80 protein-coding genes, 5 tRNA genes, 4 rRNA genes, 16 pseudogenes and 1 riboswitch (2 of these 106 only partly in view) are annotated in these 115343 nt (G+C 54.0%); of the genes and pseudogenes, 75 read left to right on the top strand and 30 right to left on the bottom strand.

Annotated features, from left to right (window positions below; translation table 11 throughout):
• Positions 1-620 (bottom strand): annotated as a pseudogene (locus ACQ86O_RS03820) (zinc/cadmium/mercury/lead-transporting ATPase) (it extends 1701 nt beyond the left edge of the window).
• Between the two features lie 142 nt (positions 621-762).
• Positions 763-1388 (bottom strand): annotated as a pseudogene (locus ACQ86O_RS03815) (lysoplasmalogenase).
• Between the two features lie 161 nt (positions 1389-1549).
• Here ACQ86O_RS03815 and ACQ86O_RS03810 point away from each other — a divergent pair.
• The gene (locus ACQ86O_RS03810) at positions 1550-1909 is read left to right on the top strand and encodes a DUF2500 domain-containing protein (protein ID WP_431224192.1); all 360 of its coding nucleotides are present in this window, start codon (positions 1550-1552) and stop codon (positions 1907-1909) included.
• 5 nt (positions 1910-1914) lie between these two features.
• On the opposite strand, the gene ACQ86O_RS03805 is transcribed toward ACQ86O_RS03810, so the two are convergent.
• Together ACQ86O_RS03805 and rsmD are read right to left on the bottom strand one after the other, a co-directional pair.
• Entirely contained in the window at positions 1915-2187 is a 273-nt protein-coding gene (locus ACQ86O_RS03805) for a DUF1145 family protein (protein WP_431224191.1), read from the bottom strand.
• Entirely contained in the window at positions 2177-2800 is a 624-nt protein-coding gene (gene rsmD, locus ACQ86O_RS03800; RefSeq protein WP_431224190.1) for a 16S rRNA (guanine(966)-N(2))-methyltransferase, read from the bottom strand. Before rsmD ends, ACQ86O_RS03805 begins: the two co-directional genes overlap by 11 nt.
• Before the next feature lie 351 nt (positions 2801-3151).
• Here rsmD and ftsY point away from each other — a divergent pair, with 351 nt between their 5' ends.
• The 4 genes and pseudogenes from ftsY (at position 3152) to rpoH (ending at position 7341) form a co-directional block, all read left to right on the top strand.
• Positions 3152-4564 carry a signal recognition particle-docking protein FtsY gene (gene ftsY, locus ACQ86O_RS03795; protein WP_431224189.1) on the top strand — a complete coding sequence of 471 codons (1413 nt, stop codon included), beginning with the start codon at positions 3152-3154 and terminating at the stop codon, positions 4562-4564.
• A 5-nt stretch (positions 4565-4569) separates the two neighbouring features.
• Positions 4570-5241 (top strand): cell division ATP-binding protein FtsE, encoded by a 672-nt coding sequence (ftsE, locus tag ACQ86O_RS03790; RefSeq protein WP_431224188.1) that lies wholly within the window; start codon positions 4570-4572, stop codon positions 5239-5241.
• Positions 5231-6183: pseudogene (ftsX, locus tag ACQ86O_RS03785) on the top strand (permease-like cell division protein FtsX). Before ftsE ends, ftsX begins: the two are co-directional and overlap by 11 nt.
• A gap of 300 nt (positions 6184-6483) precedes the next feature.
• Positions 6484-7341: an RNA polymerase sigma factor RpoH gene (gene rpoH / locus ACQ86O_RS03780; RefSeq protein WP_431224187.1), complete on the top strand. Its 858-nt coding sequence runs from the start codon at positions 6484-6486 to the stop codon at positions 7339-7341.
• Between the two features lie 83 nt (positions 7342-7424).
• Here rpoH and ACQ86O_RS03775 read toward each other — a convergent pair whose 3' ends face one another.
• The 3 genes and pseudogenes from ACQ86O_RS03775 to panM form a co-directional block, all read right to left on the bottom strand.
• Positions 7425-9482 (bottom strand): hypothetical protein, encoded by a 2058-nt coding sequence (locus tag ACQ86O_RS03775; protein ID WP_431224186.1) that lies wholly within the window; start codon positions 9480-9482, stop codon positions 7425-7427.
• Positions 9469-10685: pseudogene (locus tag ACQ86O_RS03770) on the bottom strand (DUF3142 domain-containing protein). The gene ACQ86O_RS03775 and the pseudogene ACQ86O_RS03770 overlap by 14 nt, the downstream one beginning before the upstream one ends.
• On the bottom strand, positions 10682-11074 hold the full coding sequence (gene panM / locus ACQ86O_RS03765) for an aspartate 1-decarboxylase autocleavage activator PanM (protein ID WP_431224185.1): 393 nt from the start codon (positions 11072-11074) through the stop codon (positions 10682-10684). Before panM ends, ACQ86O_RS03770 begins: the two are co-directional and overlap by 4 nt.
• A 463-nt stretch (positions 11075-11537) precedes the next feature.
• Here panM and ACQ86O_RS03760 point away from each other — a divergent pair, with 463 nt between their 5' ends.
• The 12 genes and pseudogenes from ACQ86O_RS03760 (at position 11538) to ACQ86O_RS03705 (ending at position 24381) form a co-directional block, all read left to right on the top strand.
• Entirely contained in the window at positions 11538-12653 is a 1116-nt protein-coding gene (locus ACQ86O_RS03760; RefSeq protein ID WP_431224184.1) for a branched-chain amino acid ABC transporter substrate-binding protein, read from the top strand.
• 250 nt (positions 12654-12903) lie between these two features.
• Positions 12904-13830 carry a high-affinity branched-chain amino acid ABC transporter permease LivH gene (gene livH, locus ACQ86O_RS03755; RefSeq protein WP_431224183.1) on the top strand — a complete coding sequence of 309 codons (927 nt, stop codon included), beginning with the start codon at positions 12904-12906 and terminating at the stop codon, positions 13828-13830.
• Positions 13827-15110 carry a high-affinity branched-chain amino acid ABC transporter permease LivM gene (locus ACQ86O_RS03750; RefSeq protein WP_431224182.1) on the top strand — a complete coding sequence of 428 codons (1284 nt, stop codon included), beginning with the start codon at positions 13827-13829 and terminating at the stop codon, positions 15108-15110. Before livH ends, ACQ86O_RS03750 begins: the two co-directional genes overlap by 4 nt.
• The gene (livG, locus tag ACQ86O_RS03745; protein WP_431224181.1) at positions 15107-15874 is read left to right on the top strand and encodes a high-affinity branched-chain amino acid ABC transporter ATP-binding protein LivG; all 768 of its coding nucleotides are present in this window, start codon (positions 15107-15109) and stop codon (positions 15872-15874) included. Before ACQ86O_RS03750 ends, livG begins: the two co-directional genes overlap by 4 nt.
• Positions 15875-15878: 4 nt before the next feature.
• Positions 15879-16580, top strand: a complete 702-nt coding sequence (gene livF / locus ACQ86O_RS03740; protein WP_431224180.1) for a high-affinity branched-chain amino acid ABC transporter ATP-binding protein LivF — start codon at positions 15879-15881, stop codon at positions 16578-16580.
• 174 nt (positions 16581-16754) lie between these two features.
• A complete protein-coding gene (locus ACQ86O_RS03735) occupies positions 16755-17942 on the top strand; it encodes a PLP-dependent aminotransferase family protein (protein ID WP_431224179.1) in 1188 nt (395 codons plus the stop codon).
• Positions 17943-18251: 309 nt separating this feature from the next.
• On the top strand, positions 18252-19571 hold the full coding sequence (ugpB, locus tag ACQ86O_RS03730) for a sn-glycerol-3-phosphate ABC transporter substrate-binding protein UgpB (protein WP_431224178.1): 1320 nt from the start codon (positions 18252-18254) through the stop codon (positions 19569-19571).
• A gap of 113 nt (positions 19572-19684) precedes the next feature.
• Complete coding sequence (ugpA, locus tag ACQ86O_RS03725; protein ID WP_431224177.1) at positions 19685-20572, top strand: sn-glycerol-3-phosphate ABC transporter permease UgpA; 888 nt, start codon at positions 19685-19687, stop codon at positions 20570-20572.
• Positions 20569-21414, top strand: coding sequence for a sn-glycerol-3-phosphate ABC transporter permease UgpE (ugpE, locus tag ACQ86O_RS03720; RefSeq protein WP_431224176.1), 846 nt, complete (start codon positions 20569-20571; stop codon positions 21412-21414). Before ugpA ends, ugpE begins: the two co-directional genes overlap by 4 nt.
• A gap of 16 nt (positions 21415-21430) precedes the next feature.
• A pseudogene (locus tag ACQ86O_RS03715) lies at positions 21431-22501 on the top strand (sn-glycerol-3-phosphate import ATP-binding protein UgpC).
• The gene (gene ugpQ / locus ACQ86O_RS03710; protein WP_431225638.1) at positions 22501-23259 is read left to right on the top strand and encodes a glycerophosphodiester phosphodiesterase; all 759 of its coding nucleotides are present in this window, start codon (positions 22501-22503) and stop codon (positions 23257-23259) included. Before ACQ86O_RS03715 ends, ugpQ begins: the two are co-directional and overlap by 1 nt.
• Before the next feature lie 165 nt (positions 23260-23424).
• Positions 23425-24381, top strand: a complete 957-nt coding sequence (locus ACQ86O_RS03705) for an AEC family transporter (RefSeq protein ID WP_431224175.1) — start codon at positions 23425-23427, stop codon at positions 24379-24381.
• Here ACQ86O_RS03705 and ACQ86O_RS03700 read toward each other — a convergent pair.
• The gene (locus ACQ86O_RS03700; protein WP_431224174.1) at positions 24362-24721 is read right to left on the bottom strand and encodes a hypothetical protein; all 360 of its coding nucleotides are present in this window, start codon (positions 24719-24721) and stop codon (positions 24362-24364) included. The genes ACQ86O_RS03705 and ACQ86O_RS03700 overlap by 20 nt on opposite strands.
• Before the next feature lie 157 nt (positions 24722-24878).
• On the opposite strand from ACQ86O_RS03700, the gene ACQ86O_RS03695 reads away from it, so the two are divergent.
• Positions 24879-25742: a carboxylate/amino acid/amine transporter gene (locus tag ACQ86O_RS03695; protein ID WP_431224173.1), complete on the top strand. Its 864-nt coding sequence runs from the start codon at positions 24879-24881 to the stop codon at positions 25740-25742.
• 33 nt (positions 25743-25775) lie between these two features.
• On the opposite strand, the gene ACQ86O_RS03690 is transcribed toward ACQ86O_RS03695, so the two are convergent.
• Positions 25776-28364 (bottom strand): hypothetical protein, encoded by a 2589-nt coding sequence (locus tag ACQ86O_RS03690; protein WP_431224172.1) that lies wholly within the window; start codon positions 28362-28364, stop codon positions 25776-25778.
• 97 nt (positions 28365-28461) lie between these two features.
• On the bottom strand, positions 28462-29412 hold the full coding sequence (gene metR / locus ACQ86O_RS03685) for an HTH-type transcriptional regulator MetR (protein WP_431224171.1): 951 nt from the start codon (positions 29410-29412) through the stop codon (positions 28462-28464).
• A 105-nt stretch (positions 29413-29517) separates the two neighbouring features.
• Between metR and metE the strand changes: the two genes are divergently transcribed.
• Both metE and ACQ86O_RS03675 read left to right on the top strand, forming a co-directional pair.
• Positions 29518-31794: a 5-methyltetrahydropteroyltriglutamate--homocysteine S-methyltransferase gene (metE, locus tag ACQ86O_RS03680; RefSeq protein WP_431224170.1), complete on the top strand. Its 2277-nt coding sequence runs from the start codon at positions 29518-29520 to the stop codon at positions 31792-31794.
• 152 nt (positions 31795-31946) lie between these two features.
• Positions 31947-32810, top strand: a complete 864-nt coding sequence (locus ACQ86O_RS03675) for an AraC family transcriptional regulator (protein ID WP_431224169.1) — start codon at positions 31947-31949, stop codon at positions 32808-32810.
• Here ACQ86O_RS03675 and ACQ86O_RS03670 read toward each other — a convergent pair.
• The 5 genes and pseudogenes from ACQ86O_RS03670 to ACQ86O_RS03650 all read right to left on the bottom strand — a co-directional run bounded on the left by ACQ86O_RS03670 (position 32807) and on the right by ACQ86O_RS03650 (position 38047).
• Positions 32807-33151 carry a PTS fructose-like transporter subunit IIB gene (locus ACQ86O_RS03670; RefSeq protein WP_431224168.1) on the bottom strand — a complete coding sequence of 115 codons (345 nt, stop codon included), beginning with the start codon at positions 33149-33151 and terminating at the stop codon, positions 32807-32809. The two genes, ACQ86O_RS03675 and ACQ86O_RS03670, sit on opposite strands and share 4 nt — an antisense overlap.
• Before the next feature lie 19 nt (positions 33152-33170).
• Positions 33171-34067 (bottom strand): [formate-C-acetyltransferase]-activating enzyme, encoded by an 897-nt coding sequence (locus ACQ86O_RS03665; RefSeq protein ID WP_431224167.1) that lies wholly within the window; start codon positions 34065-34067, stop codon positions 33171-33173.
• Positions 34033-36329, bottom strand: a pseudogene (locus ACQ86O_RS03660) (formate C-acetyltransferase). The gene ACQ86O_RS03665 and the pseudogene ACQ86O_RS03660 overlap by 35 nt, the downstream one beginning before the upstream one ends.
• 63 nt (positions 36330-36392) lie before the next feature.
• The gene (locus tag ACQ86O_RS03655) at positions 36393-36713 is read right to left on the bottom strand and encodes a PTS fructose-like transporter subunit IIB (RefSeq protein WP_431224166.1); all 321 of its coding nucleotides are present in this window, start codon (positions 36711-36713) and stop codon (positions 36393-36395) included.
• Positions 36714-36967: 254 nt separating this feature from the next.
• Positions 36968-38047, bottom strand: a complete 1080-nt coding sequence (locus tag ACQ86O_RS03650; protein WP_431224165.1) for a PTS fructose transporter subunit EIIC — start codon at positions 38045-38047, stop codon at positions 36968-36970.
• A 361-nt stretch (positions 38048-38408) separates the two neighbouring features.
• On the opposite strand from ACQ86O_RS03650, the gene ptsP reads away from it, so the two are divergent.
• Both ptsP and fsa read left to right on the top strand, forming a co-directional pair.
• Entirely contained in the window at positions 38409-40910 is a 2502-nt protein-coding gene (gene ptsP / locus ACQ86O_RS03645; protein WP_431224164.1) for a phosphoenolpyruvate--protein phosphotransferase, read from the top strand.
• Between the two features lie 113 nt (positions 40911-41023).
• Entirely contained in the window at positions 41024-41689 is a 666-nt protein-coding gene (fsa, locus tag ACQ86O_RS03640; protein ID WP_431224163.1) for a fructose-6-phosphate aldolase, read from the top strand.
• A gap of 34 nt (positions 41690-41723) precedes the next feature.
• On the opposite strand, the gene ACQ86O_RS03635 is transcribed toward fsa, so the two are convergent.
• The gene (locus tag ACQ86O_RS03635; protein ID WP_431224162.1) at positions 41724-42560 is read right to left on the bottom strand and encodes a dienelactone hydrolase family protein; all 837 of its coding nucleotides are present in this window, start codon (positions 42558-42560) and stop codon (positions 41724-41726) included.
• A gap of 394 nt (positions 42561-42954) precedes the next feature.
• Between ACQ86O_RS03635 and udp the strand changes: the two genes are divergently transcribed.
• The 14 genes and pseudogenes from udp to hemB all read left to right on the top strand — a co-directional run bounded on the left by udp (position 42955) and on the right by hemB (position 56578).
• Positions 42955-43716 (top strand): uridine phosphorylase, encoded by a 762-nt coding sequence (gene udp, locus ACQ86O_RS03630; RefSeq protein ID WP_024531115.1) that lies wholly within the window; start codon positions 42955-42957, stop codon positions 43714-43716.
• A gap of 153 nt (positions 43717-43869) precedes the next feature.
• Positions 43870-44652 carry a tyrosine-protein phosphatase gene (locus tag ACQ86O_RS03625; protein ID WP_431224161.1) on the top strand — a complete coding sequence of 261 codons (783 nt, stop codon included), beginning with the start codon at positions 43870-43872 and terminating at the stop codon, positions 44650-44652.
• Between the two features lie 82 nt (positions 44653-44734).
• A pseudogene (locus tag ACQ86O_RS03620) lies at positions 44735-45263 on the top strand (DedA family protein).
• 298 nt (positions 45264-45561) lie between these two features.
• On the top strand, positions 45562-46350 hold the full coding sequence (locus ACQ86O_RS03615; RefSeq protein ID WP_431225637.1) for a histidine phosphatase family protein: 789 nt from the start codon (positions 45562-45564) through the stop codon (positions 46348-46350).
• 339 nt (positions 46351-46689) lie between these two features.
• Positions 46690-48003, top strand: a complete 1314-nt coding sequence (locus ACQ86O_RS03610; RefSeq protein WP_431224160.1) for an OprD family outer membrane porin — start codon at positions 46690-46692, stop codon at positions 48001-48003.
• Positions 48004-48145: 142 nt separating this feature from the next.
• Positions 48146-49693, top strand: coding sequence for a DNA recombination protein RmuC (gene rmuC, locus ACQ86O_RS03605; RefSeq protein WP_431224159.1), 1548 nt, complete (start codon positions 48146-48148; stop codon positions 49691-49693).
• Positions 49694-49771: 78 nt separating this feature from the next.
• Complete coding sequence (gene ubiE / locus ACQ86O_RS03600) at positions 49772-50527, top strand: bifunctional demethylmenaquinone methyltransferase/2-methoxy-6-polyprenyl-1,4-benzoquinol methylase UbiE (protein ID WP_431224158.1); 756 nt, start codon at positions 49772-49774, stop codon at positions 50525-50527.
• Between the two features lie 13 nt (positions 50528-50540).
• Positions 50541-51149 (top strand): ubiquinone biosynthesis protein UbiJ, encoded by a 609-nt coding sequence (gene ubiJ, locus ACQ86O_RS03595; RefSeq protein WP_431224157.1) that lies wholly within the window; start codon positions 50541-50543, stop codon positions 51147-51149.
• Positions 51146-52777 carry a ubiquinone biosynthesis regulatory protein kinase UbiB gene (gene ubiB / locus ACQ86O_RS03590; RefSeq protein WP_431224156.1) on the top strand — a complete coding sequence of 544 codons (1632 nt, stop codon included), beginning with the start codon at positions 51146-51148 and terminating at the stop codon, positions 52775-52777. The genes ubiJ and ubiB overlap by 4 nt, the downstream gene beginning before the upstream one ends.
• Positions 52778-52912: 135 nt before the next feature.
• The gene (gene tatA / locus ACQ86O_RS03585) at positions 52913-53176 is read left to right on the top strand and encodes a Sec-independent protein translocase subunit TatA (protein ID WP_431224155.1); all 264 of its coding nucleotides are present in this window, start codon (positions 52913-52915) and stop codon (positions 53174-53176) included.
• A gap of 3 nt (positions 53177-53179) precedes the next feature.
• On the top strand, positions 53180-53737 hold the full coding sequence (tatB, locus tag ACQ86O_RS03580; protein ID WP_431224154.1) for a Sec-independent protein translocase protein TatB: 558 nt from the start codon (positions 53180-53182) through the stop codon (positions 53735-53737).
• Between the two features lie 3 nt (positions 53738-53740).
• Positions 53741-54511 (top strand): Sec-independent protein translocase subunit TatC, encoded by a 771-nt coding sequence (tatC, locus tag ACQ86O_RS03575; RefSeq protein ID WP_431224153.1) that lies wholly within the window; start codon positions 53741-53743, stop codon positions 54509-54511.
• 247 nt (positions 54512-54758) lie between these two features.
• A complete protein-coding gene (tatD, locus tag ACQ86O_RS03570) occupies positions 54759-55541 on the top strand; it encodes a 3'-5' ssDNA/RNA exonuclease TatD (protein WP_431224152.1) in 783 nt (260 codons plus the stop codon).
• 14 nt (positions 55542-55555) lie between these two features.
• On the top strand, positions 55556-56578 hold the full coding sequence (hemB, locus tag ACQ86O_RS03565) for a porphobilinogen synthase (protein ID WP_431224151.1): 1023 nt from the start codon (positions 55556-55558) through the stop codon (positions 56576-56578).
• A 50-nt stretch (positions 56579-56628) separates the two neighbouring features.
• Here hemB and rfaH read toward each other — a convergent pair whose 3' ends face one another.
• On the bottom strand, positions 56629-57117 hold the full coding sequence (gene rfaH / locus ACQ86O_RS03560; protein ID WP_431224150.1) for a transcription/translation regulatory transformer protein RfaH: 489 nt from the start codon (positions 57115-57117) through the stop codon (positions 56629-56631).
• A gap of 229 nt (positions 57118-57346) precedes the next feature.
• On the opposite strand from rfaH, the gene pepE reads away from it, so the two are divergent.
• The 8 genes and pseudogenes from pepE to fre all read left to right on the top strand — a co-directional run bounded on the left by pepE (position 57347) and on the right by fre (position 66220).
• Positions 57347-58072 (top strand): dipeptidase PepE, encoded by a 726-nt coding sequence (gene pepE / locus ACQ86O_RS03555; RefSeq protein WP_431224149.1) that lies wholly within the window; start codon positions 57347-57349, stop codon positions 58070-58072.
• Between the two features lie 1073 nt (positions 58073-59145).
• Positions 59146-59892 (top strand): hypothetical protein, encoded by a 747-nt coding sequence (locus ACQ86O_RS03550; protein ID WP_431224148.1) that lies wholly within the window; start codon positions 59146-59148, stop codon positions 59890-59892.
• Positions 59889-60740, top strand: coding sequence for a hypothetical protein (locus ACQ86O_RS03545; protein WP_431224147.1), 852 nt, complete (start codon positions 59889-59891; stop codon positions 60738-60740). The genes ACQ86O_RS03550 and ACQ86O_RS03545 overlap by 4 nt, the downstream gene beginning before the upstream one ends.
• 50 nt (positions 60741-60790) lie before the next feature.
• A complete protein-coding gene (locus ACQ86O_RS03540) occupies positions 60791-60997 on the top strand; it encodes a hypothetical protein (protein ID WP_431224146.1) in 207 nt (68 codons plus the stop codon).
• A 55-nt stretch (positions 60998-61052) separates the two neighbouring features.
• Positions 61053-62108, top strand: a complete 1056-nt coding sequence (locus ACQ86O_RS03535) for a hypothetical protein (protein WP_431224145.1) — start codon at positions 61053-61055, stop codon at positions 62106-62108.
• Positions 62033-63487, top strand: a complete 1455-nt coding sequence (locus ACQ86O_RS03530; RefSeq protein ID WP_431224144.1) for an autotransporter outer membrane beta-barrel domain-containing protein — start codon at positions 62033-62035, stop codon at positions 63485-63487. Before ACQ86O_RS03535 ends, ACQ86O_RS03530 begins: the two co-directional genes overlap by 76 nt.
• A 482-nt stretch (positions 63488-63969) precedes the next feature.
• Complete coding sequence (gene ubiD, locus ACQ86O_RS03525) at positions 63970-65466, top strand: 4-hydroxy-3-polyprenylbenzoate decarboxylase (RefSeq protein ID WP_431224143.1); 1497 nt, start codon at positions 63970-63972, stop codon at positions 65464-65466.
• 54 nt (positions 65467-65520) lie between these two features.
• Positions 65521-66220 (top strand): annotated as a pseudogene (gene fre, locus ACQ86O_RS03520) (NAD(P)H-flavin reductase).
• 156 nt (positions 66221-66376) lie between these two features.
• Here fre and fadA read toward each other — a convergent pair.
• Together fadA and fadB are read right to left on the bottom strand one after the other, a co-directional pair.
• The gene (gene fadA / locus ACQ86O_RS03515) at positions 66377-67540 is read right to left on the bottom strand and encodes an acetyl-CoA C-acyltransferase FadA (protein ID WP_431224142.1); all 1164 of its coding nucleotides are present in this window, start codon (positions 67538-67540) and stop codon (positions 66377-66379) included.
• A 10-nt stretch (positions 67541-67550) separates the two neighbouring features.
• Positions 67551-69742, bottom strand: a pseudogene (gene fadB, locus ACQ86O_RS03510) (fatty acid oxidation complex subunit alpha FadB).
• A gap of 286 nt (positions 69743-70028) precedes the next feature.
• On the opposite strand from fadB, the gene pepQ reads away from it, so the two are divergent.
• The 10 genes and pseudogenes from pepQ to birA all read left to right on the top strand — a co-directional run bounded on the left by pepQ (position 70029) and on the right by birA (position 82136).
• Positions 70029-71360 (top strand): Xaa-Pro dipeptidase, encoded by a 1332-nt coding sequence (pepQ, locus tag ACQ86O_RS03505; RefSeq protein WP_431224141.1) that lies wholly within the window; start codon positions 70029-70031, stop codon positions 71358-71360.
• Positions 71360-71974: pseudogene (locus ACQ86O_RS03500) on the top strand (IMPACT family protein). Before pepQ ends, ACQ86O_RS03500 begins: the two are co-directional and overlap by 1 nt.
• 35 nt (positions 71975-72009) lie before the next feature.
• Positions 72010-73461 carry a Trk system potassium transporter TrkH gene (gene trkH, locus ACQ86O_RS03495; protein WP_431224140.1) on the top strand — a complete coding sequence of 484 codons (1452 nt, stop codon included), beginning with the start codon at positions 72010-72012 and terminating at the stop codon, positions 73459-73461.
• A gap of 21 nt (positions 73462-73482) precedes the next feature.
• Positions 73483-74015, top strand: a pseudogene (gene hemG, locus ACQ86O_RS03490) (menaquinone-dependent protoporphyrinogen IX dehydrogenase).
• Between the two features lie 444 nt (positions 74016-74459).
• A 16S ribosomal RNA gene (locus ACQ86O_RS03485) occupies positions 74460-76001 on the top strand.
• Positions 76002-76144: 143 nt separating this feature from the next.
• Positions 76145-76220: transfer RNA gene (locus ACQ86O_RS03480), tRNA-Glu, on the top strand.
• A gap of 373 nt (positions 76221-76593) precedes the next feature.
• A 23S ribosomal RNA gene (locus ACQ86O_RS03475) occupies positions 76594-79501 on the top strand.
• A 106-nt stretch (positions 79502-79607) separates the two neighbouring features.
• Positions 79608-79723: ribosomal RNA gene (rrf, locus tag ACQ86O_RS03470) — 5S ribosomal RNA — on the top strand.
• The 16S, 23S and 5S rRNA genes sit together here with 1 tRNA gene alongside, the layout of an rRNA operon.
• 416 nt (positions 79724-80139) lie before the next feature.
• Positions 80140-81177, top strand: coding sequence for a UDP-N-acetylmuramate dehydrogenase (gene murB / locus ACQ86O_RS03465; RefSeq protein ID WP_431224139.1), 1038 nt, complete (start codon positions 80140-80142; stop codon positions 81175-81177).
• Positions 81174-82136, top strand: coding sequence for a bifunctional biotin--[acetyl-CoA-carboxylase] ligase/biotin operon repressor BirA (birA, locus tag ACQ86O_RS03460; RefSeq protein WP_431224138.1), 963 nt, complete (start codon positions 81174-81176; stop codon positions 82134-82136). Before murB ends, birA begins: the two co-directional genes overlap by 4 nt.
• 44 nt (positions 82137-82180) lie before the next feature.
• Here birA and coaA read toward each other — a convergent pair.
• Together coaA and ACQ86O_RS03450 are read right to left on the bottom strand one after the other, a co-directional pair.
• Positions 82181-83130: pseudogene (gene coaA / locus ACQ86O_RS03455) on the bottom strand (type I pantothenate kinase).
• Between the two features lie 220 nt (positions 83131-83350).
• Complete coding sequence (locus ACQ86O_RS03450; RefSeq protein ID WP_431224137.1) at positions 83351-83899, bottom strand: GNAT family N-acetyltransferase; 549 nt, start codon at positions 83897-83899, stop codon at positions 83351-83353.
• 390 nt (positions 83900-84289) lie between these two features.
• Between ACQ86O_RS03450 and ACQ86O_RS03445 the strand changes: the two genes are divergently transcribed.
• The 14 genes and pseudogenes from ACQ86O_RS03445 (at position 84290) to shiA (ending at position 100037) form a co-directional block, all read left to right on the top strand.
• Positions 84290-84365 (top strand) — tRNA-Thr (locus ACQ86O_RS03445).
• Between the two features lie 37 nt (positions 84366-84402).
• Positions 84403-84487, top strand: a tRNA-Tyr gene (locus tag ACQ86O_RS03440).
• A gap of 196 nt (positions 84488-84683) precedes the next feature.
• Positions 84684-84758 (top strand) — tRNA-Gly (locus ACQ86O_RS03435).
• A gap of 6 nt (positions 84759-84764) precedes the next feature.
• Positions 84765-84840: transfer RNA gene (locus ACQ86O_RS03430), tRNA-Thr, on the top strand.
• A gap of 109 nt (positions 84841-84949) precedes the next feature.
• A complete protein-coding gene (gene tuf / locus ACQ86O_RS03425) occupies positions 84950-86134 on the top strand; it encodes an elongation factor Tu (protein ID WP_431224136.1) in 1185 nt (394 codons plus the stop codon).
• A gap of 256 nt (positions 86135-86390) precedes the next feature.
• Positions 86391-86774, top strand: coding sequence for a preprotein translocase subunit SecE (gene secE / locus ACQ86O_RS03420; protein ID WP_202673268.1), 384 nt, complete (start codon positions 86391-86393; stop codon positions 86772-86774).
• 1 nt (position 86775) lies between these two features.
• Positions 86776-87321: a transcription termination/antitermination protein NusG gene (nusG, locus tag ACQ86O_RS03415; protein WP_431224135.1), complete on the top strand. Its 546-nt coding sequence runs from the start codon at positions 86776-86778 to the stop codon at positions 87319-87321.
• A gap of 158 nt (positions 87322-87479) precedes the next feature.
• Entirely contained in the window at positions 87480-87908 is a 429-nt protein-coding gene (gene rplK, locus ACQ86O_RS03410) for a 50S ribosomal protein L11 (protein WP_431224134.1), read from the top strand.
• Positions 87909-87911: 3 nt separating this feature from the next.
• Positions 87912-88616 carry a 50S ribosomal protein L1 gene (gene rplA, locus ACQ86O_RS03405; RefSeq protein WP_431224133.1) on the top strand — a complete coding sequence of 235 codons (705 nt, stop codon included), beginning with the start codon at positions 87912-87914 and terminating at the stop codon, positions 88614-88616.
• 323 nt (positions 88617-88939) lie between these two features.
• Complete coding sequence (gene rplJ, locus ACQ86O_RS03400) at positions 88940-89437, top strand: 50S ribosomal protein L10 (RefSeq protein ID WP_317694221.1); 498 nt, start codon at positions 88940-88942, stop codon at positions 89435-89437.
• 62 nt (positions 89438-89499) lie between these two features.
• Positions 89500-89865 carry a 50S ribosomal protein L7/L12 gene (rplL, locus tag ACQ86O_RS03395; protein ID WP_431224132.1) on the top strand — a complete coding sequence of 122 codons (366 nt, stop codon included), beginning with the start codon at positions 89500-89502 and terminating at the stop codon, positions 89863-89865.
• A gap of 335 nt (positions 89866-90200) precedes the next feature.
• On the top strand, positions 90201-94229 hold the full coding sequence (rpoB, locus tag ACQ86O_RS03390; protein ID WP_431224131.1) for a DNA-directed RNA polymerase subunit beta: 4029 nt from the start codon (positions 90201-90203) through the stop codon (positions 94227-94229).
• 118 nt (positions 94230-94347) lie between these two features.
• Positions 94348-98571: a DNA-directed RNA polymerase subunit beta' gene (rpoC, locus tag ACQ86O_RS03385; protein ID WP_431224130.1), complete on the top strand. Its 4224-nt coding sequence runs from the start codon at positions 94348-94350 to the stop codon at positions 98569-98571.
• A 111-nt stretch (positions 98572-98682) separates the two neighbouring features.
• Positions 98683-100037, top strand: a pseudogene (gene shiA / locus ACQ86O_RS03380) (shikimate transporter).
• A 189-nt stretch (positions 100038-100226) separates the two neighbouring features.
• On the opposite strand, the gene thiH reads toward shiA, so the two are convergent.
• The 7 genes and pseudogenes from thiH to rsd form a co-directional block, all read right to left on the bottom strand.
• Positions 100227-101387, bottom strand: coding sequence for a 2-iminoacetate synthase ThiH (gene thiH, locus ACQ86O_RS03375; RefSeq protein ID WP_431224129.1), 1161 nt, complete (start codon positions 101385-101387; stop codon positions 100227-100229).
• On the bottom strand, positions 101387-102166 hold the full coding sequence (locus ACQ86O_RS03370; RefSeq protein WP_431224128.1) for a thiazole synthase: 780 nt from the start codon (positions 102164-102166) through the stop codon (positions 101387-101389). The genes thiH and ACQ86O_RS03370 overlap by 1 nt, the downstream gene beginning before the upstream one ends.
• Position 102167: 1 nt before the next feature.
• Positions 102168-102368: a sulfur carrier protein ThiS gene (thiS, locus tag ACQ86O_RS03365; RefSeq protein ID WP_431224127.1), complete on the bottom strand. Its 201-nt coding sequence runs from the start codon at positions 102366-102368 to the stop codon at positions 102168-102170.
• A pseudogene (locus ACQ86O_RS03360) lies at positions 102365-103112 on the bottom strand (HesA/MoeB/ThiF family protein). Before ACQ86O_RS03360 ends, thiS begins: the two are co-directional and overlap by 4 nt.
• The gene (thiE, locus tag ACQ86O_RS03355) at positions 103102-103755 is read right to left on the bottom strand and encodes a thiamine phosphate synthase (protein ID WP_431224126.1); all 654 of its coding nucleotides are present in this window, start codon (positions 103753-103755) and stop codon (positions 103102-103104) included. Before thiE ends, ACQ86O_RS03360 begins: the two are co-directional and overlap by 11 nt.
• Positions 103748-105691 (bottom strand): phosphomethylpyrimidine synthase ThiC, encoded by a 1944-nt coding sequence (gene thiC / locus ACQ86O_RS03350; RefSeq protein WP_431224125.1) that lies wholly within the window; start codon positions 105689-105691, stop codon positions 103748-103750. The genes thiE and thiC overlap by 8 nt, the downstream gene beginning before the upstream one ends.
• Positions 105692-105807: 116 nt before the next feature.
• A riboswitch (TPP riboswitch) is annotated at positions 105808-105930 on the bottom strand.
• A 131-nt stretch (positions 105931-106061) separates the two neighbouring features.
• The gene (rsd, locus tag ACQ86O_RS03345; RefSeq protein ID WP_431224124.1) at positions 106062-106577 is read right to left on the bottom strand and encodes a sigma D regulator; all 516 of its coding nucleotides are present in this window, start codon (positions 106575-106577) and stop codon (positions 106062-106064) included.
• 93 nt (positions 106578-106670) lie between these two features.
• On the opposite strand from rsd, the gene nudC reads away from it, so the two are divergent.
• The 6 genes and pseudogenes from nudC to ACQ86O_RS03315 all read left to right on the top strand — a co-directional run bounded on the left by nudC (position 106671) and on the right by ACQ86O_RS03315 (position 111045).
• Entirely contained in the window at positions 106671-107438 is a 768-nt protein-coding gene (nudC, locus tag ACQ86O_RS03340) for an NAD(+) diphosphatase (protein WP_431224123.1), read from the top strand.
• Between the two features lie 37 nt (positions 107439-107475).
• Positions 107476-108540, top strand: coding sequence for a uroporphyrinogen decarboxylase (gene hemE / locus ACQ86O_RS03335; protein WP_431224122.1), 1065 nt, complete (start codon positions 107476-107478; stop codon positions 108538-108540).
• A gap of 16 nt (positions 108541-108556) precedes the next feature.
• A pseudogene (gene nfi, locus ACQ86O_RS03330) lies at positions 108557-109242 on the top strand (deoxyribonuclease V).
• Positions 109243-109290: 48 nt separating this feature from the next.
• On the top strand, positions 109291-109881 hold the full coding sequence (locus tag ACQ86O_RS03325; protein ID WP_431224121.1) for a YjaG family protein: 591 nt from the start codon (positions 109291-109293) through the stop codon (positions 109879-109881).
• Positions 109882-110068: 187 nt separating this feature from the next.
• On the top strand, positions 110069-110344 hold the full coding sequence (hupA, locus tag ACQ86O_RS03320; protein ID WP_024914152.1) for a nucleoid-associated protein HU-alpha: 276 nt from the start codon (positions 110069-110071) through the stop codon (positions 110342-110344).
• A gap of 48 nt (positions 110345-110392) precedes the next feature.
• Positions 110393-111045, top strand: a pseudogene (locus ACQ86O_RS03315) (DUF1481 domain-containing protein).
• A gap of 59 nt (positions 111046-111104) precedes the next feature.
• Here ACQ86O_RS03315 and purD read toward each other — a convergent pair.
• Both purD and purH read right to left on the bottom strand, forming a co-directional pair.
• Positions 111105-112388 carry a phosphoribosylamine--glycine ligase gene (purD, locus tag ACQ86O_RS03310; RefSeq protein WP_431224120.1) on the bottom strand — a complete coding sequence of 428 codons (1284 nt, stop codon included), beginning with the start codon at positions 112386-112388 and terminating at the stop codon, positions 111105-111107.
• Between the two features lie 49 nt (positions 112389-112437).
• On the bottom strand, positions 112438-114027 hold the full coding sequence (gene purH / locus ACQ86O_RS03305; protein WP_431224119.1) for a bifunctional phosphoribosylaminoimidazolecarboxamide formyltransferase/IMP cyclohydrolase: 1590 nt from the start codon (positions 114025-114027) through the stop codon (positions 112438-112440).
• 646 nt (positions 114028-114673) lie between these two features.
• Between purH and ACQ86O_RS03300 the strand changes: the two genes are divergently transcribed.
• Positions 114674-115343 (top strand): 16S ribosomal RNA (locus tag ACQ86O_RS03300); it runs 872 nt beyond the window's last position.

The raw sequence follows: 115343 nt of genomic DNA, 5'->3' as shown, positions 1-115343 counted from the left end.
AGCTTTGCTGGCCACAGGTGCCAGGCCAACCAGCGTGGTGGCGATAAAGGCAATTTCACCAAGCCTTGGGTTGAAGGCATTCAGGATCCAACTGACCGCCATCAGCGCCGAGAGCAGCAACAGGGGGCCAAACTCACCCAGGCGGGAGGGTTGTGGTTCTTCGGCTTTTGCCGCGGGGGCGACTCCCAGCAGGGTAAAACCAGCCTGTCTTACCGCATTTTGCACTTGCAGGCTGATGTCGGATTGGGCATCCACCACCAGTTTCTCCGTGGCAAACAGCACACGGGCGCTGCTTACGCCAGGGAGCGAAGTCACGGCATTTTCAATTTTTTCGCACAACTCGGGCAATCCATGCCGGTCACTTTCCAACTGAATCGCTGGCTGCCGGAAGAGGGGGCGGCAGCTAGCCTGTCGCTTTCCTCATCGGGATCGTCATGGCCGTCGCCACTGCAACAGTGGGCTCCGTGCTCGTGGGCAGTTTGGTTGGAATGGGGTTGAGTGTCTGCTGTCGCGGTTTTTTCGCTGCAGCAGCCTTGTTGGGTTTTGGCATGCTCATGACCACAGCCGCAGCCGTGATCATGGTTATGGTCTTGATGATTATGCTCTTTATGAGTATGCATATGGCCCCCTTCAGGCAATTTGCGGTCTATTCACTGCCGACTTTACACCTTGGAGCCAACTCCAGAGTCAAGCGCGGTATGAGAATTATTGCTAATTGAAGGGGAATGCTACGGGTTCGGTTGCCGAACCCGTAGCCAGATATCACAGATACAGCGAACGAACGATCAGGAAATGCCCCGCGAAATAGCAGAAGGCGACGATGGCGTCTGCCGCACGGAAAGTGAAACGATAGCGGTTTAGCAGCCAGACAATATTGGCCAGCAGCAGCAGTGAAGTCCCCGCCAGCAGCGAGAAACTGAAGTCGGTGCTACGCAGGAAATAGTGTTCCCCTGCCAACCAGACCATCAGCAACGTCATGGCGACCAGCGTCGCTATCGGCCAGCGCATCTCCTCCAACCGGGTCCAGATGGTGGCCATCAGCAACGCGCCAATCACCAGCAAGGCCAACGGCAATGGCCAGAACAGGCTGAAGGTCATCTGGCTGGCAAGACTCAGGGTATAAAGCAGATGTGAGAGGAAAAACGCACCAATCGCGTACAGCACCCGCTCGCGTGGCAACAGCAGCAGAGCATCGCCAGCCAATGTGGCTAACAGGCCAAAAACTATCAGATAGCCAGCGGCGCCCAGAACCGGAGCCTGCCAGGCCAGTAATAACAACAGCAATAACGTGACCGGTTTGAAGACCCAGCGCTGCCAGCGAGGGCCGCGGTAGGAGGCATCGACGAACAACCAACCGGAAAAAATACGGCAAGGAACGGCCAACTCATATGTCTTCCTTATTTATTATGGGAACCGGGGTAACCGGCTCCAGGTTGTCACTTTCTCAGTGTAAGCAGCGCGCCTACGTTCGACAATGCTTTCTTCAGAATGCTATGTTTACGCGGTTTCAGATGCGGGGACTCCGCTATGCCGAGAGGAATGAGAGAATATGAGTAAACCCCCATTATTTTTCATCGCGGTGATCGCGCTGATTGCCGTACTGGCAACGCGCCAATACCTCAACAAGCGGCGTCAGGATGCAGAAAACGATCGTTCACCGGTGCGCACAATGCAGGTGCAGGTGAGTGCCAAGCGTGAATTCCCTGCGCCGAACCGCCGTTCACGGCAGCGGGAAAATATCGTGGCGGAAGATATGCGCTACGAAGTAGTTTTCCGCCCATTAACGGGCGGTAGCGAGATCAAAATGCCATTGCCACAACAACAATACAATCAGATAGATAAAGGCGCTCAAGGGACATTGAGCCTGCAGGGCACTCGTTTTATCTCTTTTATTGCGCATAGCCAGTAAGAGCGTTATTTTTTCTTGAGCGGCGGCTGCTTTTTCTGCCAGGCTAACATTTCAAAGACGCCAAAAATAAAGATTTTAGCCTCCTGCCAGCGGCTGATTGGCTGGTCTTTCGGTTGGGTCGATTTAAGTAAAACCAACTGCAACCCGTGCATCACCACCATAAAGAACAGCGCGACGTCGATAAAATACTTCAGCGGCTTGGGGAACGGATGGAACAGGTTGGTGAGCAGAAAGCCCCATACGCACAGCATCAGCAAGCGGCCCAGATTAATCAGCATGTTCGGTTTTCTCTTCAATAGAACGGGTGTAAAGGCGGTAGGCCACCTGACCGGCAACTTTTTCGCGGTGTAACGTCCAGCTTGCCGGGACATCAGCGGCGGCACTTTCGGCCTCCGCCTCCACGTAAATCCACGCTTCATCGGCTAACCAGCCTTGTTGCTCCAGCAGCGTCACGGTTTCGGCCAGTAACCCTTTGCGAAAAGGCGGATCGAGGAATACCACATCAAAGGGTTGCCCATTGCCCGCCAGCCAGGTCAGGGCATTGGTATTGATGACGCTGCCATTGCCCTGCAGCAACGCCAGATTCTTCCCCAATTGCTGTGCCACCGGGCGCTCATATTCCAGTAGCGTCACGCTTTCGGCGTAACGGGACAGCGCTTCTAATCCCAGAGCGCCACTGCCGGCAAAGCAATCCAGACAGCGGGCCCCACGGATCACCGGGGCCAGCCAGTTGAACAGCGTTTCACGCACGCGATCGGTGGTTGGCCGCAACCCTTCGCTATTGGGGACCGGCAGTTTGCGCCCACGCCACTGGCCGCCGATGATGCGGATCTGGCCTGCAGAAGCAGCCTGCGGTTTTTTGAGCGCGCCGCGCGGTGATATTTTTGCCATAAATAGTCTTAACAAGTTGCGAGGTTAACGAAAAGTTGCCGCTATTCTATACCCAAAGTAATTGGAGTTGCAGCTAGACGGCAACAGAGTTAATCCCCTGGCGTTTACTCAGGTCAGTGACAGGGGGTCGCTCTCGCCGCCAACGGCGCGGCAACTTCAAGTAAGAAGGGCATATCCCTAATCGCCTGCAAGATGCAGCTTGTGGGCTGGGGGATCGCGGGATGGCACGTTGTTGCTTGATAAGCAGGATGAAAGCACGCCCGATGCGTGTTGCTGCGCGAGGGAAAGTGATAGACTCGGCGGATTAATTCTTCGCATTTGCAAGCCATTGGTACGGAGTAAGGTCAGAACATGGCAAAAGATAAAAAACGTGGGTTTTTCTCCTGGCTGGGCCTCGGCCAGAAGGAAGAACAGCAGCAACCTGAGCCAGCCACCGAATCGGCGGAACATCAGGCCGCAGCAACACCCGCAGCCCCCAAACTGGACGATAAGCTCCCCGCCCAGGAATCTCAGCCTGCTGAAACCAAAGACACCCCCGGGGAGTGGGATGCCAGCCTGAGCGGTGAGCCGATTGCCGAAAATATCCCGGCGCTGGTTGAACATCATGCCCCGCAGGAGCCCGTTACCCAGTTGGAACCGGTGGTTGTCGAGGCGCAAGAACCTGAAATTTTGGTCGCTGAGCCCCCAGCCATTATCGAACCTGAGCCCGTTGCCGAAGAGCCAGCCGAGGTTGTTGAACCCGCCCAGATGGTGCCGGAAATCGTAGAGCCGCAGGTTGAAGAGGTACCGGAAGCCGCTGAGCTGCAGGCACCCGCCGTCACGCAAGAGCAGGAACGCCCGACTAAAGAAGGCTTCTTTGCCCGCCTTAAACGCAGCCTGGTAAAAACCAAACAAAACCTGGGTTCCGGGTTTATCGGCCTGTTCCGTGGCAAGAAGATCGACGACGATCTGTTCGAAGAGCTGGAAGAACAGTTGTTGATCGCCGACGTAGGGGTAGAAACCACCCGTAAAATCATTGAATCCCTGACCCTGCATGCCAGCCGCAAGCAGTTGAAAGACGCCGAAGCGCTGTATGGCAAGCTGAAAGAAGAGATGTCAGAGATTCTTGCCAAGGTCGATAAACCGCTGGATGTCAGCGATAAAAAACCTTTTGTGATCCTGATGATCGGCGTAAACGGCGTGGGTAAAACCACCACCATCGGTAAGCTGGCACGCCAGTTCCAGGCTGAGGGTAAATCGGTGATGCTGGCCGCAGGCGATACGTTCCGCGCTGCAGCAGTAGAGCAGTTGCAGGTGTGGGGTGAGCGTAACCGCATTCCTGTGGTGGCCCAGCATACCGGGGCCGATTCCGCTTCGGTAATTTTCGACGCCGTGCAGGCCGCCAAAGCCCGTAACATCGATGTGCTGATTGCCGATACCGCAGGTCGCTTGCAAAACAAGTCGCACCTGATGGAAGAACTGAAGAAGATCGTGCGTGTCATGAAAAAACTGGACGAGCATGCCCCCCATGAGGTTATGCTGACTCTGGATGCCAGCACCGGACAAAATGCGGTCAGTCAGGCGAAACTATTTCATGAAGCCGTGGGCCTGACCGGCATAACGCTGACTAAACTGGACGGTACCGCCAAAGGTGGCGTGATCTTCTCCATCGCCGATCAGTTTAATATCCCGATCCGTTATATCGGCGTTGGTGAAGGCATCGAAGATTTACGGCCATTTAAGGCTGATGATTTTATTGAGGCACTTTTTGCCCGAGAGGATTGATACGGATGATTCGCTTTGAACAGGTCAGTAAAGCTTATCTGGGCGGACGGCAAGCTCTGCAGGGAGTAGATTTTCATCTGCGTCCGGCGGAGATGGCGTTTCTGACCGGCCATTCCGGTGCGGGGAAAAGTACCCTGCTGAAACTGATTTGTGGTATCGAGCGGCCAAGCGCCGGCCATATCTGGTTTAGTGGGCATGACATCAGCCGGTTGAAGAACCGCGAAGTGCCTTTCCTGCGCCGCCAGATTGGCATGATTTTCCAGGATCACCACCTGTTGCTGGATCGCACGGTGTACGACAACGTAGCCATGCCACTGATCATTGCCGGGGCCAGTACCGAAGATATCCGCCGCCGCGTGTCGGCCGCGCTCGACAAGGTCGGGCTGCTGGATAAAGCGAGGAACTTCCCCATCCAGCTTTCCGGTGGTGAGCAGCAGCGTGTGGGTATTGCCCGTGCGGTGGTGAACAAACCGGCGGTACTGCTGGCGGATGAACCGACGGGTAACCTGGACGATGCTTTGTCAGAAGGCATACTGCGTCTGTTTGAAGAATTTAACCGCGTTGGGGTGACCGTGCTGATGGCAACCCACGACACCGGGCTTATCGCCCGCCGTAACTACCGCATCCTGACGCTGAGCCAGGGCCGCATGGCAGGGGGCTCACATCATGGCGAATGACGCAAAAACGGCCAAGAGCAAGGCACTGCGCGGTGGCTGGCGTGAACAGTGGCGCTATGCCTGGATGAACGCCATTGCCGATATGCTGCGCCAGCCGCTGGCAACGCTGCTGACCGTGATGGTGATTTCCATCTCCCTGACGCTACCCAGCGTGTGTTACATCGTGTGGAAGAACGTCAGTACGGCGGCTACGCAGTGGTATCCGACGCCGCAGTTGACGGTGTATCTGGATAAGTCGCTGGATGATGACGCCGCAGTGAAAGTGCTGGAGGTCATCAAGGCCGAAGCGGGCGTGGAAAAAGTGAATTACCTGTCGCGCGAAGAGGCCAGGGGGAATTCCGTAACTGGTCTGGTTTTGGTGGTGCGCTGGATATGCTGGAAGAGAACCCACTGCCAGCCGTGGCGATTATCACCCCGAAAATAAGCTTCCAGAGTGCCGAAACGCTCAACACGCTGCGCGATCGCGTGGCGGCGGTGCAGGGCGTGGATGAAGTGCGTATGGATGACAGCTGGTTTGCCCGCCTGGCGGCGCTGACCGGGCTGGTAGGCCAGGTGGCTTTGATCATCGGCGTGTTGATGATCGTGGCGGTATTCCTGGTGATCGGTAACAGCGTGCGTTTGAGCATCTTCAGCCGCCGCGATACCATCAACGTGATGAAGCTGATCGGTGCCACCGACGGGTTTATCCTGCGGCCATTCCTTAACGGCGGCGCGATGCTGGGGTTCTTTGGCGCGTTACTGTCGTTAATCCTGTCTGGCGCGATGGTGTGGCAGTTGGAATCGATGGTGACTCACGTGGCGCAAGTATTCGGTACCACCTTTATTCTACACGGGCTGGGTTGGGATGAAGCGCTGCTGTTACTGCTGATCTCTGCCATGATCGGCTGGATTGCCGCCTGGTTGGCCACGGTGCAACATTTACGCCGATTTACACCACAATAATGATTTTTTGATATACTCTTCTCCTGCCGTATAGTGCGTATTGCGGGAGAAGAGCCCTCAAATACCCGGCCTTTTCTGAAACGCACAAATTCCCTATAAAAGTGAACCCTCGTGGCGTATGTTCATGGGCGCTACAGGCGAAAAATGGTGAACTTTTAGGGTGGAACGCGGTCAAAAACTGCGGCAAAATGTTTAGGTGCCCGGCGTGCGGAACCGCTTTTGCAACAGCAACTGCTGTAATATCAACCACCCTCGCCGTGAATTCACCAGCATGACCTGTTTTATCAAGAGAGGCTTTGAATGACCAAAGAAATGCAAACTTTAGCCTTAGTCCCACAGGGCAGCTTGGAAGCCTACCTGCGGGCAGCCAACACCTATCCGATGCTGACGGCAGAGGAAGAGCGGGAGCTGGCTGAACGGCTGCATTATCAGGGCGATCTGGACGCAGCTAAACAGCTCATCCTGTCACACCTGCGCTTTGTCGCTCATATTGCCCGTAACTATTCAGGATACGGTCTGCCGGTGGCAGACCTGATCCAGGAAGGTAATATCGGCCTGATGAAAGCCGTGCGCCGTTTCAACCCAGAGGTTGGCGTGCGTCTGGTTTCCTTTGCCGTGCATTGGATCAAGGCAGAGATTCACGAATACGTGCTGCGCAACTGGCGCATCGTCAAAGTGGCCACCACCAAGGCACAGCGCAAGCTGTTCTTTAACCTGCGTAAAGCCAAGCAGCGTCTGGGCTGGTTCAATCAGGATGAAGTCGAATTGGTGGCACGCGAGCTGGGCGTTACCAGCAAAGACGTGCGTGAGATGGAATCGCGCATGGCGGCGCAGGACATGACCTTCGATCCAACGCCGGAAGATGACGCGCATGATGGCCATGCGATGGCCCCGGTGCTGTATCTGCAGGATAAAAGTTCCGACTTCGCTGAAGGGATTGAAGAAGATAACTGGGAAAGTAACGCCGCAGACAAACTGGCCTACGCGCTGGAAGGTCTGGACGAGCGTAGCCAGCATATCATCCGCGCCCGTTGGTTGGACGATGACAACAAATCCACGCTGCAGGAACTGGCCGATCAGTACGGCGTTTCCGCAGAGCGTGTGCGCCAGCTTGAAAAGAACGCCATGAAGAAATTGAAAATGGCGATCGAAGCGTAACGGCAACGTCCAGGATCTGCAGAAGCGGCACCCAAAGGGTGCCGTTTTTTTACATCAATCCGCCCATTTTTGCCTAATGGCGATTAAAACTCCGGTGCCGGGCAGTTGTAGCCAAACTTGGCTCCCCACTCATACTGTGTCGCGTTCTTGATGTAACGTTGATATAGCGCCCGGCCGGTCTTGGCGTCGCGTGCAATTACCCAACTTGCGGCATTACACAGCACGGCGGCATAGGCCTGGCTTTTCGGTGGCAATAAATCGGCTGCTTTTTGTGCCAGATCCACTGCCTGCCAGCGGTAGTGCAGGAAGCGGTTATCCGCTGCTGGCAACGATTTGGCTGCCCTTGCCGCTTCGGCCGCGCTGATCCAGCTTTTGTGCTTGAGATCGTGAGTATCGAAGGCATCCCCCAGATAGGAATACCCCGCGCCGTAAATGGCATAATCCGGCGTCATTTCGTAACCGGTGAACTCCAGCCCCTGTGAACGTAACAACACAGCGGCCTGATAATAGGCTTTGGCGCGAGCGGCCTTGTCTGCCGTTTTATCCTGTGCGATTTTCAGGGTATCGGCAAAGGCCTGCGCTGCCTGACGATAGTTCGGAATGGCGAAGTAATCCACCGCTTCCTGATAGCGCCCGGCACGCATCATCCGGCGCGCCAGAAGTTCACGCAACTGGACTGCCGCTGTGATCTGCTGGCCGTTGTATTCGTCCGGATTTACCGGTTTTAATGGCGTTGCTGGCGCAGGTGCATGCTTATCCACAAAGCCTTTCAGTTCATCAATGGTCAGTACTCGTTCGGCGATATCGGCTACGTCAGACCAGTAGTTTTCTTTGCCGCGATACATCAGATCCATCGCCTGCAGATAATCACCACGATTCAGCGCCAGAATGGCCTGTTCACCAGAAACCCGGCAATCCGGTATGATCGTTTCTGGCGTGAAATCGTCATTACGCTGTTCGCCCCAGCTTTCATCAGAGGGGAAGGCTGCCGCCGCTTTGGCATAGGCGGCGGTGGCAGTTTTGACATCGCCCTCCCGCAGAGCCATCTTGGCGCGCAGCCACCACGCCAGGCCACCCTCGCCCGCGTTTTTCAGCAGGCTGTCTGCCATGGCATATTGCCCAGAGCGGTAGGCCAGCGCCGCCAGCCGATCGCTGCCGGTAAAACCGCTTTTCACCGAGTCGTTAAGCAGCTTCAGGGTTTGCCCGATAATCTGTTTGGCACCCGCACCGTTGTTATCGGTTTCGGCCATTTGCAGGTTGCTGCTGCGGGCGAACAGTTCGACAGTGACCAACTGCTGTACCAACGGATCGTGAATCGCCTGTTTTAGCGCCTCCTGATGCTGCGGGTTGATCAGGTAGCTGGAAATATACTGCAGCGAAAGCCCACCATCGGCATCACCCTGAGCGGCTTGCTGAGCGTAGAGCTGCACCGCTGGGGCAATTTCACCTAGCCACAAATAAATACGCGCTTGCTGCCCCAGGCTGCTCAGCGCCAACTGATCGGGATCGGCCGTGCCGCCTTTGACTTTATCGATGACCAACTGGAAGGCAGCCAGGGCTTGATCCAACTGTGCTTTCTCCGGGTGTGCCACCGCTGGTGCGGCAGAGTCGGATTCATTCTCCGGTGTGCCATGATCGTTCATCAACAGGCGGCCCAGAGAGTATTGGGCCCGCAGCCCCCATTCGTCCTGCTCAGCGGCTGGCAACGCCAGCACCTGTTTGAAGTATTCCGACGCCCGAGGATCCTGCGCCGCAAAGGCCACCGCACCAAGAGTATAAAGGCGTGCTGCATCAGACAGCCCCTGTGCGTTCACCGCGTCGGCTTCTTCTACGGTTTTGGCCGCCCGCATCTGCGTAATGGCTTGTTGCTCCGGCGAAAGCGGCATCGGTTTTGGTGGTGTTGCCGGCTCCGGTGCCTTCCAAAGCGGTAATTGTTTATCCACTGGCACCAGGCGGCTCGATTCAAAGGCGAAGTTGCCTTCTGGCATCGACAGCAGGGTCCCGTTGCGGTCTACCAGCAAACGGTTGGGGAAGTCTGGCCCGCAGGCCTGGCTGCTGAGTGGGGCAGCCAAGGCTGCCGCGATCAGTGAAACCAGAGGAAGGCATCGGTTATGACCCCTGGTGTATTTATTGCGTGACATTTGTGCCTCCTGGCTCGATCTGTTGGCAGCGCAACCAGCCCAATGGGCGAGATTGCCCGGCTCGTAACTGCTCGCCGCGAATGAGGATAAATCGCAGTTGTTCTGGTGTGTTTTCCAATTGGTAGTTACCCACCGCATCAGCGGCCAGGCAACCCTCAGCCTTCACAAGAACCTCGCGGGGTAATGGGGCATCTACCGGCCCATTATTCTTGATAATTAAATCATAGAGCTCATTTTGTTGTGGCTGCGGCAAAAATTCCACATGCCAATGAGCACTCAATGATTGCTGGCCGATCACCGCCCTCAGCGTAGCCATTGACCAAGCCCGGCGATCGCCTGCCAAGGGCAGGCGAAACCAGATAATGCCGCGCAGATCCGCAGGGGAAAGATGAGCAAGCTGCTGTAGGAAATCGGCGACCTGCTGTGGTGCTACCGCAAGCTCCTGAAGACTGCCAGCCACGCGCAGGGAGGCTTCGCTCTCTACCTGTGCTCCCAGGGCATCAAACCCTACCAGCCCCATCCCGTAGGCGGGCAATGCCACGCGAAAAGGGTGGGGGCTGATGTTGGCATACTGGCGAACCCAACCGAGCGCCAGTGAGCCATCAAACAGGCCCTTTTCTGGCGATAATACCGCATGCAGTTGCAGCACAGAGCTGTCGACCTGTCGCAGAACGCCGGGCAGATCAGGGGAGGCGATCCAGGCAGGCAGGGCGGTAATGCCAAGTTTTAAGGAGGCGGGGAGTTGTTGGCGTAGTTGCCGCAGGAAATGCTGATACTCTGGCAGCCGCGCGGTGGCGGCGTCGTGGTCGATCTCTATGCCTGTCACCGGCAAGCCGGCAGCTTGCCAGCGACGTAATTGTTGCAACAGGCGCGCAGAGATGGCGGTTTGATCCAATTGCGCCAGTTGCCCATCCAGCCGAGCTACCAGCCATAAGGGGCGGCCATCCTGCTTGAGCAAGGCGGTGTTAACCGGGATCTCCCGATACCCTTCACGGGGATGCACCTGCAAGCCGAGTACGCGAAGGGTGGAAAACAGGTCGTGGCTTTCGGCCAGCGCAGCATCATGCTGTGGCGTCCAGACCCGCTGCCAGAGATAAACCTGCTGATCCCAGGGGGCTGCAGGTGCAATGCCTGTTGGCGGCCAGCAAACCAGGCTGCCAGCACGAGCAGCAACAAGGCTGCCAGGGTTGCCCAACGTTTCATTTTTGCCAGAGATCGCCCTGTGCCTGAAAGCCGCAGGCGCGCATAAAGTTTTCAACTTCGCCGCGTTCACGAGGAGCCAGCCCGGCGGTAGAAAGCTGCCATTGCAGAACCTGAGGAACCTGGCGCTGTGCATCCTGCAGCAGAAACAGCCCCACGCCACGGCGACGGGTCACTTCGCGCACCATCAGGTCATGCAACTGGGCGGTAGCACCCTGTAACTCAATCTTCACCGCGCCTAACAGCCGGTCGTTGAACCGCGCAGCGAACAGTGCTTTGCCATTCTCTAACCAGCCTTGCCAATGGCTTGGCTGCTGATGTGGCCAGATTTTGCCAAGGTCGATGAGGTCTTGCGGGGAAAAGCTGGTTAAGCGCTCAATGGTCAGTTTCATGCCGGATTTCCGCACAGATATTTGATGGCAACAGTGTAATGGATCTTACCCTAGAGCGTTGTGTAAGTTTTTCTATACGACTACTGCGCAAAATGTTTTTTGCAGCTGGCGTTTTCCGAGTAAAAAATTAGTTAATGGCATGTTAACCAGCATATCGCGCTGTTCCTGCCCGGAATATCGCCAAATTCATCCGGATTTTATCCTGTTTACACCGCTTGTTCCTGAATGCAGGAGTTGCTTTGCAGAATAAAATTCCTGTTTAATAACATGAAAAATAAAGTCTTATTAGAAAATATTGTCGCAAAAGTACCTAAATCATTATTACTTATAGATAAAAGCAATCTTCCGTCGTTTTTCAGGCTGCAGCGCACTCGCCGTAACTTGCAATTCGCCGGGCAGAAACAATGATTAGATGCGGCAAACACAACAGGCACGCTCACAACGACAGATGGGGATTATGCGGATGAAATTAACAATGGGTAAAGCGCTGTTGGCTGGCTGTATCGCAATGGCAATCGGCCATACTGCTATGGCAAAAGACATCAAAGTGGCAGTTGTGGGTGCGATGTCCGGCCCGGTGGCACAATATGGTGATATGGAGTTCATCGGCGCACGTCAGGCGATTGCCGATATCAACGCCAAAGGTGGCATCAAAGGCGACAAACTGGTTGCAGTGGAATATGACGATGCCTGTGACCCTAAACAGGCGGTAGCGGTAGCCAACAAGGTCATCAATGACGGGATCCGTTACGTGATTGGCCACCTGTGCTCCTCATCCACCCAGCCCGCTTCTGATATCTATGAAGACGAAGGCGTGATCATGATTACTCCGGCAGCTACCAACGCCGATCTGACCACCCGTGGTTACAAAATGATCATGCGCACCACTGGCCTGGACTCCGATCAGGGGCCAACGTCGGCCAAATTTATCCTTAATGAAGTCAAGCCCAAGCGCATTGCCGTGGTACATGACAAGCAGCAATATGGCGAAGGCCTGGCACGTTCGGTACGTGACAGCCTGAAAAAGCAGGGCACCGACGTGGTGATGTTTGAAGGTATCACCGCCGGGGACAAAGATTTCTCTACCCTGGTGGCGCGGCTGAAGAAAGAGAACGTCGATTTCGTCTACTTCGGTGGCTACTACCCAGAGATGGGGCAGATCCTGCGTCAGGCCAAGCAGGCCGGTTTGACCACCCGCTTTATGGGCCCGGAAGGCGTGGGTAACTCCTCACTGTCCAATATTGCTGGTGCCGCTTCCGAAGGTATGTTGGTCACCCTGCCGAAACGCTACGATCAGGTGCCTGCCAACCAACCGATTGTCGATGCCTTGAAGGCCAAGAAACTGGATCCAACCGGTCCGTTCGTCTGGACCACCTATGCCGCATTGCAATCGCTGGTAGCGGGCATAGAACGCAGCGGTAGCCAGGAACCGGCAGATATCATTAAAAACCTGAAAACCGGCCAGCCGGTTGAAACCGTAATGGGGCCGCTGAGCTGGGATGAAAAAGGCGATCTGAAAGGGTTTGAATTCGGGGTATTTGAATGGCATGCGGACGGTTCATCAACGCCGATTAAATAAGTCATAACTCTATCAGGTATTGCCAATGCTTAAGGCAATACCTCCTCTCCCGTTGGGCGAGGGCCGGGGTGAGGGGTGATATTCCCTTCGCCTTCCACCTTTCCCAAAAAGGGGAGGGACTGTAAGCCAATAAAGTTCGCCTGCGCATTGCAGGCAATATATACAAACCGGGTTTCCCCGGCGCCTGCAACGCCAGCAGGCCGTTGGGCTACCGTTTGGTGGCCGCGACAACACCTTAGAAGGTCAGAGTATGTCAGAGCAGTTTCTCTATTTTCTGCAGCAGATGTTCAACGGCGTCACGTTGGGCAGCACCTATGCATTGATTGCCATCGGTTACACCATGGTTTACGGCATTATCGGCATGATCAACTTCGCCCACGGCGAGGTGTATATGATCAGCAGCTATGTCTCATTTATCGTTATCGCCGCCCTGATGATGATGGGGATCGACGTCGGCTGGTTACTGATCGGCACGGCATTCCTGGTTTCTATCGTCATCGCCAGCACCTATGGCTGGAGCATTGAGCGCGTGGCTTATAAGCCGGTGCGTAATTCCAAGCGCCTGATTGCGCTGATTTCCGCCATCGGTATGTCGATATTCCTGCAAAACTACGTCAGCCTGACACAGGGTTCACGCGATGTGGCGCTACCCAGCCTGGTCACCGGCCAATGGGTGTTGGGTGAAAGTAACGGCTTCGCCGCGACCATCAGCACCATGCAGCTCATTATCTGGGTCGTTACCTTCCTGGCGATGCTGGCACTGACGATGTTTATCCGCTATTCGCGCATGGGCCGCGCCTGCCGTGCCTGTGCGGAAGACTTGAAGATGGCCAGCCTGCTGGGCATCAATACCGACCGGGTGATTTCGCTCACCTTCGTGATCGGTGCCGTGATGGCGGCGGTAGCCGGGGTACTGCTTGGTCAGTTCTACGGCGTAATCAACCCCTATATTGGCTTTATGGCCGGGATGAAAGCCTTCACCGCTGCGGTGCTTGGCGGGATCGGCAGTATTCCGGGGGCAATGATCGGCGGGCTGGTATTGGGTGTGGCGGAAGCGCTAACCTCGGCTTACCTGAGCACCGAATACAAAGACGCGGTGTCTTTCGCTCTGCTGATTGTGGTGCTGTTGGTGATGCCTACCGGCATCCTTGGGCGCCCGGAGGTTGAGAAAGTATGAAACTCGGTCTGCTTAACGCCTGTATCTCCACGGTTGTCTTGCTGGTGATGGCCTCGTTCCTGATGGGTATGCAACTGAGCCTGGATGGCACCAAACTGGTGGTTCACGGTGCCGCCGAAGTCCGCTGGGCGTGGATTGGTATCGGCTGTGTGGTAGTGTTTTTCTTCCAACTGTTGCGCCCACTGATGCAGCAAGGGCTGAAGAAAGTTTCCGGCCCGTCCTTCGTCTTGCCCAGCTTTGATGGCTCTACTGTGCGCCAAAAGTTGCTGGGGGCCGTTATCATTATTGCGGCCATTGCCTGGCCGTTTCTGGTTTCTCGCGGTGCGGTGGATATCGCCACCCTGACGCTGATCTACGTCATGCTTGGGCTTGGCCTCAACGTGGTGGTCGGGCTGTCCGGTTTGCTGGTACTGGGCTATGCCGGCTTTTACGCCGTCGGCGCTTACACCTATGCATTGCTGAACCACTATTACGGCCTGGGTTTCTGGGAAAGCCTGCCGTTGGCGGGGATTATCACTGCCATCTTCGGTTTCCTGCTCGGCTTCCCGGTTTTACGCCTGCGGGGTGACTACCTGGCGATTGTTACGCTCGGCTTCGGCGAAATCGTGCGTATCCTGCTGCTGAACAATACGGAGATCACCGGTGGTCCGAACGGCATCAGCCAGATCCCGAAACCGACCCTGTTTGGTCTGGAGTTCAGCCGCAGTGCCCGTGACGGCGGTTGGGATACCTTCCATAATTTCTTTGGCCTGCAATATGATCCCAGCGACCGCATTGTGTTCCTCTATCTGGTCGCGCTGTTGTTGGTAGTCGTCACGCTGTTTGTGATTAACCGTCTGTTGCGTATGCCATTGGGCCGAGCCTGGGAAGCACTGCGCGAAGATGAAATCGCCTGCCGTTCACTGGGCCTCAGCCCAACCAAGATCAAACTGACCGCTTTTACCATCAGTGCCGCTTTTGCCGGTTTCGCCGGTACGCTGTTTGCCGCACGTCAGGGCTTTGTCAGCCCGGAATCCTTCACCTTTGTAGAGTCGGCTTTTGTGCTGGCGATCGTGGTGCTGGGCGGTATGGGCTCGCAGTTTGCGGTGATCCTGGCGGCGATCCTGCTGGTGGTCTCCCGTGAGCTGATGCGTGATCTTAATGAATACAGCATGTTATTGCTGGGTGCGTTGATGGTGTTGATGATGATTTGGCGGCCACAGGGCCTGTTGCCGATGAAGCGCCTACAGCTGAAGCTGAAAGTGGCAGATATTAAGACGGTGAAGGGGGAGCAGGTATGAGTGCGCAACCTTTACTGGCGGTTGAAGGGCTTTCAATGCGCTTCGGCGGTTTGCTGGCGGTAAACAACGTCGAGCTGGAACTGCACGAAGGCGAGATAGTTTCGCTGATTGGCCCGAACGGTGCGGGTAAAACCACGGTGTTCAACTGCCTGACCGGTTTTTATCGCCCGACGAGTGGCACCATCAAGCTGCGTGAACGCCATCTGGAAGGGCTATCTGGCCAGGCTATCGCCCGCATGGGCGTGGTGCGTACTTTCCAGCACGTCCGGCTGTTCCGTGAAATGACGGTGATTGAAAACCTGCTGGTGGCACAGCACCAGCATCTGAAAAGCGGCCTGTTTGCCGGTTTGCTTAAAACCCCGGCGTTCCGCCGTGCAGAAGCGGACGCGCTGGAGCGTGCTGCGGTCTGGCTGGAACGCATCGGCTTGCTGGATCTGGCCAACCGCTCGGCTGGCAACCTGGCCTACGGGCAGCAGCGGCGGCTGGAAATCGCCCGTTGCATGGTGACGCGCCCGGAATTGTTGATGCTGGATGAACCGGCTGCAGGCCTGAACCCGAAAGAAACCGACGAGTTGGATCGCCTGATCATTGAATTGCGCGACCAGCATAAGGTTTCGGTGCTGCTGATCGAGCATGATATGAAGCTGGTGATGGGGATTTCCGATCGCATCTACGTGGTGAATCAGGGAACGCCGTTAGCGAAAGGCCTACCGGCAGAAATCCGCAATAACCCGGATGTGATCCGGGCCTATCTGGGCGAATAAGCATATGTTGTCATTTAATCAGGTTTCCGCCCATTACGGCAAAATTCAGGCGCTGCATCAGGTGAGCCTGAATATTCAACAGGGTGAGATAGTCACGCTGATCGGCGCTAACGGTGCCGGTAAAACCACCTTGCTCGGTACGTTATGCGGTGACCCACGGGCCACCGAAGGCACCATCACTTTGCAGGATCAGGACATCACCCACTGGCAGACCGCCAGGATCATGCGTGAAGCGGTAGCTATCGTCCCGGAAGGGCGGCGTGTGTTTTCGCGCATGACGGTGGAGGAGAATCTGGCGATGGGCGGCTTTTTTGCCGATCGTGACCAGTATCATCAACGCCTGGAGCGTGTTTTCACCCTGTTTCCACGCCTGCTGGAGCGCCGCAGCCAGCGTTCTGGCACGATGTCCGGTGGAGAGCAGCAAATGCTGGCGATAGGCCGTGCGTTGATGAGCCAGCCGAAGCTGTTGCTGCTCGACGAACCCTCTCTGGGGTTGGCACCGATCATCATCCAGCAGATTTTCGACATCATCCAGCAGCTGCGGGAAGAGGGGATGACCATCTTCCTGGTGGAGCAAAACGCCAATCAGGCATTAAAACTGGCGGATCGTGGTTATGTGCTGGAAAACGGCCGCGTGGTATTGGAAGATACGGGGGCCGCATTATTGGCGAACGAAGCGGTAAGGTCGGCGTATCTAGGCGGCTAAAAATACCCGTCGTCTTTCAAGCTACAGCGTTGTTACCTGCACTGTCTAACGGACTTCAGTAAGTTCCAGGGGATGAGAGAGCTGGGTGCCTGGCTGTAACTCGAAATCCCCAGGGTATCTGATGGCTACATATCAGGGTGTATCACCCGTATTTAACGATTACGAGAATAAGCAATGAAGACAGAAGGATTACTCGCGCAGCGCATTGTAAAAGTAAAAAGCTCGGCAATCCGTGAATTGCTCAAGCACAGTAAAATGGAGCATGTCATTTCGCTGGCGGGCGGCATTCCCTCTGATGCACTGTTTGACTTCGAAGGATTGAGCATTGCCACCCAGCAGGCGATCACTGAGCAGCCAAAAAGCGCTTTCCAGTATGGCCTGACCGAAGGCAGCCTCCTGCTGCGTGAACGTATCTGTGCCTTGTGCGCGGAACGCGGCGTCCATGCCCAGGCGGAAGACGTGCTGGTGACGGCCGGATCCCAGCAGGCGCTGGATCTGGTGATGCGCGCGCTGATTAATCCTGGTGATGTTTTTGTGGTTGAACGCCCGACCTACCTGGCAGCGTTGCAAACACTGGAGTTGGCAGAAGCCAACGTCATGTCCGTTTCCTCCGACAGCAACGGCATGGTAGTTGATGAGCTGGCCGAATTACTGAAAACCCAGAAAATCAAAGGGGTTTACGTGGTGCCGAACTTCGGCAACCCAAGCGGCCTCACCCTGAGCGCCGAGCGCCGTGAACAGTTGGTCAAACTGGCGGCTGAGCATAATTTCCTGATTGTTGAAGATGACCCCTACGGCGAACTGCGCTTCACCGAAGAGCGTAATGCTACGCTGTATCAGGTTTCGCAGCAGGTACTGGGCCATACCGACAATATCATCTACACCTCGACCTTCTCCAAGATCCTGGCCCCGGGCCTGCGCCTGGGTTGGGCGATCCTGCCGCAGTTCCTGCTGCATAAGGTAGCGATCATCAAGCAGGCAGCAGACCTGCATGCCAGCGCGTTGTCGCAAAGCATCGTTGAATGTTATCTGGGGCTGGATCGTTTGCCGGAGCAGATTGATAAGATCCGCGCCGCCTACAAGCGCAAAGGCGAGATCCTGGCCGGGCTGGTGGAAAAAGAGCTGGGTGACGTGATCAGCTTTGATATGCCGAAGGGCGGTATGTTCCTGTGGGCACGTTTCCGTCAGCCGTTCGATGCGACCGAGTGGTTGAAAACCACCCTGCAACAAGGCGTGGTCTTCGTGCCTGGGGAATACTTCTTCTCCGATAATCCGGATCGTTCTACTTTCCGCCTGTCGTTTGCCACTGCCACTGAACAACAGATGCAAGAGGCCGTCGCCCGCCTGCGTCGCTCCCTGTAATCTCTCTGCGGCGGTAGGGGCTAACCTTACCGCCGACATCAAATCGCCATCTGCCCATCACCTCTGCGTCATCCAGTTGTCATCTAACGTCTATTTTTCTGTCATCCGCGCATGACATGTTATCCCCGTCATCTTTCAAGCCGCAGCGTTGCTGGCAGACCTGACGCACCCCAGTCACTTAGCTGACCAGGCTCCAGGGATGTGCCAGTTTGCCGCCTTGCTGCAACTGGAAAGCTATGGGGGAACTCCCCGAAAGTCAGTCTCTTTTCGCTCACGCGTTTTTACACCAGCTTTTTTCAGGAGTTAGGCATGTTTACCCAAGCGATTAAAAAAACCACGCTGTGCGTTGCGTTGACCCTGATGGTCAGCGGCCCTGCATTGGCGGTGACCGAAATCCCGTTTTGGCATTCAATGGAAGGGGAACTGGGCAACGAGGTGGATTCTCTGGCGGAACGCTTCAACCAATCTCATAGCGATGTGAAAATCGTGCCGGTTTATAAGGGTAATTACGAACAGAGCCTGGCGGCGGGTATTGCGGCCTATCGCTCCGGCAAGGCACCGGCAATTTTGCAGGTTTATGAAGTGGGCACCGCCACCATGATGGCAAGCAAGGCCATCAAACCGGTGTATCAGGTCTTCCAGGAATCGGGCGTTAGCTTCGACGATTCGGTGTTCGTGCCGACCGTCGCTGGTTATTACAGCGACAACCAGAGCGGCCATCTGCTGTCGCAGCCATTCAACAGTTCCACCCCGGTGTTGTATTACAACAAGGACGCGTTTAAAAAGGCGGGGCTGAACCCGGATCAACCGCCAAAAACGTGGCAGGAACTGGCGGCAGATGCAGCCAAACTGCGTGCGGCTGGCATGAAATGCGGCTACACCAGCGGTTGGTTAGGCTGGATCCAACTGGAGAACTTCAGCGCTTGGCATGGTGTGCCATTCGCTTCTGAAAACAACGGGTTTGGCGGCACCAACGCCAAGCTGGAATTCAACCAGCCGCTGCAGGTCAAGCATATTCAATTCTTGCAGGATATGAACAAGAAGGGGGATTTCACCTACTTTGGCCGCAAAGACGAACCTACAGAGAAGTTCTACAACGGTGATTGCGCGATGGCAACGGCCTCTTCCGGCTCACTGGCCAGCATCCGGAAATATGCCAAGTTTGATTTCGGCGTGGGCATGATGCCTTACGATGCCGAGGCTAAAAATGCCCCACAAAATGCCATTATCGGCGGTGCCAGCCTGTGGGTGATGAACGGCAAAGACGCCGCGACCTACAAAGGGGTGGCGGAGTTCCTGAAATACCTGGCCCAGCCGGAGATGGCGGCGGAATGGCACCAGAAGACCGGCTACCTGCCAATCACGACCGCAGCTTATGAACTTACCAAGCAACAGGGTTTCTACGACAAGAACCCCGGTGCCGATGTGGCCACCCGCCAGATGCTGAACAAGCCGCCGTTGCCGTTCACCAAAGGCCTGCGTCTGGGGAATATGCCGCAGATCCGTACCGTGGTGGATGAAGAGCTGGAGAGCGTCTGGACCAGCAAGAAAACCCCGCAGCAGGCGATGGATGCCGCAGTACAGCGGGGCGATGTGTTGCTGCGCCGTTTTGAGACTTCAACCCGGTAAATGTCAACCTGGGTTCAGCCCAGGTGAACGACACCGATCCATCCCCTCTCCCCTGGGAAGAGGGCTGGGGTGAGGGGCTCAGGCAGCCCTCACCCACATTAACGGTTAACTTTATGTCATCATCCCGTCCCGGTTTCGGCTGCAGCTGGTTGCCCTATGTTCTGGTGCTACCACAGTTGCTGATCACCGTCGTTTTCTTCCTGTGGCCTGCCGGCCAGGCGCTGTGGTACTCGGTACAAAGCGTTGACCCGTTCGGCCTCTCCAGCCAGTTTGTCGGGCTGGATAACTTTAAGCAGTTGTTTCAGGATCCCTATTACCTGGACTCTTTCTACACCACGTTGCTGTTCAGCTTCCTGGTGGCCGGTATCGGCCTGCTGGTGTCGCTGTTCTTTGCCGCGCTGGTGGATTATGTCCTGCGTGGCAGCCGCTTTTATCAGACGTTGATGATCCTGCCCTACGCGGTGGCCCCGGCAGTGGCGGCGGTATTGTGGATCTTCCTGTTCAGCCCCGGAATGGGCCTGATCACGCATTTCCTTGCCGGTTTTGGCTACGACTGGAACCACGCGCAAAACAGCGGCCAGGCGATGTTCCTGGTGGTACTGGCTTCGGTGTGGCAGCAGATCAGCTATAACTTCCTGTTTTTCCTTGCGGCCTTGCAATCAATCCCGCGTTCCCTGGTAGAAGCGGCGGCGATCGACGGAGCTGGCCCGGTACGGCGCTTCTTCAACCTGGTGCTGCCGCTGATTACACCGGTGAGCTTCTTCCTGCTGGTGGTGAACCTGGTCTATGCCTTCTTCGACACTTTCCCGGTGATCGACGCCGCCACCGGCGGTGGGCCGATGCAATCTACCACCACGCTGGTCTACAAGATTTATCGTGAAGGCTTTGCCGGTCTGGATCTTTCCAGTTCCGCAGCGCAATCGGTGGTGCTGATGTTGCTGGTGATTGGCCTGACGGTGATCCAGTTCCGCTTTGTCGAGCGTAAGGTGCGTTATCAATGATTGAGAATCGACGCGGGCTGGATATTTTCAGCCATGTCATGCTGATTATTGGTGTGCTGGTGGTGCTGTTCCCGCTGTATGTGGCCTTCGTGGCCGCTACGCTGGACGATCAACAGGTATTCCAGGTTCCCATGCGGCTTATCCCCGGCGGGCATCTGTGGGACAACATCCGACATATCTGGCAGGGCGGAGTGGGGACACTCAAGGTGCCGTTTTCAATGCTGTTACTCAACAGTGTGATCATGGCGCTGGCGATCACCTGCGGCAAGATCGGGGTGTCGGTGCTTTCCGCCTATGCCATCGTCTATTTCCGTTTTCCACTACGCAGTGTGTTCTTCTGGCTGATTTTCATGACGCTGATGTTACCGGTGGAAGTGCGCATTTTCCCGACGGTGGCGGTTATCTCCAACCTAAACCTGTTGGACAGCTACACCGGCCTCACCTTGCCGTTGATGGCTTCGGCCACCGCGACCTTCCTGTTGCGCCAGTTCTTTATGACCTTACCGGATGAGCTGCTGGAAGCGGCGCGGATCGACGGCGCCGGGCCGATGCGTTTCTTTTGGGACATCGTATTGCCGCTGTCGAAGACCAATCTGGCGGCGCTGTTTGTCATCACCTTTATCTATGGCTGGAACCAGTATCTGTGGCCGATCCTGATCACCAGCGATGCCTCGATGAGCACGGCGGTGGCGGGTATCCGCAGCATGATCTCTACCTCCGGCGCACCGACCCAGTGGAATCAGGTGATGGCGGCGATGATTCTGACTTTGATCCCGCCGTTGGCGGTGGTTCTTTTGATGCAGCGCTGGTTTGTACGCGGCCTGGTTGATAGCGAGAAGTGAAAGGGAGTCCCCGATAATGGCAGGTTTAAAACTACAGGCGGTCACCAAGTCTTATGATGGCAAAACGCCGGTGATCAAGCAGATCGATCTGGACGTGGCAGACGGTGAATTTATTGTGATAGTAGGTCCTTCCGGCTGTGGAAAATCGACGCTGCTACGCATGGTGGCCGGGCTGGAGCGCAATACCAGCGGCGATATCTACATCGATACGCAACGTGTAACCGATCTGGAGCCGAAAGACCGTGGGATCGCCATGGTGTTTCAGAACTATGCGCTCTACCCGCATATGAGCGTGTACGACAATATGGCTTACGGCCTGAAAATCCGTGGTTTTGGCAAACAGCATATCTGCCAGCGCGTGGAGGAGGCGGCACGTATTCTGGAACTGGAACCGCTGTTGCAGCGTAAACCGCGTGAGCTCTCCGGCGGGCAACGCCAACGGGTGGCGATGGGGCGCGCCATCGTGCGCGAACCTGCGGTGTTTCTGTTCGACGAGCCGCTGTCCAATCTCGATGCCAAACTGCGCGTGCAGATGCGCCTGGAATTGCAGCAACTGCATCGCCGCCTGAAAACCACCAGCCTGTACGTCACCCACGATCAGGTGGAGGCAATGACGCTGGCGCAGCGGGTGATCGTGATGAATAAAGGCGTAGCGGAGCAAATCGGCACGCCAAGTGAGGTTTATCAGCGCCCGGCTTCGCTGTTCGTCGCCAGTTTTATCGGCTCCCCGGCGATGAACCTGCTGCCTGGCAGGTTGAGTGCGGACGGCAGTCAGTTGCACTTGGTCGGTGGTCGGGCGCTGAACCTGCCTGAACCCCGGCCAGCGTGGGGCGGCCGTGAGTTGACGTTGGGTATTCGCCCGGAGCATATTCAACTGAGCACGCGGGAGCAGGGGGATTGCTCTGGAGCTGCAAACGCTTGAATTGCTTGGGGCGGATAACCTTGCTCACGGCAGATGGGGGGACGTGGGGGTGATCGCGCGTTTGAGCCATGAAACCTTGCCGCTGGCGGGCAGCACGTTATATTTACAGCTGCCTGCGCAGACGCTGCACTTTTTGATACCCATAGCGGTTTAAGGATTGAATGATGACCACAGCCTGGCCTTATCCTCATATTGTCGCCCATCGTGGTGGCGGTTCTCTGGCACCGGAAAATACCCTGGCGGCGATTGACGTGGGTGCGCGTCACGGCCACACAATGATCGAATTTGACGCCAAACTGGCGCAGGACGGGCAAATCTTCCTGCTGCATGACGATACGCTTGATCGCACCAGCAATGGCTGGGGCGTAGCGGGCCGACAGCCGTGGGACAAGCTGGTGCAACTGGACGCTGGCAACTGGTACAGTTCGGCCTTTAAAGGGGAGCGCCTGCCGCTGCTGACGGAGGTGGCAGAACGCTGCAAACAGCACGGCATGATGGCCAACATTGAAATAAAACCCACCACCGGGGCGGATGATGAAACTGGCCGGGTTGTGGCGTTGGCGGCCAGTTTGCTGTGGCAAGGGCAAACCGATCCGCTGCTTTCTTCGTTCTCTGTGGCAGCCCTGGCGGCGGCACAGCTTGCGGTTCCGGCATTGCCGCGCGGCCTGTTGCTCGATAAGTGGGATGACAATTGGCCTGAGCTGACCGAGCGACTTGGCTGTGTATCGCTGCATATTAATCATAACGAGCTGACTGCCGAACGGGTCGCTGCGCTGAAAGCTGCTGGGTTGCGTATTCTGGTGTATACCGTCAACCAGCCGGATCGGGCGCGTTTATTATTGAGCTGGGGCGTTGACTGTATTTGTACCGACCGGATAGATTTAATAGGCCCGGATTTTTCAAACGGTGAGTTCTTGATTTAAAGGCCAGGCCGTCGGTTGATGTTAGCAGGTTTATGACAGGGTTTTCCCCCTCACCCTCTTCCTGAAGGAGAGGGGATGCCAGGCTAACCGATAGATAAAATCCGCAGATACCCGTTAAATCTTGCGGCAACAACCAGTGGCTGCCGCGCCGTCGGAAGGGATGCGATGCCTGCCTTTATTATTTCACTGTGGCACCAGATAGTGCTTTCTTTACCGTTATTTGTGCTGATAGTGCTGGGATATGGCCTTATCCGCTGGGGAAAGTGGCCAGCCACTGTCACCGATGGCATGACCAGATTTGTCTTTTCCGTTGCGCTGCCTGCCATGCTGTTTCGCATGATGTGTGATTTCTCCCAGCGTCCGGCGGTGGATGCCAGGCTGCTGATCGCTTTCTTCGGCAGTTGCCTGATCGTATTTGTTATTGGCCGCATTGCCGCCCGGCGGTTATTCAAGCTGGACGGTGTCTCTGGTTCGGTGTTTGCGCTGGGCGGCATATTTTCCAATAACGTGATGCTCGGCTTACCGATAGCTACCGTGATGTTAGGGGAAGAGGCCATCCCGTCAGTGGCCTTGGTGCTGGTATTCAACGGCCTGATTTTGTGGACGCTGGTGACCATCTCCATTGAATGGGCACGTAACGGCTCCCCTACGCTGCAGGGCTTTATCAAAACCGCGCGCAGCGTGCTGACCAACCCGCTGATTATCGGCATCCTTTCGGGCACCTTGTTCAGCCTGACGGGGTTACCGCTGCCGGCGTTTGTCGAACAGCCGGTCAGTATGCTTGGCCAGGTAGCTGCCCCGCTGTCGCTGGTGGTGCTCGGCATGGGGCTGGCGGAATACCGTATCAGTGAGGGCTGGCAACTGAGTGGCGCTATCTGCTTCCTCAAGCTGATCGTCCAGCCGATGGTGGTCTGGCTGTTGGCCTGGTCAATGGACTTGCCGCCGATGGAAACCCGCGTGGTGGTGCTGTTGGGATCGATGGCGGTGGGGGTGAATGTCTACCTGATGTCACGCCAATTCAACGTGCTGACCGGCCCAGCCGCCACCAGCCTGGTGATGTCCACCGCGCTGGCGGCGATCACCACCCCGCTGATCCTGACCATTATGGGAGTGCGGATGTAGCCGGGAGCGCCACCTGCGGTACGGAAGGTGTGGCGCGATCGAACGGATTGCGGGGCTGAGTACCGCTTTGCAGCATACCGCCGCCCTGAGTCGTCATTGGCCGCATGGGGTTGTTATTGCCGTTATTGGGCAACATCCTGGGCTGATTGAACTTGAGCTGATAGTTCTGCTGCTCACGGCGCTGCTCCATCTGCTGATTGTTCAACATGCGCTGTTGCTGCATCTGCTGATCGCGCTGGTCAAGAAAGTGCTGCTGTTGGCTGAGGGTAGTGACGCCGTTTTCCGCCGCCGCCAGCCAAGGCATCAGCAGCAGAGTGGCGATAATAAAATGAAGTTTCATTTTCGATCTCCAGGTGCCTTCTGATAATAAGCCTAACTCAGTCAGTCAAAATTGCTCGATAGTTTACTTTGCATGCAGATGTAAACCGCCTTTGTGCCGCATCCGTGGCGACCTTCCGCTACAATCGCCTTTTCGAATCTTTTAGGGTGAACTTGCCGTGCTGCTTCTGGTTATTACCACCATTTTATGGGCATTTTCTTTTAGCCTGATCGGCGAATACCTGGCAGGGCATGTCGATAGCTGGTTCTCGGTGCTGATGCGCGTCGGGCTGGCGGCGTTGGTGTTTCTGCCGTTTCTGCGCTGGCGCAATATCCAACTGAAAGTGATCCTGCTGTATATGGCGGTGGGAGCTTGTCAGCTTGGCATTATGTATCTGATCAGCTTCCGCGCCTTTATGTACCTGACCGTGCCGGAGTTTCTGCTGTTCACGGTGCTGACACCGCTGTATATCACACTGATTTATGACCTGATCAGTGGCCGCCGCCTGCGTTGGGGTTATCTGTTCAGCGCTTTGCTGGCGGTGTTGGGGGCGGCGATCATCCGTTATCACCAGTTGAGTGATCACTTCTGGTGGGGGCTGTTTTTGGTGCAGGTGGCAAATATCAGTTTCGCAATCGGTATGGTGGGGTATAAACGCCTGATGGAAGTGCATCCACTCCCTCAGCATACCGCGTTCTCCTGGTTCTACCTCGGCGCGGCGGCGGTGGCGATCGTCGCCTGGTTCCTGTGGGGCAACCCCAACCAACTGCCAACCACCAGCCTGCAATGGGGTATTCTGGTCTGGTTGGGCGTTGTCGCCTTCGGGCTCGGCTATTTTATGTGGAACTACGGGGCGACGCAGGTGGATGCCGGGACGCTGGGCATCATGAACAATATGCATGTGCCCGCAGGCTTGCTGGTCAACTTTCTGATCTGGCAACAGCAACCGCACTGGGCCAGCTTTATCATCGGCGGTGCGGTGATTGTGGCATCGCTGTGGGTACATCGCCGTTGGGTCGCCCCAAAAGGCGTTAATAAATAAGCTCGGGGCCCGATAATCGGGCCCCTGCCAACCTTATCGTCTGCCCCCCATTCCGCCATTGAAGCGTGGCTCATAGTTATGGCGATCAAAATGGTTTTCTCGTTGCGGGTGCGGAGCTGGTGCTCTTTGCTGCATGCGCGGCTGGGTCTGTTGGCGCTGCTCCTGGCTTAGACGCGGCTGGGTTTGTTGCAACCTAGGCTGCTGGCTGGCGTTTGGTCGTGATTGCAACGTTTGAGCGCGTTCCGATTGGCGCTCATTACCACGCACCTGAGCTTGCTGCGCACTGCTTACCTCTGCTGGCGGTTGGCTTTTCTCAAACTTGCCGCTGGCGTTCATCTGTTCCCAACTGCCGTTGTTGTACTGATAGATATTACCGTCGTGCCCGGCATAAACGTTGTCTGGGCCGCGCATGACCCCGCCACGGTTAACCTCGCCAGTTTCCTTATTGTAGTGCACATAGCCTGCACCCTTCGCCACGCCATTTTTCCCGGCGTTAGTGAAGCTACCCACTTTACCTGCCCCCTGAGAGGTGGTTCCACTGACGCTCTGGCTGTGAGTCACGCGCCCGGTTTTTGTATTGACGCTATTACGTTCCCCTTTGGCGATGCCGTTGTCGGTATTCGGGTTATAGGCACCGGCGACGTTGGCAGAAACCGCCCGCCCGGTTTGCGGATTGAAACGCACACCGCCTGCTCCCGCGCCGGTGGCGCCATTATTGCCGTTAGTTTCGCGCCAGGCGTAACCAGTCCCATGGCCACCGGTGGCATTGTTGTAGAAACTCCCGCGCACATTGCTGCCGTAATGACCGTTCCACGGGTTGCTCCAGTCAGTACGCACGCCTTGTGCCACGGTATTTCCCCAGTGGTTGTAGACGTTATAAACCGAAACACCGCCACCCCAGTAGCCAGGGTGATAAGGCGGGTAATAGCCGTACCACGGGCCCCACCACGGCTGGCTCCAGGCGCTGCCCCAGATCCAGCCGCTGATAAAGCCAAAGCTCCAGCCGATAGCCGGATCCCAGGCAAAGCTGCTGCCGTAGCCGTAAGTGGCCGGACAGCTGTACCAGACATCACCCACCCAGGCGTTGCAAGGGTAGCCGGTACCATAGACCACCACGCCGTTGCTGACCACGGTGCCGTAATACCCCGGCGTATAGCCGACGTACACCACCTCGTTGGTGCTGCTATAAACGCGGACATAGGTGACATAATGCAAAGGTGAATTTGCCGGAATAGTGTAGATCACTGCGGGAACGTTGGTGGCTACCGCCCAAGGACCTTGTGATGAGGTGGCAGAGAACCACACGCCGTTTTTCACCGCAAAGAAGCTGTTACTGTCCACTTTGATCACCGGGATATCGGTATTCCAGGCATATTGCAGCGGTGTGCCGTCGATTGGCTTGAATTTGGCACTGCCACCGTCATAACTGACCTTAAGCGCCGCCTGGCTGCGTGATACCTGGGCCGTTTGCGGCACTGAGTTGGCAATCAGCGCTTCTCGGGCCTCTGGCGTGCCTGGTATTGAGGCCAGCACCGCGCTTTTCGGGCTATCGGGGGGAATATGGGCAAAGTCTTTCGGCAGCGCCTTGCCATCAACATACTGCCAGGGGCCATTGGTGGAGTCAGCACGGAACCAGCGGCCGGACACCAGCAGGTACCAGCTGTTATTTTGCCCGGCGTCGATAAACACATCTGAAGGGGTATTAGCCACGTAAGAGAGTTGGCTACCCGCAATCGGCACAAACTGCGGCTCGCCATCAATCTGCACCAGTTCTGCCGGTTGCGTGCTGACGTAGATTTCCGCCGGTTTGGTGATCGTGGTTTTACCCTGCGGGCCGGTAGTGACCAGCTTGCTTTTTACCGCACTCTGCATCGCCTGGGTCAACGCGGCCGGGACCGTTGATTTTTGCACCCACGGCCCGCTGAGGTCAGGTGCGGTATACCACTGATTGGCAAAGTAACTATACAGCGTCGCGTCTTCCCTTAGCAGTAACGAACGGGTATTGATCGCCCGCTCTACGCCCCGCTGGCCACTGGCCTGCCAGGCGGGTTGGCCGTCAAGCAATACCAGCGTGGCCGGTTGGAAAGCGAAAATGATTTTTGGTGGCGCATTATTAACCTTGACGCTCTGCTGTGGCCCCCGATCCTGGATGGCCAGATCGGACTCTAACTGATCGAGGTTGACGGTAAAGGTTTTTGACGGAATTTGCTGCAATAAGTTGAGATAATGTGCTTCGTTGCCGCTATCGGTCGGGAACTTCACTTTTTCAAACTTGATGTTATCCAACTGGACTTGCCGTTGTTCCTTGTCGGTGTCGGTACGGGCGCTGAACCAGGCCACGCCATAACTGATTTTGTCCTGTTTTTTCCCCTCGGCCTCGGTCAGGGTACCCGTTTTCACCGCCACCACCAGCCGCCCCTTGAGCAGGTTATCCTGCCAACTGTCGAGCTGTGGCTGGTGCAGCACCATTGAGGTACCGGAAAGGGTAACATTATGGGGCCAGGGGGCAACGGGCTCCGCCGCCCACGCCTTTGAGTTGCACAGCAGTGCCAGTAGTAACAACAATGGGTAAAAACAACCCGGTTTTCGCATAAGTGCCTCGGAAAAGCTGATGATTGCCATCAGGGAATTTCATCCTATGAAATTACTGTAATCACTTTTGCCGAGTTTGCATGGCGCTGTATGTGCTAAAAATGGGCTGGCCATCAGCCCGGAAAATTTAAACCAGAGGGATTAATGGGTTAACCCCAGAGGCGATGGCATTCGGCCGGGCGGCATCACGCACGAACGGCAGATGTTGGCAGGCATGCTGGCGTGCTGAACGGATAAAGGCCTCGGTCACCGTCTGGCGCTGTTCGCCATCGCGGGTTGCCGCATATAACCGGCTCCACAAGCCATCGCCAAGGGTTTTGGTGACGACCAGGCCCTGGCGTTCAAAGCTTTCCACCACCCAGTGTGGCAACGCGGCGATCCCCATTCGTGCCGAAACCATCTGAACCAATAACAGCGTGTTATCCACATTTTTCAACGCTGGGCTAACGCCTGCCGGTTGCAGGAAATGGCGCCAGATATCCAGCCGTTGACGCTGCACCGGGTAGATCATCAGCGTTTCGTCGCTCAAATCTTCGGGCTCGATGCGCGGTTTACTGGCCAACGGATGATCCGGGGCCAATATCAGCCGTACTTCAAAATCGAACATGGGGGAATAGTGCAACCCGCTGCGCGGCAGAATATCCGAAGTCAGCACCACATCCAGTTCGCCCTGTTGCAAAGCCGGTTGCGGATCGAAGGTGACGCCGGATTTGAAATCCATCACCACCTGCGGGAAACGGTTGCGGAAGTTATCCAGCGCCGGGGTCAGCCACTGGATACAGCTGTGGCATTCAATGGCGATGCGCAACGTGGCCTGATGCGGCTGATGGCAGGCTTGTAGCGCCTGTTGGATCTGCGGCAACACCTGTTCTGCCAGCTGTAGCAGGATCTCGCCCTGGGCGGTAAAGCGCAGCGGTTGGCTTTTACGAACGAACAGTTTGAAGCCCAGACGCTGCTCCAGATCGCTGAACTGATGCGACAGGGCCGATTGTGTCTGATGAAGTTGCGCGGCGGCGGCGGCCAATGAGCCGGTATTACGCAGCGCCTGCAGCGTTCGTAGGTGTTTCAGTTCGATCATGAGAGTCCTTCACAGTGACGGTGAAAATATTGCGCTTGTGGTTCATACAGTACCTGCGGATTATGGATGTGTAAACATCTGGACGGCTAAATGGGAAATATGACGATGACAATTTTAAATCACACTCTGGGTTTTCCACGCGTTGGTCTGCGTCGTGAATTGAAAAAAGCGCAGGAAAGCTACTGGGCAGGTAATTCAACTCAGGAAGAACTGCTGGCGGTTGGCCGCGAGCTGCGTGCTCGCCATTGGCAACAGCAGCAACAGGCCGGGGTGGATTTGGTACCGGTTGGTGACTTCGCCTGGTACGATCACGTGTTGACTACCAGCCTGCTGCTGGGCAACGTTCCGGCCCGTCACCAAAATAAAGATGGCTCAATCGATCTCGATACGCTGTTCCGTATTGGTCGTGGCCGCGCGCCGACCGGTGAACCGGCAGCAGCGGCAGAAATGACCAAATGGTTTAACACCAACTATCACTACATGGTGCCTGAATTCACCAAAGGCCAGCAGTTCAAACTGGGTTGGACCCAACTGCTGGATGAAGTTGACGAAGCGCTGGCCCTGGGTCACAAAATCAAACCGGTATTGCTTGGCCCGATAACCTATCTGTGGTTGGGCAAAGTGAAGGGCGAGCAGTTTGACCGCCTGTCACTGCTGAACGATATTCTGCCGGTCTACCAGCAGGTGCTGGCCGAATTGGCCAAACGTGGTATCGAATGGGTGCAGATCGACGAACCTGCGCTGGTGCTGGAGTTGCCACAGGCTTGGTTGGACGCCTTCAAACCTGCTTATACCGCGCTGCAAGGTCGGGTAAAACTGTTACTGACCACCTATTTCGACAGCATTGGGCATAACCTGGATACCTTGCGCACTCTGCCAGTGCAGGGTCTGCATGTGGATCTGGTTGCGGGTAAAGATGACGTTGCCGTATTGAATACCTCGCTGCCGAAAGCGTGGGTGCTGTCTCTCGGGGTCATCAATGGCCGTAACGTCTGGCGCGCCGATCTGAGCAGCTGGTTCGAACGCTTGCAACCGTTGGTCAACAGCCGCCCATTGTGGATTGGTACTTCTTGTTCACTGCTGCACAGCCCGATCGATCTGAGCGTGGAAAGCCGCCTGGACGAAGAGGTGAAAAGCTGGTTTGCCTTTGCCCTGCAAAAATGTGCCGAGCTGGCGTTGTTGAGCAGTGCTCTGAACACGCCAGGTGTCAGCAAACAGGCAGAACTGGACGCTTACAGCGCGCCAATCCGCGCTCGTCGTCAGTCCAGCCGTGTCCATAATGCACAGGTTGAAAAACGCCTGGCGGCCATCACCGCCAAAGACAGTGAGCGCCAGCGCCCTTATGAGCAGCGTGCGCAGGCACAACGCGATCGCTTCAACCTGCCTGCATGGCCAACCACCACCATCGGCTCGTTCCCGCAGACCACCGAAATCCGTGGATTGCGCCTGGACTTCAAACAGGGGCGCCTGGATAGCGGTAACTATCGCACCAGCATCGGTGAGCATATCAAGCAGGCAATCGTTGAGCAGGAACGTCTGGGGCTGGACGTGCTGGTGCACGGCGAAGCCGAACGGAACGACATGGTGGAATATTTCGGCGAAAATCTGGAGGGCTTCGTGTTTACCCAAAACGGTTGGGTGCAGAGCTATGGCTCCCGCTGCGTTAAGCCACCGGTCATTATTGGCGATATCAGCCGCCCGCAGGCCATCACCGTTGAGTGGGCCAAGTTTGCCCAGTCGCTGACCGATAAACCGGTAAAAGGCATGCTGACCGGCCCGGTGACCATTCTTTGCTGGTCGTTCCCGCGTGAAGACGTGACCCGCGAAGTGATTGCCAAGCAGATAGCGCTGGCATTGCGTGACGAAGTGGAAGATTTAGAGAATGCCGGTATTGGGATTATCCAGATCGACGAGCCTGCGCTGCGTGAAGGCTTACCGCTGCGCCAGTCCGATTGGGCGGCTTATCTCAACTGGGCGGTGGATGCCTTTAAACTTAATGCCGCCGTGGCGCAGGATGACACGCAGATCCACACCCATATGTGTTATTGCGAGTTCAATGACATCATGGATTCCATCGCGGCACTGGATGCCGATGTGATCACCATCGAAACCTCGCGCTCCGATATGGATCTGCTGGAAACCTTTAAAGAGTTTGAATACCCGAACGAAATTGGGCCCGGCGTGTACGACATTCACTCGCCGAACGTCCCTAGCGTGGAATGGATCGAAGCGCTGTTGCGTAAAGCTGCGCAGAATATCCCGGCAGAGCGTCTGTGGGTTAACCCGGACTGTGGCTTGAAAACCCGTGGCTGGCTGGAAACCCGTCAGTCATTGGCTAACATGGTGTTGGCAGCTCAGCGCTTGCGCGAGCAACAGGCCTGATCGCCAACAATGATGTGTTCAAGGGCGCTTCGGCGCCTTTTTTGTCGTTAAGCTTACACCCGCGCCATTTATTGTTCTGCTCGAGCGTTTTCCAGGCTGCTATTGGTTATCATCAGGTCTCGTTTTTCACCCGTTTTGAAGGATGGCTGTTGATGAAACATCCACTCGTAGCCGTGTTGGCTGCGGTTCTTGATGATGCGCAGGGGATCCGGCAGGTCTATTTTGCCGGTAACCAACATCCGGCGCCGGAGTTGGCCTATCAGGTGAGCTTTCCGCGTCTTGAACTGGTGGTGGAGGGGGAGCAGGAAATGGAGTGGGAAGGCAGCCAGGGGGCAGGGCAACAGCAACGGCTGCTGCCGGGAGATGTGCTTTTTGTTCCGGCTCATGGCTGGAACAGCCCACATTGGCAGCGGCCAGTGACCACGCTCAGCCTGCTGTTTGGCAAGCAGCAACTGGGATACAGCCTGTTAAGCTGGGATGGGGAGAAGACGCAGCCGCTAGGTAAGGATAACGTGGCTCGCCGTGGGCCTCGCGTGGGCTCATTTATGCTGCAGGCACTCAACGAACTGGCTTGGCATCAGAGCGATCAACCCACCGCGCGTTTTCTGGTGAAAGGGCTGCTGAGCCATGCGCTGGATCTGTTCGGGACTTCGGTGAAAACCGCCTCCCGCAGCCAGGCGCTGTTTGACGCGGTGCGTAATCATCTGGAAGAGCATTACCGTGAGCCGCTGACCCGTGAGTCGGTTGCCCAGGCGTTTTATATCTCACCCAATTATCTTTCTCATCTGTTCCAGAAGACCGGTGGCGTGGGATTTAACGAGTATCTGAATCACGTGCGGTTAGAGCAGGCCAAGCATCTGCTCAAACGTTACGACATGAAGGTGAAAGAGGTGGCGCACGCCTGCGGTTTTGTCGACAGTAACTATTTTTGCCGTCTGTTTCGTAAAAACACCGAACGCTCCCCTTCAGAATATCGTGGCCAGTATCACAGTGAACTGAAAGAGCGCGATAGTTAAACCACGCGGATATGTGTCTCCTGGGGGGATGCGGCGGCCTTGCGCACTGCGCTGAGCGCCTTTTCTGGCGTGCGCAAAAAGGTGTTGATGCCAATCTGCACGCAGCGGTGGTGTGCAAAACGCTCACTCTCCGCCAGCAGGATATCGCTGATCAGTAGCACCACGTCGGCCTGGGCAAGATCTTCTGGCGTCAGGGAGTTTTCAATCCCCAATGCGCCCTGGGTTTCTACCTTGACCGGCCATTTTTCCTGAGCACAGAGTTTTTCCAGCCTTTCGGCGGCCATATAGGTATGGGCGACTCCGCTGATACAGGCCGTTACCGCCACGAGTTTTATCGTCATACCTTCCCCTTGCTGATGTTTAACCGCCAATGATTACCCGCAAGCCTGCCTGCTGCGCCATAACCTGTAATGGTGCGATCTCCTGCTCGGTGGGCGCAGCCACCTCGTGCAACAGATATTCCCGCCCCAGCAGGGCATATTTTGCTTCTCCATACTGATGAAATGGCAACAGGTGGATCTCTTGTAGCCCGAAAGGTGCGAGGAATGCCAAGGCCTGCGCCATATTCTCTTTGTTCAAAGTGTAGCCGGGGATTAACGGCAGGCGTGGGATCAGGTTAATGCCGCGCTGCACCAGGGCGGTAAAGTTTGCCAGTACGCGCGGCTGATTGATGTTCAGCAATCGTTTTGCGGCCTCGGCGTCCATGATTTTCAAATCGAACAGCACCTGATCACAGTGATCCGCCAGAGCCAATACGCTGGCGATAGGGGCATCACCTGCGGTTTCTATCGCCGTATTGATGCCCAACGCTTGCAGACGTTGCAATAGTTGGCTGGCAAATTCGCTCTGCATCAGCACTTCCCCGCCTGAAAGCGTCACGCCACCGCCCGAGGTGCGGTAAAATACCTCATCCTTCAGGAGTTGCTTCAGCAGTGCCTCCAGCGTCATATTCTGGCCGATAAGCTCCATCGCCCCGCTTGGGCACTCCTGGGGATCGTTCAGGCAGGGTTGGCAATTGAGGCATTTGGCCTGGCGCCGTACGCGGTGGATTTTACCCGACATCGACTCCGGGTTAGCGCACCAGGGGCAGGTGTGCGGGCAGCCTTTAAAGAACACCACGGTACGGATGCCGTGCCCATCATTGAGTGAGTAGCGCTGAATGTTGAAGATGCGCCCCTGGGGCGCAGCCGCAGCAGCCCGGGTAAACCCGGGTGCGATCAGGTTACAGTTGATGCGCTGTTCGGCGGATGATGTCATCCTGGATCTCCTTCGACAACTCCACGAAGAATGCGCTGTAACCGGCGACACGAACCACCAGCCCGGCGAAGTCTTGTGGCCTGGCTTGCGCCTCCCGCAGCGTTTCGGCATTCACCACGTTGAACTGTACATGCTGCAGCTTGAGCTTGGTAAAGGCCCCAAGGAAGTCTGCCAGCTTATTCAGCCCTTGCTGACCTTCGAGAGTGCTTGGGGTGAATTTCACGTTGAGCAAGGTGCCGTTAGAAAGCAGGTAGTTATCCAGCTTGCTTACCGATTTGAGCACTGCCGTTGGGCCTTGGGCATCCTGGCCGAGCATCGGCGAAAGGCCGCCGTCCGCCAGTTGTTCCCCGGCATAACGCCCGTCTGGTGTGGCCCCGACTACCGCCCCTAATGGAACGTGGGCCGAAACGGTGTAACAACCCGGTGTAAACTGGCCACCGCGCGGATTACGGTACTGCTCCACTTCTTTACAGTAAAATCGCAGCAGATCGGCGCTGATCAGGTCAACATCATCAATGTCATTACCGTATTTATCGAAGCGGTTGATCAATCGTGCGCGGATTTTCTCCCCTTCCGGTGTGGCAAAGTTGGCTTTCAGCGTCGCCAGGAGCTCGTCAAAACTCAGGCGCTGTTGATCGAAGACCAGCCCTTTCAGGGCATACAGCGAGTCGCTCAGGTTGGCGATGCCGATCCCTTGCACCCCGGAGAAGTTATAGCGTGCGCCACCTTCGGTAATGTCTTTGCCCTTTTGCAGGCAGTCATCGATAAACGAAGACAGCAGCGGCACCGGTGCCCAATCGCGGTGGCCGATATCGCAGATATTGCTGCCCTGTGCCATCAGCCGGACGTAGTGGCGGATTTTCTCGCGGATCTGTTCCTGCAACTGCGGGTAGGTGAGGCTGGCATTACCTTCGTTATCCCACAGCGTCAGTTCCATGACTTTCAACAGGTTGAACATGGCAATATCGTGCAGGCCATAGGTGCGCCCCGGGATCGAAAGTTCAACACAGCCAACCACTGCATAATCCCGTGCATCCTCCAGCGAAACGCCACGGTTCAAAAATGCGGGCACCACCACTTCATCGTTGAAGATTTGCGGGATGCCGGTGCCAAGACGGATGGTTTCGGCGGTTTTCAGCAGGAAGGGACGGTCGATAAATTCATTTATCCGCACGCCCAGGTTCGGCTGTGGCAAACGGATATTCTGGTAGGCATCCAGGCACAGGAACGACAGCACGTTGACCGCGCTGCGGCCGGTTTCGGTCAGGCCACCCAGCAAAATGGTGTAACCGGTCGGGAAACCGGCAAAGTAACGGGCGCTGGAGGTTGAGCGCAGCAGCACAATGTCGTTGCACTTCACCCACAGGCTTTCCAGCAGTTCCTGCAGGAAGGCCGGATCTTCCCCTGATTTAGGGAAGCCTGATAAAACGGCAGCATGTACTGATCGAAACGGCCCAGCGATAACGAGCTGGCGTTGGATTCGTACTGCAAGATGACGTTCATGTACCAGAACAGTTGGCATGCCTGATAGAAATCCTGCGGCTTATGATGGGCTATCTGGGCAGAGACGTTGGCGATACGCAGTAACTCGGCGCTGCGGGTATCATCGCGGCATTCTGCCGCCATGCGACGTGCCAGGCTGGCGTAGCGCAGAATATGGCGTTGTGAGGCTTGCAACAAAAGCAGTGCCGCGGCGTAGAACGCGTTGTCCGGCTGCTGCTCTACATGGTGTTGTAGCTCGGTTAACAGGTTATCCAACCCGCTACCCAGCAGGCGCGGGTAATCGATGATGATATGCCCCTGGCCCTTGTCGGTCTGGTTAACGCTGAAAATCTGGGTTTTCGTGGCTGCTTTTACCTCTTCCGGCATCTGGTTGTTGATGAAATCTTTCATCGAGCGCTTTTCCCAATAAGGATAAAGCTGCTCGCGGTAAACCTGTTTGTCGGTTTCGGAAATGGCAAAGCGATCCTGCGGGCGCGTTGGGAAGGCATCCAACTCTTTCAGCAGCCAATAAGGATCCATTTCTGGTGAGATGATCCCGGCCCGTGGTTTCACGGTGCGGTTACCGGCGATCAGCTCATCTTCCCGCAGGGCGATTTCAACGTGATCCAGAATGTAGGCGCTGGCCTTGGCACGGCGGATAATGGTGGGTTCCCCTTCGGTCTGCCGATGGCTGGCGGTATAAAGCAGCGCGCGTTCCAGCGAAATTTCACGCGGGGTGGAGAACAAAGCGGCTTTCAGGCGTTCGATCCGGGAGGTCATCACATTTTCCTTCTGTGCAGTAACGGGAGCGGGGAAGCCCGGCACGGCGTGCCGGGTGGCTGGTTATGCCTTTTGCGCCAGGTGGGCGGCAATTTTTTCCATGATGGCATCGGCGCGTTTTACCGCGTCGCTGATACCTACGCGCACCACGGTTTTCCCCTTGAAGCGTTCTTCAAACTTGATGCCGATATCTTTGGTCAGGATCACCACATCGGCGGCGGCCACGTCTTCGGCGGTCAATTGGTTTTCCAGGCCGATAGAGCCTTGGGTTTCAACCTTGCACTGCCAGCCTTTGGCTTTGGCGGAACGCTCAATGGCTTCGGCCGCCATGTAGGTGTGGGCAACGCCGGAAGGGCAAGCGGTTACAGCAATGATAGTGGTCATAGTCAGTTCCTTAATTGACTGCCGTCGTCTTTCAAAGACACAGCGTTAAAACAGGTTAAAAATAAAATTGTTGTGATTTACCCGGTGGGCCGCCACTTGCGGCATTCCAATCGGTTTCTGGCCGATTTTCCCGACAGATTTATCACCCCGGCCATCGACTGAAATCAGTGACTGGGGGCGCAGTTGCAACTTGAAATCCATAGGGTCTCTATCTTTTTATTTTTCAAACCATTAATGGCTTGCGGCGTAGTTGTTCAGTTAATCTCGAAATCCAGATCCAGATCGCTTTCCTGTGCAATTTTGGCCGCCTGCTTCCTGGCGGCGAAGCTTTTTAGCAGGTTAACCAGCAGGGCGGTAACCACCATGCCTACCAGCAATGCGGCCACGAAGCCCAGCTTGCCTTCAACCACTGGCAGCACAATCAGGCCGCCCCAACCGGCGTAGCACTGGGCACCCACCAAGGCGGCGGTCACGGCGGCACAGGCAGAACCGATCATGATGGAAGGAATAACGCGCAGCGGATCGGCGGCGGCAAACGGGATAGCCCCTTCAGTGACGCCCACGCAGCCCATCAACAGCGCTGCCTTGCCGGCTTCACGTTCTTCAGGGGTGTAGTATTTGCGGCCAATCAGCGTCGCGAACCCCAGGCCTAGCGGTGGTGTGGCGATAGCCACGGCGGCGATGGCCACTACCGAGTAAACGCCCTGAGCCACGCAAATCAGCATAAAAGCGTAGGCCACTTTGTTAACCGGGCCACCCATATCAAACGCCAGCATCAGACCCATGATAATGGCCAGCACCACGATGCTGCCCTGCTGCATGCTTTGCAGCCATTGGGTCAGGCTGTTGGTCAGTGCCCCAACCGGTTCGCCCAGGCCCCACATCATGATGCCTGCGGTAAGCAGGGTACCGATAATCGGGATCACGAAGATCGGCATCACCGAGCGCAGGATCTTGGGCACTGGGATCTTCTTCAGATAAAACACGATGATGCCGCCCAGTAAGCCCGCGATGATCGCGCCAAAGAAACCGGCACCGAAAGACGCGCCGACCCAGGCTCCGATTGCCGAAGGCGCCAGCGCGGAACGGTCAGAGATCGAGTAGCCGATATAGGCCGCCAGGAAAGGCACCATCAGCGTCAGACCGGCTACGCCGATATCGAACAGCTTTTTCAGGTTGGGATCGGTGGCGGCATCGGGTACGGCACCTTTGCCGTACAGCATCACAGAGATGGCCAGCAGAATGCCACCGGCAACAACAAACGGGATCATATGGGAGACGCCGGTCATCAAATGCTGGCGCGTGTTTCTTAGAATATTGAGCAGATCTTTCATCGTTCACTCCCTGGCCGCAACCAGCGTGCTTCTGAGGACAAAACCACCAGATAATTACCCCTGATGGAGAAAGGTTGTTGGTTATCACAATAGGCATCTGCCTGGGTTATCAATAGTGGATAAAATTGCCATTTACTGGATTTTTGTAACGTCAGGATAAAAGTGGGATCAAACTCAAAGTGTGCGGCAGCATAAACCGTCCTTGGTGAGACTGGCTTTGTGAGCGGCATCGCATTTATGCCGTCAGGATACATTTGTCCAGTGTTTGGCATTTTTATCCGATAGCCGCAGCCCGCGCTGCGCTTTTATCCTTGTGACAAACCGGTGTTGTTCACCGCTGCTTTGGTATGAGGAGAGAGTGATGGCGAAAATAGTGACGTTTACCTGCGTGCTGCCCAATGGGGTACATGCCCGCCCAGCCAGCCATATCGAAACCCTGTGTAACGGTTTCGGTTCCAGCTTTGAATGGCATAACTCCCGTAGCGGCCTCAGCGGCGATGGCAAAAGCGTTCTGTCATTAATCGGTGCCGATATTCTGTTGGGTGATGAATGCCGGGTAACGATTGAAGGCGAGGATGAGCAGGCGGCATTTGAGCGCCTGAATCATTTTATCCAGCACGAGTTGCCACACTGCGATGAAGCGTTGCCCCGGGTGAACGACCAGGCGGAGCTGGAACCTATCCCACAATCTCTGGCCAATTTGAATCCAACATTGCTACGTGCTCGCTCGGTCAGCCAGGGCACGGCCAACGGCAAGTTGGTGCATCTGGCGCGGGTGGATTTGAACGCTTTGGATCTGCCGCCAGCCAAGGACATTGAACAGGAACAGCAGCAATTGGCTGATGGCCTGACGCGGTTCGGTAAGGCGTTGGATCTGCAACTGATGGGCGGTAATGGCACCACCACGGCGGTACTGGAAGCACACCGCTCACTGCTGCGTGACGCTGCATTCCGCCAGCAATTGCTTGACGCCGTCCTGGCTGGGGCAAGCTGCGCAGCGGCAATCGTGGCTACCGCAGCTCATTTCAGCCAGCAACTGGCGCAGTCTGCCAGCGCCTACCTGCGCGAACGCGAGCTGGATATTCGTGATGTCAGCTTCCAGTTGTTGCAGCATATCTATGGTGAGCAGTGCTTCCCGGCGCAACAGGCATTGAATACCGCCAGCATTTGCATTACTGATGAACTTACCCCCAGCCAGTTTCTGGAACTGGACAAGCGCTACCTGAAAGGCCTGCTGTTGGGCAGCGGCGGTAGCACTTCGCACACGGTGATCCTGGCGCGTTCATTTAATATTCCAACGCTGGTTGGCGTCGATGCGGCGGCGTTACTGCCTTATCTGCATCAACTGGTGCAGATCGACGGTGATCTTGGGCTGGTGGCTTGCGATCTCAGCGAGCCGGTGCGCCGCTATTACCGGCAGGAACAATGGCTGAGCGCACAGATACGCGACCAGCAAAGCGCCTATCTGGATCAACCGGGGCGCACTGCCGATGGCGTGCGGATGGAAGTTGCCGCCAATATCGCCCATGCGGTGGAAGCCGAGGCAGCATTCAGCAACGGCGCCGAAGCGGTGGGCCTGTTCCGCACGGAAATGCTGTATATGGATCGCCTGGCCGCGCCTTCAGAGGACGAGCTGTACAATATCTATTGCCAGGCGGTAGAGGCAGCGGCGGGTAAGGCAATCATCGTGCGTACTGTGGATATTGGTGGCGACAAGCCGGTGGATTATCTGAATATCCCGGCCGAAAACAACCCGTTCCTTGGTTACCGCGCGGTGCGTATTTATCAGGAATTTCTGCCGCTGTTCCGCACCCAGTTACGCTCGATCCTGCGCGCTTCGGCGCATGGCCCGCTGAAGATCATGATCCCGATGATCTCCTCAATGGAAGAGATCCTGTGGGTGAAGGATCAACTAGCAGAGGTGAAGCAATCGCTGCGTGCCGGGCAGATCCCTTTCGATGAAAAAATCCCGCTCGGCATCATGCTGGAAGTGCCTTCAGTGCTGTTTATCATCGACCAATGCTGTGAAGAGATTGATTTCTTCAGCATCGGCAGCAACGACCTGACGCAGTATCTGCTGGCCGTAGATCGCGATAATGCCAAGGTTATCAAACACTACAACAGCCTGAACCCGGCGTTCCTGCGTGGTCTGGATCACGCGGTGCGTGAAGTTCATCGTCATGGCAAATGGATTGGCCTGTGTGGTGAGCTGGGAGCCAAAGGTTCGGTGCTGCCGCTGCTGGTGGGGATGGGGCTGGATGAGATCAGCATGAGTGCGCCTTCCATTGCCGCCACCAAAACCAGGCTTGCCAAGCTCGACAGCCGCGAATGCCGCTTGTTACTGAACCGGGCGATGGCTTGTCGCACGTCATTGGAAGTGGAGCATTTACTGGCGCAGTTCCGCATGGAACAACGCGATGCGCCGTTGATCACGCCGGAGTGCATTGCCCTGGGCGCCGACTGGCGCAGCAAGGAAGAGGTGATCAAAGGCATGGCGGATAACCTGCTGCTGGCCGGGCGTTGCCGCTATCCACGCAAACTGGCGGCCGATTTATGGGCCCGTGAAAGCGTATTTTCCACTGGATTGGGCTTTGGTTTCGCCATCCCGCATACCAAATCCGAACATATTGAACAGTCCACCATCAGCGTTGCCAAGCTGGCACAACCGGTAACCTGGGGTGACGAGGAAGCGCAGTTTGTCATCATGCTGACCCTCAATAAACATGCCGCCGGGGATCAGCATATGCGTATTTTCTCCAAACTGGCGCGGCGCATTATGCACGAAGGTTTCCGGGATGCTTTGGTAAATGCGGCCTCTGCCCAGCAGGTGGAAGCGTTGCTCAAACTTGAGCTGGAACTGTGATCCTATTCTGGGTGCGGTGGTGATATCTGTGCCCCCTCTCCCCGAAGGAGAGGGGGCTGGTTACGAGCAGATATCGAGCCACTGCCCCTTCATCTTGGTCTTAAGGAGTCATCATGGAACTCTATCTGGATACCGCTGATATCCATGCGGTGAAGCGCCTGGCGCGAGTATTGCCATTGCAAGGGGTGACAACCAACCCAAGCATTGTGGCTGCATCACGCACCTCGTTATGGGAAGTGTTACCGGCGCTGCGCGATGCGTTGGGCGGAGAAGGGAAGTTGTTTGCCCAAGTGCTGGCTGCTACGGCCGACCAGATGGTGGAAGAGGCGGTCATGCTCAACCAGCGGGTTAGCGGCCTGGTGGTCAAAGTGCCGGTTACCACCGAAGGGTTGGCGGCCATCAAGATACTGCGGGGGATGGGGATCCCAACGTTGGGTACGGCGGTCTACGGGGCGGCACAAGGGTTACTTTCCGCCCTGGCCGGGGCGGAATACGTGGCTCCCTACGTTAACCGGGTGGATGCGCAGGGCGGTAGCGGTATCGCAACCGTGCAGGAACTACAGCGATTGCTGGAAATGCATGCTCCACAGGCCAAGGTGCTTGCCGCCAGCTTTAAAACGCCGCGTCAGGCTTTGGACTGCCTGTTGGCGGGTTGCGGAGCCATTACTCTGCCGCTGGATGTGGCAGAACAGTTTATCAGCGCCCCGGCCGTGCAGGCGGCAGTGGAGAAGTTTGAGTGCGACTGGCGCGGCGCGTTTGGCGCGTTGACGCTGGGCTAATCAAGGCAACAGGGGCAATCGCTGCCCCTGAGTTTTACTTCACACCCACGACACCGTGCTGGGTGAACCATTCCAACATGCGCCGCCAACCGTCGGTTGAAGCTTCGGCGTCATAACTTGGGCGGTAATCGGCATGGAACGCATGGCCAGCTTGCGGATATACCACGATTTCTGCATCGGCGTTGGCCGCGCGGATCGCCTGGCGCATGGTTTCCACCGTCTCCTGCGGAATACTGCTATCCTGGCCGCCATACAGGCCAAGCACCGGCGCGGAAAGATGGGTGGCAATATCAACCGGGTGTTTCGGCGAGTTCAGCGTTTTCTCACCCACCAGTTTGCCGTACCAGGCCACTGCCGCCTTGAGCTGTGGGTTATGCGCAGCATACAGCCAGGTAATGCGCCCACCCCAACAGAATCCGGTGATAGCTAACTTGCTGGCATCACCGCCGTGGCGCGTTGCCCAATGCGCGGCGTGATCCAAATCCGCCAGCACCTGGCTATCCGGGACTTTACTCACCAGTTTCAGCATCAGTTCGCTGATTTCGCTGTAATCCCTGGCATCCCCCTGGCGGAAATAGAGCTCTGGGGCGATCGCCAGATAGCCCTGTTTTGCCAGGCGGCGGCACAGATCCTGAATGTGTTCATGTACGCCAAAGATTTCCTGCACCACCAAAATGACCGGGAGTGGCCCCTGGTGATTGGCCGGTTTGGCGATATAGGCTGGTAAGTCATCCCCTTGTGAAGGGATGGTGGTTTCCCCGACATGAATGTCATGTTCATCGGTCAGGATGGTTGAGGTTGCCAATGGGGCTACGGCCGGGGTGAATCCCCCTTTGGCCTGTTTTAATGTCATCTCTTGTTCGGTTTTCATTGCAGGCTCCATGCGATATAGAGAAAAGCGCGACTGAGCTTAACTATAGGCAAGATTACCGCGTATTGGCACCGGATGGCGGATTTTCAGCCAAGTCTGCAAAGAATGGCTAATTATCTGGCTTGGCAGCATTTTTACTGCGTTTTTACCGTATTATGGCTGGGGTTTGGCCGGTTATAGGCTGGTCCGCACGGTCTGCAAAAGGATCCTCGACTAGACTTGTCGTGAACCTGGGTGCAATGAATTGTTAATTGTGATTATGATCACAAAAATAATGTAGATTCCCTTTTGTTTCTTTGCTCATAGTGATGTTAATCACGAAATTTTGGTGCACTTTTCAGTAGAGTACTTTTTTGTTCCTCCCATAAAAAACAGCATCCATGAGGAGTCTCCCATGTCTCAGTCTGACGTTTTCCACCTCGGTCTCACTAAAAACGATTTACAAGGGGCAACGCTTGCCATCGTCCCTGGTGATCCGCAGCGTGTAGAGAAAATTGCCAAGCTGATGGAAAACCCGGTACACCTGGCTTCCCATCGCGAATTTACCTCCTGGCGTGCAGAATTGGATGGCAAAGCGGTTATCGTCTGCTCCACCGGTATTGGTGGCCCATCGACCTCTATCGCCGTCGAAGAACTGGCGCAACTGGGTATCCGCACCTTCCTGCGCATCGGCACCACCGGCGCTATTCAGGCCAATATCAATGTCGGTGATGTTCTGGTGACGACTGCGGCAGTGCGTCTTGATGGTGCCAGCCTCCACTTTGCCCCGATGGAATTCCCGGCGGTGGCCGATTTCGCCTGTACCACGGCGCTGGTTGAAGCCGCCAAGGCCAGCGGTGCGACCACCCATATCGGTGTCACCGCCTCATCCGATACCTTCTACCCAGGCCAGGAACGTTACGATACCTATTCTGGCCGTGTGGTCAGCCGCTTTAAAGGTTCGATGGAAGAGTGGCAATCCATGGGCGTGATGAACTATGAAATGGAATCCGCCACCCTGCTGACCATGTGTGCCAGCCAGGGCCTGCGTGCGGGGATGGTGGCCGGTGTGATTGTCAACCGTACCCAGCAAGAGATCCCGAATGCGGAAACCATGAAAAAGACCGAGAGCCAGGCGGTTCAAATCGTGGTAGAAGCAGCTCGTCGTCTGCTGTAATTCCTGCCAATAACGGGCTGTCTGACGGCCCGTTTCGCCATTCGGTTGTAATCTGTTACGGTTGTACTCATCTGCGTCATGCTGTCGGCAGCCATTTTTCCCTTGTCGGCCAGCGTGGCGGCATATCCCAAGACAGTAAATATGAGGACGTCTATGACCGCTCAGATCTTGCTCCATCCTTCGTTAGCGCCGCTTGATGGCGGTATCAACTTCCGCGATTTAGGCGGTAACAGCGTGGCCGATGGCCGCCGTATCAAACGCGGGCTGCTGTTCCGTTCCGGCTCTCTGGAACGCCTGACAGAAAATGACTGCAGTTTCCTGGCGGGAGTGCCGGTGCGTTCGGTGCTGGATTACCGCGATGCTGATGAAGTGCAGGCCAAACCAGATGTGTTATGGCAGGGCGTGGATTATCACCATGTACCGGCCAATCCCCTCAGCAATGAAGTGAATGCCAACCTGGAAAAACTCACCAGTGAGACGCTGGCCGGGTTTGATGCACAGGCATTTATGCTGGAGCTGTATCGCCGCCTGCCGTTCAACAACGGGGCCTACCGCCAACTGGCGCATCTGTTGGTGCAGCCTGAAGGGGGAGCGATTGTGCAGCACTGTGCAGTGGGCAAAGATCGTACCGGGGTGGGGTCGGCACTGGTACTGTTCGCGTTGGGGGCAGATGAGGCTACGGTAGTTGAAGACTATCTGCTGACTGAAACCACGCTGGCGACCTTCCGTGAACATATGTTGGATCAGCTTTCCGTTCGCTTGAATGCCCCGGCGTTGGCGCAGTTTGCTCAGGTATTGAGTGCTCGCGAAGAGTTCCTGATGACCGCATTGGGCTGCATTCGGCAGCAATACGGCACCCCTGATCGTTGGCTGGAGGCCGAATACGGTTTGGGGCAAAGCCAGCGAGAAGTGCTGCAGGCGTTCTATCTGGAATGATGATTTGTTTAGCCAGAGTTTAACCAGTGAAGGCGGGTATTGCGTATCCTTGGAGGCGTTTTTTCTCTAAAGGAGCATGCATGTGACCCTCAATGACGTTATTCACTGGGTGAGTGAAGTGGTGCGCCAGCATGAAGGTTGGGCTATACCGATTATCTTCTTCCTGGCGTTTGGTGAGTCGCTGGCCTTTCTCTCACTGCTATTGCCTGCCACGGTTATTTTACTGGCCCTGGGGGCGTTGATCGGTGAAAGCGGTATCGCTTTCTGGCCGATCTGGGCGGCGGCGGCGGCCGGAGCCTTTTTGGTGATTGGCTCTCCTACTGGGTGGGTTATCACTACCAGGGCCGTGTCGCTCATATGTGGCCCCTGTCGCGTAATCCGCAATTATTGGTTCGGGGCCATGCGTTTTTTGAGCGCTGGGGCGTGCTGGGTATCTTCTTTGGTCGTTTCTTCGGGCCGCTACGTGCGGTGGTGCCGTTGGTGGGGGGATCTGCGCCATGCCGCAAACGTCGTTCCAGATTGCCAATGTAACCTCGGCCATGGTTTGGGCGTTCGGTATCCTGGCACCCGGCGCATTTGGCATCAAATGGTTCAGCCAGTGGTTAGGCTGAGCCTTATATCCGCCGATTTTCTGCATCCTGAAACACGGCGGATATAAACCGGATTAACGATAGAGTGAGAATCCGATCACGAATTTCCTTTTCTTTGAGATTTTTAATTCCTTTCTTTTTATAGCGGTGTTATTTTCCTAACAAGTGGATTGTTACTGTGAATAAACAGGCAAAACCCAAACCCGTCGACAAATACATGTCATGGGTTTGGGTTTTTTTTGCTCTTATTTTGGCAAACGATCTGCTGATGAATAAAAAATTAACGTATAGAAATTTACTTTTCACTAAGGAATTCCAAATGAAAATTAAAACCTGGCTATTGGCTTCTGTGCTTTCTCTTTCCTCGATATCGGCCTTTAACGTTGCTGCGGAGCAAACCGACAGCGTCAATATTTACTTCGCCCGCCACGGTAAAACCATGCTCAATACCTACGATCGGGTGCAGGGTTGGGCAGATTCGCCACTGACGCCAGCCGGGATTGAGACGGCTCGCTATTTAGGGGCCGGGTTGAAGGGGATCCCTTTCGATCGTTATTACACCAGTGACGCTGGTCGCCAGCGTGAAACGATGCAGGTGATCCTGAAGGAGATGGGCAAGTCAGAGGTTAAAGTAACGGAACTACCTGATTTACGTGAGATGTTATTCGGCGGTTTTGAAGGGTTGCCTAATGAGGATATGGCCAACGCGGCTGCGAAAAAACTGGGGATGGCTTCTGGCGCCGTTATGTTCCAGCAGATGAAAGAAGGCAAAGTAGGGCTTATCCCGATGGTGGATGCCATCAGTCAGAGTGATGACAAGAAAGAGGCAGAAAATGCCCTGCAGGTGAAGACGCGCATGCAGCGTGCATTGAATAGCATGGTGCAGGACGCCATAAAGGGCGGAGATAAAAATATATTGGCGGTCTCTTCGGGGTTATCAATGCAGATGATGATTTCAGATCTGACTGACAACCCGGACAAAAATAAACCGCTGGCCAACGCGGCGGTAGTTAAAATTATTTATGAAAATGGCAAATATAAGGTAACTGATATTGGCGATATGAGTTACGTCAACAAAGGAAAAGAAGTCATAAATAAAGCTCAGTAACGCTCACTTTATAAATAATAAATAACCCGGGGTAATATCAGATAACTCCGGCAAGGCGAAGCTATGCCTATTCGTCTTTCAAGTTGCAGCGTGGTTACCGGCTATGACGAAACCCATCCGTGGGTTTCACCCCTCACGGGCCGCTGTTCACCGCGTTCAAATCGATGAGAAATCACATCCTGGTGATTTCCCCTACGGGCTGCCGCTTGCGGCATTCAAATCGGTTCCTGACCGATTTGTCCTGACAGATTTGTCACCCCAGTCAGTGACTGGGGATGAGTGGCCAGGGGCCTGGCTGCAACTTGAAATTGATAGGGTCTATTTCTGGGGATGAATATAATGAAAAAATCGACGTCATGCTGTTTTATCGCTATTTCGCTATTATCCGCTAGCGTACAGGCGGCTGGTGCAAGCTTGCTGGAATCACCATTTTTCACTGATAGCCAGGCCGAACTGTCACTAAAAAACTATTGGAAGTACCTCAAAGAAGACGCCGCCAACCCAAAAGAAGTGCATAACGCTTGGGGGCAAGGGCTGGCACTGGGTTACCAATCCGGCTATCTGGCGGATACGATCGGCGTTAACCTCGATTACTACAGTGCGGTGAAATTGGGGGCCAGTGATTATTTCAATACCCGTGGCGTGCTGTACAACAATGGCCCTGGTAATAACAAACATAATGCGGCGGGTTACAGCAAGATTGGCCAGCGCTATATCAAGTTGAAAGGTGATGTAGGCGGCGCGGCCCTGAATGCACAGGGCGGTTGGCAAACGTTGCGTAACTATGGCGTGATTTCCAACTCAACCCGTCTTTCTCCTACGACTTACCTGGGATGGTCCGGCGGGGTGGCAGGTGCCGGGCTTGCTTTGCGCGGGGCCTATGTTGAACGATCCATGGATCGCAATTCCCCGGATAGCTTGCGTCTGCAGACCAATGACGGGCGTTACATCAACCATCTTGCCAGTGGCGAACTGGCTTATGAGAACAAAATGTTTAATGGCCAATTGGCCTACGGTGAATCGCAGGGCTACCTTCGCCGCCAGATCCTGCGCCTGGCGTACAAGCCCGATGAAAACCTCAGTCTGGGCAGCCAGATTTATACCACTCAGGCATTGGATGACTATAAAGAAATGGCGTTGAGCAAGCGTAACTTCGATCGTCACGCTAACCACTATGCTCTGGATGCCAAATGGCAGGAGCCGCTCTGGAGCGTCAAACTTGGCGTTGCCCACACGCGGGCGCCAAAGGGGGACGGTGAGCTCGGGTTTTATCCGCGCCATATGTCCAAGAACTCCCGGGGGACTTTTACCTCGATGGCCTATGCCGGTGAGGACTATATGCGCGATGGGGAAACCATGCTGGCCGCTCTGGCGGAGTACCGCTTTACTCCTGAATTCACCGCCGGGTTGGCAGGCAACGTGGGTCAATTCAGCTATCAAGGGGCAGCGGTACGCACCGGCGAAATTAACGTCTTTGGCCGCTGGGTGCCTTCTCACCCGACGTTGAAGAACTTGACGGTTTTCGCCATGGCTGGGCCAGGGTGGTCTTATAAAAACGTCAATAAAACGCCGGTGCTGGTCGATGGGCACTATCAGACCTCACACTCTTTGAGTGCTGAATTTATCGCCGAGTATCGTTTCAAACTGTTTTAACCCTTCTTAACAACGCGGTTAACTGCTCTGGTTGCCGCGTTCTCCCGATTAAAAACACGCTGGACATCCATACAGGCTCCCTTTAACGTGGCAGGCAACGGGCGCAAACTGCGCCGGAACCGCATGGGTAACAGGAGGCAGGGTGGATACCAGTTTGGTTTACGGTATTGGTGGCGTCACGATCGGTCTGCTGCTGGGGTGGTTGATCGTCAGCCTGCGGGCACAGCAACATAGCGCCCAACATGAAACCGATTTACGTCTGCTGGAACAATCCTTGCAGCAGGCGCAGCTTGAAACCACTTCCCGCCAAGAGATACTGCAACGCCACGAGCAGCAATTGCGGCAAAACGAGTTGGAATTGCGCACCTTACACGGCCAAGTGGCTGCCGGGCAGGAGCGGTTGCAGCAACTCAATCATTGGCGCCATGAATGCGAACTTTTGAATCAGGAGCTGCGGGCGCAGCGTGAAGTCAACAGCGCACAAGAAGCAGAGTTGCGTGAGGTGACGATCCGATTGGAAGAAACCCGCATAGCCGCAGAGGAGAAGCAGCGATTGCTGATCTCCAGTGAGCAGCGCCTGACCACCCAATTTGAAAACCTGGCCAACCGTATATTCGACAACAGCGGTCGCAAGGTGGACGAGCAAAACCGGCAAAGCCTGGATCGCCTGTTGTTGCCGTTACGCGAGCAACTGGACGGTTTTCGCCGTCAGGTACAAGACAGTTTTGGCCAGGAAGCACGCGAACGCCATACATTGACGCACGAAATCCGTAATCTACAACAATTGAACGCACAAATGGCGCGTGAGGCGATCAACCTCACCAAGGCACTGAAGGGGGATAATAAAACCCAAGGCAACTGGGGTGAGGTGGTTCTTAGCCGGGTGCTGGAAGCTTCGGGCCTGCGTGAAGGGCATGAGTATGAGACGCAGGTTAATGTGCGGTTGGAAAGCCAAAGCCGCATGCAACCGGACGTGATCGTGCGTTTGCCGCAGGGCAAGGATGTGGTGATTGATGCCAAGATGTCGCTGGTGGCGTACGAACGTTACTTCAACGGTGACGATGACATTGAGCGTGAAGCGGCGTTAAGCGAGCATATTGCTTCGCTGCGTGGGCATATCCGCCTGCTGGGTCGCAAGGATTATCAGCAATTGCCCGGCCTGCGCTCGCTGGATTACGTTCTGATGTTTATCCCCGTGGAGCCAGCATTTTTGCTGGCTATTGACCGGGAGCCGGAGCTGATCAGCGAGGCATTGCAACATAACATCATGCTGGTCAGCCCAACCACGCTGCTGGTGGCGCTGCGTACTATTACCAATCTGTGGCGCTATGAACACCAAAGCCAGAACGCCCAGCGAATTGCCGATCGTGCCGCCCGGCTGTATGACAAAATGCGCCTGTTCGTTGACGATATGTCGGCGCTGGGGCAAAGCCTGGATAAAGCGCAGGGCAGTTATCACCAGGCTATGAACAAACTGAGTGCTGGCCGTGGTAATCTTATCGGCCAGATTGAGGGCTTCCGGGCACTGGGGGTTGAGGTCAAACGACCCATCAACCCACTACTGGCGCAGCAGGCAGATGCCCAACACCAAGATGACGCTCCCGCCGAGCCAGACAATAATATTGCTGAGCTGCCCGGAGCAGAAGACGACGAATGCGCCGAAGAACCGCGTTCCGCATCGCAGGGGTAAAGCCGCTGCAAGGTGGGGTATTTCGTGGCTTTCTGGTACACTTCACGACACTAAATTGACTGAATAGCAGGCAGGACAATGGCAGATCAAGCGCAGGAAACCACCGACTTTGGCTTTCGTACCGTAGCCCGGGAAGAGAAGCAGGCCATGGTGGCAAACGTTTTTCACTCGGTAGCCGCAAAGTATGACGTGATGAACGACCTGATGTCGTTTGGTATCCACCGTATCTGGAAGCGTTTTACCATTGATTGCAGCGGTGTGCGTCGTGGGCAGCGCGTGTTGGATCTGGCCGGTGGCACTGGCGATCTGGCGGCCAAGTTCTCCCGTATGGTGGGTGAGCAAGGGCAGGTCGTGCTGGCTGATATCAATGACTCGATGCTCAAGATGGGGCGTGAGAAACTGCGCGATCTGGGCATTGTCGGCAATATCAACTATGTGCAGGCCAACGCCGAAGCGCTGCCATTCCCGGATAACTATTTCGATTGCATCACCATCTCCTTTGGCCTGCGTAACGTTACCGATAAAGACAAGGCGTTGCGCTCGATGTTCCGCGTGCTCAAGCCGGGCGGCCGCCTGCTGGTATTGGAGTTCTCCAAGCCGCTGCTGGAACCGCTGAGCAAAGCCTACGACGCTTATTCATTCCACGTGTTGCCGAAAATCGGTGAGCTGGTGGTGAAAGATCCCGACAGTTACCGTTATCTGGCCGAGTCGATCCGCATGCATCCTGACCAGGAAACGCTGAAGGGCATGATGAGTAATGCCGGTTTTGAAAACGTCACCTATTTCAATCTGACCGGTGGGATCGTCGCTCTGCACCGTGGCTATAAGTTCTGATATGGAAATGCCGATGCTGTTAACCCCGTTACTGACCGGCGTGCTGGAAATGTCGCTCAATAGCCTGCTGTTTCGCGATCGCAGCATGAAAGCTGCCCGCCAACGGTTGGTGGGTAAAGTATTGCGTATTGAGCTGCAGGAACTTTCTGCACCATTGGTGCTGGTTTTCAGCGAACGGCGTGTGGATGTGCTGGGTCAGTCTGAGGATAGCGCCGACTGCCGGGTACACACCCGGGTGCCGGTGTTGCTGAAGTTGCGCGATCGCCAGCAGCTTTCACCGCTGATGCGTAGCGGCGAACTGATCGTCGAAGGTGATATCCAGGTGGTGCAACAGTTGGTGGGGTTGCTCGATCTGGCAGAATGGGATCCGGCAGAATGGTTGGCTCCTTATATCGGCGACATCCCTGCGCAAGGGCTGAGCCAAATCGCCGGTAAAGGTATGGGCCTGTTGAAGTCCGGATTACAGAGTCAGCAGCGCTATGTGGCGGAAACGCTGACGGAAGAATGGCGAATGGCCCCAGGGCCGCTTGAAGTGGTGTGGTTTAACGAAGAGGTTGATGCCGCTGCCCGCAGTGTGGATGCACTGATTGCCCGTATGGACAAGTTGGAGGGTAACCGATGACCCCTGGCGAAATTTGCCGCCTGTATTTGATAGTTCGCGTTTTTCTCAGCTATGGTCTGGATGAACTGATCCCCAAGATGCGCCTGACGTTACCGTTGCGCATCGGCCGTCGTCTGCTGTTTTGGATGCCTAACCGCCATAAAGGTCTGCCTTTGGGTGAACGCCTGCGCCTGGCGCTGCAAGAGTTGGGCCCGGTGTGGATCAAGTTCGGCCAGATGATGTCGACCCGCCGCGATCTGTTTCCACCGCATATTGCCGATCAACTGACGCTGTTACAGGATCGGGTGGCTCCGTTTGACGGCGCCCTGGCACGCAAACATATAGAACTGGCGATGGGTGGCCCGCTGGAAACCTGGTTTGATGATTTTGATCAGCAGGCACTGGCTTCTGCTTCGATCGCCCAGGTACATACCGCCCGGCTGAAAACCACCGGGCAGGAAGTGGTGCTGAAAGTGATCCGTCCGGATATCGGGCCGATTATCAAAGCCGATGTGCGCCTGATGTATCGTCTGGCGGGTTGGGTACCGAAACTGATGCCGGATGGCCGTCGTCTGCGCCCACGCGAAGTGGTTCGTGAATACGAGAAAACTCTGCTCGATGAGCTGAACCTGCTGCGTGAAGCGGCAAACGCCATTCAGTTGCGTCGCAATTTTGACGGCAGCCCGATGCTCTATGTGCCAGAGATTTACTCCGATTACTGTCGTGAAAGCGTGCTGGTAATGGAGCGGATTTACGGTATTCCGGTGTCGGATATTGAGGCTCTGGAAAAGCAGAACACCAATATGAAACTGCTGGCAGAACGTGGCGTGCAGGTGTTTTTCACCCAGGTATTCCGCGACAGTTTCTTCCATGCCGACATGCATCCCGGCAATATTTTCGTCAGTTTCGAACACCCGGAAAATCCCCGCTACATCGGTATCGACTGTGGCATTGTCGGGTCGCTGAACAAAGACGATAAGCGCTATCTGGCAGAGAATTTTATCGCCTTCTTCAATCGCGACTACCGCAAGGTGGCAGAGTTGCATGTGGATTCCGGATGGGTGCCGCGCGATACCAACGTGGAAGACTTCGAGTTTGCTATCCGCACCGTCTGCGAGCCGATTTTTGAAAAGCCGCTGGCGGAGATCTCGTTTGGTAACGTGTTGCTGAATCTGTTTAATACCGCGCGCCGCTTCAACATGGAAGTGCAACCGCAACTGGTATTATTACAAAAAACCTTGCTGTACGTTGAAGGGCTAGGTCGCCAGCTGTATCCACAACTGGATCTATGGACCACGGCCAAACCTTTCCTGGAAAGCTGGTTAAGGGATCAGGTTGGCATTCCCGCAGTTATCCGTGCGCTGAAAGAAAAAGCGCCGTTCTGGGCAGAGAAACTGCCTGAATTACCTGAGCTGTTTTATGACAGCCTGCAGCAACATAAACTGTTACAACAGAGTGTCGATAAATTGACCGGGCAGATGCAGGCGCAACGCGTAAGGCAGGGTCAATCACGGTATTTGTTTGGCGTTGGCGCTACACTGTTAGTCAGTGGTACGATTTTGCTGCTGGGAGGCGTTGAGGTGTTTCCTGCCTGGCTGATGGCGACGGGCGTTGTTGCCTGGATCATCGGTTGGAAACGCACCGCTTGAGTTAAAAACCAGGTTTATAGCTGTCGTTGTAGCCCTACAATAAAACGGGGCATATCCAACATAAAGACGAACGGTATATAATGCGGCAGCTTGAAAAGCGACGGGTATAACCCCTTTAATATAGAGGTAATTGCAATGGGCGGTATTAGTATTTGGCAATTGTTGATCATCGCAGTGATCGTGGTGCTGTTGTTTGGTACCAATAAACTCCGCACTCTGGGGTCTGATCTCGGTGCATCAATCAAAGGTTTCAAAAAGGCGATCGGCGACGACAACAGCACTGCGCCGACCAACACGACTGAAAAAACCAGCCATGACGCTGACTTTACGGCTAAGCCTATCACCGATAAGCAGCCAGAAGTGAAACCCGAAGAGTCGAAGAACAAAGAGCAGGTATAAACCGTGTTTGACATTGGGTTTGGTGAACTGCTGCTGGTACTGATAATCGGCTTGGTTGTACTCGGGCCGGAACGGTTGCCGGTGGCGGTCAAAACTGTTGCGGGCTGGATCCGAGCACTGCGCTCTCTGGCAGCTTCGGTGCAGAATGAGCTCTCGCAGGAATTGAAACTGCAGGAACTGCAGGAAAGCCTGAAGAAGGCAGAGAAAGCGGGCTTGCAGAACTTGACGCCAGAACTCAAAGCGTCAATGGATGAGCTGAAAGAAGCGGCTGAATCGATGAAACGTTCTTATCATGCCGATGATAAGAACGAGCCACCGCATACTATCCATAATCCGCTGGTTACCGACCCCGAAGCCATACATGACGGTGTGACTCCGGCAGATGCGGCAACCACCGCTTCTGCACCGGCCGCAGCGCCGCAACCGGCGGAGCCAGTGCCTACCACGGCCCCGGCTCCAGCTCCAGCGGCGAAACCGGAGCAAGCCTCTGTGATGCAGGCCATTCAAGAGCCTGTAGCGGATAAATCTCCTGCTTCTCAACAACCTAGTGGCGAACGTTAAAACATGGCCGTTGAAGATACCCAACCGCTTATCAGTCATCTAATTGAACTGCGTAAGCGGCTGTTGAATTCGATCATCAGCGTGCTGGTGATCTTTATCGTGTTGGTATTTTTCGCCAACGATATCTATCAGTTGGTGTCTGCGCCTCTGATCAAGCAACTGCCGGCCGGGGCGAGCATGATCGCCACCGACGTGGCTTCACCGTTCTTTGCTCCGATCAAATTGACGATGATGGTTTCGGTGATCGTTGCTGCGCCCATTATTCTCTTTCAGATCTGGGCCTTTATCGCCCCTGCATTGTACAAACACGAACGTCGCCTGATGATGCCCCTGCTGGTTTCCAGCAGCCTGCTGTTTTATCTGGGGATGGCGTTTGCCTACTTTATCGTGTTCCCCCTGGCTTTTGGCTTTTTCGCCAAAACTGCGCCAGCTGGCGTCATGATTGCCACGGATATCAGTAACTATCTCAGTTTTGTCATGGCGCTGTTTATGGCCTTTGGCGTGGCCTTTGAAGTGCCGGTTGCTATTATTCTGCTGTGCTGGAGCGGGGTGACGACGCCAGAGGATCTGAGGAAGAAACGGCCATATGTGCTGGTCGGCGCTTTCGTGGTGGGCATGCTGTTGACGCCGCCGGACGTATTCTCGCAAACCCTGTTGGCGATCCCCATGTACCTGTTGTTTGAGGTTGGGGTGTTCTTTGCCCGGTTCTATGTAGGCAAGCGGCGTAAACCGGTAGAGGAAGAAGAGGAAGGTGAAGAGCCACCTGCTTCCTGATCTCCGTTTATCTTTGAGTTGCCCTCAGCCTCGCCCTCTCCCGCAGGAGAGGGGACAAATCGAGCCACAGATTGCCCCCGCATCGAACAGTAGCACGGCATCAGCTCCCTCTCCTTGGGGGAGTGATTGCGGTGAGGGGGATGATCGATTGCCGGGTAACCGAAAAGAGAGGATCTCCTCAACGGGAAGCCATTGACCTTAACTGACAGGCGCTACCCCGATGGGCGGCGCTTGCTTTGGAAAAACCATGTTCGATATCGGTGTCAATCTTACCAGTTCACAATTTGCCAAAGATGCCCGGCAGGTGGTTGAACGCGCCCGCACCGCAGGCGTTACGGGTATGCTGATTACGGGCACCAACTCACCACAAAGTGAAGCTGCCAGCCTGCTGGCACAACAACACAGCGGCTATTGCTGGTCTACGGCGGGCGTGCATCCGCATGATGCCAGCAGTTGGAATGATGAGGTGGCGCAGCAAATCCGCCAGCTCGCTCTGCGGCCCGAAGTGGTGGCGATAGGTGAGTGTGGGCTGGATTTTAACCGCAATTTCTCTACCCCTGCGCAACAAGAAACGGCCTTCAGCGCTCAGTTGGCTCTGGCCGCTGAACTTAATATGCCGGTCTTCCTGCACTGCCGTGAGGCTCACGCACGTTTTGCAGTACTGCTGAAGCCCTGGTTGGATAAACTCCCCGCCGCAGTAGTGCACTGTTTTACCGGCACTGCCGAAGAACTGGCAGGTTGTTTGGAACTGGGCCTGTCGATTGGCATCACCGGCTGGGTGTGTGATGAGCGCCGGGGCCTTGAACTGCGTGCGCTATTGCCGCAAATTCCCGCCGACCTTCTGCTGCTGGAAACCGATGCCCCTTATCTGTTGCCCCGGGATCTACACCCAAAACCTGCATCTCGTCGCAACGAACCCTGTTTTCTGCCCCACATCGTCCAGCAGGTTGCTGCCTGGCGAGGGGAAGACCCGGAGTGGCTGGGCAAGAAAACTGATGAGAACGCCCGCCGGATTTTCCGGTTGGTCTGAGTTAGGAGAAAATTATGAGCTATGCATTTCCGGGCACCTTCCCTGGTCGCCGTATGCGCCGCGTGCGCCGTCATGATTTCAGCCGGCGTCTGGTAGCTGAGAATCAACTGACGGTGAATGACCTGATTTACCCGGTATTTGTCATGGAAGGCAGCAACCGTCAGGAAGCCGTCTCCTCCATGCCTGGTGTATCGCGCATGACTATCGACCTGCTGATCAAAGAAGCCGAAACTCTGGCTAAACTCGGCGTGCCGGTGCTCTCTTTGTTCCCGGTGATTGAACCCGGCCTGAAATCACTGCACGCAGAAGAAGCTTATAACCCGGAAGGTCTGGTCCAGCGCACGGTGCGCGCGCTGAAAGATGCCGTGCCTGAATTGGGGATCCTGACCGACGTGGCGCTCGATCCTTACACTACTCATGGGCAGGACGGTGTGATCGACGAGCAGGGTTATGTGATCAACGACATCAGTAAAGATATCCTGGTACGCCAGGCGCTTTCCCATGCTGAAGCGGGGGCCGAGATTGTAGCCCCCAGCGATATGATGGATGGCCGTATCGGCGCGATCCGCGATCAATTGGAACTGCAGGGCAGCGTCAATACCCAGATCATGGCATATTCAGCCAAGTATGCTTCTTGTTACTACGGCCCGTTTCGCGATGCGCTGGGTTCAACCGGCAACCTGAAAGGCGGTAACAAGAAAACCTACCAGATGGATCCGGCCAACAGCGACGAAGCGCTGCAGGAAATAGCCCAGGATCTGCAGGAAGGGGCGGATATGGTGATGGTGAAACCGGGGATGCCTTATCTGGACGTAGTTCGTCGCGTAAAAGATACCTTTGGGGTGCCAACCTTTGCCTATCAGGTCTCTGGTGAGTATGCGATGCATATGGCGGCGATCCAGAACGGTTGGCTGCAGGAGCAACCGGCGGTAATGGAATCGCTGATGTGCTTTAAACGCGCCGGTGCAGATGGTGTGCTGACTTACTTCGCCAAGCGAGTTGCCCAATGGCTGCATGACGATGCGATGCGCCGTTAACCGGTTACGCGCTAGCAGACCAAACAGGCACCCTCGGGTGCCTGTTTACGTTATAGTTTCTGGAATTGCCGGTTATCAACGCTCTGATTAACCTGTTTGTTAATCAGGTTCAGCAACAGCATGGAACGAGCTTCACCGTCCGGCTCGGTATAGATCGCATGCAGGCCTTCAAATACCCCATCGGTAATCAGCACCGTATCGCCCGGCTGTGGTGTCTCCGGGTCGACATAGTGTTCATCACTATGCGCTTGCAGCTCTGAAATAACCTGCAAAGGGATCTGGATGGGTAAGGCACCAAATCGCACAAAGTGGCTGACTCCACGGGTTGCACTGATCGTGGTGGTATGGATACGCTCTGGATCGAACTCCACAAACAGATAGTTGGGAAACAGCGGCTCACTGACGGAAGTGCGTTTGCCACGAATGATTTTTTCCAACGTGATGATTGGGCTCAGGCAGGTGACCTCTTGCCTTACCAGGTGTTCCTGCGCTCGTAAGAGCTGGCCGCGCTTACAATAAAGTAAATACCAAGATTCCATAGTTTCACATGCCTTTCTATCAGCAGGTAAGCATACCAAAAGCCACTGCGGATACCTAGTGACGCAAGTTTCCCTCTGCCTGTACAAATGGTATCGATCCTCGGCAGCCAGCGTAAAATCACACACTTTTTTGCTCGGCTCGGGTATAAATTTGTCACTGATACAGTATGGTCGATAAACCAGACTGCCAATGCGACGTTATCTTCATTTCCTGGACTGAGGGAGAATTATGGAACTTTTTTTGTTGAGTAATGGCAAGCTTTCCGGTGAAGCCGAACTGCTCGGTTATGCCAAAAGCCAACTGCTGGCGATGATTGAACGCCGCAATATCACCTCCGCGGTACTCATTCCTTATGCTCTGCTCCGGAGTGATTACGATCAGCGTGCCCAAGAACTGGCGCAGACGCTGGAGATTAAAGTCACCAGTATTCACCATGCTGAATCCCCAGCCGAGGCGATTGCACAAGCTGAATGTATTCTGATCAGCGGGGGTAATACCTGGATGTTGAATCAAATGCTGCATGAAAATGGCCTGATTGTGCCGATCCAGCGTGCCGTGCGTGAACGTCAGGTGCCTTATATCGGCTGGAGTGCCGGTTGTAATGTGGCGACGCCGAGCATTCGCACCACCAACGATATGCCGGTGCGTAATAGCGTGGTGCTGCCAGCGTTGAACCTGTTCCCGGTGCAGATTAATCCGCACTATATCGACGCGCATATCAGCGGCCATATGGGAGAAACCCGCGATGAGCGCCTGGCGGAGTTTTGTGCTGTTAACCCAAGCGAGTCGGTTGTGGCATTACGTGAAGGTAGTCTGCTGCATGTCAGCGGCAACGATCTGCGTTATTTCAGCGCCAGGCAACAGGGTTTCAAAGTGTTCCGCCATGCAGTAGAAACACAGGAATATCAGGATACGCTGGCAATGCGCCAGTTGGTGCCGTTCACCTGTCACTGATCGGTTGCCAGAATGAGGTCACTAACGCCAGGCTGTGCTCCGTTAGTGACCTGGAATCGACATCATGCTGCGCTTGTTGAGAGTAAATGCAGACTTGTTGGTCGCTTAAGCAACAGGTTTTACTTAATGGCACCGCATGAGAATGACGTTCTCTCCCACTCATAAAGTGGCTTGGAACCCTGTTTTATTCTGTATGATTCTCAAAATCAGATTTTTATTAATTATGGCTTTTTTTTACTCAATTTTATTTTTTAGAACAGTTTTAACATTTATCGCTATTCCAAAGCTTATGCATTCCACAGGGAATTTACAAGAAAACTCCTATCGATTGATTTTTGTTAATTTCCTGTTAATTTCACTTCGGAATTAACCGCTGAAATATTATGTTACATAGTTAGATTTTAAATCACCATCCTAATGTTTTTAACTGGCAGTTCATTAGTTAGGAAATGGAATGTACGCACGTTTTCCCTCGGACTTTGATGAGTCCTGGAGCAATAAACAGGCGCTTTTTTGGTAGGGCAAGCCTTCTTTAATGATTTTCTTAGAACCTGCAGCATTAATTGATATTAAAACGGGACTCTAAGTGTCAAATGACGAAATGAATAGCTATTTTATCAATTTATGATGAAGGCGCAATGAATGATATTGCGTGTGGTTAATGTGCTAACCCGCATCATATTTATTGCTGGCTTGCTAGGCATCAGGGGTGTGGTCTAAACGCGCTGCATATTCGTAGAGAAGCTATATACATCTATTATCCTGCAAGTGGTAAGTGTGTTGACTATGTGCTTTCAATTCGATCGCCCATTCGTATTAGTCTCCTTGAGAACATAGAGTTTGTCTCTCTCCTGCAACTCAAATAACTCAGGGTATAAAATATTAGCACATACAAAGATAAAAATATCTTTTATGTTATTTGAAAATATTATAGAGGTAGCATGTTTAATAAAATCAAACTTAGCCCTGTTGAGCCATTTAATAATACCCCTGGCCTCAAAACAAAATTACGGCTTCTACATCTTTGCAGTTCAATCGCACTGTTTAGTTTACCGACTTTATTTGGAACCTCTGTGGTTTATGCTTCCACCGATATCGCTGTTGGTGCATCTGGAGCCTATGGTGGTGCTGGTATGGCCGGAGATCGCGGCAATAGCGGGCATTCAGGGCAGCAAGGCCATGCAGGCTTGAACGCCAATTTCGGACAGCAAAAGCCAATTAAGCCAGCACCGGGCAGTAGTGGTCCTGACGTTGGTGGAGTCAATCATGGAGGGGTCAACGGTAGCGGCCCGGCTGGGGCAAGTGACATCAGGACCGAAAATAATCTTAATGGCACCTTCAATATCACCGTGGGTGGCAAAGGTGGGGATGGTGGTAATGGCGGTAATGCTGGAGCGGCCGGCGCTTCAGGTAAAGGGGGCGATGGCAACCAAGGCGGCGTTGGCAGCAATGGCGGCCGAGGTGGCAAAGGGGGAACTGGCGGCACCGGCGGTATCGGCGGAACTGGCGGGGTTGGCAATGGTTTTGGTGGTGCTGGGGCAACGGGCAACATTGGCAGCGCCGGCGATGCCGGTGAGCAAGGTTTTTTGATGAAGACAGCCGTCCTGAAACACCGCCTTCAGGCCAGCAGCATGGGGGCACAGCATCATCTAATACCGGGGGCTCTGGCGGAACCGGTGCCGAAGGCGGGGCTGGCGGTAACGGTGGCAAGGGTTCTACAGGAGGAGATGCCAGTACTGGTGGCCATGGCGGCTCAGGAAGCCGAGGTGGCAAAGGCGGCAGTGGTGCCAATGGCCAGATTGGTGGCAAGGGAACATTGACGATTCAGGGTGGGGACGCCAGCCTGGGAAATGTTGCCATCGGTGGACAAGCTGGCCAGGGAGGAATTGCGGCTCAGGCCTCAGCGGGAGCGGCTGGTGGTCATGGGGGGAGCGGCGGTAAAGGTGGCAACGGCGGTTCCGGTGGGAACGGCGGCAATGGCGGCAACGGTGGTGTTGGTGGGACCGGCGGAACCGGCGGTAACGCAGTTCCTGGTGTAAGTGATACGGATGGAACCGCAGGAGGTTTGGGCGGGAGTGGTGCAGCAGGTGGTCTGGGAGGCGCTGGTGGTTTAGGCGGCCTGGGCGGAACTGGGGGGAATGGTTCTGCAGGCGGCCATGGTGCAATAGGCGTTAATGGTTCCCAAGGGGGTAATGCAGGGGCGGGAGGGGATGCAGGCTCCGGCAAATTAATCGTTAATAATGGCAGATTCACCGCTGCCAAAATAACCTTGGGCGGCAACGGTGGGAATGCGTCGAATGCCAGCCATGGCGCAGTCGGCGGCAATGGCGGCAATGGGGGGAATGCAGGGGATGATGGCGAAGAGGGTATTGCTGGCCTTAATGGCCTGAATGGTTCTTCAGGCGCTGCAGGTAACGGCGGTAGTGGCGGTGCCGGGGCTGGTGGAGGCGGCGGCACCGGTGGGGTTGGCGGTAGTGGTGGGATTAGTGGGGGCAATGGTATTTATGGTGGCCCGGGCGGCAGTGGCGGCCCTGGGGGTAATGGTGCGGTTGGAGGGACGGGTGGCCAGGGCGGAGAAGGGGGGACGGTGCCATTGGCGGCCTTGGCGGTAAAGGTGGCTTGGCGGGGCTCGGTGGCTCTGGCGGCAATGGAGAGGCTGGTGGCCTAGGCGGAGCTGGAGCTGATGGCGGGTTTGGTGGGCGCGGTGGCAATGGTTCAATGCTGCTGAATAATACCTCTGTGCAAGTAGCTGGCGATATTACTCTAGGGGCCAATGCTGGCAATGGGTCGCATGGTGGTTCAGGGGGTAATGGCGGTATGGGGGGAATGGTGCCTCGGCTGGCGTATCCGCCGTTGGTGGCCTCGGTGGTAATGGTGGCCTCGGTGGTGGCGGGGGTCAGGGAGCCCTGGGGGGAACGGTGGTAATGGATCACTTGAACTAAATAACAGCGCCTTGAGCGCCGAGTCTTTGGTTCTGGGTTTGAACGGAGGTAATGGCGGTAACGGTGGAAATAGCGGCATCAAGGGGGCTGATGGTACCGAATATTCTGCCGGAACAGGAAGCCAAGGGGGAAATGGTGGCCACGGTGGTAATGCTGGCGAAGCCGGGGGTGGCCTGCTTACTGTTGAAAAGAGCAGCCTGTCAATTCGTTCCGGGATGGTACTTGGTGGCGATGGGGGTAACGGCGGTAACGGTGGCAACAGCCATCAAGCCAAGGGTAGCGCAGGTAATGGGGGGAATGCCTCCGCTGGCGCATCGGGTCAGTTAACCTTTATGAGCGGTCATATCAGCAACACTGGCGGCCTGGTTCTTGGGGGTAAAGGCGGAAATGTTGGAGATAACGGCACGTCTGCCCAGGGAGTGGGAGCGAAGGGTGGCTACAGCGGTAATGGTGGTAAGGGTACCGCAATTTTTGAACAAGGCTATGGCCAGATTGCTACCGATATTGTCTTGGGTGGCGCAGGTGGCGATCGTCCAGGGGAGTTCGATCAGACAACACAAATAAACCAGACAGGGAACGGTGGGCAAGGTCATTTGGCCATTAACGGTGGCCAGTTCTATGCCAATACGCTGCAAATCGGCGGGGCCTCCAACGGGCAGCAATCGTCGGGCCGCTCTGCTTTTGCCACTACTTTGGGAGGCGAGGGGGTTTTCGCACAGTCGGGAGGGACATTTTCCGTTGATATCACGACGCTGGGAGGGCATCCAGCCAGTACCACCAGCCAAGGAACATTAAAAGTCAGTGGGGGTATTTTCGCTTCTGACCAACTGAATGCTTACAACGGCTTGCTGGACATTAATGGAGATAACGCTGCCATGTTGGTGGGTAGCACTGATATGAACGAGCAGCATTGGCAACAGGCTCGGCATTGGCTGGCAGAGGACAAAGCAGCTCTATTTAGCGGTACATTGGTTGCTGCAAATGGTCAAACGGTGGATTTATCCAGCGGGAGTCTGCATTGGGGTATCGGGGGGAGGCGACTAATCAACTGGGCGCGGGTTCTCTCACGATCATTGATGCCAAGTCATTTGTGAATAGCGGTGCAGCGGCATTGAACCTTGGTGCCGGCATAATTGACAGTAATGCCAAGTTAATGCTGATTAGTGATCATAACCTTAAAGCGGATGAGCACTTTATTGCGGTCCAGGCTGATACGCAGCAGATGTGGCAAAAGGAAACGTATGCCAACAGCAGCCGTCTGTTGAATGTCTCTGTAAATAATGACGGCGAAAGAACTACCGCATCAGTGTCTGCGGCTGATATGAACCGAACTTTGGGTAACATCAGTAATGCTACCGCAAGCCTACTGAATGATATGGTTAAAACAATGGGTGTTAACACTAACTCCGCTAATCAGGGGCAGCAGCTTATATCGCGTGCAGGCGATGTTCGCTATATTACCGATAACGTCTTGGGGGGCAAAATAATTGAGTCTGCGTTGAATATTGCCTCTGTTGTTGGGGTGCAAAACATTGCGGCCAATCTTGGCTTTGCTGCGGCTAATTCGGTGCAGCAATATCTATCGTCGCATCGTCATGTGAAAGCCAGTGACGATACCGATAACGTCTGGGTTGCTCCTATGTATGGACATCGTCGAGCCGATTCATTTGAGATGGGTGGCCGCGACGTTAATACTGATACTAACTATGGCGGGCTGATCATCGGTGCTGACCACACTTTCGCCGATAGCTTGGCGGGTGGAGATATCCGTTTTGGCCTGGCTGCTAATGTTGGTGGTGGTAAGAGCAAGACATCGAATGCTGTTTCACCGACGGAAAACAGTTTTGATTTCTGGGGGATGACGTTATATAGCGCCTGGAATAGCGATAATTTCAATATTACTGCTGACTTCGGTTTTTCTAAAACAAAACATGAGATGAAACAGTATGTCCCTGCTGCCTTAGGGCTTTCGGATTTAAAAGCGAATGTTGACACTAACCTGTTTTCTACCGGGTTACGTGCGCAATATGTGGTGAGTACCCCTGCTTTTGATGTGCTGCCACACGTTGGAGCACGTTACCTGCATTTGAATACGAATGACTTTAGTACGCGTAACGCCCAAGGGGAGTTGTTCTCGACAAAGGGAAATAGCCAAAATATCTGGAGTTTTCCGGTTGGGGTATCGGTATATAAGGATATGGTGACGAAATCGGGGCTGAATGTTAAACCTGTCTTCGATCTGTCTTATATTGCCAGTACCGGTGATGTGAGGGCAAAAAGTAAAGTGAGTATGGCCGGTCTAAATCAATCGGTAGATTCAGGTGCGCGCGTAATGGATCGCTCTGCATTGGAAGGCCGGGTAGGTATCGAGTTGAAAAAATCCAACTATTCCGTGGGGTTGAACTACTCTGTGCAATCATCTCCAAATGAAATGGAGCAGGGAGTTATGGCTACGTTAAACCTCTCATTTTAATTAGTTGGTCAAGCTCAATCGCTGCCATAGTGATTGAGCTTGCTTTCCAGCGTTCAAACAAACTGCCTCGACAGCATTTCAGCTAACTCCTGCCCCCTCAAATCCAATCGTTAGTAACCCACTTCACAAGGGGAAAAGGCTGTTTTGTGGCTATGTGGCCTTGCTGTGTGATGCCTGGCATTCTCAAGAAAAATCGAGGTTGGCGTGGCAGTTGCCCTTGATAGTGAGGAAATTCAAGCATTCTAATAGTGACAACCTTAAATCACTGGGGGTAAGCTAGGCGTGCTTTCTGGCATAAGGTAATCTATAATCAACAGTAAATACCTTAAAATCAGACAGTTAAAAGAGTGTAGGTTAAAATTGATATTTTCGCATTAACACATTTAAATCTACTATACCCTCTGGTTTTTCAGTTGCGGCGAGTGCAGGTAACAACACTGCAACTTGAAAGATGACGGGTAAATAAATCAATCAATGGTGTAATGGCTTGCATGAAATACCGTGACTTACGCGATTTCCTCTCGTTGCTGGAAAAGAGAGGGGAACTAAAACGCATCAGCCAGCCGATTGATCCCTATCTGGAAATGACAGAAATTGCCGATCGTACGTTACGTGCGGGCGGCCCGGTGCTGCTGTTTGAAAACCCGAAAGGCTATGCCATGCCGGTGCTGTGCAATCTGTTTGGCACACCCAAGCGTGTGGCGATGGGCATGGGGCAGGAAGATGTCGGTGCGCTGCGCGAAGTGGGTAAGCTGCTGGCGTTCCTCAAAGAGCCAGAGCCGCCGAAAGGTTTTCGCGATCTGTTCGATAAGGTTCCTAAATTCAAACAAGTGTTGAATATGCCGACCAAGGTGCTGGGTTCTGCCCCGTGCCAGGAGCAGGTATGGCAGGGAGAGGATGTCGATCTTGGCCGCATCCCGGTGATGCATTGCTGGCCGGAAGATGCCGCGCCGCTGGTGACCTGGGGTTTGACGGTGACACGCGGCCCGCATAAAGAGCGCCAGAATCTGGGGATCTATCGCCAGCAAGTGCTGGGCAAGAACAAGCTGATTATGCGTTGGCTTTCGCATCGTGGGGGCGCGCTGGATTATCTGGAGTGGTGCCAGGCACACCCTGGTGAACGTTTCCCGGTAGCCGTTGCGCTGGGGGCCGATCCTGCGACTATCCTGGGGGCGGTGACGCCAGTGCCGGATAACCTGTCAGAATATGCTTTTGCCGGGCTGTTGCGCGGCAACAAGACCGAAGTGGTCAAATGCCTTTCCAACGACCTCGAAGTCCCCGCCAGCGCCGAAATTGTGCTGGAAGGTTACATTGAGCAGGGGGAAATGGCACCGGAAGGCCCTTATGGTGACCATACCGGCTACTATAACGAAGTCGATCACTTCCCAGTATTTACCGTCACCCACATTACCCAGCGGCGTGATGCGATTTATCACTCGACCTATACTGGCCGCCCACCGGATGAGCCTGCGGTGATGGGCGTGGCTCTGAATGAAGTGTTTGTGCCCATTCTGCAAAAACAGTTCCCGGAAATCGTCGATTTTTATCTGCCGCCAGAAGGTTGTTCTTATCGTCTGGCCGTGGTGACGATTAAAAAACAATACGCCGGGCATGCCAAACGCGTAATGATGGGGGTTTGGTCATTCCTGCGCCAGTTTATGTATACCAAGTTTGTTATTGTATGCGATGACGATGTGAATGCCCGTGACTGGAACGACGTGATTTGGGCAATTACGACCAGAATGGATCCGGCAAGGGATACCGTTCTGGTTGAGAATACGCCAATCGATTATCTGGATTTCGCTTCACCTGTTTCCGGGCTTGGGTCGAAGATGGGCTTGGATGCCACCAATAAATGGCCGGGAGAAACCCAGCGTGAATGGGGCCGTCCGATTCAGATGGATGACAAGGTGCGTGCGCGTGTCGATGAAATCTGGGATGAGCTCGCTATATTCAGTGACAGAGAACCGACGCTCTAGTTAGCGCCAGGCTTTGTTCTCAGCTTTGCATTGATGACCCGATAGAGGGAACGCATGACAATATTGAGCTGTAAAGTGACCTCCGTAGAGGCCATTACCGATACCGTTTATCGGGTACGTTTAGTGCCAGAGGCACCGTTTTCATTCAAGGCAGGGCAATACCTGATGGTTGTGATGGACGAGCGCGACAAACGCCCGTTCTCTCTGGCCTCTACACCGGCGCAGCAGGAATACATCGAGTTGCATATCGGTGCTTCAGAGCTGAATCTGTATGCCATGGCGGTGATGGATCGTGTGTTGAAAGAGCAGGCCATTACCGTAGATATTCCACACGGTGAGGCCTGGCTGCGGGAAGACAGCAACCGTCCTCTGGTGCTGATCGCCGGTGGTACCGGATTCTCCTATGCGCGCTCTATTTTGCTCACCGCATTGGAACAACAGCCGGATCGCGATATCTCTATTTATTGGGGGGCGCGAACTGAAGCACCTTTATGACCTCAGCGAACTGGAAGCTATCTCGGTGCAGTACCCGACGCTGAAGGTGATCCCGGTGGTTGAGCAGCCGGAGGCCGAGTGGCGTGGGCGCAGTGGCACGGTGTTAAGCGCCGTGTTGCAAGACTTTGGCTCACTGGCCGAGCATGATATCTATATTGCTGGCCGTTTCGAGATGGCGAAAATCGCCCGCGAGCGTTTTTGCGCCGAGCGTGGTGCGCTAGAGGCACATATGTTTGGTGATGCTTTTTCATTTATCTGATTGAAAGCTGAATGCCAAAGGCGGGGTGACCAGGTGTCGCCCCGTTTTTATTGGGGCCGCGATGGATTTCGTGCAAAAAAAGCCCGCCCCTGACAGGCGGGAAGAACGGCAACTAAACCTTTGGTGATGCCCCGCAGGGCATCCAATCAGACACAGCTAAACACGTTCAAATACGGTGGCAATCCCCTGACCCAGACCGATACACATGGTGGCCAGACCGAATTGCACGTCACGGCGCTCCATGTTGTTCAGCAGGGTGGTAGAGATACGGGAACCGGAACAACCCAATGGGTGGCCCAATGCGATCGCACCGCCGTTGAGATTGATCTTATCGTCCATGCTTTCCAGCAGCCCCAGATCTTTGATGCAGGGCAGTGACTGGGCGGCAAAGGCCTCATTCAATTCAAACAAATCGATGTCCTGCACGCTCAAGCCTGCTCGTTTCAGCGCCAGCCTGCTGGCGGGAACCGGGCCGTAACCCATGATTGAAGGGTCGCATCCCACCACCGCCATCGAGCGGATGCGGGCACGGGCCTTCAAGCCGAGAGCGTTAGCGCGTGATTCGCTCATGATTAGCATTGCGGAAGCGCCATCGGACAGTGCAGAAGAACTGCCTGCCGTTACGGTACCGTTTACCGGATCGAACGCCGGGCGCAGTGCGGCCAGGCTGGCTACAGTGGTTTCAGGGCGGATCACTTCATCGTAATCATATCGAGTGAGCACACCGTCGGCGTCATGGCCACTGGTAGGGATAATTTCATTTTTGAAATACCCGGCTAGGGTAGCAGCGTGAGCGCGTTGGTGAGAGCGGGCCGCGAATTCATCCTGCATTTCGCGGCTGATATTATGCATTTTGGCCAGCATTTCCGCTGTCAGACCCATCATCCCAGCGGCTTTTGCCACGGTACGGCTAAGGCCTGGGTGGAAGTCTACGCCGTGATTCATCGGCACATGGCCCATATGTTCCACGCCGCCAATCAGGCTGACCTGTGCATCACCCACCATGATGGCGCGTGCGCCATCATGCAGAGCCTGCATGGAAGAACCGCATAAACGGTTCACCGTGACTGCCGGAACGCTATGCGGGATCTCGGCCAGCAGCGAAGCGTTACGGGCGATATTGAAACCTTGCTCCAGCGTTTGCTGCACGCAGCCCCAATAAATATCATCAATCTCGGCGGCATTCAGCGCCGGGTTACGGCTTAAAACGGCACGCATCAGGTGAGCAGAAAGATCTTCAGCGCGTACCTGGCGGAAAGCGCCGCCTTTTGAGCGGCCCATCGGCGTACGTACGGCATCAATAATAACTACGTTTTCCATCTTTATGACCTCATGCCGGTTGGCCAGTGGAGATATCAGACAGCGCCGCTGTCACCACTGGGTAGTAGCTTTCATTACGTTCCGCCTTGGCTCGCAGACCGGCTGGTACCTGGTACAACGGCCCTAAATGAGCGTAACGCTGTGCCATTTCAACGTAATTGGCAGTGCCAAGCGTATCCAGATAGCGGAATGCGCCGCCGTGGAACGGAGGGAAGCCGATGCCATAGACCAACGCCATATCTGCTTCTGCCGGGCTGGCCACGATGCCTTCTTCCAGGCAGCGTACCACTTCGTTGATCATCGGGATCATCATGCGAGCGATGATCTCTTCACCGCTGATGGTCAGTGCCGCTTGGCTCACTTCTGCCAGCAGGGCATCGGTTTGCTCATCGTTATCTTTACGCGGCTTGCCTTTGCTATCCTGGCTGTAACGGTAGAAGCCCAACTGGTTTTTCTGGCCGAAACGCTGGTTATCGAACATCACGTCGATTGCATCGCGGTAATCTTTACCCATACGCTCGGGGAAACCGCTGGCCATCACCGCTTGTGCATGGTGAGCGGTATCAATACCCACCACGTCTAACAGATAAGCTGGGCCCATTGGCCAGCCAAACTGTTTTTCCATTACTTTGTCAATCTGGCGGAAATCAGCACCGTCACGCAGCAGCAGGCTGAAACCGGCGAAATACGGGAACAGCACGCGGTTAACAAAGAATCCAGGGCAATCGTTGACCACGATTGGCGTTTTACCCATGCGAGTGGCATAGGCCACTACGGCGGCGATGGTGCTGTCACTGGTTTGTTCACCACGAATAATTTCAACTAGCGGCATGCGGTGCACCGGGTTGAAGAAGTGCATGCCGCAGAAGTTTTGCGGGCGCTTCAACGATTTTGCCAGGTGATTAATCGGGATGGTCGAAGTGTTAGAGGCAAGAACGGTGTCTTCACCGATCAGACCTTCCACTTCAGACAATACCGCCGCTTTTACTTTCGGGTTTTCCACTACCGCTTCGACAATCAGTTGGGCACGCTCAATACCGGCGTAATCCAGTGTTGGCTGGATGGTCGACAGCACCTGAGCCATCTTCAGTCCATCCAACTTTCCACGTTCCAACTGCTTGTTCAGTAACTTGGCCGCTTCATTCATGCCTAGCGTCAGAGATTTGTCACTGATGTCTTTCATGATCACCGGCACACCTTTCAATGCCGATTGGTAGGCAATCCCACCCCCATGATCCCGGCACCCAGAACGGCGGCCTGCTTGGGAGCCTCAATGTTTTTTGCCAGTTTTTTCGCCTGGCCTTTCACGAATTGATCGTTGAGGAAAATGCCCACCAAGGCGCGTGCTTCATTAGAGCGTGCCAAAGGCACGAAGCTGGCCGTTTCCAACTTCAGCGCTTCGTCACGGCCTAACTTGGCGGCTGCTTCGATAGTTTTTACCGCAGTCATTGGGGCAGGGTAATGTTTGCCAGCGGTTTGCAGCACCATGCCTTTGGCTGTGGTGAAGCTCATGGCGGCTTCAATCGGGCTCAGTTTCAGCGGTTCCAGCTTCGGTTGGCGCTGGGCACGCCAGTCGAGTTGGCCGTCGATCGCCTGCTGCAGGACTTTCAGCGCGGCTTCCACCAGTTTTTCTGGTGCTACTACCGCATCAACCAGCCCGACTTTGAGTGCATCTTTTGCCCCGATATCTTTCCCGGCGGCAATGATTTCCAGAGCGCTATCGTTACCCAACAGGCGTGGCAAGCGCACTGAACCGCCAAATCCTGGCATGATGCCCAGTTTGGTTTCTGGCAGGCCGATACGTGCATCCGGGGAGGCTATACGGAAATCGGTCGCCAGGATGCATTCGCAACCTCCACCCAATGCATAACCATTAATGGCTGCAATGGTCGGCACCGGTAAATCTTCGAGGCGGTTGAAAATAGCGTTGGCAAATACCAACCATTCGTGCAGCTTTTCAGCCGGTGCGGCAAACAGCGAGAGGAACTCGGTGATATCGGCACCCACAATAAATGCGGCTTTAGAAGAGCGCAGCAGCAACCCTTTCAGCTCGGTCTGCTTTTCCAGCACGTCGAGCGCACCACCCAGACTGGCAACGGTGCTGGTATCCAGCTTGTTGATCGAGCCTGGTGCGTTGAACACCAGCTCGGCGATGCCGTTTTCGAGCCAGTGTACTTGTAATGTTTCGCCTTGGTAGAGCATGTCTATCTCCTGAATCAGCGCTTATGATCTGGTATGACCAGATGCTGAGGAGTGTGGTTTTTATGTTAACAATTTGCAAATAATAGATTGCAAATTTGCAAACTCGATCACAGGGTGAATGGCTAATTCATTGATATAAAGCAATGTTATTTTTCTGGCCTACGGCAGAGGATTTGGCGGTTTACCTCTTCCTCTACACTGTTACATGCATGATGAGATGGGCTTGGAGCGCAGAATCAGTGTGTTAAGATGACATCTTCCTTTCTGAGGGCATAAGGGTACTGTGATGGAAACGCTGGCTTCTTTGTATAACGACCACCTGGTAACGCTGCAAAAACGAGCTCGTGAAGTATTAGAGCGCAATAAACTGGATGCGTTGCTGATCCACTCTGGTGAACTGCAACGGGTATTTCTGGATGACCATAACTATCCGTTTAAGGTGAACGCCAACTTCAAAGCGTGGGTGCCGGTCACTTCAGTACCGAACTGCTGGCTGTGGGTGGATGGCGTTAACAAACCAAAGCTATGGTTCTATGCTCCGGTGGATTACTGGCATAGTGTTGAACCGTTACCGAACAGTTTCTGGACCAAATCCATTGAATTGCAGCCGTTGACCAATGCGGATGATATTGCCAGCCAACTGCCGCAACAGCGTGAGCGTGTAGGCTATATTGGTTATGCGCAACAGCGCGCTCTTTCTCTTGGCATTGCAGCAGACAACATCAACCCTCAGGCAGTGCTGAATTTCCTGGATTTCCATCGTTCGATCAAAACTGGCTATGAGCTGGCCTGTATGCGCGAGGCGCAAAAAACGGCCGTGATGGGGCATCGTGCCGCACACGAAGCTTTCCAATCAGGTATGAGTGAGTTTGATATCAACCAGGCGTACCTGACTGCGACCGGCCATCGCGATACCAATGTGCCTTACGATAACATCGTGGCTCTGAACGAACATGCAGCGGTGTTGCATTATACCAAGCTGGACCATCAGCCCCCGGCTGAAACCCGTAGTTTCCTGATTGACGCTGGTGCGGAATATAACGGCTACGCGGCGGATCTGACCCGTACTTATGCAGGCCAGAATGACAATGCTTTCGCCCATCTGGTGAAGGATCTGAATAACGAACAGCTGGCATTGATTGGCACGATAAAAGCTGGAGTGCGTTACACCGATTACCACGTGCAAATGCATCAGCGCATCGCCAAACTGTTGAAAAGCCACAAGCTGGTGAGTGGGATCAGTGAAGAGGCCATGGTTGAGCAAGGGCTTACCTGCCCATTCCTGCCGCATGGCTTAGGCCACCCGCTTGGATTGCAGGTACATGACGCTGCCGGTTTTATGCAGGATGAGAATGGGACCCATCTGGCCGCACCCGCCAAATATCCCTTCTTGCGTTGCACCCGCATATTGCAACCTGGCATGGTAATGACTATCGAGCCAGGCATGTATTTTATTGAGTCCCTGCTGGCTCCGTGGCGTACTGGCGAATTCAGTAAGCATTTTGCCTGGGACCGTATCGATGCGCTGAAACCTTACGGCGGGATCCGTATTGAGGACAATATTGTGATTCATGAGAAGCGTATCGAGAATATGACGCGTGATCTGAATCTGGCCTGATGCAGCCTTACCCGATCCCTGGCGCTGTTATCAGCGTGAGTGAAGAGATAAAGAAAAGCCGCTTTATCACCTTGTTGGCACCAACCTGTGGGGCGGAGGCGGCCAAAGCTTTTATCCAGCAGGTTCGAGAAGAACACCCAACAGCCCGGCATCATTGCTGGGCTTTTGTTGCCGGAGCGCCGGATGATTCGCAGCAACTGGGGTTTTCCGATGATGGCGAACCTTCGGGTACGGCTGGCAAACCTATCCTGGCTCAATTAATGGGCAGTGGTATTGGTGAGATCACTGCAGTGGTGGTGCGTTACTACGGTGGAGTCAAGCTGGGAACCGGCGGCCTGGTGAGAGCTTACAGCGGTGGCGTGCAACAGGCATTGAAACAACTGCTTGTCAGCTACAAGGTGCCGCAGGTCGAATATACTTTGCAGTGCGACTATGCACAGCTGGCACTGATAGAAAATCTTCTGCAGTAAAGTGAAGGGCGAATTGTGCATGGGGAATACGGTGCAGCCGTTAGACTGCACCTGGCTTTACCGGCCATGGGCATTGAGGCATTCGGGAATAAATTACGTGACCTTAGTCGCGGAAATTTGCAATTAATCCCTATATCGCAATAATTCCCACCAATTGAATTGCTAAGGATCGTGCTGAAATGCATTTTCGCGCCATAACCCGTATCGTGGGTCTGCTGGTCATCCTGTTTTCCGGGACGATGTTTATTCCTGGTCTGGTGGCATTGATATACCGCGACGGAGCGGGGCGGGCATTCAGCCAGACCTTCTTTGTGGCAGTGACGATTGGTTTGATGCTGTGGTGGCCAAACCGCAAGCAGAAACACGAATTAAAACCGCGTGAGGGTTTCCTCATCGTGGTGTTGTTCTGGACGGTATTGGGCAGCGTCGGGGCATTGCCTTTCCTGTTTTCCGAGCGGCCCAATTTATCTTTAACTGATGCCTTCTTTGAATCTTTCTCCGGTTTAACCACTACCGGCGCTACGACGCTGGTGGGTCTGGATTCCTTACCGAAAGCTATTCTGTTCTACCGCCAGATGCTGCAATGGATGGGAGGAATGGGGATCATCGTGCTGGCAGTTGCCATACTGCCTATCCTTGGTGTCGGTGGCATGCAGTTGTACCGAGCGGAAATGCCTGGCCCGTTGAAAGATAACAAGATGCGGCCACGTATAGCCGAAACGGCCAAAACCCTGTGGCTGATCTATGTGTTGCTGACGATTGCTTGTGCGTTGGCGCTTTGGGGGGCAGGGATGTCGGTGTTTGATGCTATCGGGCATAGCTTCTCTACAATTGCTATTGGTGGATTTTCCACGCATGACGCCAGCGTTGGCTATTTTGCCAGCCCGACCATTAACACCATCATTGCTATTTTCCTGTTGATCTCCGGCTGTAACTACGGCCTACACTTTGCCTTGTTGAGCGGGCGCAGCTTGAAAGTGTATTGGCGAGATCCCGAATTCCGTATGTTTATCGCGGTGCAGTTTACCCTGGTGTTGGTGTGTACCCTGATTTTGTGGTGGCATGGCGTATATAAAAGCGGCATGGAAACCATCAATCAGGCTTTCTTCCAGGTGGTATCTATGGCTACTACCGCAGGGTTCACTACTGACAGTATTGCCAAATGGCCGTTGTTCCTGCCCATGCTGCTGCTCTGTTCTGCTTTTATCGGTGGTTGTGCGGGGTCAACCGGCGGCGGCTTGAAGGTAATCCGTATCCTGCTGCTGTATCTGCAAGGCTCGCGTGAGTTGAAGCGGTTAGTGCACCCAAATGCGGTTTACACCATCAAACTGGGCAATCGCGCATTGCCGGAGCGCATTCTCGAAGCGGTGTGGGGCTTTTTCTCAGCCTATGCGTTGGTATTTATCGTCAGCATGCTGGCTATTATCGCTACCGGTGTTGATGACTTTTCGGCGTTTGCTGCGGTTACGGCCACGCTCAACAACCTCGGGCCTGGCCTTGGCGTTGTCGCTGATAACTTTACAACTATGCCACCACCGGCAAAGTGGATACTGGTATTGACCATGCTGTTTGGGCGCTTGGAAGTGTTTACGCTGCTGGTTCTTTTCACGCCGACGTTCTGGCGTGAATAACACTATAAAAGGAGTAACGCCATGAAGGCATTAATTCTCTATTCGAGCCGTGACGGACAAACTCACTCTATTGCTTCTTATATAGCTAACAAATTGCAGGGTAACCTGAACTGCGACGTTATCGATCTGCAACAGGCTGGGGATATCGAGCTGGATCAGTACCAGCAGATACTCATAGGCGCTTCGGTGCGTTATGGGCATTTTCAACCGGCATTAATGAAGTTTGTCAAAAAACATGCCGCGAAACTCAATCAAATGCCCAGCGCTTTCTTTGCCGTTAACCTGACGGCACGTAAACCGGAAAAACGTTCACCTCAAACCAATGCCTATACCCGCAAGTTCTTGCTTTCGTCACCCTGGCAGCCAAAGCAGTGTGCCGTCTTTGCCGGGGCTTTGCGTTATCCACGTTATCGTTGGTTAGACCGTGTCATGATCCGTTTTATTATGAAGATGACGGGGGAGAAACGGATACCAGCAAAGAAGTGGAATATACAGATTGGCAGCAGGTGGACCGTTTTACCCAGGAATTCAGCCGTATCCAGTACGAAAAGTAACAAAAACGCTGCCTTGTACAGCGTTTTGCCGAAAAAACCGCGCTTGAAAAGTTTTTTGAATTTAGGGGTTGCGGCGTTCTCAGAACTCCCTATAATGCGCCTCCACTGACCGGGAACAACGACTCCTTGATAGCAAAGAATGTCGCCCAGCCAGGAAGAAGCAACCCGGTGAAAACACCGCCTCTCGCAAGAGAAAAAGGTTGACTCTTCAGCGGGAAAGCGTAATATGCACCTCCCGCGTTACCGAGAAAGATGGCGGTAACCAACGCTCTTTAACAATTTATCAGACAATCTGTGTGGGCACTCACAAGACGATATCCAGCCACCTCGGTGGCAAAAAAATATCAAGTCTTGAAGAGTGACCAAGCAGTAATTCATGCGAATGAATTATTACGAAAGTTAATTTTCGAGCATCGCTGCACGAGTTGCAGCAAATCAAGCTTTTAATTGAAGAGTTTGATCATGGCTCAGATTGAACGCTGGCGGCAGGCCTAACACATGCAAGTCGAGCGGTAGCACAGGAGAGCTTGCTCTCTGGGTGACGAGCGGCGGACGGGTGAGTAATGTCTGGGAAACTGCCCGATGGAGGGGGATAACTACTGGAAACGGTAGCTAATACCGCATAACGTCTTCGGACCAAAGTGGGGGACCTTCGGGCCTCACACCATCGGATGTGCCCAGATGGGATTAGCTAGTAGGTGGGGTAATGGCTCACCTAGGCGACGATCCCTAGCTGGTCTGAGAGGATGACCAGCCACACTGGAACTGAGACACGGTCCAGACTCCTACGGGAGGCAGCAGTGGGGAATATTGCACAATGGGCGCAAGCCTGATGCAGCCATGCCGCGTGTGTGAAGAAGGCCTTCGGGTTGTAAAGCACTTTCAGCGAGGAGGAAGGGTTCAGTGTTAATAGCGCTGGGCATTGACGTTACTCGCAGAAGAAGCACCGGCTAACTCCGTGCCAGCAGCCGCGGTAATACGGAGGGTGCAAGCGTTAATCGGAATTACTGGGCGTAAAGCGCACGCAGGCGGTTTGTTAAGTCAGATGTGAAATCCCCGAGCTTAACTTGGGAACTGCATTTGAAACTGGCAAGCTAGAGTCTTGTAGAGGGGGTAGAATTCCAGGTGTAGCGGTGAAATGCGTAGAGATCTGGAGGAATACCGGTGGCGAAGGCGGCCCCCTGGACAAAGACTGACGCTCAGGTGCGAAAGCGTGGGGAGCAAACAGGATTAGATACCCTGGTAGTCCACGCTGTAAACGATGTCGACTTGGAGGTTGTGCCCTTGAGGCGTGGCTTCCGGAGCTAACGCGTTAAGTCGACCGCCTGGGGAGTACGGCCGCAAGGTTAAAACTCAAATGAATTGACGGGGGCCCGCACAAGCGGTGGAGCATGTGGTTTAATTCGATGCAACGCGAAGAACCTTACCTACTCTTGACATCCACAGAATTCGCTAGAGATAGCTTAGTGCCTTCGGGAACTGTGAGACAGGTGCTGCATGGCTGTCGTCAGCTCGTGTTGTGAAATGTTGGGTTAAGTCCCGCAACGAGCGCAACCCTTATCCTTTGTTGCCAGCACGTCATGGTGGGAACTCAAAGGAGACTGCCGGTGATAAACCGGAGGAAGGTGGGGATGACGTCAAGTCATCATGGCCCTTACGAGTAGGGCTACACACGTGCTACAATGGCATATACAAAGAGAAGCGAACTCGCGAGAGCAAGCGGACCTCATAAAGTATGTCGTAGTCCGGATCGGAGTCTGCAACTCGACTCCGTGAAGTCGGAATCGCTAGTAATCGTAGATCAGAATGCTACGGTGAATACGTTCCCGGGCCTTGTACACACCGCCCGTCACACCATGGGAGTGGGTTGCAAAAGAAGTAGGTAGCTTAACCTTCGGGAGGGCGCTTACCACTTTGTGATTCATGACTGGGGTGAAGTCGTAACAAGGTAACCGTAGGGGAACCTGCGGTTGGATCACCTCCTTACCTAAAGATATTGGTTGAGTGCAGTGTCCACACAGATTGTCTGATGAAAAAGTAACGAGCAAAGCGCTACCTGTTGATGTAATGAGTCCCTGACTCATGCTGATACGAACCGATTAGGACATAATGTCTGATCGGATTTTCGTGTCCCCATCGTCTAGAGGCCTAGGACACTGCCCTTTCACGGCTGTAACAGGGGTTCGAATCCCCTTGGGGACGCCATCCGATAATGAGTGAAAGACATTATCACCGGTTATTTATAACCCAAAAATCTTAAAGATGACTCTCACGAGTCGTGTTTAAGATATTGCTCTTTAACAATCTGGAACAAGCTGAAAATTGAAACATGACAGCTGAAACTTATCCCTCCGTAGAACTATTGGGGTAAGGAGTAACCTGTCATAGAGTCTCTCAAATAATTGCAATACGAAGGTCATCTTCCTTGTTGCAGTGTGAGCGAGAAGATACTCGGCAAGGCGTACCGCGCACAGCAACCGCAGTGGACTTAAGGTCCATGAGGATTGCGCGCACGGAACAACGCAGCAGAGTGTGTTCGCAGCCACACCAATAAAGAAAAGACACCTTCGGGTTGTGAGGTTAAGTGACTAAGCGTACACGGTGGATGCCTAGGCAGTCAGAGGCGATGAAGGGCGTGCTAATCTGCGAAAAGTGTCGGTAAGCTGATATGAAGCGTTACAACCGGCAATACCCGAATGGGGAAACCCAGTGCAATCCGTTGCACTATCGTATGGTGAATACATAGCCATACGAGGCGAACCGGGGGAACTGAAACATCTAAGTACCCCGAGGAAAAGAAATCAACCGAGATTCCCCCAGTAGCGGCGAGCGAACGGGGAGGAGCCCAGAACCTGAATCAGTTTGTGTGTTAGTGGAAGCGTCTGGAAAGTCGCGCAGCAAAGGGTGATAGCCCCGTACACTAAAATGCACAAGGTGTGAGTTCGATGAGTAGGGCGGGACACGTGACATCCTGTCTGAATATGGGGGGACCATCCTCCAAGGCTAAATACTCCTGACTGACCGATAGTGAACCAGTACCGTGAGGGAAAGGCGAAAAGAACCCCGGCGAGGGGAGTGAAATAGAACCTGAAACCGTGTACGTACAAGCAGTGGGAGCCTACTTTGTTGGGTGACTGCGTACCTTTTGTATAATGGGTCAGCGACTTATATTTTGTAGCAAGGTTAACCGTATAGGGGAGCCGTAGGGAAACCGAGTCTTAACTGGGCGAATAGTTGCAAGGTATAGACCCGAAACCCGGTGATCTAGCCATGGGCAGGTTGAAGGTTGGGTAACACTAACTGGAGGACCGAACCGACTAATGTTGAAAAATTAGCGGATGACTTGTGGCTGGGGGTGAAAGGCCAATCAAACCGGGAGATAGCTGGTTCTCCCCGAAAGCTATTTAGGTAGCGCCTCGTGAACTCATCTTCGGGGGTAGAGCACTGTTTCGGCTAGGGGGCCATCCCGGCTTACCAAACCGATGCAAACTCCGAATACCGAAGAATGTTATCACGGGAGACACACGGCGGGTGCTAACGTCCGTCGTGAAGAGGGAAACAACCCAGACCGCCAGCTAAGGTCCCAAAGTCATGGTTAAGTGGGAAACGATGTGGGAAGGCATAGACAGCCAGGATGTTGGCTTAGAAGCAGCCATCATTTAAAGAAAGCGTAATAGCTCACTGGTCGAGTCGGCCTGCGCGGAAGATGTAACGGGGCTAAACCATGCACCGAAGCTGCGGCAGCAACGCTTAGGCGTTGTTGGGTAGGGGAGCGTTCTGTAAGCCGTTGAAGGTGGACTGTGAGGTCTGCTGGAGGTATCAGAAGTGCGAATGCTGACATAAGTAACGATAAAGCGGGTGAAAAACCCGCTCGCCGGAAGACCAAGGGTTCCTGTCCAACGTTAATCGGGGCAGGGTGAGTCGACCCCTAAGGCGAGGCCGAAAGGCGTAGTCGATGGGAAACGGGTTAATATTCCCGTACTCGGTGTTACTGCGAAGGGGGGACGGAGAAGGCTAGGCTAGCCGGGCGACGGTTGTCCCGGTTTAAGCGTGTAGGGGGTGTTCCTGGTAAATCCGGAATGCTATTAACCCTGAGGCGTGATGACGATGCACTACGGTGCAGAAGTAGTTGATGCCAAGCTTCCAGGAAAAGCCTCTAAGCATCAGGTAACATTGAATCGTACCCCAAACCGACACAGGTGGTCAGGTAGAGAATACTCAGGCGCTTGAGAGAACTCGGGTGAAGGAACTAGGCAAAATGGTGCCGTAACTTCGGGAGAAGGCACGCTGGCGCGTAGGTGAAAGGATTGACTCCTGGAGCTGAAGCCAGTCGCAGATACCAGCTGGCTGCAACTGTTTAATAAAAACACAGCACTGTGCAAACACGAAAGTGGACGTATACGGTGTGACGCCTGCCCGGTGCTGGAAGGTTAATTGATGGGGTCAGCCGCAAGGCGAAGCTCTTGATCGAAGCCCCAGTAAACGGCGGCCGTAACTATAACGGTCCTAAGGTAGCGAAATTCCTTGTCGGGTAAGTTCCGACCTGCACGAATGGCGTAATGATGGCCAGGCTGTCTCCACCCGAGACTCAGTGAAATTGAACTCGCTGTGAAGATGCAGTGTACCCGCGGCAAGACGGAAAGACCCCGTGAACCTTTACTATAGCTTGACACTGAACATTGAGCCTTGATGTGTAGGATAGGTGGGAGGCTTTGAAGTGTGGACGCCAGTCTGCATGGAGCCAACCTTGAAATACCACCCTTTAATGTTTGATGTTCTAACTCGGCCCCATAATCTGGGGTGAGGACAGTGTCTGGTGGGTAGTTTGACTGGGGCGGTCTCCTCCCAAAGAGTAACGGAGGAGCACGAAGGTTAGCTAATCACGGTCGGACATCGTGAGGTTAGTGCAAAGGCATAAGCTAGCTTGACTGCGAGAGTGACGGCTCGAGCAGGTACGAAAGTAGGTCTTAGTGATCCGGTGGTTCTGAATGGAAGGGCCATCGCTCAACGGATAAAAGGTACTCCGGGGATAACAGGCTGATACCGCCCAAGAGTTCATATCGACGGCGGTGTTTGGCACCTCGATGTCGGCTCATCACATCCTGGGGCTGAAGTAGGTCCCAAGGGTATGGCTGTTCGCCATTTAAAGTGGTACGCGAGCTGGGTTTAGAACGTCGTGAGACAGTTCGGTCCCTATCTGCCGTGGGCGTTGGAAGATTGAGAGGGGTTGCTCCTAGTACGAGAGGACCGGAGTGAACGCACCCCTGGTGTTCGGGTTGTCATGCCAATGGCACTGCCCGGTAGCTACGTGCGGAAAAGATAAGCGCTGAAAGCATCTAAGCGCGAAACTTGCCTCGAGATGAGTCTTCCCTGGGCCTTTAAGGTCCCTGAAGGAACGTTTAAGACTAAGACGTTGATAGGCTGGGTGTGTAAGTGCAGCGATGCATTGAGCTAACCAGTACTAATGAACCGTGAGGCTTAACCTTACAACACCGAAGGTGTTTTAGAGAGACGAGATTGATTTTCAGCGAAGTTCCGAGATTGGATTGGCTGGCATGACGAAAGTGATGCGGGTTGATGAAACAGAATTTGCCTGGCGGCGATAGCGCGGTGGTCCCACCTGACCCCATGCCGAACTCAGAAGTGAAACGCCGTAGCGCCGATGGTAGTGTGGGGTCTCCCCATGCGAGAGTAGGACACTGCCAGGCATCAAATAAGCCAAGAGGCCATCCGAAAGGATGGCCTTTTTGCTATGCGAAAAATGCAAAGCCACAAGGCTCCCACTCCTTTTTGGCGCAAGATTGGTTTACCGGACCCGTTCGGGAATGATTAAATATAACAAAGATCTCAGCCGGTAATATTCATATGGTTTTTGGCTGTATACTCATAATCTATATTCATACATAAATTTAATGACTATAACTTTTATATAACCCAGGGTTTTTCTTGGATAAAAATAAAGTAAATATCTTATCTATATGATTTTTATAGTTGTTTATCTTAATTGATAAGCACCAGCGCTATTAGGTAACAATAAAAATTAAGCCAATAACAACAAATAATAGCCATAGATGACGAATCGAGTAGACTAGATGATAATTTATTGCGTATGAGTATTTAAATCATGTCTACTGAAAGCGCCTCTTTAAAAAATCACAATACTTTTGCGCTCCCGGTCAATGCTGCGCATCTAGTCATTGCTGAACAAATCGAAATGATGATCAAAGCTTGGCAGAAAGCGCAAAAACGCAAAGAGCCAATGCTGGTTCTTGGGGAAGGAAGTAACGTCCTGTTCCTGGAAGACTTTGCTGGAACGGTCATGATTAATAACCTAAAAGGTATTGAGATCCGGGAGCAGGATGACGCTTGGCATCTCCATGTCAGTGCAGGAGAGAATTGGCACCATCTGGTAAGTCATACGCTTGAATGTGGGATCCCAGGGCTGGAAAACCTTGCTTTGATCCCTGGTCTGGTTGGTTCAGCTCCAATCCAGAATATTGGGGCGTACGGTATTGAGCTGAAGCAGGTGTGTGAGTATGTCGATCTGCTGGATCTGACAACTGGTGAGATCGACCGCATAGATCATCAGGACTGTGAGTTTGGTTACCGTGAAAGTATTTTTAAGCATGAGCTTAAAGATGGTTTCGTCATTGTAGGAGTTGGCTTACGGCTTAATAAACAGTGGAGCCCGCAACTTAATTATGGTGACCTTACCAAACTGGATCCGCAAACTGTAACGCCGCTGCAAGTGTTTGAGTCAGTATGCGCTATGCGACGCAGCAAGCTGCCGGATCCAAGTATCACGGGCAATGCTGGCAGCTTCTTTAAAAACCCTCTAGTGAGTGGGGAAACTGCCAATGAGTTGCTGACCCAATACCCATCAATGCCACACTATCCGCAGCAGGATGGGCAAGTGAAACTGGCTGCTGGCTGGCTTATCGACCAGTGCTCGCTCAAGGGATATCAGATTGGTGGCGCAGCAGTGCATCGCCAGCAGGCTTTGGTATTAGTGAATGCCGATAATGCCTCCAGCCAGGATGTGGTCGCGTTAGCAAGGCATGTGCGCAATACGGTAGCGTCCAAATTTGGTGTCTGGTTAGAGCCAGAGGTTCGTTTTATTGGTGCCATAGGCGAACTGAATGCTGTAGAGGTGTTGTCATGAAAGACACCAGAGTCCCTTTAAAAATTATCTCGTTGCTGGCGGATGGTGAATTTCACTCTGGAGAGCATTTGGGTGAATCTCTGGGGATGAGCCGCGCGGCGATTAACAAGCATATTCAGACGATTAGGGAGTGGGGAGTCGACGTCTTCACTGTCCCTGGTAAGGGTTACAGCCTGCCAGCAGCCATTAATCTGTTGGATGAGGAACGTATCCTCGGCCTGCTGAAAGACCGACGGGTTACGGTGTTACCGGTGGTGGATTCAACTAACCAGTATTTGCTGGATAGAATTACAGAACTGACTTCCGGGGATGCTTGCATTGCAGAATACCAGCAGGCAGGCCGTGGGCGGCGCGGGCGACAGTGGGTTTCTCCTTTCGGCGCCAACCTCTATCTGTCCATGTTTTGGCGCCTTGAGCAAGGGCCTGCGGCTGCGATGGGATTGAGCTTGGTTATTGGTATTGTGATGGCTGAAGTGCTGCATCGCTTGGGGGCAGAAAAAGTACGTGTTAAATGGCCAAACGATTTATACCTTAACGATCGCAAGTTGGCAGGTATTCTCGTCGAACTGACAGGGAAAACCGGGGATGCTGCCCAACTGGTTATGGGGGCCGGTATTAATATGGCCATGCGGGAAAGCAATGCCAGCCAGATTGATCAACGTTGGATCAACTTGCAGGAAGCCGGGATTACTATCGACCGCAATGAATTGGCGGCAACGTTGCTAAATGAGCTACGCCAATCGCTACGAGAATTTGAAATAGAAGGCCTTGCACCGTTTATTCCTCGTTGGCGCGCTCTGGATAACTTTATAGGTCGTCCGGTAAAATTATTAATTGGTGAGCAACAAATTTTTGGTACTGCCCGAGGCATTGATCAGCAAGGTGCCTTATTGCTTGAGCAGGGTGGCGTCATTAAGCCATTTATTGGTGGTGAAATATCTTTGCGCAGCGCAGAATAATTTAAACAATAAGAGAGGCAACGGGCCTCTCTTATTCTCTTTACCTACTTACGAAGCCGAACACTTTCCACCGCATGATTGGCGCTTTTGGTCATAATTAAACTGGCTCTTTCACGTGTTGGCAGGATGTTTTGCTGTAAATTCAATCCGTTAATTTCATTCCATAATTGTGTGGCTATATTAACCGCCTCTGTCTCAGGGAGCTTTGCATAGTTATGGAAATAGGAATCCGGATTAGAGAATGCGCCCTGGCGGAATTTAAGAAAACGGTTAATATACCATGTCTGCAATAACTCTTCGGGGGCATCGACATAGATAGAGAAATCAACAAAGTCGGAAACAAATACCCGATGCGGATCATGTGGATAATCCATGCCACTTTGCAGGACATTCAACCCTTCAAGGATCAGAATATCAGGTTGCTCAATAACTTTATTCCCCTGGGGAACGACATCATAGATCAAATGAGAGTAGACCGGTGCGGTAACACGCTTGGCACCAGATTTAACCTCAGAGACGAATTTCACCAGGCTATGCATATCGTAGGATTGCGGGAATCCTTTTTCTTCATCAGGCCGCGTTCATTAAGCACCTTGTTCGGGTGCAGAAAACCATCGGTAGTGATCAGTTCCACACTACGATGTTCTGGCCAACGGCTCAATAACGCCTGCAGCAAACGTGCCGTTGTGCTTTTGCCCACGGCCACACTGCCAGCTATACCGATCACATAAGGAATGCGCTGGCCATCGGTTCCCAGAAACTGTTCCAGAACAGCCTGACGGCGCAGGTTAGAACTGATGTAGAAATTCAGCAGTCGCGAAAGGGGCAGGTAGATCTGAGCTACCTCCTCCAAAGAGAGATCTTCGTTAATCCCTTTGAGTTTAACAATCTCTTCTTCCGATAATGTCAGCGGTACTGAATCTCGCAACGCAGCCCACTGGGTACGATCGAACTGAAGGTAAGGCGTCGCTAAAGATTGATCTCTTTTTATCATAAGCCAAATTCTGCCTGTTAACGCAGGTTGGGAAAGGCGCTGGACGCCAACTCCAGATAATAAACAAGCTGCATATTATAGACAGCTTGGTTTTTGGCGTAGACTTTTTTCACAAATGTTATCGATAGGCATGAGTTTATGCCGATAGTGAGAACAGGCGCGCACTTGCTAAAAGATGTGTTGCAAGACGGTATCAATAAGCAATGATACCGCTCTCAGGTCAGCTGGCGATGGCTCGAGAAGGTTGGTTAACGGTAAACAGGCGTTTGTAATAAATTACCGTTGGATGATAGTAGCCATCGGGGGTGGCGGCATAATCCGGCATTTCGCCAAGGCAATGATAGCCCAATGAACGGTATAAACCTTCGGCTGCGGAACCTGCCTGCGTGTCTAGATAAAGTAGACCCCTCTGGAGAGCCTGGGCCGTTTTTTCCAATTCTTTCATCAACGCCTGCCCAACCCCATTGCGGCGTGCACGACTGTGGACAAGTAGTTTCTGTACCTCGGCCCGGTTGCGGCCATTAGGTTTTTGGCACAAATCGAGTTGCACTGTTCCTATGACACCGCGTTCGTCTCGGGCAATCCACAACAGTAGTGCCCCTTTTGCCAGGGCTGGGCGCAGACTGTGGAAATAACTCTCGGCATCTTCATGGGGGATGAGAGTATCGTAGCCAACGGAGGCTCCATGAGTCACTGCGTCAGTCAGTAACCGTGCCAGCTCTTCACGATAAATGGGTAGCGTAGCTGCATTAATCAAAACAATTTTCATTGGTCATTCCTCCTCGGGAAGGGGTAATGAAGCAAGCAATAAATGCGCCAATGTAGCAGTTCAGCGCTGCTGGGATTGGTTCGGGATTAAAAGTGTAGTAAATGCGCTTTCAAAGCGCACTCTCATCATTTTGGTGCATCGATACCGATCCCGATTTTCATCGGGATAATTGTTTTGGTGCCGCAGGCAGCCGAACTTGTTATTGCGCACTTGCAAGACGCGAATAAAATTGTTCAGAATGATGGGTGAAGTTGCTGTGTTATTGTCTCTTGGCTGCTAAAAATTGCGAGCTAAATGCGGAAATCGGCTGATTTGTGAGCGATAGTGCATGGAACGCAATTTTTTTGTTGCATAGGCCGTCAGGTCTACCTAGAATGCGCTGCACTTGATGCCGGCTTAGCTCAGTTGGTAGAGCAACTGACTTGTAATCAGTAGGTCACCAGTTCGATTCCGGTAGCCGGCACCATCAAGTAAATGTAATTCAAGGCTAAGAGTTAAAATCTGGTGGGGTTCCCGAGCGGCCAAAGGGAGCAGACTGTAAATCTGCCGTCACAGACTTCGAAGGTTCGAATCCTTCCCCCACCACCATTTTAGACCCAAAGTTCTGGGTCACACCGAACGGTAACGCTGAGTTTCGCGCCGATCGGAGAAGGTGAAAACCTTCAAAAAAGTTCGCGCAGGGTAACGGAAGTTGCCGGCACGAAGGGTGGAGAGCAAAGCGACGAACAATCCTTCTCTACGCCTATAAATTCTACAGAAAAGTCAGGTAGCCGAGTTCCAGGATGCGGGCATCGTATAATGGCTATTACCTCAGCCTTCCAAGCTGATGATGTGGGTTCGATTCCCACTGCCCGCTCCAAGATGTGCTGATATAGCTCAGTTGGTAGAGCGCACCCTTGGTAAGGGTGAGGTCGGCAGTTCGAATCTGCCTATCAGCACCACTTCTTAATTTCTCGCCCCCTGATTTTCTTTCTGTTCTGGATTCAACAAGCAAATGCTTGGTTGATGTGGTGATACCACCGATTTATCCGTGTCTTAGAGGGACTATCGATGTCTAAAGAAAAGTTTGAACGTAAAAAACCGCACGTTAACGTCGGTACTATCGGCCACGTTGACCACGGTAAAACTACCCTGACTGCCGCAATCACTACCGTTCTGGCTAAAACCTACGGTGGTTCTGCACGTGCTTTCGACCAGATCGATAACGCACCAGAAGAAAAAGCTCGTGGTATCACCATCAACACTTCTCACGTTGAATATGACACCCCGACTCGTCACTACGCGCACGTTGACTGCCCAGGGCACGCCGACTACGTGAAAAACATGATCACCGGTGCTGCTCAGATGGACGGCGCTATCCTGGTTGTAGCAGCGACTGACGGCCCTATGCCTCAGACTCGTGAGCACATCCTGCTGGGTCGTCAGGTTGGCGTTCCTTACATCATCGTATTCATGAACAAATGTGACATGGTTGATGATGAAGAGCTGCTGGAACTGGTAGAAATGGAAGTTCGTGAACTTCTGTCTGCTTATGACTTCCCTGGTGATGACCTGCCGGTTGTTCGTGGTTCAGCACTGAAAGCACTGGAAGGCGAAGCTGAGTGGGAAGCTAAAATCATCGAGCTGGCTGGTCACCTGGATTCTTACATCCCAGAACCAGAGCGTGCTATCGACAAGCCGTTCCTGCTGCCAATCGAAGACGTATTCTCCATCTCTGGTCGTGGTACCGTTGTTACCGGTCGTGTTGAGCGCGGTATCATTAAAGTTGGCGAAGAAGTCGAAATCGTTGGTATCAAAGACACCGTTAAGTCTACCTGTACTGGCGTAGAAATGTTCCGCAAACTGCTGGACGAAGGCCGTGCGGGTGAGAACGTTGGTGTTCTGCTGCGTGGTATCAAGCGTGAAGATATCGAACGTGGTCAGGTTCTGGCCAAACCAGGTTCTATCAAGCCACACACCAAATTTGACTCAGAAGTGTATATCCTGAGCAAAGATGAAGGTGGTCGTCATACGCCATTCTTTAAAGGCTACCGTCCGCAGTTCTACTTCCGTACCACTGACGTGACCGGTACCATCGAACTGCCAGAAGGCGTAGAGATGGTAATGCCAGGCGATAACGTGAACATGGTTGTTACCCTGATCCACCCAATCGCGATGGACGACGGTCTGCGTTTCGCAATCCGTGAAGGTGGCCGTACCGTTGGCGCAGGTGTTGTTGCTAAAGTTATCGCTTAATTGCGGATAATATTTGACGCGACATGCGCTAAAAGGGCATCATTTGATGCCCTTTTTCTACGCTGTGAACTAGAACCTATCTCATCAGCGATTTTGCAGTCATAATCATTGGTGAGATGGGCTCTTAAAGAGTATTGACTGAAATACGTCATAGCGTAAAACACCGAGATGCTGCCGAGCGGCATCTAATCGGTTTGGTTTGCCTCGCATTGCGAGGCAAAGTTGTTTGTTCGAATCATTAGTGACAGGTTGGTTTATGAGTGCGAATACCGAGGCTCAAGGGAGCGGGCGCGGCCTTGAAGCGGCCAAGTGGTCAATCGTCGCCGTTCTGTTGGTTGTGGCTATCGTCGGTAACTATTACTACCGTGATTTCAGCTTGCCATTGCGCGCGCTGGCAGTTGTCGTGGTCATTGCTGTGGCAGGTGTAGTGGCGTTGATGACCACCAAAGGCAAAGCTACCGTTGCGTTTGCGCGTGAAGCGCGTACTGAAGTACGTAAAGTGATCTGGCCAACTCGTCAGGAAACGTTACACACCACGTTGATCGTTGCCGCGGTAACAGCCGTGATGTCACTGATTCTGTGGGGCCTGGATGGTATTCTGGTCCGTCTGGTATCGTTTATTACTGGCCTGAGGTTCTAAAATGTCTGAAGCCCCAAAAAAGCGTTGGTACGTCGTTCAGGCGTTTTCCGGTTTTGAAGGTCGCGTTGCGCAATCGCTGCGCGAGCACATCAAACTGCACGATATGGAAGAGCTGTTCGGCGAAGTCATGGTGCCCACTGAAGAAGTGGTTGAAATCCGTGGTGGCCTGCGTCGCAAGAGTGAGCGTAAATTCTTCCCTGGCTATGTATTGGTTCAGATGGTGATGAACGATGCCAGTTGGCATCTGGTGCGCAGTGTTCCTCGTGTTATGGGCTTCATCGGTGGGACCTCCGATCGTCCTGCACCGATCAGCGATAAAGAAGTGGACGCGATTATGAACCGCCTTCAGCAGGCTGGTGATAAACCACGTCCAAAAACGCTGTTCGAACCGGGCGAATTGGTACGCGTCAACGATGGCCCATTTGCCGACTTCAATGGCGTTGTCGAAGAAGTGGACTACGAGAAGAGCCGTCTGAAAGTATCTGTTTCCATCTTTGGCCGTGCAACGCCAGTGGAGCTGGACTTCGCTCAGGTTGAAAAAGGCTGATCGAATAATCAGCTAGGCAAGAGGATTCGTGGCTTGTCAGAGGCGCGAAATTGAACTACAATTTCGCGCCTTTTGTTTTTAGATGTTCTGCTCTTAGGGCGGGACAAAGCACGGGGAGCCTCTAAAGAGGCGATACTACCCAAAACGAGGAAATATCAATGGCCAAGAAAGTACAAGCCTACGTCAAGCTGCAAGTTGCAGCCGGTATGGCTAACCCTAGCCCACCAGTTGGTCCAGCTCTGGGTCAGCAGGGTGTTAACATCATGGAATTCTGTAAGGCGTTCAATGCTAAGACTGACAGCGTTGAAAAAGGTCTGCCGATCCCTGTTGTTATTACAGTTTATTCTGATCGCTCCTTCACCTTCGTTACCAAAACTCCTCCAGCAGCAGTTCTGTTGAAGAAAGCGGCTGGTATCAAGTCTGGTTCTGGTAAGCCGAACAAAGACAAAGTGGGTAAAGTGACAAGTGCGCAGGTACGTGAAATCGCAGAAACCAAAGCTGCGGACATGACTGGTTCTGACGCTGAAGCGATGATTCGCTCCATCGAAGGTACTGCTCGTTCCATGGGCCTGGTAGTGGAGGATTAAGAAATGGCTAAGCTGACCAAGCGCATGCGCGTGATCCGTGACAAAGTTGATGCTACTAAACAGTATGACATCATCGAAGCTGTTGCTCTGCTGAAAGAGCTGGCCACCGCTAAATTCGTAGAAAGCGTTGACGTTGCTGTTAACCTCGGCATCGACGCTCGTAAATCAGACCAAAACGTACGTGGTGCTACCGTTCTGCCACACGGCACCGGTCGTTCTGTTCGCGTTGCCGTATTTGCCCAAGGCCCTAACGCTGAAGCTGCTAAAGCTGCAGGCGCAGAGCTGGTAGGTATGGAAGATCTGGCTGACCAGATCAAAAAAGGCGAAATGAACTTCGACGTTGTTATTGCTTCCCCGGATGCAATGCGCGTTGTTGGTCAACTGGGCCAGATCCTGGGTCCACGTGGCCTGATGCCAAACCCGAAAGTGGGTACCGTTACTCCGAACGTTGCTGAAGCAGTGAAAAATGCTAAAGCAGGCCAGGTTCGTTATCGTAACGACAAAAACGGCATCATCCATACCACCATCGGTAAGGTTGATTTCGACACAGACAAGCTGAAAGAAAACCTGGAAGCTCTGCTGGTTGCGCTGAAAAAAGCTAAACCATCACAGGCGAAAGGCATGTACATCAAGAAAGTTAGCCTCTCCACCACCATGGGTGCTGGCGTTGCTATCGATCAAAGCGGCTTGACTGCTGTAGCGAACTAATCATTTTGTGATTATCGCTTTGACTTGGGGTTAAGATTTGTCTAGAATCTTATGCCCCAAGGTTCTGCTATATGTGGAACAAAAGATTTTTCGGTTGGAGCCTGGCCTATCCAGGCCTCCGTCCAAGACCGCAGGTGTATCGAAAGATACTTAATTCTTCCTGCGTAGACGGTGACAGAGCCTAAAGAAAGTTTTCTTTTATAGAATGTCTTTGCTGGATTCTGCTCACCGTGTTAAGCCGCTCAACGCCGAGTGTTTACACAAGGTGTTGAGTGAAGTGAGTTCCGGGGAATTTTCCCGGCTAATCCAGGAGCAAAAAGCTAATGGCATTAAATCTTCAAGACAAACAAGCGATTGTTGCTGAAGTCAACGAAGTAGCCAAAGGCGCGCTGTCTGCGGTTGTTGCGGATTCTCGCGGCGTTACCGTTGATAAAATGACTGAACTGCGTAAAGCAGGTCGTGAAGCTGGCGTTTACATGCGTGTTGTTCGCAACACCTTGATGCGTCGCGTAGTTGAAGGCACTCCGTTCGAATGCCTGAAAGACACGTTTGTCGGTCCTACCTTGATTGCATTCTCTCACGAACACCCGGGCGCTGCTGCTCGTCTGTTCAAAGAGTTCGCGAAAGCGAATGCAAAATTTGAGGTTAAAGCTGCGGCCTTTGAAGGTGAGCTGATCCCTGCGGCACAAATTGACCGCTTGGCAACTCTGCCTACTTACGATGAAGCAATCGCACGCCTGATGGCAACCATGAAAGAAGCCGCTGCTGGCAAATTGGTTCGCACTCTGGCTGCACTGCGCGATCAGAAAGAAGCGGCATAAGCCCTTTTTCTTAGCCTTTGCTTACGTATTTAAACTATTTCTGAATTTTAGGAACTCTTGTTATGTCTATCACTAAAGACCAAATTATCGAAGGCGTTGCAGCTCTGTCTGTAATGGAAATCGTTGAACTGATCGCCGCTATGGAAGAGAAGTTCGGTGTTTCTGCTGCTGCTGTAGCTGCAGGTCCTGCTGCTGCCGCTGAAGTTGCTGAAGAAAAAACTGAATTCGACGTTGTACTGAAAGGTATCGGCGCGAACAAAGTAGCAGTAATCAAAGCAGTACGTGGCGCAACTGGCCTGGGTCTGAAAGAAGCTAAAGACCTGGTTGAGTCTGCACCAGCAGCACTGAAAGAAGGCATCAGCAAAGACGACGCTGAAGCACTGAAAAAAGCTCTGGAAGAAGCTGGCGCTGAAGTTGAAGTTAAATAAGCCACTGCTTTCTGAGTGCAGTCTGTTTTAACTAACAGACTGATGGCTGGTGACTTTTTGGTCACCAGCCTTTTTGCTCTGTAGGGCGTCAGTAGAGTTTCACGCTGTTTGGCTACTGGCTAACCCCAATATTTCTTTCTATCGACGACTTAATATACTGCCCTCCTTGCTGCAGCCGAATCTGTCGCAAAGGCAATGAAATGATTTAAGCGTGATAGAAAAGAGTATTGCGGAAAGTGTTCTCGCTTTCCGGTCGATAAAACGGTGTTGCATGATGAACTGTCCCATATCGGACGGACAGAGCGGTTCTACTTTTCAGCGAGCTGAGGAACCCTATGGTTTACTCCTATACCGAGAAAAAACGTATTCGTAAGGATTTTGGTAAGCGTCCACAAGTTCTGGACATACCTTATCTCCTTTCTATCCAGCTTGACTCGTTCCAGAAGTTTATCGAGCAAGATCCAGAAGGGCAACACGGCTTAGAAGCCGCATTCCGTTCTGTTTTCCCTATCCAGAGCTACAGTGGCAATTCGGAGCTGCAATACGTTAGCTACCGTCTTGGTGAGCCGGTGTTCGACGTCAAAGAATGCCAGATCCGTGGTGTGACGTACTCTGCACCGCTGCGCGTTAAACTGCGCCTGGTAATCTACGAACGTGAAGCACCAGAAGGTACGGTCAAAGACATCAAGGAACAAGAAGTCTATATGGGCGAAATTCCGCTCATGACCGAAAACGGTACCTTTGTAATTAACGGTACTGAGAGGGTTATCGTATCCCAGCTCCACCGTAGTCCTGGTGTGTTCTTCGACAGCGATAAGGGCAAAACCCACTCCTCGGGTAAAGTGCTGTATAACGCACGTATCATCCCTTACCGTGGTTCATGGCTGGATTTCGAGTTTGACCCGAAAGACAACCTGTTCGTGCGTATTGACCGTCGCCGCAAACTGCCAGCGACCATCATTCTGCGCGCGCTGAGCTTCACTACAGAACAGATCCTTGACCTGTTCTTCGATAAAGTTGTCTTCGAGATCCGTGATAACAAGCTGCAGATGGAGCTGGTTCCAGAGCGTCTGCGTGGTGAAACTGCGTCCTTCGATATCGAAGCCAACGGTAAGATTTACGTTGAGAAAGCCCGCCGTATCACTGCTCGTCATATCCGTCAGCTCGAAAAAGACGAAATTCACAGCATTGAAGTACCGGTTGAGTACATCGCAGGCAAAGTGGCCGCGAAGGACTATATCGATACCAATACTGGCGAGTTGATCTGCGCAGCCAACATGGAGCTGTCGCTGGATCTGCTAGCCAAATTGAGCCAGTCTGGCCACAAGCGTATTGAAACGCTGTTCACCAACGACCTGGACCACGGTGCGTACATCTCTGAGACCGTACGTGTCGACCCAACCAGCGATCGTCTGAGCGCACTGGTAGAAATCTACCGCATGATGCGCCCTGGTGAACCACCGACGCGTGAAGCGGCGGAAAGCCTGTTCGAGAACCTGTTCTTCTCTGAAGACCGCTACGATCTGTCTGCGGTTGGCCGGATGAAGTTCAACCGTTCTCTGCTGCGTGACGAGATTGAAGGTTCGGGCATCCTGAGCAAAGACGACATCATTGAAGTGATGAAGAAGCTCATCGATATCCGTAACGGCAAAGGCGAAGTGGACGATATCGACCACTTGGGCAACCGTCGTATCCGTTCTGTTGGCGAAATGGCTGAGAACCAGTTCCGTGTAGGTCTGGTGCGTGTTGAGCGTGCGGTTAAAGAACGTCTGTCACTGGGCGATCTGGACACTCTGATGCCTCAGGACATGATCAACGCCAAGCCGATTTCGGCGGCGGTGAAAGAGTTCTTCGGCTCCAGCCAGCTGTCTCAGTTTATGGACCAGAACAACCCGTTATCCGAGATCACGCACAAGCGTCGTATTTCTGCATTGGGCCCAGGCGGTCTGACCCGTGAACGTGCCGGCTTTGAAGTTCGAGACGTACACCCGACTCACTACGGTCGCGTGTGTCCAATCGAAACGCCGGAAGGTCCAAACATCGGTCTGATCAACTCCTTGTCTGTGTACGCACAGACTAACGAGTATGGCTTCCTGGAAACCCCGTACCGCCGCGTGCGTGACGGCGTGGTTACCGATGAAATCAACTATCTGTCTGCTATTGAAGAAGGCAACTTCGTTATCGCTCAGGCGAACTCCAACCTGGATGATGACGGCCGCTTCATGGAAGACCTGGTCACCTGTCGTAGCCGTGGCGAATCAAGCCTGTTCAGCCGCGATCAGGTTGACTATATGGACGTATCAACCCAGCAGGTTGTCTCCGTTGGTGCTTCACTGATTCCATTCCTGGAACACGATGACGCCAACCGTGCATTGATGGGTGCGAACATGCAACGTCAGGCGGTTCCAACTCTGCGTGCTGACAAGCCGCTGGTAGGTACCGGTATGGAACGTGCTGTTGCGGTTGACTCCGGTGTTACCGCCGTAGCCAAACGTGGTGGCGTGATCCAGTACGTGGATGCTTCTCGTATCGTTATCAAAGTTAACGAAGATGAGATGTACCCGGGCGAAGCAGGTATCGATATTTATAACCTGACCAAGTACACCCGTTCTAACCAGAACACCTGTATCAACCAGATGCCGTGTGTGAATCTGGGTGAGCCAATCGCGCGCGGCGACGTGCTGGCAGATGGCCCATCTACAGACCTGGGTGAACTGGCGCTGGGCCAGAACATGCGCGTTGCGTTCATGCCTTGGAACGGTTACAACTTCGAAGACTCCATCCTGGTCTCCGAGCGTGTGGTACAAGAAGATCGCTTCACCACCATCCATATCCAGGAACTGGCTTGCGTGTCTCGTGACACCAAACTGGGGCCTGAAGAGATCACCGCCGACATCCCTAACGTGGGTGAAGCGGCGCTCTCCAAACTGGATGAATCCGGTATCGTGTATATCGGTGCGGAAGTGACCGGTGGCGACATTCTGGTTGGTAAGGTAACGCCGAAAGGCGAAACCCAACTGACGCCAGAAGAGAAGCTGCTGCGTGCAATCTTCGGTGAGAAAGCCTCTGACGTTAAAGATTCTTCTCTGCGTGTACCAAACGGCGTTTCCGGTACGGTTATCGACGTGCAGGTCTTCACCCGCGATGGCGTGGAAAAAGACAAGCGTGCGTTGGAAATCGAAGAGATGCAGTTGAAGCAGGCGAAGAAAGACCTGACTGAAGAACTGCAGATCCTGGAAGCCGGTTTGTTCGCGCGTATCCACGCAGTGCTGGTTGCCGGTGGCATCGAAGCCGAGAAACTGAGCAAGCTGCCACGCGATCGCTGGCTGGAACTGGGCCTGACCGACGAAGAAAAGCAAAACCAGCTGGAACAGCTGGCAGAGCAGTATGACGAACTGAAATCCGACTTCGAGAAGAAGCTGGAAGCCAAGCGTCGTAAGATCACTCAAGGCGACGATCTGGCACCAGGCGTGCTGAAAATCGTTAAGGTTTATCTGGCAGTTAAACGTCAGATCCAACCGGGTGACAAGATGGCAGGCCGCCACGGTAACAAGGGTGTTATCTCCAAGATCAACCCGATCGAGGATATGCCTTATGATGAAAACGGCACGCCGGTTGACATCGTACTGAACCCGCTGGGCGTTCCTTCACGTATGAACATTGGTCAGATCCTGGAAACCCACCTGGGCATGGCTGCGAAAGGCATTGGTGAGAAAATCAACCAGATGCTCAAGCAGCAGCAGGAAGTCGCCAAACTGCGTGAGTTCATCCAGAAAGCTTACGATCTGGGCGACGACGTTTGCCAGAAAGTCGATCTGAACACCTTCACCGACGACGAAGTCTTGCGTCTGGCAGAGAACCTGAAAAAAGGTATGCCAATCGCAACGCCAGTCTTCGATGGTGCCAAAGAGACAGAAATCAAGCAATTACTGGAAATGGGCGGTATCCCGACTTCTGGTCAGATTACGCTGTTTGATGGCCGTACCGGCGAGCAATTCGAGCGCCAGGTAACCGTAGGCTATATGTACATGCTGAAACTGAACCACTTGGTCGACGATAAAATGCACGCGCGTTCTACCGGTTCTTACAGCTTGGTTACTCAGCAGCCGCTGGGTGGTAAGGCGCAATTCGGTGGTCAGCGCTTCGGTGAGATGGAAGTATGGGCCCTGGAAGCATACGGCGCAGCTTACACCTTGCAGGAAATGCTTACCGTTAAGTCGGATGACGTCAACGGCCGTACCAAGATGTACAAAAACATCGTGGATGGCGATCACCGTATGGAACCAGGCATGCCGGAGTCCTTCAACGTATTGTTGAAAGAAATTCGCTCGCTCGGTATCAACATCGAACTGGAAGACGAGTAATCGTTTTTCCGGCTCTGGCTCCCGGCCTTAGGGAGCCAGAGGGTGGTTGTTCAGGTCACACGGGCGCGCGATTTGTCAGCGTGCGCCCAACAGGTTTAACTCCGACAGGAGCCAATCCGTGAAAGACTTATTGAAGTTTCTGAAAGCGCAAACTAAGACCGAAGAGTTTGATGCGATCAAGATTGCTCTGGCATCGCCAGACATGATCCGTTCCTGGTCGTTCGGTGAAGTTAAAAAGCCGGAAACCATTAACTACCGTACGTTCAAACCAGAACGTGACGGCCTTTTCTGTGCCCGTATCTTTGGGCCGGTAAAAGATTACGAGTGCCTGTGCGGTAAGTACAAGCGCTTGAAACACCGCGGCGTGATCTGTGAGAAGTGCGGCGTTGAAGTGACCCAGACTAAAGTGCGCCGTGAGCGTATGGGCCACATCGAGCTGGCTTCTCCAACTGCGCACATCTGGTTCCTGAAATCGCTGCCATCCCGCATCGGTTTGCTGCTGGATATGCCGCTGCGTGACATCGAACGTGTACTGTACTTCGAATCCTATGTGGTTGTTGAAGGCGGTATGACCAACCTCGAGCGTCGTCAGATCCTGACTGAAGAGCAGTATCTGGATGCGCTGGAAGAGTTCGGTGATGAATTCGACGCCAAGATGGGTGCGGAAGCTATCCAGGCCCTGTTGAAAAACATGGATCTGGAAGCCGAGTGTGAGCAGCTGCGTGAAGAGCTGAACGAAACCAACTCCGAAACCAAGCGTAAGAAACTGACCAAGCGTATCAAGCTGCTGGAAGCGTTCGTACAGTCTGGCAACAAGCCAGAGTGGATGATCCTGACGGTATTGCCGGTACTGCCGCCAGATCTGCGTCCGTTGGTTCCACTGGATGGTGGCCGTTTCGCGACCTCAGATCTGAACGATCTGTACCGCCGCGTGATCAACCGTAACAACCGTCTGAAGCGCCTGCTGGATCTGGCTGCGCCGGACATCATCGTGCGCAACGAAAAGCGTATGCTGCAAGAAGCGGTTGATGCCCTGCTGGATAACGGCCGTCGCGGTCGTGCCATCACCGGTTCCAACAAGCGTCCTCTGAAATCTTTGGCCGACATGATCAAAGGTAAGCAGGGTCGTTTCCGTCAGAACCTGTTGGGTAAACGTGTTGACTACTCTGGTCGTTCTGTCATCACCGTAGGTCCATACCTGCGTCTGCATCAGTGTGGCCTGCCGAAGAAAATGGCACTGGAGCTGTTCAAACCGTTCATCTACGGCAAGCTGGAACTGCGTGGCCTGGCCACAACCATCAAAGCCGCCAAGAAAATGGTTGAGCGTGAAGAAGCGGTTGTCTGGGATATCCTGGACGAAGTTATTCGCGAACACCCGGTACTGCTGAACCGTGCACCAACCCTGCACCGTTTGGGTATCCAGGCGTTTGAACCGGTTCTGATCGAAGGTAAAGCGATCCAGCTGCACCCGCTGGTTTGTGCGGCATACAACGCCGACTTCGATGGTGACCAGATGGCTGTTCACGTACCGCTGACGCTGGAAGCCCAGTTGGAAGCGCGTGCGTTGATGATGTCTACCAACAACATCCTGTCACCCGCGAACGGCGAGCCAATCATCGTTCCTTCGCAGGACGTTGTATTGGGTCTGTACTATATGACTCGTGACTGTGTTAACGCCAAAGGCGAAGGCATGGTTCTGACGGGTCCTAAAGAAGCTGAACGTGTTTATCGCGCCGGTCTGGCCTCTTTGCATGCACGCGTAAAAGTGCGTATTACAGAAGAGATCAAAAATACCGAAGGCGAATCCGTTCACCAGACCACTATTGTTGATACCACCATTGGTCGTGCCATCCTGTGGATGATCGTACCAAAAGGTCTGCCGTACTCGATCGTTAACCAGCCTCTGGGCAAGAAAGCGATTTCCAAGATGCTGAACACCTGTTACCGCATCCTGGGCCTGAAGCCGACCGTTATCTTTGCTGACCAGATCATGTACACCGGTTTTGCTTACGCTGCCCGTTCAGGTGCTTCTGTAGGTATCGATGACATGGTGATCCCGGCGAAAAAAGCGGAGATCATCGAAGAAGCGGAAACCGAAGTTGCCGAGATCCAGGAGCAGTTCCAGTCTGGTTTGGTAACCGCCGGCGAACGTTACAACAAAGTGATCGATATCTGGGCTGCGGCGAACGAACGTGTTGCTAAAGCGATGATGGAAAACCTGTCGGTTGAAGACGTGGTTAACCGTGACGGCGTGGTGGAACAGCAGGTTTCCTTCAACAGCATCTTTATGATGGCCGACTCCGGTGCTCGTGGTTCCGCCGCTCAGATTCGTCAGTTGGCCGGTATGCGTGGCCTGATGGCGAAGCCAGACGGCTCCATCATCGAAACGCCAATCACCGCGAACTTCCGTGAAGGTCTGAACGTACTCCAGTACTTCATCTCCACGCACGGTGCTCGTAAAGGCTTGGCGGATACAGCACTGAAAACAGCAAACTCCGGTTATCTGACCCGTCGTCTGGTTGACGTGGCGCAGGATCTGGTAGTGACTGAAGACGACTGTGGTACTCACAACGGCATCATGATGACCCCGGTTATCGAAGGTGGTGACGTTAAAGAGCCACTGCGTGAACGCGTTCTGGGTCGTGTGACTGCTGAAGATATCATCAAGCCGGGCACGGCTGACATCTTGGTGCCACGCAACACTCTGCTGAACGAGAAGACGTGTGACCTGTTGGAAGAGAACTCTGTCGACAGCGTTAAAGTCCGTTCCGTTGTTAGCTGTGAAACCGACTTTGGTGTGTGTGCAAACTGCTATGGTCGTGACCTGGCACGTGGCCACATCATCAACAAAGGCGAAGCTATCGGCGTTATCGCGGCACAGTCAATTGGTGAGCCAGGTACACAGCTGACGATGCGTACGTTCCACATCGGTGGTGCGGCATCTCGTGCGGCGGCTGAATCCAGCATCCAGGTGAAAAACAAGGGTACTCTGAAGCTGAGCAATGTGAAGTTCGTTATGAACGCCGCAGGCAAGCTGGTGATTACTTCTCGTAACACAGAACTGAAGCTGATCGACGAATTCGGCCGTACCAAAGAAAGCTACAAAGTGCCTTACGGTTCTGTAATGGGCAAAGGTGATGGTGCAGAAGTTAACGGCGGCGAAACCGTTGCTAACTGGGATCCGCACACCATGCCGGTGGTTACCGAAGTGAGCGGTTTCATCCGCTTTGCTGATATGGTTGACGGCCAGACCATTACCCGCCAGACCGACGAACTGACCGGTTTGTCTTCTCTGGTGGTACTGGACAGCGCAGAACGTACCGGTAGCGGTAAAGACCTGCGTCCGGCACTGAAAATCGTTGATGCCAAAGGCGACGACGTATTGATCCCAGGTACTGATATGCCTGCTCAATACTTCCTGCCGGGTAAAGCGATTGTGCAGCTGGAAGACGGCATTCAGATCGGTGCGGGTGATACCCTGGCGCGTATTCCTCAGGAATCCGGCGGTACCAAGGACATCACCGGTGGTCTGCCACGCGTTGCGGATCTGTTCGAAGCACGTCGTCCGAAAGAGCCGGCAATCCTGGCTGAAATCAGCGGGATTATCTCGTTCGGTAAAGAGACCAAAGGCAAACGTCGCCTGGTTATCTCCCCACTGGACGGCAGCGACGCTTACGAAGAGATGATCCCGAAATGGCGTCAGCTCAACGTATTTGAAGGCGAAATTGTGGAGCGCGGTGACGTTGTTTCTGACGGCCCGGAATCTCCGCACGACATTCTGCGTCTGCGTGGTGTTCATGCGGTTACCCGCTATATCACCAACGAAGTGCAGGAAGTTTACCGTCTGCAAGGCGTTAAGATTAACGATAAACACATCGAAGTTATCGTTCGTCAGATGCTGCGTAAAGGCACCATCGTCAGCGCTGGTGGCACCGAGTTCCTGGAAGGCGAGCAGGCTGAAGTATCACGCGTCAAGATTGCTAACCGTAAGCTTGTTGCTGAAGGTAAGATCGAAGCAACCTTCTCACGCGATCTGCTGGGTATCACCAAGGCTTCCTTGGCGACCGAGTCCTTCATCTCTGCAGCATCGTTCCAGGAAACGACGCGAGTTCTGACCGAAGCGGCAGTTGCCGGTAAGCGTGATGAACTGCGTGGCCTGAAAGAGAACGTGATCGTGGGCCGTCTGATCCCAGCCGGTACCGGTTACGCTTATCACCAGGATCGTATGCGCCGTAAAGCGCAGGGCGAAGTGCCAGTTGTTCCGCAGGTGAGCGCGGAAGAAGCAACGGCTAACCTGGCCGAGTTGCTGAATGCAGGCAACCTGGGTGGCAGCGACGAGTAAGTGTCCCGACCTGATTAACTGCACGTTTTGCAGTGAATGACTAAAGCCCTGGCTATCTTAGCCGGGGCTTTTTGTTGTACAGTGCTGTAAAGTTAAAATAACGGGATAGGCATGGATACCTCAACAGCAATCAGTAATGCATCCTCTGCAAGCAGCGATGTAACCTTACAAACCCTGCAAAATGGCTATTCCCGTAGGCGAGCGCGCCGCGCCGCATGGGGGAGCTTTGTTGGTGCCGTGGTCGATTGGTACGACTTTCTGCTGTACGGAATAGTTGCCGCTCTGGTATTTAACACCGAGTTTTTCCCTCAGGTCAGTCCTACGATGGGAACGCTGGCGGCGTTTGGCACCTTTGGCGTCGGCTTCTTGTTCCGCCCATTGGGCGGCATGGTGTTTGGCCACTTCGGTGACAAGTTGGGTCGCAAACGCATGCTGATGATTACCGTGTGGATGATGGGGATCTCAACGGCGTTGATTGGCCTGTTGCCCTCTTTTGGTTCAATTGGCTGGTGGGCTCCGGTATTGCTGGTTCTGCTGCGGGCTATTCAAGGGTTTGCCGTCGGCGGTGAATGGGGGGCGCAGCCCTGCTGGCCGTAGAGAGCGCACCGAAAAAGAGAAAGGCCTTTTATAGCAGTGGGGTACAGATTGGTTTCGGTGTCGGGCTGTTATTGGCGACCGGGTCAGTTTCTCTGGTTAGCCATGTGACTTCAAATGAGGATTTTATCAACTGGGGCTGGCGTTTGCCTTTCCTGTTCAGCCTGGTGCTGGTCGCGATTGCCTGGTGGATCCGTAACGGCATGGATGAGTCGCAGGAGTTCGAAGCCAACAAGACTCTGCAGGACCGAGCTGACAAAATACGTAAATTCCCGATTTTTGAGGCGTTGCGGCAAAACCCCAAGGCATTTTTATTGATCATCGCCTTGAGATATGGCGAGTTACTGACGATGTACATCGTTACAGCTTTTGCCATGAATTACTCCACTACCCACCTTGGCCTCTCACGCGACATCTTCCTTAATATCGGTCTGCTGGTGGGGGCGGTAAGCTGTGTTTCTATCCCTTGCTTTGCCTACTTGGCAGACCGCTTTGGCAGGCGCAGGATATATGTGACGGGCGCATTAATCGGGTTTGCCAGCGCGATCCCGTTTTTCATGGCGCTAGAGAGCCGCAATACCTTAATGATTATCTTCTTCGCCATCATGCTCGGAAACGTCGCACACGATATGCTCGTCAGCGTGCAGCAGCCGATGTTTACCGAACTGTTTGGCACCGCGTATCGTTATAGCGGTGCAGGCGTGGGTTATCAGGTCGCTAGCGTTGTTGGCGGCGGTTTCACTCCGTTTATTGCGGTATTGCTGGTGGAGTTTATGGGCGGTTCCTGGCACCTGGTTGCCGCCTATCTGGCAACGGGATGCCTGCTTTCGGCAATAGTCGGCATGAGAATGAAGCCTCAGGCAGTAGATTGAAGCCGGTAAATAAGAAACCGGAGACGCATGAGGGATCTCATACGCTCCGGTGTTTGGTAAGGCAAGGCTACCCAGAGGGGGAGGTAGCCTTGGTTGGCTTCAGGTTTGATAACCAACACCGCCACTATAGCGGTGCCCATTTTCCACACCAGCCAACCTTGCTTGCTTTGCGCAATGCTTCCCGCGCTATTAAAGTGGCCCTGTAATCGTTGCAGAGGGTTGCGTGGTTCGTCCCAGATAATCATCCCAGTCTTTCCAAACTGGCTGCAATCCGGCGGCGCTGATGGCTTGGGCGACCTGCTGAGGTGTCCGGCTATCGTGCGGTTCAAATTGCTCCAGTTCTGGCGGAACATCGTCGGCGTAGCCGCCTGGCTGGGTTTTTGAACCTGCACTGACGCTATTGATAGCCACCGGGATCATATGATCGCGGAAGAAGGCGGATTCCCTGGTCGATAACGAAAGCTCAACGTCAGGTGCAAACAGCCGAAAGGCACAGATTAACTGTACCAACTGTGGCTCGCTCATCACCGAGGCCGGTTCAATACCACCGGCACAGGGCCGCAGGCGGGGGAATGAAATCGAGTAACGGCTTTGCCAGTAAGTTTTCTGTAGATAGAACAGGTGTTCCGCCAACAGATAACAGTCGGTACGCCAACTGCTGGAAAGCCCGATCAACGCCCCCAGGCCGATCTTGTCGATCCCGGCGCGGCCCAGACGATCCGGCGTATCTAGCCGCCAATGAAAATCCTGTTTTTGGCCACGCAGGTGGTGCTGCTGGTAGGTTGCTGGATGATAGGTTTCCTGATAGACCAAAACAGCATCCAGACCGAGGGTTTTCAGTTCGGCGTATTCTTCCTGTGCCAGCGGTTGAACCTCCATCATCACGGAGCTGAAATGACGCCGAATGGTGGGAATATGCTGGCGGAAGTAGTCCATACCGACTTTGCGCTGGTGCTCTCCGGTGACCAACAACAGATGCTCAAACCCAAGCGCCTTGATGGCCAGGCATTCCTGCTCGATCTCTGCTGCATCCAGCGTCTTGCGCTTGAGGTGGTTGCTCATCGAGAAACCACAGTAAGTACAATCGTTGGCACACAGGTTTGAGAGATACAGCGGGACGTAAAAACTCACTACGTTACCGAAACGCTGACGAGTGAGTTGCTGCGCACGCTGCGCCAGGGGTTCCAGATAAGCGGCCGCTGCGGGGGAAATCAACGCCATGAAGTCATCCTGCGACAACCTCTGTGCAGTAAGCGCATGTTCAACATCACGGGCTGTTTTGCTGTTGATACGCAGAGTGAGGTCATCCCAATCCCACTGTTGCAAGCGTTCACTAAAATCATCGGCCATCAGAGCATCTCCTCTGTTCGGCTGAGGAAGGCCGTTAGCGGGCTGGATGCCGCGGCGGCTTGTTGACGGCGGCCTAACCCGGCGTCACGTGCTAATTCGCCTGCCTCAACTGCCAACCGGAAGGCTTGAGCCATGTGTACCGGATCGCGCGCCACCGCAATCGCGGTATTGACCAGCACCGCATCGGCTCCCAATTCCATGGCCTCCAACGCGTGGCTGGGGGCACCGATCCCAGCGTCGATCACTACGGGCACCTTAGCCTGTTCAATAATGATCTCCAGGAAATCACGGGTTCTTAGCCCGCGATTGGTGCCGATCGGCGCCCCCAGCGGCATTACGGCGGCACATCCTGCTTCTTCTAATCGTTTGCACAGCACCGGATCTGCTCCGCAGTAAGGCAGCACGACAAAGCCTTCTTTAACCAGAATTTCTGACGCTTTCAGCGTTTCTATCGGATCCGGCAGCAGATATTTCACGTCTGGGTGGATTTCCAGTTTTACCCAGTTGGTCCCCAGCGCTTCGCGCGCCAACCGGGCGGCGAACACTGCTTCCCCGGCAGTTTTGGCACCTGAAGTATTGGGGAGCAGTTTCACTCCCAGCTGTTGTAACGGCGCCAGAATAGCGTCGTTACCGCCATGCAGGTCGACGCGTTTCATCGCCATCGTAACTAGCTGGGAACCGGATGATTGCAGCGCTGCCAGCATCAGGGCTGGCGTAGCGAATTTACCGGTGCCGGTAAACAGGCGGGAAGTAAAAGTGGTATCGGCGATTTGCAGCATGTCAGCCTCCGGCAATCGCTTGAAATAACAGGATATCATCACCGTCCTGCACCTGACGGGTTGCCCAATCGGTGCGTGGAATGATGGTCTGGTTTATCGCCAATGCACTGCCGGGCTGGTGGTGTTCCAGCCGCTCGAGTAAAGCCGCAACGCTTATCGGCTGCTCAAGTTCCAGCGGTTGGTCATTCAGCGTTATTTTCATGCTGAGCCCCCGCAGGCGGGGCAGTTGCTGGCCTTGCTCAGTTGCAGGGTGCGCCAGCTTTGCTGTTTACCGTCGAACAGGCGCAGTTTACCGCTGAGGGGGAGGGCATCCCGGCCAGCATTTTGATCGCTTCCAACGCCTGGAGCGTACCGATCACGCCAACGACCGGGCCAAGTACGCCCGCAGTGCGGCAGTTACGCTGCGGTTCAGTTTGTTCCGGGTAGAGGCAAACATAACAACCGTGGGCATAGGGTGGCTCGATAACCAGCAGTTGGCCGCTGAGCCCAACCGCGCTGCCGCTGATCAAAGGCACGCCTGCGGCTATACAGGTGGCGTTAACGGCATGGCGGGTTTCCATATTATCGCTGCAATCGAGTACCAGATTGGCACGAGCCACGGCGTCATTCAGCGTCGCCTTCTGTAGACGCTGCGCCAAGGCAACCGACTCCACCAGAGGGTTCAATGCCTGCAAATGGCGCTGTGCCAGCTGGGCTTTGCTGGTGGTGACATCACTGGTCCGATAGAGAATTTGCCGTTGCAGGTTGGAGATATGCAGCTTGTCATCATCGGCCAGCAGCAATGTACCTACGCCAGCGGCAGCCAGATACAGCGCGGCCGGGGAGCCTAGCCCCCGAGCCCGACGATCAGCACCGTAGCCTGTTTCAGGTTTTCCTGCCCCTCAGGGCCGACATCTTCCAGCAGCAGTTGGCGGCTGTAGCGCAGAAACTCTTGGTCATTGAGCATCGCATGGCTCCTTGCCTTCAATCAGATGCAGTAGCTGTGCCGTGGCTGCGCGCCAGTCTGGCGCCTGGGTGATGGCGCTGACCACGGCAACACTGCCGACGCCACAGGCCAGCACGGCAGAAACCCGATCGATACTGATCCCACCGATTGCCACCGTCGGGTAATCCTGTAATCCGCTGATGTGGCGTTTCAGTTCTGCCAGCCCTTGGGGAGCGGAAGGCATTTCTTTGGTTTGGGTCGGGAAGATGTGCCCCAGCGCAATATAGGAAGGCTTCACCGCTATCGCCCGCGCTAGTTCGGCATCGTCATGGGTAGAAACCCCCAGCCGTAACCCGGCCCGATGAATTGCCGCCAGATCGGTGGTAGCCAGGTCTTCCTGCCCCAGATGAACGCCGTAGGCCTGATGTTTGATCGCCAATCGCCAGTAATCGTTGATAAACAGCCGTGCCTGATAGCGCTTGCCGAGGGCGATGGCGGTAGCAATATCGGCTTCCACCTGCTCTTCTGGCAGATCCTTGATGCGTAGCTGGAGGGTGGTAACGCCTGCCTCCAGCAGGCGGGCGATCCATTCAACGCTGTCGACTACCGGGTATAGGCCCAGTTTGTGTGGGGTCGCGGGGAAGGGCGCAGTGATCTCAGTCATTGTTAACCTCCTCCTGCAGATTGGCGGCGCTGTGGTAGAGTTCGCTGCCGCGTGAGCGGAATTCCGCAGACATCTTCTCCATGCCGCTTAACTGCACTTCGATGGGTTTGGCTGTCTCAAGGGCGGCGGCATAGTCACGCACCTCCTGGGAGATTTTCATCGAGCAGAACTTCGGCCCGCACATGGAGCAAAAGTGAGCAATCTTGCCTGATTCCTGCGGCAGCGTTTCATCGTGGTAGGCGCGGGCAGTCTGGGGATCCAGCGCCAGATTGAACTGATCTTCCCAGCGAAATTCAAAGCGCGCTTTGGACATGGCGTTATCCCGGATCTGTGCTCCAGGGTGGCCTTTCGCCAAGTCGGCGGCGTGAGCGGCAATTTTGTATGTGATCAACCCCTGTTTGACATCTTCTTTGTTGGGCAGGCCCAGATGCTCTTTCGGCGTTACGTAACAAAGCATCGCACAGCCGAACCAGCCGATCATCGCAGCGCCAATACCGGAGGTGAAATGGTCATAACCCGGGGCAATATCGGTGGTTAACGGGCCGAGCGTGTAGAACGGCGCTTCGTGGCAATGCGCCAACTCTTCGGTCATATTGCGACGGATCATCTGCATCGGAACGTGGCCTGGGCCTTCGATCATTACCTGTACGTCGTATGCCCAGGCAATTTTGGTCAGTTCACCCAATGTGTGCAGTTCGGCGAATTGCGCCTCGTCATTCGCGTCCTGAATAGAGCCAGGGCGCAGACCATCACCCAGTGACAGCGAGACATCATAAGCGGCGCAGATTTCACAGATTTCACGGAAGTGTTGGTAGAGGAAGTTTTCCTGATGATGCGAAAGGCACCACTTGGCCATAATCGAACCGCCACGGGAGACAATGCCGGTCAGGCGCTTGGCGGTCATCGGCACATAGCGCAGCAATACTCCAGCATGGATAGTGAAGTAATCGACCCCTTGCTCAGCTTGCTCCAGCAGGGTGTCGCGGAACATTTCCCAGGTCAGGTTTTCGGCTACGCCATTCACTTTTTCCAGCGCCTGATAGATCGGCACCGTACCAATCGGTACCGGGCTGTTGCGCAGGATCCATTCACGGGTTTCGTGGATATAGCGCCCGGTGGAGAGATCCATCACGGTGTCAGCCCCCCAGCGGGTAGACCACACCAGCTTTTCTACTTCTTCTTCAATCGAAGAACTTACTGCTGAATTGCCGATATTGGCGTTCACCTTGACCAGAAAATTACGGCCAATAATCATCGGCTCGGATTCCGGGTGGTTGATGTTGGCGGGGATGATGGCACGGCCAGCGGCCACTTCCTGGCGCACAAATTCCGGCGTGATATTCTCGGGCAGGTTAGCTCCCCAACTTTGCCCTGGATGCTGTTGGCGCAGCACTTCACCGTGAATACGCTCACGCCCCATATTTTCACGGATAGCGATAAACTCCATCTCTGGCGTGACAATACCTGCGCGAGCATAGTGCAGTTGGGTTACGCATTTACCCTCCAGGGCCTTGCGTGGCTGCGGCAGGTGCTCAAAACGCAGATGATCCAACCCAATATCCGCCAGACGCTGCTGGGTGAAGCCGGAACTGACGCCGTCGAGGGTTTGTGTATCAGCACGCTCAGCGATCCAGCCAGCGCGCACCTTTGCCAGGCCACGGTGCACATCAAGGGTTGCCTGTGGATCGCCATAGGGGCCAGCGGTGTCATACACCGGAATGGCTTCATTTTGTTCATACTGAGGATGATCTTTATTGCTGCCAGTCAGCGTCGGACTGAGCTGAATTTCACGCATCGGTACCTGAATATCGCGGCGCGAACCTTCAAGGTAGATACGGTTTGAGTTAGGGAAGGTTACGCCTTGCAGAGAATCGATGAAATTCTGAGCTTGATCGCGTTGGTCTTTACGGGCACGGGGTTTATTCACATTAGACATAGCAAATTCCTATCAGTGTTGTGATGTTTGGAAAATTGCTTGTCTGGAGCTCGGAGGGAGTAACGATGGTGGCCGGTAAGGCAGATAGCCCGTTAGCGGGAAAATCTTGCCTGTGGCGATAGATTACTCTTGTTCCCTTCGCGGGTATTAACCCGATCAGGTTCCGCGGATCCCGAATTAACGGTCTCAGCCTGGCCAATTTGATGACAAATCAGCGCTAGGCACTCCGACAAGAGGCTTCAGTATATGAGTGTGGGTAAAAACTACAAGCTTACCCTTCATCTTTCATGGTAAGCCCGATCCATGGGCTCTCCCTTTAAGGGCGCAGTGTGCAGTTGCCGCAATATGAAAGTGACCGGGTAGGCTTAAATCAGGCGGGGTTTCCCAGGGTTTCTGAATGGGTCGTACCAAGGCTGCCCTGTTGCCAGGTTTCTGCGGCCAGTTGGATCAACTGATCTTCTAATGCGAAACGTGATGCCAGTGCTTCGCCGATATCGGAAAGGGCTTGATTGAGTTCCAGGCAAACATCCTGATCGATAACCACTTCGGTGTAGCGATCGTGGAACTCCATGATGGTTTCGGTATTGGCCTGTAACTTTGGATAGAACTTGGTAGCCAGCGCCATTTTTGGACTGGCAGAGCCTTCTACTTGTTTGATAATTTTGTCGTAGATGTGAAAATGCCCGGCGGAGAGATAATCCACCAGATTATGGCAAAAGTTCTCCAGCGCTTTTTCGTTCAGCGGCGTATGCTTTTCTTTGTTGGGTTTAATTCCGACCAACGCGCAATAGGCAACCAGCAATTGCTTGCGTGCCTGTAACCATTGATCGACTAATTCATTACTGCCACCAACGCGTTGAGTCAGGCTTTCTAACCGATTGAGCATATTTGACTCCGTGAGTAATAGAACGAATAAGTAAATAAAATGTAACAAGACCAATCCTAGATTGCCAGTGAAGCCGAGGTTGTGCAACAACATATGGAACTTACATTAACGGGTAACGAGAATGGCTGGTGGATCATCAGCCACGAAAGCAAAATTTGGTTACCAAAGGGTGAGCTGCCGTTTGGTTCTGCGGCATCATTTTCATTGCACGGCCAACTGGCCCGACAAATTGGTGAATGGGAGGGCGCAACCGTCTGGTTGGTGCGCCAGCCAATGCCGAGGGAAATGGGTTCGGTCCGGCAACTGCTCAGTCTCGATCGCGGCCTGTTTCAGCTGGCCGGGCGCGGTGTGCAACTGGCCGATTTTTATCGCTCTCACCGCTTCTGTGGTTATTGCGGCCATGAAATGCATCTCAGCCGTACCGAAAGTGCCTGCCTTTGTGATAACTGCCGTGAGCGTTATTACCCGCAGATTGCTCCCTGCGTGATTGTCGCTATTCGCCGTGATGACGAGATCCTGTTGGCGCAGCATGTGCGTCATCGTGGTGGGATACATACCGTGCTGGCCGGGTTTGTGGAAGTCGGGGAAACCCTGGAGCAGGCCGTAGCGCGTGAGGTGATGGAAGAGAGCAACATCGCTATTAAAAATTTGCGCTATGTGACTTCACAACCTTGGCCGTTCCCTCATTCGTTGATGATGGCGTTTATGGCAGAATACCAGGCAGGCGAGCTGCGTCACGATCCGAAAGAGTTGCTCAATGCGGGCTGGTACCGATATGACCAGTTGCCGATGTTGCCACCGCCAGGCACCGTGGCACGCCGCTTGATTGAGGACACTGTGGCACTGTGCCGGGCAGAATAATGTACAATGACGGCAGTTTATCAAGGGAACCCAATAAATGAATGAGTTGAAGAACGATCGCTACCTGCGTGCCCTGTTGCGCCAGCCAGTGGATGTCACCCCTGTATGGATGATGCGTCAGGCCGGTCGTTATTTGCCGGAGTACAAAGCTACCCGCGCCCAGGCCGGTGATTTCATGTCGTTGTGCAAAAATGCCGAACTGGCTTGCGAAGTGACGTTACAGCCTCTGCGCCGTTATGCGCTTGACGCCGCCATTCTGTTCTCCGACATTCTTACCATTCCCGATGCCATGGGGCTTGGGCTCTATTTCGAAACCGGTGAAGGTCCGCGTTTTTCTTCACCTGTCACCTGCCGTGCGGATGTAGAAAAACTGCCAGCGTTCGACCCGGAAGATGAACTGGGTTATGTCATGAATGCAGTTCGCACCATCCGCCGTGAGCTGAAGGGTGAAGTGCCATTGATTGGCTTCTCTGGCAGTCCGTGGACGTTGGCTACCTATATGGTGGAAGGCGGTAGCAGTAAGGCGTTCACCAAGCTGAAGAAAATGATGTACGCCGAACCGCAGACGCTGCATTTGCTGCTGGACAAGCTTGCAGACAGCGTCATTCTTTACCTCAACGCCCAGATCAAAGCCGGGGCGCAGTCTGTGATGGTGTTTGACACCTGGGGCGGCGTACTGACCGGTCGTGATTATCGCGAATTCTCATTGCACTACATGCATAAAATTGTCGATGGCCTGCTGCGTGAAAATGACGGGCGTCGGGTGCCGGTGACGCTGTTCACCAAAGGCGGCGGCCAGTGGCTAGAAGCGATGGCTGCTACCGGCTGTGACGCACTTGGCCTGGATTGGACCACCGATATTGCCGATGCGCGCCGCCGTGTGGGCGACAAAGTTGCTCTGCAGGGCAATATGGACCCTTCCATGCTTTATGCTTCGCCGGCACGTATCGCGCAGGAGGTAGACACCATTCTGGCTGGCTTTGGTCATGGCAATGGCCATGTATTTAACCTGGGTCACGGTATTCATCAGGATGTGCCACCTGAACATGCTGGCGCATTTGTGGAAGCGGTGCATGCGCTTTCAGCCAAGTACCATCGCTGAACCGTAAGGAGACGCTGTGATTGATACATCAGCTCTGCGTGCCGAGCAACTGCTGCGCGCCGGGGAAGTCATCCGTCACGATGATTTTTTACAGGATCCACCGGCGTTTATTGCCGGTGCCGATGTCGGTTTCGAGCAAGAAGGCGCGGTGACTCGCGCCGCCATTGCTATCCTGCGTTATCCTTCATTGGAGCTGGTGGAGTATCAGATAGCCCGTATCAACACCGTCATGCCTTATATCCCTGGATTTCTTTCGTTTCGTGAGTACCCGGCGCTGCTCGCCGCCTGGGAGCAACTGCAGCAAAAACCCAGCCTGATCTTTGTCGATGGCCATGGTATTTCACATCCGCGGCGCTTGGGGGTTGCCAGCCATTTTGGTTTGCTGGTCAACGTCCCCACCATTGGCGTGGCAAAGAAACGCCTGTGTGGCAAATTCGCCACGCTGGATGCTGCGGCTGGCGCACTGGCTCCGCTGGAAGACAGGGGGAACAGCTAGGATGGGTATGGCGCAGCAAAGCGCGCTGTAATCCATTGTTTATCGCCACCGGCCATCGCGTTGGTACCGACAGCGCACTGGCCTGGGTGCAGCATTGTATGGCGGGTTATCGCTTGCCTGAACCCACGCGTTGGGCTGATGCCATAGCTTCACGCCGCCCGGCCTTTGTACGCTGGTTAGCGCAGCATCCAGAGATGTCGCAATGAGCGATTTCGGGTACACTGCGCGGCAGATAACGAGTAAGAGAGTAGATAATGCTACGTAACCCGATTCATTTACGCTTGGAAAAGCTTGAGAGCTGGCAACATTTGACCTTTATGGCTAGTCTGTGTGAGCGTATGTACCCGAATTACCAGATGTTCTGCCTGCAAACAGAGTTTGGCGATCCTGCAGTTTATCGTCGTATTCTGGATTTGATCTGGGAGACGCTGGTGGTGAAAGACGCCAAGGTCAACTTTGACAGTCAACTGGAAAAGCTGGAAGAGGCGATCCCTTCGGCAGAAGATTACGATCTTTACGGTGTTTACCCGGCGATCGATGCCTGTATCGCATTAGGGGAACTGATCCATTCACGCCTCAGCGGGGAGACGCTGGAGCATGCCATCGCCATCAGCGAAACATCAATTCGCACCGTGGCGATGTTGGAAATGACCCAAGCCGGTAAAGAAATGACCGAAGAAGAGCTGAAAGTTCTGCCTGCCGTTGAGGAGGAATGGGACATTCAATGGGAGATTTTCCGCCTGTTGGCCGCATGCGAAGAGCGCGATTTAGATCTGATCAAAGGGTTACGATCTGACCTGCGTGAAGCGGCGGTAAGTAACATTGGGATAAATTTAACGCAATAAGGCAAGAAAACGTGATTTAACGCCTGATTTGTCATGCCTTAAGGCTTCACATCCGCACCCTGTCTGGTCTACATTTGGGGGGCGAAAAAAGTGGCTATCGGTGCGTGTATGCAGGAGAGTGCTGTCCATCGGCATATCCGTCGCACTCGATGCTTTGCAAACGATAAACACACTGTAAGGATAACTTATGAACAAGACTCAACTGATTGATGTAATCGCAGACAAGGCTGACCTGTCCAAAGCACAAGCTAAACTGGCTCTGGAATCTACCCTGGCTGCTATTACTGAGTCTCTGAAAGAAGGTGATGCAGTACAATTGGTTGGTTTCGGTACCTTCAAGGTAAACCATCGTAGCGAGCGTACGGGTCGCAACCCACAGACTGGTAAAGAAATCAAAATCGCAGCAGCTAACGTGCCGGCTTTCGTTTCTGGTAAAGCACTGAAAGACGCGGTTAAGTCCTAACAGCGTGTTGGTGAGATTTGACAGGGGGCGATAGCGCCCCTTTTGTTTATCCAACGGGTGCTCATGGTGGCCGCAGTTGTCGGCAGCCTGAGCGCCTGTAGTTTCCGTTCTGCCCCCCGGTTTTTACCGCCAGTGGTTTTGTGGCCGATCAAGGTGTGGTCCGGGTTTGGCGTAGGGATGATAGCCAGCAGCGCCCTCTGGTGCTGATGAGCGTCTATAGCCCTTATCGTGGATCGGGGACGATCTCCACGCTGTACGAATACCAGAATGGGGTGCTGTACCAGATTAAACGCAACGATGCCGATGGCGATCGCGACTCTATTCAACTGCGTTTTACCGAAAATGGCACGGTCAGCTTTATGCAGCGCCAACTGGCCACCCAGCGCCAGAAACTGTCCAATGATGATATCGCGCTCTACCAGTATCAGGCTCGTCGTATTCTGGAAGTGAGTGATGCGCTCAATGCAGGCCGTGTACGGTTGCTGCAGGGGCAATGGCAAGCAGGAACGGTCAAGTTGTGCAGTGGCGAAACAGTAAAACCAGGCTTGGATAAGCAGGCAGAGGACTGGATTGCGCAGCGTGCGGCCAATAGTAGCCAACCGGTGAGCGTTGCTTGGTTGGACGGGCCTGAAGGGCGAGAATTGCTACTGGTAGCTAACGACGACTTTTGCCGTTGGGAGCCAACAAAAGATACACTCTAGAAAAATCAACAAAAAAGGCCCTGCGTACAGAGCCTCCTCGTTTTGACGCTGTAGTGCAGTTACTTTTCCCGGGCAATAGCGCGGTAACCAATATCCTTACGGCAAAAACTGCCTTGCCACTGAATATCTGCGGCTAGCTGATAGGCTAACTGTTGGGCTTGCGCTACCGTGGTGCCTAATGCCGTCACGCAGAGCACGCGACCCCCGTTGGTCACTACCTCATTCCCCTGCATACGCGTACCGGCATGGAACACTTTACCGTTGGCGCTTTCCTGTTGCGGTAAACCATGGATTACATCACCCTGGCGATACTCCCCAGGATAACCACCGGCGGCCAGCACCACACCGAGAGAAGGGCGTTCATCCCACTCAGAGTTTTTCGTATCCAGCTTGCCTTCGGCGCCTGCCAGGCAGAGCTCAACCAAGTCTGAACGCAGGCGTAACATGATTGGTTGCGTTTCCGGATCGCCAAAGCGGCAGTTAAATTCAATCACTTTCGGCTTACCGTCGTCGGAAATCATCAGGCCGGCGTACAGGAAGCCGACATAGGTATTGCCTTCCGCCGCCATGCCGCGCACGGTTGGCCAGATCACCTGATCCATTACGCGCTGGTGGATCTCATCCGTTACCACTGGTGCTGGTGAATAGGCGCCCATACCACCGGTATTCGGGCCGGTATCGCCATCGCCAACACGTTTATGATCCTGGCTGGTGGCCATTGGTACCACGTTTTCGCCGTCTACCATGACGATAAAGCTGGCCTCTTCGCCTTCAAGGAACTCCTCGATCACGATGCGATGCCCGGCGTTACCAAAAGCATTGCCTGCCAGCATATCCTGGATAGCGTCTTCTGCCTCCTGCAGCGTCATCGCGACGATCACGCCTTTGCCAGCCGCCAGGCCATCAGCCTTGATCACAATCGGAGCGCCTTTGCTGCGCACGTAGGCCAATGCAGGTTCCACTTCAGTAAAGTTCTGGTACTCGGCACTTGGGATGGCATGACGTGCCAGGAAGTCTTTGGTAAAGGCTTTGGAGCCTTCGAGCTGGGCCGCTGCTTGCGATGGGCCAAAGATTTTCAACCCGGCCGCCTGGAAAGCATCGACCACGCCGATCACCAGCGGCGCTTCCGGGCCAACAATGGTCAGCCCGATAGCCTGTTCTTTGGCAAAGGCAACCAGCGCCGGGATATCGGTTGGGCCGATATCAATATTGATAAGGTTGGGCTCAAGCGCGGTGCCTGCGTTACCCGGCGCAACGTAAACCTTATCCGCCAGCGGCGATTGAGCGGCTTTCCAGGCCAGCGCATGTTCACGCCCGCCGTTGCCGATAATCAGAATATTCATCAGATGCTCCATAAACAGCGTGCGCGCCTGGCGCTCGCAGCAAAAAGGATTAATGGCGGAAGTGGCGCATATCGGTGAAGATCATCGCAATGCCGTGCTCATTGGCTGCGGCAATCACTTCATCATCACGAATTGAGCCACCAGGCTGGATCACGCAGGTAATGCCAACCCCTGCGGCAGCATCAATGCCGTCACGGAACGGGAAGAAGGCATCAGATGCCATGGCGGAGCCTTTCACTTCCAGACCTTCGTCGGCGGCTTTGATCCCGGCAATTTTTGCCGAATATACGCGGCTCATTTGACCCGCCCCTATGCCGATGGTCATGTTATCGCGGGCATAAACGATGGCGTTGGATTTAACGAACTTGGCTACCTTCCAGCAGAACAGCGCATCACGCAGCTCCTGAGTGGTCGGCTGGCGTTCAGAAACCACGCGCAAATCGGCTTCGGTCACCATTCCCAGATCGCGGTCTTGCACTAATAAGCCGCCGTTGACACGCTTAAAGTCCAGTGCGGCAACGCGTTGCTGCCATTGGCCACAGGCCAGCACTCGTACATTCTGTTTTGTAGCCAGCGCAGAGCGGGCTTCTTCACTGATGGCCGGGGCGATGATCACTTCAACGAACTGGCGGCTGATGATCGCTTTTGCCGTTTCTGCATCAAGTTCGCGGTTGAAGGCGATGATGCCGCCAAAGGCCGAGGTAGGATCGGTCTGGTAGGCGCGATCGTAGGCTGCAAACAGGTTTTCACCGATGGCTACGCCACAGGGATTGGCATGCTTGACGATGACACAGGCAGGTTCTGCAAACTCTTTCACACATTCCAGCGCCGCATCGGTATCAGCGATGTTGTTATAGGAGAGTGCCTTACCCTGCAGTTGTTCAGCGGTGGCGACGGAAGCTTCCTGCAGGTTTTCTTCTATATAGAAGGCTGCCTGTTGGTGGCTGTTTTCGCCGTAGCGCATATCCTGTTTCTTGATGTAGTTCAGGTTCAGCGTGCGTGGGAAGCGGCCGGAAGGCTGCTCGATATCCCCGTGATAGGCCGGGACCATGGTGCCAAAGTAGTTGGCGATCATGCTGTCATAAGCGGCAGTATGCTCGAAGGCCTTGATTGCCAGGTTGAAACGGGTCGGGTACAACAGCGACCCCTGGTTATTGTCCATCTCGGTGATGATGGCGGCGTAGTCGCTGCTCTTCACCACAATGGCGACATCCTTATGGTTCTTGGCGGCAGAGCGCACCATCGTTGGCCCACCGATATCGATATTCTCCACGGCGTCTTCCAGCGCGCAATCTGGGCGAGCCACGGTTTGGGCGAAGGGATAAAGGTTCACTACCACCATATCGATGGGTTTGATTTCATGCTGGCTCATGATGGCATCATCCTGGCCGCGGCGGCCTAAGATGCCCCCATGCACTTTCGGATGCAGGGTCTTCACTCGTCCGTCCATCATTTCCGGAAAGCCGGTGTAGTCGGAAACTTCGGTAACAGGCAGACCGGCATCTGCCAGCAGACGGGCGGTGCCACCGGTGGAGAGTAGTTCTACGCCTCTCTGGGAGAGTGCTTGGGCGAATTCAACGATACCGGCTTTGTCAGACACGCTGAGCAAGGCCCGGCGGATTGGACGAGGTTGTTGCATGGTTTTATCCCTTGGCTTTGAGTCGCAATAAAAGAGCGTTACGTGGATCTCCACCTTTTTGCTTCTTATATAGAGGGGATTTCTCACTATATAGAGAAGGGCAGGAACAGATTCAGGTAACGCCCCCGTAAAAGGGGGATTGTTTGAGCGTGGGGAATTGTAGCGAAAACGTTTGCGTGGCGCTCGTAAATTTTCCTGGCAAATGTGTTCTGTGGATAAGTTAGTGCATAACCAGGTATAAAGGCGGGTTTTGCTGTGGAAAGCAGCAAACGGTGATTTTTGTTGAAAATACCTGTTGCGGCCTGCGCGGAACTCCCTATAATGCGCCTCCATCGACACGGAACATGTGAACAACTTCACAGAGTCTCCGGGGGTCGCAGAGAAAAAACCTGAAATTAAGGTTGACTCTGAAAGAGGAAAGCGTATTATACGCCACCTCGAGTTAGCAAGCGAAAGCGCGTAACTCACTGCTCTTTAACAATTTATCAGACAATCTGTGTGGGCACTCACAAGACGATATCCAGCCACCTCGGTGGCAAAAAAATATCAAGTCTTGAAGAGTGACCAAGCAGTAATTCATGCGAATGAATTATTACGAAAGTTAATTTTCGAGCATCGCTGCACGAGTTGCAGCAAATCAAGCTTTTAATTGAAGAGTTTGATCATGGCTCAGATTGAACGCTGGCGGCAGGCCTAACACATGCAAGTCGAGCGGTAGCACAGGAGAGCTTGCTCTCTGGGTGACGAGCGGCGGACGGGTGAGTAATGTCTGGGAAACTGCCCGATGGAGGGGGATAACTACTGGAAACGGTAGCTAATACCGCATAACGTCTTCGGACCAAAGTGGGGGACCTTCGGGCCTCACACCATCGGATGTGCCCAGATGGGATTAGCTAGTAGGTGGGGTAATGGCTCACCTAGGCGACGATCCCTAGCTGGTCTGAGAGGATGACCAGCCACACTGGAACTGAGACACGGTCCAGACTCCTACGGGAGGCAGCAGTGGGGAATATTGCACAATGGGCGCAAGCCTGATGCAGCCATGCCGCGTGTGTGAAGAAGGCCTTCGGGTTGTAAAGCACTTTCAGCGAGGAGGAAGGGTTCAGTGTTAATAGCGCTGGGCATTGACGTTACTCGCAGAAGAAGCACCGGCTAACTCCGTGCCAGCAGCCGCGGTAATACGGAGGGTGCAAGCGTTAATCGGAATTACTGGGCGTAAAGCGCACGCAGGCGGTTTGTTAAGTCAGATGTGAAATCCCCGAGCTTAACTTGGGAACTGCATTTGAAACTGGCAAGCTAGAGTCTTGTAGAGGGGG

It is taken from the genome of Serratia sp. L9 (assembly GCF_050632285.1).
Lineage (GTDB): Bacteria > Pseudomonadota > Gammaproteobacteria > Enterobacterales > Enterobacteriaceae > Chania.
The sequence above is the reverse complement of the archived record's forward strand: the minus strand, read 5'-3'. Positions and strand labels throughout refer to the sequence as shown.

Coding starts and splice junctions, on each gene's coding strand:
- ACQ86O_RS03810 (WP_431224192.1), top strand. CDS start 1,550: ATGAGTAAACCCCCATTATTTTTCATCGCGGTGATCGCGCTGATTGCC.
- ACQ86O_RS03805 (WP_431224191.1), bottom strand. CDS start 2,187: ATGCTGATTAATCTGGGCCGCTTGCTGATGCTGTGCGTATGGGGCTTT.
- rsmD (WP_431224190.1), bottom strand. CDS start 2,800: ATGGCAAAAATATCACCGCGCGGCGCGCTCAAAAAACCGCAGGCTGCT.
- ftsY (WP_431224189.1), top strand. CDS start 3,152: ATGGCAAAAGATAAAAAACGTGGGTTTTTCTCCTGGCTGGGCCTCGGC.
- ftsE (WP_431224188.1), top strand. CDS start 4,570: ATGATTCGCTTTGAACAGGTCAGTAAAGCTTATCTGGGCGGACGGCAA.
- rpoH (WP_431224187.1), top strand. CDS start 6,484: ATGACCAAAGAAATGCAAACTTTAGCCTTAGTCCCACAGGGCAGCTTG.
- ACQ86O_RS03775 (WP_431224186.1), bottom strand. CDS start 9,482: ATGTCACGCAATAAATACACCAGGGGTCATAACCGATGCCTTCCTCTG.
- panM (WP_431224185.1), bottom strand. CDS start 11,074: ATGAAACTGACCATTGAGCGCTTAACCAGCTTTTCCCCGCAAGACCTC.
- ACQ86O_RS03760 (WP_431224184.1), top strand. CDS start 11,538: ATGAAATTAACAATGGGTAAAGCGCTGTTGGCTGGCTGTATCGCAATG.
- livH (WP_431224183.1), top strand. CDS start 12,904: ATGTCAGAGCAGTTTCTCTATTTTCTGCAGCAGATGTTCAACGGCGTC.
- ACQ86O_RS03750 (WP_431224182.1), top strand. CDS start 13,827: ATGAAACTCGGTCTGCTTAACGCCTGTATCTCCACGGTTGTCTTGCTG.
- livG (WP_431224181.1), top strand. CDS start 15,107: ATGAGTGCGCAACCTTTACTGGCGGTTGAAGGGCTTTCAATGCGCTTC.
- livF (WP_431224180.1), top strand. CDS start 15,879: ATGTTGTCATTTAATCAGGTTTCCGCCCATTACGGCAAAATTCAGGCG.
- ACQ86O_RS03735 (WP_431224179.1), top strand. CDS start 16,755: ATGAAGACAGAAGGATTACTCGCGCAGCGCATTGTAAAAGTAAAAAGC.
- ugpB (WP_431224178.1), top strand. CDS start 18,252: ATGTTTACCCAAGCGATTAAAAAAACCACGCTGTGCGTTGCGTTGACC.
- ugpA (WP_431224177.1), top strand. CDS start 19,685: ATGTCATCATCCCGTCCCGGTTTCGGCTGCAGCTGGTTGCCCTATGTT.
- ugpE (WP_431224176.1), top strand. CDS start 20,569: ATGATTGAGAATCGACGCGGGCTGGATATTTTCAGCCATGTCATGCTG.
- ugpQ (WP_431225638.1), top strand. CDS start 22,501: ATGACCACAGCCTGGCCTTATCCTCATATTGTCGCCCATCGTGGTGGC.
- ACQ86O_RS03705 (WP_431224175.1), top strand. CDS start 23,425: ATGCCTGCCTTTATTATTTCACTGTGGCACCAGATAGTGCTTTCTTTA.
- ACQ86O_RS03700 (WP_431224174.1), bottom strand. CDS start 24,721: ATGAAACTTCATTTTATTATCGCCACTCTGCTGCTGATGCCTTGGCTG.
- ACQ86O_RS03690 (WP_431224172.1), bottom strand. CDS start 28,364: ATGGCAATCATCAGCTTTTCCGAGGCACTTATGCGAAAACCGGGTTGT.
- metR (WP_431224171.1), bottom strand. CDS start 29,412: ATGATCGAACTGAAACACCTACGAACGCTGCAGGCGCTGCGTAATACC.
- metE (WP_431224170.1), top strand. CDS start 29,518: ATGACAATTTTAAATCACACTCTGGGTTTTCCACGCGTTGGTCTGCGT.
- ACQ86O_RS03675 (WP_431224169.1), top strand. CDS start 31,947: ATGAAACATCCACTCGTAGCCGTGTTGGCTGCGGTTCTTGATGATGCG.
- ACQ86O_RS03670 (WP_431224168.1), bottom strand. CDS start 33,151: ATGACGATAAAACTCGTGGCGGTAACGGCCTGTATCAGCGGAGTCGCC.
- ACQ86O_RS03665 (WP_431224167.1), bottom strand. CDS start 34,067: ATGACATCATCCGCCGAACAGCGCATCAACTGTAACCTGATCGCACCC.
- ACQ86O_RS03655 (WP_431224166.1), bottom strand. CDS start 36,713: ATGACCACTATCATTGCTGTAACCGCTTGCCCTTCCGGCGTTGCCCAC.
- ACQ86O_RS03650 (WP_431224165.1), bottom strand. CDS start 38,047: ATGAAAGATCTGCTCAATATTCTAAGAAACACGCGCCAGCATTTGATG.
- ptsP (WP_431224164.1), top strand. CDS start 38,409: ATGGCGAAAATAGTGACGTTTACCTGCGTGCTGCCCAATGGGGTACAT.
- fsa (WP_431224163.1), top strand. CDS start 41,024: ATGGAACTCTATCTGGATACCGCTGATATCCATGCGGTGAAGCGCCTG.
- ACQ86O_RS03635 (WP_431224162.1), bottom strand. CDS start 42,560: ATGAAAACCGAACAAGAGATGACATTAAAACAGGCCAAAGGGGGATTC.
- udp (WP_024531115.1), top strand. CDS start 42,955: ATGTCTCAGTCTGACGTTTTCCACCTCGGTCTCACTAAAAACGATTTA.
- ACQ86O_RS03625 (WP_431224161.1), top strand. CDS start 43,870: ATGACCGCTCAGATCTTGCTCCATCCTTCGTTAGCGCCGCTTGATGGC.
- ACQ86O_RS03615 (WP_431225637.1), top strand. CDS start 45,562: ATGAAAATTAAAACCTGGCTATTGGCTTCTGTGCTTTCTCTTTCCTCG.
- ACQ86O_RS03610 (WP_431224160.1), top strand. CDS start 46,690: ATGAAAAAATCGACGTCATGCTGTTTTATCGCTATTTCGCTATTATCC.
- ubiE (WP_431224158.1), top strand. CDS start 49,772: ATGGCAGATCAAGCGCAGGAAACCACCGACTTTGGCTTTCGTACCGTA.
- ubiJ (WP_431224157.1), top strand. CDS start 50,541: ATGCTGTTAACCCCGTTACTGACCGGCGTGCTGGAAATGTCGCTCAAT.
- ubiB (WP_431224156.1), top strand. CDS start 51,146: ATGACCCCTGGCGAAATTTGCCGCCTGTATTTGATAGTTCGCGTTTTT.
- tatA (WP_431224155.1), top strand. CDS start 52,913: ATGGGCGGTATTAGTATTTGGCAATTGTTGATCATCGCAGTGATCGTG.
- tatC (WP_431224153.1), top strand. CDS start 53,741: ATGGCCGTTGAAGATACCCAACCGCTTATCAGTCATCTAATTGAACTG.
- tatD (WP_431224152.1), top strand. CDS start 54,759: ATGTTCGATATCGGTGTCAATCTTACCAGTTCACAATTTGCCAAAGAT.
- hemB (WP_431224151.1), top strand. CDS start 55,556: ATGAGCTATGCATTTCCGGGCACCTTCCCTGGTCGCCGTATGCGCCGC.
- rfaH (WP_431224150.1), bottom strand. CDS start 57,117: ATGGAATCTTGGTATTTACTTTATTGTAAGCGCGGCCAGCTCTTACGA.
- pepE (WP_431224149.1), top strand. CDS start 57,347: ATGGAACTTTTTTTGTTGAGTAATGGCAAGCTTTCCGGTGAAGCCGAA.
- ACQ86O_RS03540 (WP_431224146.1), top strand. CDS start 60,791: ATGCTGCTGAATAATACCTCTGTGCAAGTAGCTGGCGATATTACTCTA.
- ubiD (WP_431224143.1), top strand. CDS start 63,970: ATGGCTTGCATGAAATACCGTGACTTACGCGATTTCCTCTCGTTGCTG.
- fadA (WP_431224142.1), bottom strand. CDS start 67,540: ATGGAAAACGTAGTTATTATTGATGCCGTACGTACGCCGATGGGCCGC.
- pepQ (WP_431224141.1), top strand. CDS start 70,029: ATGGAAACGCTGGCTTCTTTGTATAACGACCACCTGGTAACGCTGCAA.
- trkH (WP_431224140.1), top strand. CDS start 72,010: ATGCATTTTCGCGCCATAACCCGTATCGTGGGTCTGCTGGTCATCCTG.
- murB (WP_431224139.1), top strand. CDS start 80,140: ATGTCTACTGAAAGCGCCTCTTTAAAAAATCACAATACTTTTGCGCTC.
- birA (WP_431224138.1), top strand. CDS start 81,174: ATGAAAGACACCAGAGTCCCTTTAAAAATTATCTCGTTGCTGGCGGAT.
- ACQ86O_RS03450 (WP_431224137.1), bottom strand. CDS start 83,899: ATGAAAATTGTTTTGATTAATGCAGCTACGCTACCCATTTATCGTGAA.
- tuf (WP_431224136.1), top strand. CDS start 84,950: ATGTCTAAAGAAAAGTTTGAACGTAAAAAACCGCACGTTAACGTCGGT.
- secE (WP_202673268.1), top strand. CDS start 86,391: ATGAGTGCGAATACCGAGGCTCAAGGGAGCGGGCGCGGCCTTGAAGCG.
- nusG (WP_431224135.1), top strand. CDS start 86,776: ATGTCTGAAGCCCCAAAAAAGCGTTGGTACGTCGTTCAGGCGTTTTCC.
- rplK (WP_431224134.1), top strand. CDS start 87,480: ATGGCCAAGAAAGTACAAGCCTACGTCAAGCTGCAAGTTGCAGCCGGT.
- rplA (WP_431224133.1), top strand. CDS start 87,912: ATGGCTAAGCTGACCAAGCGCATGCGCGTGATCCGTGACAAAGTTGAT.
- rplJ (WP_317694221.1), top strand. CDS start 88,940: ATGGCATTAAATCTTCAAGACAAACAAGCGATTGTTGCTGAAGTCAAC.
- rplL (WP_431224132.1), top strand. CDS start 89,500: ATGTCTATCACTAAAGACCAAATTATCGAAGGCGTTGCAGCTCTGTCT.
- rpoB (WP_431224131.1), top strand. CDS start 90,201: ATGGTTTACTCCTATACCGAGAAAAAACGTATTCGTAAGGATTTTGGT.
- thiH (WP_431224129.1), bottom strand. CDS start 101,387: ATGGCCGATGATTTTAGTGAACGCTTGCAACAGTGGGATTGGGATGAC.
- ACQ86O_RS03370 (WP_431224128.1), bottom strand. CDS start 102,166: ATGCTGCAAATCGCCGATACCACTTTTACTTCCCGCCTGTTTACCGGC.
- thiS (WP_431224127.1), bottom strand. CDS start 102,368: ATGAAAATAACGCTGAATGACCAACCGCTGGAACTTGAGCAGCCGATA.
- thiE (WP_431224126.1), bottom strand. CDS start 103,755: ATGACTGAGATCACTGCGCCCTTCCCCGCGACCCCACACAAACTGGGC.
- thiC (WP_431224125.1), bottom strand. CDS start 105,691: ATGTCTAATGTGAATAAACCCCGTGCCCGTAAAGACCAACGCGATCAA.
- rsd (WP_431224124.1), bottom strand. CDS start 106,577: ATGCTCAATCGGTTAGAAAGCCTGACTCAACGCGTTGGTGGCAGTAAT.
- nudC (WP_431224123.1), top strand. CDS start 106,671: ATGGAACTTACATTAACGGGTAACGAGAATGGCTGGTGGATCATCAGC.
- hemE (WP_431224122.1), top strand. CDS start 107,476: ATGAATGAGTTGAAGAACGATCGCTACCTGCGTGCCCTGTTGCGCCAG.
- ACQ86O_RS03325 (WP_431224121.1), top strand. CDS start 109,291: ATGCTACGTAACCCGATTCATTTACGCTTGGAAAAGCTTGAGAGCTGG.
- hupA (WP_024914152.1), top strand. CDS start 110,069: ATGAACAAGACTCAACTGATTGATGTAATCGCAGACAAGGCTGACCTG.
- purD (WP_431224120.1), bottom strand. CDS start 112,388: ATGAATATTCTGATTATCGGCAACGGCGGGCGTGAACATGCGCTGGCC.
- purH (WP_431224119.1), bottom strand. CDS start 114,027: ATGCAACAACCTCGTCCAATCCGCCGGGCCTTGCTCAGCGTGTCTGAC.